The sequence below is a fragment of the Alcanivorax jadensis T9 genome (assembly GCF_000756655.1).
Lineage (GTDB): Bacteria > Pseudomonadota > Gammaproteobacteria > Pseudomonadales > Alcanivoracaceae > Alcanivorax > Alcanivorax jadensis.
Window position 1 is genome coordinate 57672 of sequence record NZ_ARXU01000004.1, and the last position, 115343, is coordinate 173014.

At 59.5% G+C, this 115343-nt stretch carries 100 protein-coding genes, 2 tRNA genes and 1 other RNA gene (2 of these 103 cut by a window edge); 61 read left to right on the top strand and 42 right to left on the bottom strand.

Annotated elements, in window-relative coordinates; all coding sequences use genetic code 11:
- The 5 genes from T9A_RS07070 to T9A_RS07090 all read left to right on the top strand — a co-directional run.
- A protein-coding gene (locus tag T9A_RS07070) for a lipoprotein insertase outer membrane protein LolB (RefSeq protein ID WP_035246406.1) crosses the window boundary here: on the top strand, positions 1 to 870 show its 3' portion. Its footprint begins 774 nt before the window's first position; only the last 870 of its 1644 coding nucleotides appear in the window; its start codon lies off the left edge, out of view; it ends in the stop codon at positions 868 to 870.
- Positions 870 to 1403: an FMN-binding protein gene (locus T9A_RS07075; RefSeq protein WP_035246408.1), complete on the top strand. Its 534-nt coding sequence runs from the start codon at positions 870 to 872 to the stop codon at positions 1401 to 1403. The genes T9A_RS07070 and T9A_RS07075 overlap by 1 nt, the downstream gene beginning before the upstream one ends.
- 222 nt (positions 1404 to 1625) lie before the next feature.
- Positions 1626 to 4181, top strand: a complete 2556-nt coding sequence (locus T9A_RS07080; RefSeq protein ID WP_232222040.1) for an intermembrane phospholipid transport YdbH family protein — start codon at positions 1626 to 1628, stop codon at positions 4179 to 4181.
- On the top strand, positions 4178 to 4366 hold the full coding sequence (locus tag T9A_RS07085) for a YnbE family lipoprotein (RefSeq protein WP_035246412.1): 189 nt from the start codon (positions 4178 to 4180) through the stop codon (positions 4364 to 4366). The genes T9A_RS07080 and T9A_RS07085 overlap by 4 nt, the downstream gene beginning before the upstream one ends.
- Positions 4367 to 4377: 11 nt before the next feature.
- Positions 4378 to 4701 carry a YdbL family probable chaperone protein gene (locus tag T9A_RS07090; protein WP_035246414.1) on the top strand — a complete coding sequence of 108 codons (324 nt, stop codon included), beginning with the start codon at positions 4378 to 4380 and terminating at the stop codon, positions 4699 to 4701.
- 418 nt (positions 4702 to 5119) lie between these two features.
- Here the strand turns inward: T9A_RS07090 and recD are convergent, their stop codons facing one another.
- The 4 genes from recD to T9A_RS07110 form a co-directional block, all read right to left on the bottom strand.
- Positions 5120 to 7051 carry an exodeoxyribonuclease V subunit alpha gene (gene recD / locus T9A_RS07095; protein WP_035246416.1) on the bottom strand — a complete coding sequence of 644 codons (1932 nt, stop codon included), beginning with the start codon at positions 7049 to 7051 and terminating at the stop codon, positions 5120 to 5122.
- Positions 7052 to 7252: 201 nt separating this feature from the next.
- Entirely contained in the window at positions 7253 to 10846 is a 3594-nt protein-coding gene (gene recB, locus T9A_RS07100; protein WP_035246418.1) for an exodeoxyribonuclease V subunit beta, read from the bottom strand.
- Between the two features lie 381 nt (positions 10847 to 11227).
- Positions 11228 to 14635, bottom strand: a complete 3408-nt coding sequence (gene recC, locus T9A_RS07105) for an exodeoxyribonuclease V subunit gamma (RefSeq protein ID WP_035246419.1) — start codon at positions 14633 to 14635, stop codon at positions 11228 to 11230.
- Positions 14636 to 14817: 182 nt separating this feature from the next.
- Positions 14818 to 16176 (bottom strand): KamA family radical SAM protein, encoded by a 1359-nt coding sequence (locus tag T9A_RS07110; protein ID WP_052042588.1) that lies wholly within the window; start codon positions 16174 to 16176, stop codon positions 14818 to 14820.
- Positions 16177 to 16586: 410 nt separating this feature from the next.
- Between T9A_RS07110 and T9A_RS07115 the strand changes: the two genes are divergently transcribed.
- Both T9A_RS07115 and T9A_RS07120 read left to right on the top strand, forming a co-directional pair.
- Positions 16587 to 18032: a phospholipase D-like domain-containing protein gene (locus tag T9A_RS07115; protein ID WP_035246421.1), complete on the top strand. Its 1446-nt coding sequence runs from the start codon at positions 16587 to 16589 to the stop codon at positions 18030 to 18032.
- A 203-nt stretch (positions 18033 to 18235) separates the two neighbouring features.
- Complete coding sequence (locus tag T9A_RS07120; RefSeq protein WP_035246423.1) at positions 18236 to 18976, top strand: START domain-containing protein; 741 nt, start codon at positions 18236 to 18238, stop codon at positions 18974 to 18976.
- On the opposite strand, the gene T9A_RS16825 is transcribed toward T9A_RS07120, so the two are convergent.
- Complete coding sequence (locus T9A_RS16825; RefSeq protein WP_084573421.1) at positions 18933 to 19109, bottom strand: PLDc N-terminal domain-containing protein; 177 nt, start codon at positions 19107 to 19109, stop codon at positions 18933 to 18935. The two genes, T9A_RS07120 and T9A_RS16825, sit on opposite strands and share 44 nt — an antisense overlap.
- Before the next feature lie 228 nt (positions 19110 to 19337).
- Positions 19338 to 19414: transfer RNA gene (locus tag T9A_RS07125), tRNA-Arg, on the bottom strand.
- 531 nt (positions 19415 to 19945) lie between these two features.
- Here T9A_RS07125 and arsS point away from each other — a divergent pair.
- The 4 genes from arsS (at position 19946) to T9A_RS07145 (ending at position 22705) form a co-directional block, all read left to right on the top strand.
- Complete coding sequence (gene arsS, locus T9A_RS07130) at positions 19946 to 20905, top strand: arsenosugar biosynthesis radical SAM (seleno)protein ArsS (protein ID WP_035246425.1); 960 nt, start codon at positions 19946 to 19948, stop codon at positions 20903 to 20905.
- The gene (locus tag T9A_RS07135; protein WP_035246426.1) at positions 20902 to 21591 is read left to right on the top strand and encodes a TIGR04283 family arsenosugar biosynthesis glycosyltransferase; all 690 of its coding nucleotides are present in this window, start codon (positions 20902 to 20904) and stop codon (positions 21589 to 21591) included. The genes arsS and T9A_RS07135 overlap by 4 nt, the downstream gene beginning before the upstream one ends.
- Entirely contained in the window at positions 21578 to 22222 is a 645-nt protein-coding gene (locus T9A_RS07140; protein WP_035246428.1) for a TIGR04282 family arsenosugar biosynthesis glycosyltransferase, read from the top strand. The genes T9A_RS07135 and T9A_RS07140 overlap by 14 nt, the downstream gene beginning before the upstream one ends.
- 144 nt (positions 22223 to 22366) lie before the next feature.
- Entirely contained in the window at positions 22367 to 22705 is a 339-nt protein-coding gene (locus T9A_RS07145; RefSeq protein ID WP_035246429.1) for an Hpt domain-containing protein, read from the top strand.
- A 647-nt stretch (positions 22706 to 23352) separates the two neighbouring features.
- Here T9A_RS07145 and fdxA read toward each other — a convergent pair.
- From fdxA to T9A_RS07165, 4 genes are all read right to left on the bottom strand, one after another.
- Entirely contained in the window at positions 23353 to 23688 is a 336-nt protein-coding gene (gene fdxA, locus T9A_RS07150) for a ferredoxin FdxA (protein WP_035246430.1), read from the bottom strand.
- A gap of 338 nt (positions 23689 to 24026) precedes the next feature.
- The gene (gene mutS, locus T9A_RS07155) at positions 24027 to 26588 is read right to left on the bottom strand and encodes a DNA mismatch repair protein MutS (RefSeq protein WP_035246851.1); all 2562 of its coding nucleotides are present in this window, start codon (positions 26586 to 26588) and stop codon (positions 24027 to 24029) included.
- 256 nt (positions 26589 to 26844) lie between these two features.
- Positions 26845 to 27471 carry an isochorismate family cysteine hydrolase YcaC gene (gene ycaC, locus T9A_RS07160; protein ID WP_035246431.1) on the bottom strand — a complete coding sequence of 209 codons (627 nt, stop codon included), beginning with the start codon at positions 27469 to 27471 and terminating at the stop codon, positions 26845 to 26847.
- Positions 27472 to 27525: 54 nt separating this feature from the next.
- On the bottom strand, positions 27526 to 28392 hold the full coding sequence (locus tag T9A_RS07165; protein ID WP_035246432.1) for a pirin family protein: 867 nt from the start codon (positions 28390 to 28392) through the stop codon (positions 27526 to 27528).
- 100 nt (positions 28393 to 28492) lie between these two features.
- Between T9A_RS07165 and T9A_RS07170 the strand changes: the two genes are divergently transcribed.
- Together T9A_RS07170 and T9A_RS07175 are read left to right on the top strand one after the other, a co-directional pair.
- Positions 28493 to 29398 carry a LysR family transcriptional regulator gene (locus T9A_RS07170; RefSeq protein ID WP_035246434.1) on the top strand — a complete coding sequence of 302 codons (906 nt, stop codon included), beginning with the start codon at positions 28493 to 28495 and terminating at the stop codon, positions 29396 to 29398.
- A 613-nt stretch (positions 29399 to 30011) separates the two neighbouring features.
- On the top strand, positions 30012 to 30485 hold the full coding sequence (locus T9A_RS07175; protein ID WP_035246435.1) for a LabA-like NYN domain-containing protein: 474 nt from the start codon (positions 30012 to 30014) through the stop codon (positions 30483 to 30485).
- Between the two features lie 193 nt (positions 30486 to 30678).
- Here T9A_RS07175 and T9A_RS07180 read toward each other — a convergent pair whose 3' ends face one another.
- From T9A_RS07180 to T9A_RS07190, 3 genes are all read right to left on the bottom strand, one after another.
- Entirely contained in the window at positions 30679 to 31953 is a 1275-nt protein-coding gene (locus T9A_RS07180; protein ID WP_035246437.1) for a bifunctional O-acetylhomoserine aminocarboxypropyltransferase/cysteine synthase, read from the bottom strand.
- A gap of 73 nt (positions 31954 to 32026) precedes the next feature.
- Positions 32027 to 32407, bottom strand: a complete 381-nt coding sequence (gene rnk, locus T9A_RS07185) for a nucleoside diphosphate kinase regulator (RefSeq protein ID WP_035246438.1) — start codon at positions 32405 to 32407, stop codon at positions 32027 to 32029.
- A gap of 220 nt (positions 32408 to 32627) precedes the next feature.
- Positions 32628 to 33068, bottom strand: coding sequence for an RrF2 family transcriptional regulator (locus T9A_RS07190; RefSeq protein WP_035246440.1), 441 nt, complete (start codon positions 33066 to 33068; stop codon positions 32628 to 32630).
- A gap of 78 nt (positions 33069 to 33146) precedes the next feature.
- Here T9A_RS07190 and hmpA point away from each other — a divergent pair, with 78 nt between their 5' ends.
- From hmpA to T9A_RS07205, 3 genes are all read left to right on the top strand, one after another.
- Positions 33147 to 34370: an NO-inducible flavohemoprotein gene (gene hmpA / locus T9A_RS07195; protein WP_035246441.1), complete on the top strand. Its 1224-nt coding sequence runs from the start codon at positions 33147 to 33149 to the stop codon at positions 34368 to 34370.
- A 220-nt stretch (positions 34371 to 34590) separates the two neighbouring features.
- Positions 34591 to 36510: a TonB-dependent receptor domain-containing protein gene (locus T9A_RS07200; RefSeq protein ID WP_198030632.1), complete on the top strand. Its 1920-nt coding sequence runs from the start codon at positions 34591 to 34593 to the stop codon at positions 36508 to 36510.
- A 36-nt stretch (positions 36511 to 36546) separates the two neighbouring features.
- Complete coding sequence (locus T9A_RS07205; protein WP_052042590.1) at positions 36547 to 37155, top strand: Tll0287-like domain-containing protein; 609 nt, start codon at positions 36547 to 36549, stop codon at positions 37153 to 37155.
- A 43-nt stretch (positions 37156 to 37198) separates the two neighbouring features.
- Here the strand turns inward: T9A_RS07205 and T9A_RS07210 are convergent, their stop codons facing one another.
- Complete coding sequence (locus tag T9A_RS07210) at positions 37199 to 37579, bottom strand: rhodanese-like domain-containing protein (protein ID WP_035246446.1); 381 nt, start codon at positions 37577 to 37579, stop codon at positions 37199 to 37201.
- 66 nt (positions 37580 to 37645) lie between these two features.
- Positions 37646 to 38299, bottom strand: coding sequence for a peroxiredoxin (locus tag T9A_RS07215; RefSeq protein WP_035246856.1), 654 nt, complete (start codon positions 38297 to 38299; stop codon positions 37646 to 37648).
- 293 nt (positions 38300 to 38592) lie between these two features.
- Here T9A_RS07215 and T9A_RS07220 point away from each other — a divergent pair, with 293 nt between their 5' ends.
- Positions 38593 to 39951, top strand: a complete 1359-nt coding sequence (locus T9A_RS07220; RefSeq protein ID WP_035246448.1) for a WS/DGAT/MGAT family O-acyltransferase — start codon at positions 38593 to 38595, stop codon at positions 39949 to 39951.
- A 42-nt stretch (positions 39952 to 39993) separates the two neighbouring features.
- Here the strand turns inward: T9A_RS07220 and T9A_RS07225 are convergent, their stop codons facing one another.
- The 5 genes from T9A_RS07225 to T9A_RS07245 form a co-directional block, all read right to left on the bottom strand.
- Positions 39994 to 40353 carry a rhodanese-like domain-containing protein gene (locus T9A_RS07225; protein WP_035246450.1) on the bottom strand — a complete coding sequence of 120 codons (360 nt, stop codon included), beginning with the start codon at positions 40351 to 40353 and terminating at the stop codon, positions 39994 to 39996.
- Entirely contained in the window at positions 40350 to 41114 is a 765-nt protein-coding gene (locus tag T9A_RS07230; protein ID WP_035246452.1) for a glutathione S-transferase N-terminal domain-containing protein, read from the bottom strand. Before T9A_RS07230 ends, T9A_RS07225 begins: the two co-directional genes overlap by 4 nt.
- On the bottom strand, positions 41111 to 42676 hold the full coding sequence (locus tag T9A_RS07235) for a GMC oxidoreductase (protein ID WP_052042592.1): 1566 nt from the start codon (positions 42674 to 42676) through the stop codon (positions 41111 to 41113). Before T9A_RS07235 ends, T9A_RS07230 begins: the two co-directional genes overlap by 4 nt.
- Positions 42676 to 43170 (bottom strand): hypothetical protein, encoded by a 495-nt coding sequence (locus T9A_RS07240; RefSeq protein WP_035246454.1) that lies wholly within the window; start codon positions 43168 to 43170, stop codon positions 42676 to 42678. Before T9A_RS07240 ends, T9A_RS07235 begins: the two co-directional genes overlap by 1 nt.
- Positions 43171 to 43276: 106 nt before the next feature.
- The gene (locus T9A_RS07245) at positions 43277 to 44164 is read right to left on the bottom strand and encodes a LysR substrate-binding domain-containing protein (RefSeq protein WP_035246455.1); all 888 of its coding nucleotides are present in this window, start codon (positions 44162 to 44164) and stop codon (positions 43277 to 43279) included.
- Positions 44165 to 44411: 247 nt separating this feature from the next.
- On the opposite strand from T9A_RS07245, the gene T9A_RS16830 reads away from it, so the two are divergent.
- The 13 genes from T9A_RS16830 to T9A_RS07305 all read left to right on the top strand — a co-directional run bounded on the left by T9A_RS16830 (position 44412) and on the right by T9A_RS07305 (position 57366).
- Positions 44412 to 44624 (top strand): wax ester/triacylglycerol synthase domain-containing protein, encoded by a 213-nt coding sequence (locus T9A_RS16830; RefSeq protein WP_084573426.1) that lies wholly within the window; start codon positions 44412 to 44414, stop codon positions 44622 to 44624.
- Positions 44625 to 44753: 129 nt separating this feature from the next.
- On the top strand, positions 44754 to 45242 hold the full coding sequence (locus T9A_RS07250) for a CinA family protein (protein ID WP_035246457.1): 489 nt from the start codon (positions 44754 to 44756) through the stop codon (positions 45240 to 45242).
- 154 nt (positions 45243 to 45396) lie between these two features.
- Positions 45397 to 46434 carry a recombinase RecA gene (gene recA / locus T9A_RS07255; protein WP_035246459.1) on the top strand — a complete coding sequence of 346 codons (1038 nt, stop codon included), beginning with the start codon at positions 45397 to 45399 and terminating at the stop codon, positions 46432 to 46434.
- Positions 46427 to 46894, top strand: a complete 468-nt coding sequence (locus T9A_RS07260) for a regulatory protein RecX (RefSeq protein WP_035246461.1) — start codon at positions 46427 to 46429, stop codon at positions 46892 to 46894. The genes recA and T9A_RS07260 overlap by 8 nt, the downstream gene beginning before the upstream one ends.
- A 214-nt stretch (positions 46895 to 47108) precedes the next feature.
- Positions 47109 to 47876: a sulfite exporter TauE/SafE family protein gene (locus T9A_RS07265; protein WP_035246462.1), complete on the top strand. Its 768-nt coding sequence runs from the start codon at positions 47109 to 47111 to the stop codon at positions 47874 to 47876.
- Positions 47877 to 48052: 176 nt separating this feature from the next.
- The gene (gene alaS / locus T9A_RS07270; protein WP_035246463.1) at positions 48053 to 50653 is read left to right on the top strand and encodes an alanine--tRNA ligase; all 2601 of its coding nucleotides are present in this window, start codon (positions 48053 to 48055) and stop codon (positions 50651 to 50653) included.
- A 93-nt stretch (positions 50654 to 50746) separates the two neighbouring features.
- Complete coding sequence (locus tag T9A_RS07275; protein ID WP_035246464.1) at positions 50747 to 51973, top strand: aspartate kinase; 1227 nt, start codon at positions 50747 to 50749, stop codon at positions 51971 to 51973.
- Between the two features lie 235 nt (positions 51974 to 52208).
- Positions 52209 to 52397: a carbon storage regulator CsrA gene (csrA, locus tag T9A_RS07280; protein ID WP_011589077.1), complete on the top strand. Its 189-nt coding sequence runs from the start codon at positions 52209 to 52211 to the stop codon at positions 52395 to 52397.
- Between the two features lie 103 nt (positions 52398 to 52500).
- A tRNA-Ser gene (locus tag T9A_RS07285) sits at positions 52501 to 52590 on the top strand.
- A gap of 228 nt (positions 52591 to 52818) precedes the next feature.
- The gene (gene pyrC, locus T9A_RS07290) at positions 52819 to 53853 is read left to right on the top strand and encodes a dihydroorotase (RefSeq protein ID WP_035246466.1); all 1035 of its coding nucleotides are present in this window, start codon (positions 52819 to 52821) and stop codon (positions 53851 to 53853) included.
- A gap of 4 nt (positions 53854 to 53857) precedes the next feature.
- Positions 53858 to 54862: a CobW family GTP-binding protein gene (locus T9A_RS07295; RefSeq protein ID WP_035246468.1), complete on the top strand. Its 1005-nt coding sequence runs from the start codon at positions 53858 to 53860 to the stop codon at positions 54860 to 54862.
- An 8-nt stretch (positions 54863 to 54870) separates the two neighbouring features.
- Positions 54871 to 55203: a DMT family transporter gene (locus tag T9A_RS07300; RefSeq protein ID WP_035246469.1), complete on the top strand. Its 333-nt coding sequence runs from the start codon at positions 54871 to 54873 to the stop codon at positions 55201 to 55203.
- A gap of 12 nt (positions 55204 to 55215) precedes the next feature.
- Complete coding sequence (locus tag T9A_RS07305; RefSeq protein WP_084573427.1) at positions 55216 to 57366, top strand: acetyl-CoA hydrolase/transferase C-terminal domain-containing protein; 2151 nt, start codon at positions 55216 to 55218, stop codon at positions 57364 to 57366.
- Between the two features lie 214 nt (positions 57367 to 57580).
- Here the strand turns inward: T9A_RS07305 and T9A_RS07310 are convergent, their stop codons facing one another.
- The 5 genes from T9A_RS07310 to T9A_RS07330 form a co-directional block, all read right to left on the bottom strand.
- Entirely contained in the window at positions 57581 to 58099 is a 519-nt protein-coding gene (locus tag T9A_RS07310) for a DUF4282 domain-containing protein (protein WP_035246473.1), read from the bottom strand.
- Positions 58093 to 59127, bottom strand: a complete 1035-nt coding sequence (locus tag T9A_RS07315) for a DUF2804 domain-containing protein (RefSeq protein WP_035246475.1) — start codon at positions 59125 to 59127, stop codon at positions 58093 to 58095. Before T9A_RS07315 ends, T9A_RS07310 begins: the two co-directional genes overlap by 7 nt.
- Positions 59124 to 59936, bottom strand: coding sequence for a DUF1853 family protein (locus T9A_RS16590; RefSeq protein WP_052042596.1), 813 nt, complete (start codon positions 59934 to 59936; stop codon positions 59124 to 59126). The genes T9A_RS07315 and T9A_RS16590 overlap by 4 nt, the downstream gene beginning before the upstream one ends.
- A complete protein-coding gene (locus tag T9A_RS07325) occupies positions 59933 to 60481 on the bottom strand; it encodes a PadR family transcriptional regulator (RefSeq protein WP_035246477.1) in 549 nt (182 codons plus the stop codon). Before T9A_RS07325 ends, T9A_RS16590 begins: the two co-directional genes overlap by 4 nt.
- 277 nt (positions 60482 to 60758) lie before the next feature.
- A complete protein-coding gene (locus T9A_RS07330) occupies positions 60759 to 61445 on the bottom strand; it encodes a hypothetical protein (RefSeq protein WP_035246479.1) in 687 nt (228 codons plus the stop codon).
- A 168-nt stretch (positions 61446 to 61613) separates the two neighbouring features.
- On the opposite strand from T9A_RS07330, the gene T9A_RS07335 reads away from it, so the two are divergent.
- The 5 genes from T9A_RS07335 (at position 61614) to T9A_RS07355 (ending at position 66130) form a co-directional block, all read left to right on the top strand.
- Positions 61614 to 62081 (top strand): YbjN domain-containing protein, encoded by a 468-nt coding sequence (locus T9A_RS07335; protein WP_035246481.1) that lies wholly within the window; start codon positions 61614 to 61616, stop codon positions 62079 to 62081.
- Positions 62082 to 62095: 14 nt separating this feature from the next.
- Positions 62096 to 62761 carry a 2OG-Fe(II) oxygenase gene (locus T9A_RS07340; protein WP_052042598.1) on the top strand — a complete coding sequence of 222 codons (666 nt, stop codon included), beginning with the start codon at positions 62096 to 62098 and terminating at the stop codon, positions 62759 to 62761.
- Complete coding sequence (locus T9A_RS07345) at positions 62710 to 64764, top strand: hypothetical protein (protein WP_035246483.1); 2055 nt, start codon at positions 62710 to 62712, stop codon at positions 64762 to 64764. The genes T9A_RS07340 and T9A_RS07345 overlap by 52 nt, the downstream gene beginning before the upstream one ends.
- A 168-nt stretch (positions 64765 to 64932) precedes the next feature.
- Positions 64933 to 65382: an Hsp20 family protein gene (locus T9A_RS07350; protein ID WP_035246484.1), complete on the top strand. Its 450-nt coding sequence runs from the start codon at positions 64933 to 64935 to the stop codon at positions 65380 to 65382.
- Positions 65383 to 65611: 229 nt separating this feature from the next.
- Positions 65612 to 66130 (top strand): hypothetical protein, encoded by a 519-nt coding sequence (locus tag T9A_RS07355; RefSeq protein WP_035246486.1) that lies wholly within the window; start codon positions 65612 to 65614, stop codon positions 66128 to 66130.
- 99 nt (positions 66131 to 66229) lie between these two features.
- On the opposite strand, the gene gap is transcribed toward T9A_RS07355, so the two are convergent.
- The gene (gene gap, locus T9A_RS07360; RefSeq protein ID WP_035246865.1) at positions 66230 to 67246 is read right to left on the bottom strand and encodes a type I glyceraldehyde-3-phosphate dehydrogenase; all 1017 of its coding nucleotides are present in this window, start codon (positions 67244 to 67246) and stop codon (positions 66230 to 66232) included.
- A gap of 170 nt (positions 67247 to 67416) precedes the next feature.
- Here gap and ffs point away from each other — a divergent pair.
- From ffs to T9A_RS07380, 5 genes are all read left to right on the top strand, one after another.
- Positions 67417 to 67513, top strand: an RNA gene (gene ffs, locus T9A_RS16835) — signal recognition particle sRNA small type.
- A gap of 136 nt (positions 67514 to 67649) precedes the next feature.
- A complete protein-coding gene (gene dnaX / locus T9A_RS07365) occupies positions 67650 to 69512 on the top strand; it encodes a DNA polymerase III subunit gamma/tau (protein ID WP_035246488.1) in 1863 nt (620 codons plus the stop codon).
- Between the two features lie 28 nt (positions 69513 to 69540).
- On the top strand, positions 69541 to 69858 hold the full coding sequence (locus T9A_RS07370; protein WP_035246489.1) for a YbaB/EbfC family nucleoid-associated protein: 318 nt from the start codon (positions 69541 to 69543) through the stop codon (positions 69856 to 69858).
- Positions 69859 to 69870: 12 nt separating this feature from the next.
- On the top strand, positions 69871 to 70473 hold the full coding sequence (recR, locus tag T9A_RS07375) for a recombination mediator RecR (RefSeq protein ID WP_035246491.1): 603 nt from the start codon (positions 69871 to 69873) through the stop codon (positions 70471 to 70473).
- Positions 70474 to 70821: 348 nt separating this feature from the next.
- Entirely contained in the window at positions 70822 to 71964 is a 1143-nt protein-coding gene (locus T9A_RS07380) for an acyl-CoA dehydrogenase family protein (RefSeq protein ID WP_035246493.1), read from the top strand.
- Positions 71965 to 72124: 160 nt separating this feature from the next.
- Here the strand turns inward: T9A_RS07380 and T9A_RS07385 are convergent, their stop codons facing one another.
- Together T9A_RS07385 and T9A_RS07390 are read right to left on the bottom strand one after the other, a co-directional pair.
- Positions 72125 to 73117: a putative solute-binding protein gene (locus T9A_RS07385; RefSeq protein ID WP_035246495.1), complete on the bottom strand. Its 993-nt coding sequence runs from the start codon at positions 73115 to 73117 to the stop codon at positions 72125 to 72127.
- Positions 73118 to 73249: 132 nt separating this feature from the next.
- The gene (locus tag T9A_RS07390) at positions 73250 to 74263 is read right to left on the bottom strand and encodes an AraC family transcriptional regulator (RefSeq protein WP_035246497.1); all 1014 of its coding nucleotides are present in this window, start codon (positions 74261 to 74263) and stop codon (positions 73250 to 73252) included.
- A 192-nt stretch (positions 74264 to 74455) separates the two neighbouring features.
- Between T9A_RS07390 and T9A_RS07395 the strand changes: the two genes are divergently transcribed.
- From T9A_RS07395 to T9A_RS07420, 6 genes are read left to right on the top strand one after another with little or no spacing between them, the layout of a single operon-like run.
- A complete protein-coding gene (locus T9A_RS07395; RefSeq protein ID WP_035246498.1) occupies positions 74456 to 75229 on the top strand; it encodes a hypothetical protein in 774 nt (257 codons plus the stop codon).
- Positions 75230 to 75242: 13 nt separating this feature from the next.
- Positions 75243 to 76868, top strand: coding sequence for a GH3 family acyl-acid amido synthetase (locus T9A_RS07400; RefSeq protein WP_052042602.1), 1626 nt, complete (start codon positions 75243 to 75245; stop codon positions 76866 to 76868).
- On the top strand, positions 76865 to 77956 hold the full coding sequence (locus T9A_RS07405) for a GNAT family N-acetyltransferase (RefSeq protein ID WP_035246499.1): 1092 nt from the start codon (positions 76865 to 76867) through the stop codon (positions 77954 to 77956). The genes T9A_RS07400 and T9A_RS07405 overlap by 4 nt, the downstream gene beginning before the upstream one ends.
- Positions 77953 to 78912, top strand: coding sequence for a phthiocerol/phthiodiolone dimycocerosyl transferase family protein (locus T9A_RS07410; protein ID WP_035246500.1), 960 nt, complete (start codon positions 77953 to 77955; stop codon positions 78910 to 78912). The genes T9A_RS07405 and T9A_RS07410 overlap by 4 nt, the downstream gene beginning before the upstream one ends.
- A complete protein-coding gene (locus T9A_RS07415; protein WP_035246501.1) occupies positions 78909 to 80072 on the top strand; it encodes an efflux RND transporter periplasmic adaptor subunit in 1164 nt (387 codons plus the stop codon). Before T9A_RS07410 ends, T9A_RS07415 begins: the two co-directional genes overlap by 4 nt.
- Positions 80069 to 83350 (top strand): efflux RND transporter permease subunit, encoded by a 3282-nt coding sequence (locus T9A_RS07420; protein ID WP_035246503.1) that lies wholly within the window; start codon positions 80069 to 80071, stop codon positions 83348 to 83350. Before T9A_RS07415 ends, T9A_RS07420 begins: the two co-directional genes overlap by 4 nt.
- A gap of 199 nt (positions 83351 to 83549) precedes the next feature.
- On the opposite strand, the gene gpmA is transcribed toward T9A_RS07420, so the two are convergent.
- Positions 83550 to 84296, bottom strand: coding sequence for a 2,3-diphosphoglycerate-dependent phosphoglycerate mutase (gpmA, locus tag T9A_RS07425; RefSeq protein WP_035246505.1), 747 nt, complete (start codon positions 84294 to 84296; stop codon positions 83550 to 83552).
- A 236-nt stretch (positions 84297 to 84532) separates the two neighbouring features.
- Between gpmA and rnd the strand changes: the two genes are divergently transcribed.
- From rnd to T9A_RS07450, 5 genes are all read left to right on the top strand, one after another.
- Entirely contained in the window at positions 84533 to 85606 is a 1074-nt protein-coding gene (gene rnd / locus T9A_RS07430; protein ID WP_035246507.1) for a ribonuclease D, read from the top strand.
- Positions 85606 to 85911 (top strand): YcgL domain-containing protein, encoded by a 306-nt coding sequence (locus T9A_RS07435; protein ID WP_035246510.1) that lies wholly within the window; start codon positions 85606 to 85608, stop codon positions 85909 to 85911. The genes rnd and T9A_RS07435 overlap by 1 nt, the downstream gene beginning before the upstream one ends.
- Positions 85904 to 86356, top strand: a complete 453-nt coding sequence (locus T9A_RS07440) for a YcgN family cysteine cluster protein (RefSeq protein ID WP_035246513.1) — start codon at positions 85904 to 85906, stop codon at positions 86354 to 86356. Before T9A_RS07435 ends, T9A_RS07440 begins: the two co-directional genes overlap by 8 nt.
- Positions 86357 to 86421: 65 nt before the next feature.
- On the top strand, positions 86422 to 86769 hold the full coding sequence (locus T9A_RS07445) for a hypothetical protein (protein ID WP_232222033.1): 348 nt from the start codon (positions 86422 to 86424) through the stop codon (positions 86767 to 86769).
- Positions 86766 to 87242 carry an HIT family protein gene (locus tag T9A_RS07450; RefSeq protein ID WP_035246515.1) on the top strand — a complete coding sequence of 159 codons (477 nt, stop codon included), beginning with the start codon at positions 86766 to 86768 and terminating at the stop codon, positions 87240 to 87242. The genes T9A_RS07445 and T9A_RS07450 overlap by 4 nt, the downstream gene beginning before the upstream one ends.
- Positions 87243 to 87367: 125 nt before the next feature.
- Here the strand turns inward: T9A_RS07450 and T9A_RS07455 are convergent, their stop codons facing one another.
- The 6 genes from T9A_RS07455 to T9A_RS07475 all read right to left on the bottom strand — a co-directional run bounded on the left by T9A_RS07455 (position 87368) and on the right by T9A_RS07475 (position 93405).
- Positions 87368 to 88093 carry a class I SAM-dependent methyltransferase gene (locus tag T9A_RS07455; RefSeq protein WP_035246517.1) on the bottom strand — a complete coding sequence of 242 codons (726 nt, stop codon included), beginning with the start codon at positions 88091 to 88093 and terminating at the stop codon, positions 87368 to 87370.
- Positions 88086 to 88448, bottom strand: a complete 363-nt coding sequence (locus T9A_RS07460; RefSeq protein ID WP_035246521.1) for a PilZ domain-containing protein — start codon at positions 88446 to 88448, stop codon at positions 88086 to 88088. The genes T9A_RS07455 and T9A_RS07460 overlap by 8 nt, the downstream gene beginning before the upstream one ends.
- Before the next feature lie 5 nt (positions 88449 to 88453).
- Positions 88454 to 88606: a hypothetical protein gene (locus T9A_RS17055; protein ID WP_156964860.1), complete on the bottom strand. Its 153-nt coding sequence runs from the start codon at positions 88604 to 88606 to the stop codon at positions 88454 to 88456.
- 172 nt (positions 88607 to 88778) lie between these two features.
- A complete protein-coding gene (locus T9A_RS07465; RefSeq protein ID WP_035246523.1) occupies positions 88779 to 91109 on the bottom strand; it encodes a TRAP transporter large permease subunit in 2331 nt (776 codons plus the stop codon).
- A 189-nt stretch (positions 91110 to 91298) separates the two neighbouring features.
- Entirely contained in the window at positions 91299 to 92312 is a 1014-nt protein-coding gene (locus T9A_RS07470) for a putative solute-binding protein (RefSeq protein WP_035246526.1), read from the bottom strand.
- Between the two features lie 64 nt (positions 92313 to 92376).
- Positions 92377 to 93405 (bottom strand): hypothetical protein, encoded by a 1029-nt coding sequence (locus T9A_RS07475; RefSeq protein WP_052042609.1) that lies wholly within the window; start codon positions 93403 to 93405, stop codon positions 92377 to 92379.
- Positions 93406 to 93580: 175 nt separating this feature from the next.
- Here T9A_RS07475 and T9A_RS07480 point away from each other — a divergent pair, with 175 nt between their 5' ends.
- Entirely contained in the window at positions 93581 to 94942 is a 1362-nt protein-coding gene (locus T9A_RS07480) for an ABC1 kinase family protein (RefSeq protein WP_084573428.1), read from the top strand.
- A gap of 363 nt (positions 94943 to 95305) precedes the next feature.
- Here the strand turns inward: T9A_RS07480 and T9A_RS07485 are convergent, their stop codons facing one another.
- From T9A_RS07485 to T9A_RS07515, 7 genes are all read right to left on the bottom strand, one after another.
- The gene (locus tag T9A_RS07485; RefSeq protein ID WP_084573429.1) at positions 95306 to 96499 is read right to left on the bottom strand and encodes a putative solute-binding protein; all 1194 of its coding nucleotides are present in this window, start codon (positions 96497 to 96499) and stop codon (positions 95306 to 95308) included.
- A gap of 129 nt (positions 96500 to 96628) precedes the next feature.
- Positions 96629 to 97711 carry a putative solute-binding protein gene (locus T9A_RS07490; protein ID WP_035246529.1) on the bottom strand — a complete coding sequence of 361 codons (1083 nt, stop codon included), beginning with the start codon at positions 97709 to 97711 and terminating at the stop codon, positions 96629 to 96631.
- 124 nt (positions 97712 to 97835) lie between these two features.
- Positions 97836 to 99002, bottom strand: coding sequence for a putative solute-binding protein (locus T9A_RS07495; protein WP_035246532.1), 1167 nt, complete (start codon positions 99000 to 99002; stop codon positions 97836 to 97838).
- Positions 99003 to 99298: 296 nt separating this feature from the next.
- Positions 99299 to 100075, bottom strand: a complete 777-nt coding sequence (locus tag T9A_RS07500; RefSeq protein WP_035246535.1) for a YciK family oxidoreductase — start codon at positions 100073 to 100075, stop codon at positions 99299 to 99301.
- Entirely contained in the window at positions 100072 to 100752 is a 681-nt protein-coding gene (locus T9A_RS07505) for an HAD-IA family hydrolase (protein WP_035246537.1), read from the bottom strand. The genes T9A_RS07500 and T9A_RS07505 overlap by 4 nt, the downstream gene beginning before the upstream one ends.
- Before the next feature lie 172 nt (positions 100753 to 100924).
- Positions 100925 to 101683: a bifunctional 2-polyprenyl-6-hydroxyphenol methylase/3-demethylubiquinol 3-O-methyltransferase UbiG gene (ubiG, locus tag T9A_RS07510; RefSeq protein ID WP_232222034.1), complete on the bottom strand. Its 759-nt coding sequence runs from the start codon at positions 101681 to 101683 to the stop codon at positions 100925 to 100927.
- Positions 101637 to 102980 carry a TRZ/ATZ family hydrolase gene (locus tag T9A_RS07515; protein ID WP_035246539.1) on the bottom strand — a complete coding sequence of 448 codons (1344 nt, stop codon included), beginning with the start codon at positions 102978 to 102980 and terminating at the stop codon, positions 101637 to 101639. The genes ubiG and T9A_RS07515 overlap by 47 nt, the downstream gene beginning before the upstream one ends.
- A gap of 348 nt (positions 102981 to 103328) precedes the next feature.
- Between T9A_RS07515 and gyrA the strand changes: the two genes are divergently transcribed.
- The 9 genes from gyrA to T9A_RS07560 all read left to right on the top strand — a co-directional run.
- Positions 103329 to 106088: a DNA gyrase subunit A gene (gene gyrA / locus T9A_RS07520; protein ID WP_035246542.1), complete on the top strand. Its 2760-nt coding sequence runs from the start codon at positions 103329 to 103331 to the stop codon at positions 106086 to 106088.
- A gap of 192 nt (positions 106089 to 106280) precedes the next feature.
- The gene (gene serC / locus T9A_RS07525) at positions 106281 to 107363 is read left to right on the top strand and encodes a 3-phosphoserine/phosphohydroxythreonine transaminase (protein WP_035246544.1); all 1083 of its coding nucleotides are present in this window, start codon (positions 106281 to 106283) and stop codon (positions 107361 to 107363) included.
- A 12-nt stretch (positions 107364 to 107375) separates the two neighbouring features.
- Positions 107376 to 108458, top strand: a complete 1083-nt coding sequence (gene pheA, locus T9A_RS07530) for a prephenate dehydratase (RefSeq protein WP_035246547.1) — start codon at positions 107376 to 107378, stop codon at positions 108456 to 108458.
- Positions 108459 to 108657: 199 nt separating this feature from the next.
- On the top strand, positions 108658 to 109761 hold the full coding sequence (hisC, locus tag T9A_RS07535) for a histidinol-phosphate transaminase (RefSeq protein ID WP_035246549.1): 1104 nt from the start codon (positions 108658 to 108660) through the stop codon (positions 109759 to 109761).
- Between the two features lie 128 nt (positions 109762 to 109889).
- A complete protein-coding gene (locus tag T9A_RS07540; protein WP_035246551.1) occupies positions 109890 to 112148 on the top strand; it encodes a bifunctional prephenate dehydrogenase/3-phosphoshikimate 1-carboxyvinyltransferase in 2259 nt (752 codons plus the stop codon).
- On the top strand, positions 112145 to 112828 hold the full coding sequence (gene cmk, locus T9A_RS07545; protein WP_035246554.1) for a (d)CMP kinase: 684 nt from the start codon (positions 112145 to 112147) through the stop codon (positions 112826 to 112828). Before T9A_RS07540 ends, cmk begins: the two co-directional genes overlap by 4 nt.
- A gap of 174 nt (positions 112829 to 113002) precedes the next feature.
- Entirely contained in the window at positions 113003 to 114685 is a 1683-nt protein-coding gene (gene rpsA, locus T9A_RS07550) for a 30S ribosomal protein S1 (RefSeq protein ID WP_035246555.1), read from the top strand.
- A 68-nt stretch (positions 114686 to 114753) separates the two neighbouring features.
- Entirely contained in the window at positions 114754 to 115104 is a 351-nt protein-coding gene (gene ihfB / locus T9A_RS07555; RefSeq protein WP_035246558.1) for an integration host factor subunit beta, read from the top strand.
- Between the two features lie 57 nt (positions 115105 to 115161).
- Positions 115162 to 115343, top strand: the 5' portion of a protein-coding gene (locus tag T9A_RS07560) for a lipopolysaccharide assembly protein LapA domain-containing protein (RefSeq protein ID WP_035246561.1). 49 nt of this gene lie beyond the right edge of the window; 182 of the gene's 231 nt are visible here — the first part of the coding sequence; its start codon is at positions 115162 to 115164; the stop codon falls past the right edge of the window.

Consider the following 115343-nt stretch of genomic DNA (forward strand, 5'->3'; position numbering starts at 1 on the left):
TTGTACGGGCCGGAATCCATGATGTGGAAGCTGTCCCGGGCGGGGATGCCGGGAGCCTTCGGTGCCGGCCGGGCGCTGCTGTTGCAACTGGCCCATCCCTGGGTCACTGCCAGCATCGATGAGCATTCGGTAGTGCGCGATGATCCGCTGGGCCGGGCTCGTCGCACCTTCCAGCATGTGGGCACCATGGTGTTCGGCAGCATGCCCCAGGTGATGACCTCGGCCAATCAGGTGCGTGATATCCACGAGGAAATCGAAGGCGAGGTGCCGATGGATTCCGGCGCTTTCAAACGGGGCAGTGAATACCGGGCCAACGAAGTGGCGGCCATGATCTGGGTCCATGCCACCCTGTGGGAAACCTTGGCCTACATGTACGAAAAAATGGAAGGCGAGCTGACCCTGGCAGAGAAGGATCAGTTCTACGAAGAAACCAAACTGTTTGCCATGCTGTTCGGTGTGCCGGAACAGGCCCTGCCGAAAGACTGGAATGCCTTCATGGCATACAACCGCGCCATGTGGGCCAGCCCCCAGCTCACCGTGGCGGAAAACGGTATTCGCCTGAAGGAAGACCTGTTCGACCCGCGCTCCATCTGGATGATCTTCCCGTTGTGGGTGCAGGAGCAAGTCACCGCCGCCAATCTACCGCCGCGTATTCGGGATGAATTTGAAATGAAATACGGCTGGTGGCAGAAGTTCAACAACGCCTGGATCATGGGCGGCGCCAAGGTCACCCAGTGGATGTTGCCCAAGAGCCTGGAACGCAACCCGCTGTATCATGAAGCCAATGCACGGCTGGAAGGCGAGCGGGTGGGGGGCTATAACCAGTTCCTGATCGAGGCGCTGCTGGACAAGGAGCGGTTGGTTAACTGATGCCAAGAGTCATCGCACTGCTACTGATGCTCGGGCTGGCGGCAACGCTGCCGGCCTATGAGGTGCAGATCCGTCACCTCAGTCAGCCGGATTTTCTGCAGCAGGTGTTTGCTGACCAGGAGCCGCAAGCGGGCTTGCTGCCCTTGCGTGGCGAACTGCGCGAGCGGGTGACAACGGTGTTGGGCCACCCCTATCGGGGCCTGCGTCTGCGCTACTGGCATACCGATACAACCAGCGCCTGGATCATCGACGAAAAAAGCAAGGACATGCCCATGACCGTGGGTGTAGCCGTGGGGCCAGAGGGGATTGTGGATCTGGAGATCCTGGTCTACCGGGAACCCCGTGGTGGCGAAGTGCACCAGGCGTTTTTCCGTCGCCAGTATCGCGGTATGACTCTTGGTGAAAACGATGCCCTGTCCGGCCAGGTGGACGGCATCACCGGCGCCACCCTGTCCGTGGACGCTACCAGCCGGGTAGCCGCCATGGCATTGGTGTTGCATCAGGCGGTGATGGAAGGCGCCTCTTCACCATAATCACACTACCCCCCCGTTGGAGCCTTGCTCGCAAGGCGAAGGGGGTCGGGGTTGCTTCGGGCCTTCGCCTTGCGAGCAAGGCTCCAACGGGGGGGGGGGTAGGCAGTTGCCAGAACCCCGCCAAGCCACCACTATCGAACCATTGTTGCTGCACTGGCTTTAACCCACATGGTTCGATTCTTTCCGCCTGTTGTTCGAGGCCTTGGTTATGCGTTGCTGCTCGTGCTGTTTCTGGCACTGGTGGCGGCGGGCTGGCTGTATAGCCAGGGCCTGCGCGTGAGCAAACCGGGCTGGGACAACGGCCTGACCCTGGCCCATTGGCGTTGGCAGCCGGACGATTGCGCCCCCGTGGCGGGTGAGAACCTGGTGCTACGCGATCTCTTTCCCCTCACCGTCCACACGCGGACGGTCACTCTCACCACCTGTGACAGCGGTGCGGACGATGACAGTGTTGTGATGCCGGACTCCTTGCCTTGGACGCCCCCCTTTGTGCTTTCCATCGATACCTTGTTGTTGCCCGCGATGGGGGAGGTAACGCCACCACAGTTGCAGGTAGCGGCCCGTCAGCAACAGCAGCACTGGTTGGTAAAAGTGGAGAGCACAGGAAGCCATCTGAAGGCGGAATATGAGCGTGATGACGGGCAGTGGTCGTTGCACGGCAACGGTGCGTTGAATGAATGGCTCACGGACTGGCAGGGCACATGGCAGCTTGAAGGCGATGGTGTATGGCAGGGACAACCCGCTGGCACCCTGAGCGCAACCCTGCAGGATGCCGGTCTGCAATCTCAGCCGCAAAAAGCCGACCTGGCGATGAAGGCCCGCTTTGCCGGTGAGCAGTGGCAGGCTGACATGAGCCTCACCGAGCCGTTGTCGCTCAATGAGCAATGGCTGCTGGCGATTCCGGAACCGTTATCCCTGCAAGGGGAGGGTGTCGCCCTGTCTCAAGCCCGTGGGCAGTTTCAGTTTCAAGGGCCACAAGGGCAGATTCATGTTGCCGCCCGCAGCGATGACAGTTCCGTGGAGCAGGGTGCCGGACAGGTCACGTTGACGGGGCCGCAGCTGGATGGGCAGCTAGATTTTCAGTGGCAGGATCGAATGCTGACCCTGTCGCCGGCAAGCCTGGCGTTACCGGAAAAGCTTTCCGCCCGTTGGGAGCAACCTCTGAGCGTGCCCATGACGCTGGAGGGCGGCACGGAGTTGCCGGTGGTGCTGGGTTATCAAGACCTGCGCCTGCAAGCCAGCCCCAGCCGGCTCCAGTGGCAGGGCAAACACTGGCAGTGGCAGGGAGCGCTGGCGTTGCAGGGCCGTTGGCAAGGGTTCCGGCTGGATGGCCACTGGCAGGGCCAGGCCGCCAGCGATGGCTTGAAGGGCAAGCCGATTACCCTCAACGCTCGAAATGGCGACGATCGTCTGGCCTTCCGCTTGCCGCTGGAATCCCTGCATCGGGCACCCTACGGCGGCAAAGCCACGGTGAAAGGCCAGTACGCCGACTATCCGCTCGATGGCAGCGTGTCGTTCCGCCAGGCCGATGACGGTTGGCAGGGCACGCTGTCGGCCACGTCATCCATTCCCGACTATGACCGGGGCGGTGATGTTTCCCTGCAGGTGCCATGGCACCTGAAAGACAGTGCCGTGGTGCTGGCGGATGGCAGTCGATTGTCGGTAAGCGAAGGGCTGGTGGAACAGGTGCTGCTGCGCCCGCTCACCGTGACGGCCAGCGGCCCGGTAACGGTGAGCAGTGCCGGGGCCCATGGTCATGTGCAACTGCGCAGTGGCGGCCTGCTGGCGGCCCGCTGGCGGTTGCCGGTGGTGGCAGGCAGCGCCCGACTGATCGGCAAAAAAGTCACGGCACGGCTGACCATTGCCGATTGGCAAAGCGAGCTGACGGCGGATGCCTCTCTGGCAGGTGACGTGCCCCGAGGCAGTTTTCAGGTCCACAGCCAGTTGATCCCGGCTATGGGCCAGGGCCTGGCAATGACGCCACAAGAAGGCACGCTCGCCGGCAAGGGTAGCTGGCAATGGCGTGACACTCTGTCTGCCCAGGGGACAATCCGCCTGGCGGATACGCGAATGGACTGGGGTAGCGTCACGGCCCGGGGGATTCAGGGAGCCATGGAAGGGCACTATCGTGATGGTGCGGTGTCTCTAAAGAGTGTGGGGCCGGTGACAGCGGATACCCTGGATATCGGTACCCCGATCACCGACCTGTCCCTGCAGGTGGAAAGCGACCTGACCCGTTGGCAGTTCAGCGATATCCAAGCCGATCTGCTCGGCGGTTCCCTGCGTTCGCCGGCGCTGGACTGGCCCTCACCCCGGCCCCAGCCGGTGGTGATTACTCGCATTGATCTGGAGCAGGTGGCTGCCCTGCAGAATCCGCCGGCGGTGTTTCTGGATGGACGTGTTGGGGGCTATGTGCCTTTGCAACTGGGTACGGATTTTCTGGTCGTAGAAGGGGCGAGGCTGGCTAACGAGGAAACCCTGTCTCTGCGTATTCCACCGTCATCCAGTGTGCAATCCATGGCCGGCTCCAATCAGGCGGTGAAACTGGCACTGGACAGTCTCAGTGTGCTGACCATTCCGGATTTTCAGGCCCGCATGAATATGGACCGGGAAGGCTGGCTGGATGCCGCGGTGACGATCAAGGGTCGTAATCCGCAGAGAAATAATCTGCCGGTGGTGTTTAACTACACCCATCGGGAAAACATGCTGGTGCTGATGCGCAGCCTGCGTATTGGCGATGATATAACCGAGAAACTGCGCACGGAGAGAAGCCAATGAAAAACCTCGCGCCGGGTTTGTTGCTGGCGGCGGCCATGCTGCCCGCCTGCACACCGACGGTGGCACTCAAGGCACCGGAAGAGCCCATCACCATCAACCTGAACGTGAAGATCGATCATGAAATCCGCCTCAAGGTGGAAAAGGATATCGATCAGTTGTTCAGTGAAGACAGCGACCTGTTTTAGGAGTAGGGACCATGAAGATTGTAAAGACCATGATTGCCACCCTGACCCTGCTGTTGAGCATGGCGGTGTTTGCGCTGGATCTGGATGCGGCGAAAAGCCAGGGCATGGTGGGTGAACAACCGGACGGTTATCTGGGCGTGGTCAAGGCGACCCCGGCTGCTGTGGAACTGGTGGCGGATATCAACCAGAAACGCCGTGATGCCTATGAGCGTATCGCCAAGCAGAATGGCATCACCCTGGATCAGGTGGCGCGCCTGGCCGGCCAGAAGGCCATCGACAAGACCGATGCCGGTGATTATGTGCGAACCCCGGACGGCCAGTGGGTTACCAAGTAGTGGTAATGCAAGGTCAGCGGTGACCGCATCAGCACCGAAGACTTCGGCGAGAACAAGCCGGTAGCGGATAACAGCACCCGCGAAGGTCGCGCCAAGAACCGCCGTGCGGACATCATCGTGAAAACCGAAAGAAGAAAGCGCAGTTCAAGTAACCGCGTGATTCGGGAAACAAAAAACGGGATGCTTCGGCATCCCGTTTTTTTATGGTCGTTGGTGGAGTTTACGTCTCACTTTTCTACCAAGCGCTCTGTTTGTAGGAGCTTTGCTTGTTCCCCAGGGGATCTGCGACATGCGAACCGCGAAGCGGGGGGGCTGATAACATCAGACGTCGCTAGTGCCTTTGGCGAAATCGGGATAATGTTGCACCGTTTTTTCCTCGCTAAGGCTCGGTTCGCCATGCAAGCATGGCTCCTACAATCTATTTAAAAAGCCGCTCTGCCAACCCCGATGCTCGCCAGGTACGTTTCTTGACGGCGCTGTCCAATACCGCTGGTTTGCCGAATTCAAGCAAGGTGAAACGGTCACGGGCGCGGGTGACGGCGGTGTAGATCAGTTCGCGGGTGAGCAGCGGATGGGGGGCGTCCGGTAACACCAGCAGGGTATGCCTGAATTCCGAGCCCTGGGATTTGTGCACCGTCATGGCATAAACGGTTTCTACCCCGTCCAGGCGGCTGGGGAGTACCCATTTGATGCGACCGTCCGGTAACTGGAAGGCCACTCGCAGCAGCAGCTCCGGTTTGTCATTCCGCTGTTCCAGCAGGGGCAAGGTCAATCCCACATCACCGTTCATCAAGCCCAGCTGATAATCGTTGCGGGTCATCATCACCGGCCGCCCCGGATACCATTCCCTTTCCGGGGCCAGGTCCTGTTGTTGCAGATGGCGGGTGATGCGCTGGTTCAGTTGTTCCACCCCAAAAGGTCCGCTGCGCAGGCCACTGAGCAGTTGCTGGTGGGTGAGCTGCTTGAGTAATCCGGCTGCCCAGCCATCGAAATCCTGTCGTTGTGTGGGCGGCGTTGCTACTGCGTTAAACAGGGCGCGCAAGCCGCCGCTGCCGTTCAGTAGTTGCGTTTCCAGTTGCTGGCCGTCGCTGCGCAGGGGATGGCGATGCAGGCTGTCGTTGTACTGTTGGAACGCCTTGCGCACCTGCGGCAGGTTTTCCTCGTTCACCGCTCGGGCCAGTTCGCCGATGCCGGGGCTGTCCTTGGACCGCCAGTTGGTTCGCAGCATGGCGGTCTGCTGGGCGAGGGCGTTGCCCGGGGCCTGTTCGGTTTCCTGGTAGTTGCTGATGTCGGCGCCGCAGGTGTCTTGGACAAAATCGATGGTGCTCTGTTTATAGCGGCCCTGGTGGGCATGGCGACACAGATCGCCCATCACCGCGCCGGCTTCCACGCTGGCGAGCTGGTCCTTGTCGCCCAGCAGGATCAGCCGGGTGTGTGGGCTGAGGGCTTCAAGCAGCCTGGCCATCATGTCCATGTCGATCATGCTGGCCTCGTCCACCACCACCAGATCCGCGTGCAGCGGGTTGTCGGCGTGGTGACGGAAGTGGCGGCTGTCCGGGCGGGTGCCGAGCAGGCGGTGCAGGGTGGTGACTTCCGTGGGGATGGCGTCGCGTACCGCGGTTACCACGTCGAGTTGTTGCACCTGTTCGCCGATGGATTCGGTGAGCCGCGCCGCCGCTTTGCCGGTGGGAGCGGCGAGGCGAATACGCAGACGCTGGTTGCTCGCCATGGACAGGCTTTGCAGTAGCCCCAGCAGGCGAACCACGGTGGTGGTTTTGCCGGTGCCCGGCCCGCCGGTGATGATACCGATACCGCTGCGGCTGGCCAGGGCGCAGGCCACCTGTTGCCAGTCAGTCTGGTCGTCGGCGCTCGGAAATAATCGGGTCAGGGCGTCGCGCAGGCGCTTGACAGGCAGCGGGCTGACGGTGGCCAGTCGCTGGTCGATGGCCTCGGCCACAGACACTTCCCGAGCCCAGTTGCGGCGCAGGTAAAGGCGGCTGCCGTCCAGCACCAGCGGCGTGTTGCCATCCTGACTCACCAGCGGACTTTGTCGAAGGTCATGCAGCCAGTCGTCCGGTTTTCCGGGCAGCAGGGTCACCAGTTCCGGCGGCGGGCTGGTGCCCCACAGCTGGGTGGCCAGCTGCCGGTTTTTCAGATCCAGACAGAGGTGGCCGCTGGCTTGTTGATTGCTGGTAAAGGCGGCGAGCAGCAGCACTTCGTAGCTTGCCTGGGGGCATTGCTGGTTGAGGAAACGGGCAATGGCCACGTCCAGATCGCGCAGCAGATTGTTGTCGCGCAGCAGAAGCAGTGCGTCTTCCCAGGTGAGGGCGGAGAACAGATCAGTTTGCATGGGCTCTCCTCGCGATTGGCTGATAGAGAGGCCAGATAGCAATGCGCTTCGTAGCTTCACCCTCTCCCTGTCCCTCTCCCCTCAAGGGAGAGGGGACCCTCCAGAGAGGGGCGTGTTTATTAACTCCCCTCTCCCTTGAGGGGAGAGGGGTTGGGGGAGAGGGTGAGACGCTCCATGCGTTGAGATGGTTTGTCATCGCGCTCATTCGTTCCCTCCAAACATCTCATCCAGCGCTTCAATCAACCCTGTCTCCGGCCGATCAAACACCGTGCCCGCTGCTGGCCCTTGCAGGCCGCGCAGGAACACATAGACGGCGCCGCCCAGGTGCTGGTCAGGCTGGTAATCCGGCAGGCGGCTTTTCAGCAGGCGGTGCAGGGCCAGCAGGTAGAGTACGTATTGCACTTCGTAGCGTTTTTCCAGCACCGCATCGGTCATGGCGTCCAGGGTGTAGGCGCTGTCATCCACGCCCAGCCAGTTGGATTTGTAGTCGAGCACGTAGTACTTGCCGTCGTGTTCGAACACCAGATCGATAAAGCCCTTGAGCATACCGTTGAGGGTGTCGGCTTCCAGTCGTGGCCGCGGGTGCTGCGGGTGGATGTGCTGGCGGATCAGGGTGTCCATCTCGGCCACTTTCACCTGGTGGGCGGGGAACACGAATTCCAGTTCCGGCACATAGGTGTGCAGGGTATTGAGGGCGATCTGGTTGTTTTTCAGCGGCAAGGCAGTGGTGACTGCCTGCTTCCACCAGTGGCGGATCACCTGGATGTAATCCTGCCAGCCCCGGGCCTGCAGTTTTTCTTCCACGCTGATTTCAAACTCGGCGGGGTCGGCCAGGGTTTGCGTGAAGCGCTGATTGGCGGCTTGCTCCAGCACATCGTGCAGCAGGGTGCCCGGCGCGGCGCCCCGCGGGAAGGCGTGGATGGTATCCGCTAACGGTTCTGCATCATCGACCAGGGTGTCGTCCTGCTGTTCGGCCAGTTGATCGCCGCGCGGGTCTGCCGGGGCCAGGGTTTCCTGTACCTGTTTGAGCGCACTGTAGCTGGCAATCCACCAGGGTTGCCGTTGCCGGGCCACAGGAATCAGAGGCGTACGCAGGGTCCGCGATTCGGCTTTGGGCTGATAGCATTCCGCGTTGCTGTCCGGCGCCTGAATGATGCTGATCGCATCATGGGCAACCGGTGTCAGCGCGGCACGCAGGCCGTCGTTGGGCACACCAGTGCCGAACAGCAAGCGGCCGATGGCGCTTTTCTCCAGCTGGTTCTGTTTGCCGCGGCCCTTGATGTAGGGGGCCAGTCCCAGGGTGCAGGTGTGGCAGGCGCGGGTCAGGGCCACGTAGAGCAGACGCATGTCTTCGGCGAGCCGTTCATGGTCCGCCTTGTTTTCCACCGTCTCGTCCGGTTCCAGCGAGACATTGAGATGATCGTTTTCGTGGTAGCGCAGCGGCGGCTTGTTCTTGTCCGCCGGGCGGAAGCTGCAGATAAAGGGCAGGTATACCAGCGGATATTCCAGGCCCTTGGATTTGTGGATGGTGATGACCTTTACCCGGTCGTCATCACTTTCCAGGCGCAGGATACTTTCCTTGCTGCTGCCGCGGCCTTCTTCAACGGTATCTTCCAGATAACGGATCAATGACTGTTCGCCATCGAGCTGGGTGGCGGCCTGCTGCAACAGCTCTGCAAGATGCAGCAGGTTGGTCAGGGCCCGCTCGCCGTCCAGGCTCTGGCTGAGCCGGGCGGGCACATGAAAATCCATCAGCAGGCTGCGCAACATGGGCAGCACACCCTGGGTCTGCCATTGCTGGCGATAGCCGTGAAACTGCTCCACGGTTTCTTCCCAGCGCACTTCATCCTGATTGAGGGTATCCAGTTCCGCATAGGCCAGGTCCAGCACTGCACAGGCCAGGGCGCTGCGTACCCGGGTGTCGGATTCCGGGGTGGCGCAGGCGTGCAGGATCAACAACAGGTCATGGGCTTCGGGCTGGGCAAACACGGAATCCTGGTCGGACAGATAGACGCTGCGGACCTGGCGTTCCATCAGCGCATCGCGGATGGCTTTGGCTTCGGTGCGGTCGCGTACCAGGATGGCAATGTCGTTGGGATGCAGGGGCCGGAAGCTGTCGGCTTTCTGGAAGCCGGTGACGCCGTTGGCGGCACCGTTAAGCAGATGGGCAATTTCACTGGCACAGCGGGCCGCCTGCTGATCCCGATACTGGCCAGCGCTGACCGGTTTTTCCTGCTCGTCCACCCACAGGGTAATGCCGGATGTTTCTTTTTTGTCGACTAACAGAACGTCCTTGCGACCGTTGGCTGTTACCGCTTCAAACGGAATGGCGTTGTCCATCATGAACACATCGCCAAAGGTGTTCTGGCTGTAGGTGAACAGATGGTTCACCGCCTTGACCATGGCGTCGGCGCTGCGGAAGTTTTTATCCAGAGTGTAGTGGTTGCCTTCGGTGGCCCGATGGGCTTTCAGATAGGTAAAGACGTCGGCACCGCGGAACGCATAGATGGCCTGCTTGGGGTCGCCGATCATGAACCAGCCGGTGCCTTCTTGCCCTTCATAGAGTGCAGAAAAAATGCCGTACTGGGTCGGGTCGGTATCCTGGAATTCGTCGATCAACGCCACCGGGAACTGGTCGCGGATGACGTGTGCCAGACGCTCGCCGTTGTCGCCTTTCAAGGCATCGTGCAGGCGGCTAAGCATGTCATCGAAGCCCATGGTGGCGGTCTGGCGACGGACCTGGTCCACGCGCCGGTCGATCCAGGCGGCGGCATGGGCGAGCAGGTCGGTGCGGGGCAGAGAGGTGGTTGCCCGGCCTTCCATGACCGCATCCAGCTGCTGGCAGAAGGCAAAGTCCGGGCGGTGATCCTGACCGGCCTTGGTGAGCTTCATGCCTTCATGGGAAAACTTTGCCAGGGTGTCGTAGGCCTTGTCGTTGAGCCGTTCGCCATTGGCGTAGCGCTGCAGGGTCTGCAACATGCCGGGCAGGCTGGTGGTGCGGTAGCTGTTGCCGTTGAGCCACTTGTTGTCGCGGGCGGCGCGTACCCATTCGAGAAAGTCCGGCAGCTCGGCGGCCAGTTGCTGGCGGGCCTGCTGGTCCTTGTCGGCCTGCGGGCCGGTTTGTGTCAGCCAGTGTTTGACGCTTTGCGGTAACGCTTCCGGGTCCGCTTCTTTCAAGCCGAGCAGAGGACGGCAGGCGTCCAGTAAGGCATCCGGATTGCCCAGGTTTTCGCTTTGCAGGGCATTGGCGGCGCTCACTGGGAAATCGGCAATTATCGAGCGCCAGTAATCCCGCGCCGCCATTTGCTGTTCGTCGCTGGCGTCCTCCTGCAACTCCAGGCTGAACAGGCTTCCGGAATCGAAGGCGTGTTGTTTGAGCATGCGGTTACAGAAGCCGTGGATGGTGTAGATGGCGGCTTCATCCATCCACTGGGCGGCGGCATCCAGACGCTGGGCACAACGGGCGCGGTCTTCCGGCTCGCGGTAGTCGTTGAGCAATTCGGCCAGTACCGGGTCGTCGGCGTCTGCATTGGCATCGGCAAAGATGCGCGCGGCATCGGCCAGGCGGTCGCGGATCCGTTCGCGCAGTTCTTCGGTGGCCGCTTCGGTGAAGGTCACCACCAGAATCTCCGGGGGTAACAGTGGCCGCGAGAACGCATTATCGTCGCCGTGACCGAGCACCAGCCGAAGATAAAGGGCGGCCAGGGTAAAGGTCTTGCCGGTGCCGGCGCTGGCTTCGATCAGCCGGGTACCGTGCAACGGGAAGGTAATCGGGAGAGGACGAGTGTTGGTCATGAACTGCCCCCCTCTCCCTGTCCCTCTCCCGCAAGGGGAGAGGGTACCCAATAGAGAGCGCCTCTCAAGGCTGAGAGCAGGGAAGTGACACCAGGCCTTTCTGAGCGGTCCCCTCTCCCTTGAGGGGAGAGGGACAGGGAGAGGGTGAAGCTACGAAGCAGCGTAAGCACAGAAGGCTCAATTCGCCCGGACTTTCTGCCGAAAGAAAGCCGAAACTTGAGTACTAACGCCGTCACAGTAAACCGAATCGCGGCTACGGGACAGTCAGCCTGGTATCGCACTCTCCCGCGTTGCAGCTTGTAGCTTGCAGCTTGCCGCCCATCAACGGTGCAGTTCGCCTTAGGCTCAGTGCACCCTACGAAAACAGGAGAAAGGGTGCGTTCAATTGTCACCATGTTCACTCCATTGGGCGTGCTGGTAGAGCGGGGCATAGAGTTGCTCGGTCCAGTAGGCGAAGGCGCTATCGTCGCCATGGCGGGCAGCCAGCATGCTATCGAAGTCGGCCCAGGCGCGGGCAATGGCCGGTTCCTTGTCCTGCTCGCCGGTGTGCATAAAGCCGGATTCGAACACCTTGCGTGCCTCGTTGTCGCCGTTGTCTTTTTCTTCCCCTTTCAGCCAGGCAAAGGCGGTGGCGCAGGCGATGGGCAGGGGCTCGCACAGGGCTTGCTGCCAGGCGTGGCCCAGTTGATCCAGGCAGTGCTGGGCATCGCTGCGGTTCAGGTGAGGCAGGGTAATGCGGCCATCCTGTCCCTGGATGTGCGTGTTCAGCGGATGCCCGGCGGCGCAGGCGGCCAGGTGCAGGGTCCAGTCCCGGGTGAGCTTGTCGAAGCGCTCTTTCAGCTTGCCGGTGTGCAGCACCAGACGCTGGGCATTGGCGGCGGAGCCTCGCAGGTCGGTGAGCCAGTCTTCCAGTTGTAACGGGCCGGCGCTCAGGCGGATTTCCTGTTGCGGTTGCGGCGCGCCGCTGTCTGCCAGCAGGGCAAAGTACTGTTCCAGTGGTTGTGACAGTGGCATCAGCAGGCTGTCGCGGCTGCCCTCGTCAAAGGGCGCCAGGGGCAGGTCGCCGCTGCCGGCCAGTCGATTCATGGCCTCCGTCATGGCCCCGCCGGCATGCTCCGGGCCAGCGCGCAGGGCCACGCTGAGCAACTGGTCCTGTAGCTGGAAACGTTGCAGGCCATCGAAGGCGAAAGGTTCGCTGTCGTCCAGTACCTGGCGCTGTTGTTTCAGGCGGGCCTTCAGCCGTTGCTCGAAAAAGTGCGCTACCGGCTGCTTGAGAAAACGGCCGAGGGCGGCGCAGGTAATTGGCTCGTCGCTGTCCAGTGGTGGCAGGGGCTGGTCATTGCTGACACGGGTGGCCTGGCCATCGTGGAGGGCACGCCATTCGTTGGCATAGGTGTGTAGGGACTCGTTTAGCTGGATGTCGTTGGCTGCATCCTGCTCAGTGTGGAAGAAGTAGCGGGCGCTGAACGGTTGCAGCGGGTGGGCCACGGTGAGGGCATCCACCGGTTCGCCCTGGTCGGCGTGCCAGCGCTGGTTGATATGATCGCACAGTTGCGCCACCAGCACCGAGGGCGGGCGTTCGCTATTGTCGCGCACGTTGCGGCCGGTCCAGCTGATGTAGAGGCTGTCGCGGGCACTGAGCAGGGCTTCCAGAAACAGGTAGCGGTCGTCGTCGCGGCGGGAACGGTCGCCGGGGCGATAGTTACCCCATTGCCGCATCAGATCGAAATCCATGGGCTGTTGTTGACGGGGGTAGTCGCCGTCCTTCATGCCCAGCAGGCAGACATGGCGGAAGGGAATGGCGCGCATGGGCATCAGGGTGCAGAAGTTGATGCGCCCGGCCATGAACCGTTGCGACAGGCTTTCCGCATTCAGGGCATCGAGCAGGGGGCGGCGGGCCACGGTGAGTGGCAAGGTGCTGTCGAAGTCCGCTTCGGCGCAGGCAGCCAGCCAGTCGTTGAGGGCATCGCGCAGGCCCGCATCCAGGGTCTGGTCGGTTTCGTCCACCGGGGCGAACAGGTTATCCAGTAGCTGGGTGAAGCGTTGTTGCCACTCCCTGGCGCTGGCGTCCTGACGGGATTGCTGCCAGTGGTGTTCCAGGGTGTCGAGCAGGCGCGACAGCCGCCCGGCCAGTTCCGCGCCCAGGCCGGCCACTTCGTCCAGGGGTTCGATGCCCATCCAGGCCGGGCCGTCGCCGAGCAGGTAGCCGGCCAGCATCCGTTTCAGGCCGAAGGCCCAGCTGTTCTGTTCGAAGCCGGGCACGTCCAGGGTCTGGCGTTGCTGGCTGTTAAGGCCCCAACGGATGCGGGCCTGGTCGATCCAGCGAGCCAGTTGTGGCAGGTCGCCTTCGTCGATGCCGAAGCGTTCGCGCACGGCGGGCACATCCAGCAGGTCGAGAATGTCGGTGGCGGTGAAGCGCCACTGGGGCAGGTGCAGCAGGGATTCCACGGCCTGGGCCAGGGGGGACGCGGCACCGGCACTGCGGTCGCTGAGGGTATAGGGCAGATAGCGCGGATCGTCCCGTTCCAGCCGACCGAATACGGCGTCGATGTGCGGTGCATAGGCTTCGATGTCCGGCACCATGACGATCACGTCGCGGGGCTGCAGGCTCGGGTCGTTGCTGAAACGGTCGAGCAATTCATCCTGGAGGATTTCCACTTCCCGTTGGGCGCTGTGGCCGATGCGGAAATGGAGGGAGCTGTCCACTTCAAGTGATGGACGCTGGTCCGGGGCCGGCAGCGGTTCCAGATCGAGAATGTCCTGCTGCAGGTGTTGCAACAGGGTGTGCGGTTCGCGGTTTTCAAACAGATCAATCTGGTTCTGGAAGGCGCTGCGATAACTGTCCGGGTCGTCGTGGTCGTAGAGCAGACCGATAAAGTCCCGGCCCTGTTTGCCCCAGGCGGCCAGCAGTGGATTGACGCGGTTTTCCGGCAGGGCGGTCAGGTGGCGTTTGCGGTTATCCAGTTGGCGGCGCAGCAGTTGTTTGTCTTCGACGATATCTGCCCAGTAATGCTGGCAGGGGTTCTGTACCAGCATCAGGATCTGGCAATGCCGGCTGAGTGCGGCCAACGCTTCCAAAGCCTGCTGGGGCAGAGCGCTGATGCCGAAGATGATCAGCCGGCGTGGCAGGCCCGGCGGAGGCGTGCCCTGTTGTTGAGTGAGCGCGGCCATGAAATCCCGGTGGATGGCGCTGCGGCTGAGGCCTTGTTTGCTGTCATCCATGTCTGCCAGCAGGGCGCGCCACAGATGCGCCTGCCATAGCTGGTTGGTGGGGAAATCATCAAAGGCGTCGCGGTCCTGGGCCTTGCGCAGACGGTCATTGCCGCTTTCCCAGTCCGCCAGCCAGTCGGCCCGATAGACCTGGTAGGCATCGAACAGATCCGCCAGTCGCTCGGCCAACTGGTGGCTTTTGCGGCCATCCACATCGTCGGCGAGAAAATGCCGCAGGGGGCCGAAGTGCTCGTTATGGAGAAGCGTGGGCAATAACCGGTACAGGCGCCACAACAGTCGTGATTTATCGAAGGGCGAGGTGCGCGGCACCTGGGTTTCGCCGAGCACGGTGCGATAGGCGCTCCATAAAAAACGGGCCGGCATCTGGAACTGGAAGCCGGCGCTGATCCCCAGGGCATCCGCCAGTTGCAGTTTCAGCCACTGGGCCATGCCGTTGGACTGCACCAGAAAGGTTTCCGTTTCCAGTGGTGACAGCGGCTCACGCTGCAGCCAGTCGGCCACCAGCTCGGTGAGGGTTTCCAGACGGTTGCCGTGCAGCACCATCAGCCCGTTTTGCATGGATATTCCTTGAGGATAATTACCAAGGGGTAAGCCTAAGGGAGTCGGGGGGAAGGAGGAAGGGCCAGACCGATAAGAGATTTGGCGACACGAAAACGCAAGAGGCCGCGCCCACACTGCGGACGCGGCCTCTTGGCTTTCAAATCAGCTCCACGCTCGCTAGCGTAGCGGTGAACTGATCCTTACTCGTTCTCCATCTCCGCCAGCTCGTCTTCGAAGAAGAATTTCTCTTCGCCGAAGGCCGGTTCCAGATGGTTGAGCCAGGTGGCTTCCTCGTTGTACTTGGCGAAGAAGGGGCGCTGTACCCAGTCGTGGTTACGGCCCTGGATGAAGCGCAGGGCGAACACTTTCTCGCCGTTGATTTCGGTAACGCCCTGGATTTCCACCTTGCCCGGGTGGCTGGACATGCTCGGGCCACGGGCGGTACGGGCGATACCGGATACCTGTTTCATGGCATCGCGGTAGATTTCCCAGGCCTTGGCCAGCGGCACTTCAAAGTAACGACGTGCACCGGTGTCCCGTTCCACAAACATGTAGTAGGGGATGATGCCCAGCTCTACCTGGGTCTGCCACAGGCGAGCCCAGTCGTCGGCGTTGTCGTTGATGTGAGCCAACAGCGGGCCCTGAGCACGGATCACGGCGCCGGTGGCACGGACACGGCGCACGGCTTCCCGGGCGATGTCCGTTTCCAGTTCCTGCCAGTGGTTGTAATGCGCCATCAGTGCCAGGTGTTTGCCACTGGCTTGCACTTCCTGGAACAGGTCCAGCAGGTCCTGGGCATCGTCGTCGGACACGACACGTTGGGGCCAGAAGGTCAGCGCCTTGGAACCGATGCGGATGGTGCGGATCTGTTCCAGTTCCAGCAGCGGCTCGATATGAGCGCGCAGGTTCTTGGTCTTCATTACCAGCGGGTCGCCACCGGTGATCAGCACATCGGTGATTTCCGGGTGCGCCTGGATGTACTTCTTGAGCTGGCCGGCTTCCTTGGTGGCGATCTTCAGATCGTTGTCACCGATGAACTGGGCCCAGCGGAAGCAGAAAGTGCAATAGCTGTGGCACACTTGCCCCTGGCTGGGGAAGAACAGCACGGTCTCGTTGTACTTGTGCTGGACGCCGTCGATCTTCTCGCCGTCCACTTCCGGCATGTTGTGTTCCATCTGCCCGGCGGGGTGCGGGTTCAGGGCTTCACGGACCTCGGCGATGGCTGCCTTGATTTCCGCCTTGTCGCCACCGCGCATGGCGTCAGCCACCTTGTCGAAGTGTTCCGGGGCCAGCATGCCTTTCTGTGGGAAGGTGAGCTGGTAGATGGGATCGTTGGGCACTTTGTCCCAGTTGATCAGTTCGTCGATGACGTATTCGTTGACCCGGAAAGGCAGCACATTGGCAACGACTTCCATGGCAAAGCGGGTCTCGTCGTCCAGGCGTTTGAGTGGCTCGATCTTGTCGAGCTGACGCGCGGTGAATACCTTGAAACGGCGCGGTTCATCAAACTGCGGTTCCGTGCTCTGATGCAGCGGAATGACGGCATTGGTTTCGGGCATGGTATCGCTCCTCATCATGCGCCGGCATGACGACAGAATCGCCAATACCGGTACACTGGTTGCCTACACCAGCGGGATTCGTATTCGGTACTACAGATGGCCAGCGGCAGCTGACGCTGAGTTGGGCCTAATGCCCGTTAACGTGCGCCGATCAGGGTCGGCGCTGAGGACCCGGGACTCACGTCTCCCAGCCTTGTCGGGGAGGACGTACAGCGCGTGGCGGCTGCGGTTGTCCCAAAAAAAGAGGGCGTATTTTAGTGACTTGGGCTGCAAAGCGCAAAGCCGTTGATCTGACTGGTTTTTTGTCGCAATCCGCGGGGCGGCGGGGGATATGCTATGTTGGCCAGATATTGCCGCCCTGGGCGGATTTGAGCTCGTCAGGCGGTAGCTAGGCAAGGAGCGGAAAAGCGTTGGATCTGACATTCTGGAAAAGCCGTTATGGCCAGGGGCTGGCAGTGCTGGAGCCGTTCTGGCCCTATATTGCCGCTGCCATCAGCCTTTTCCTGGCGATCTATGTGACTGCCCATGTGGCGCAAAACAAGCGCGATGCGCGGGCGGCAGCGGCCTGGACCGGGCTGGTGTGGCTGGTGCCCGTGGTCGGCGCAGTACTGTATTTCATGTTGGGGGTGAACCGTATCCAGCGTCGCGCCCGGCAACTCACCGGCGGGCTGATCGACACTGATGATGGCTGGCGGGTGGCCGCAGAAGCGGTGCCCACGGTGCCGCACCTGCAGGTGCTCAGCCGACTGGTAGGGCGCCTGACTCATTTGCCGCTCACCGACGGCAACGAGCTGGCACTACTGGATGCGCCGCAGACCTATCAGGCCATGCTGGACGCGATTAACGGTGCCAGTGAAAGCGTCTACCTGGTGACCTATATTTTCGGCAATGACGCTGCCGGCAAGCCGCTGGTGGATGCCCTGGCCGCCGCGGTTAAACGGGGCGTCAAGGTGAGGGTGCTGATTGATGGCATGGGCGCCCACTACTCCCTGCCGTCGGTGTTCTGGCGCTTGCGCCGTCGCGGGGTGCCGGTGCAGCGTTTCCTGTACTCCCTGGCGCCCTGGCGTATGCCTTATATCAACCTTCGCAACCACCGCAAGATCATGATCGTGGATCGCTCCCTGGGCTTTACCGGGGGCATGAATATCCGTGCTGGCTATCTACATAAACCGGCTCGCACCACGGATCTGCATGCCCGACTTGAAGGGCCGGTGGTCGGCCAGCTGTTGCGAAGCTTCGCCGCCGATTGGGTGTTTACCTGCGGGGAGGTGCTGGAGACCAGCTACCGTGGCCCTGCCCAGGTGGGCGAGGTGCAGGCGCGGGGCATCAGCGCCGGCCCGGATGCGGATTTTGATAAACGCCGGCTTACCCTGCTGGCGGCCATTGGCAGCGCCGAGCAGCGTATCCGGATTGTCACTCCCTATTTCGTGCCGGATCTGACCCTTATGGCGTCCCTGCAGATGGCGATTCTGAAGGGCGTGCAGGTGCAGATCGTGATTCCCCGCAAGAGCAATCTGCGCATGGTGAACTGGGCGAGTCTGCATGCCTTGCGCTGGCTGGTGGGCGAGGGCGCCGAGCTCTATCTGTCGCCGCCGCCGTTTGATCACAGCAAGGTAATGACGGTGGATCAGCACTGGCTGATGCTCGGCTCCGGTAACTGGGACGCCCGCAGCCTGCGCCTGAATTTTGAATTTGATCTGGAATGTTACAGCGACACTCTGACCACCCGGGTGGATAAGATGCTGGATCGCCATATCTTGCTGTCTACCCGCATGGAGCCGGAGCATTTCCGGGACATGGCGCCCTGGCGTCGTTTGCGTAACGCCCTCTCGCATCTGATGGAACCCTATCTGTGACCTGAACCCGTGCGTCAGTTGCCGCCATGACGTACCGGTCAGCGGGGTTTCGAGCGCACCGACTGTGCGACATGTCGCATTTCCAGATTGTCTGTGTCACATTTTTTTCCGTCAGGCAGGTCTGGCGCTGTCAGGCAGGTTATAAAGTGATCACTCGCCGGGCTGTCTCAGGTGCGGCGATGGGGATGCGTCAGGAAAACAGAATGATAATAAAACGACTTTTACTCGGCCTGATCCTGCTGGGCGGCTCCGCCATGTCCATGGCTGACCCGTCAAAATGGGTGCTGGTCACCGACCGCGATGATATCCAGGTTTATCGCCAGGATGACGACAGCTCACGGCTGAAAACCTTTCGCGGGGTGGGTGTGGTGCCGGTGGCAGATTTTAATGCCATTGGTGCCCTGATGGACGATTACGAGGCGGTGGCGTCTTTTATGCACATGGTCTCGGAAATCCGTGACCTGCATCGGGCGTCCCCTTATCAGCGTGATGTCTATGTCACCACTCGCCTGCCGTGGCCGGTGAAGGATCGGGATGCGCCTTTGCGTGTGACTTTTTACCAGGAGCCGGACAGCTACAATCTGGTGATGCCGTTTTCCCTGAATCCGCCGGTATTTCCCGAGCAGTCTGATTATGTGCGCATGCCGCAGATGGAAGGCTATTACCGATTCGAGCCATTGTCGCCGGGGGAGGTGAAGGTAACCATTGAGGTGATACTGGACCCGGGTGGCGCTGTACCGGCCTGGCTGGCGAATATCATTTTGCGGGATATTCCCTATTTCTCACTGCGTCGACTGCGCCGGGTGGTGAACCTGCCCCGTTTTCAGGGAATCTCCCACGGCTACTACCAGACTCCGGAGAGCTGGCAGAAGCCACAGGAAAAGCAGTCGCAGGAGGTCGCTAACGCTTCAGCGGCGAGCCCGGCCCCATCAGCCCCCAGATAATCAGCCCGACAAGCGGTAATACCAGCACCAGCAGCACCCACAGCACCTTGTGCAGGGTTTCCGCGCCGGACTGGATGATCATCACAATGGCATAGATCGCCAGGGCAAGTTGTAGCAGTCCCAGGATTTTCATCAGCAAGATCCTTCTTGTACCCGAATGGAATCCTCAATCTAGAGCAGCCGCTCCATCGGGTAAATCACTGATATGTAAAAGAAGGTCTGATGGCGTTGCGGGTTGTGCCGTCAGGACATCGGCGGCGCCGACCGACCAAACAGTGCGATGGTGGCATCGTTGAATCCCCCGGGTAACGCACAAGCAGCCCGGCAATGGAGCCGATGTGATACGGAACCAGAAAAGAAATGGCGCCCCGAACAGGAGTCGAACCTGTGACCTAGCGCTTAGGAGGCGCTTGCTCTATCCAACTGAGCTACCGGGGCTGAAGAAGTGACGATTGTAAGGACTTTTAGTTGTGGTGCCAGTTTCCGGGGAGCAAGCGACTATTTTATCGGCGCTGACTCGCCCTGCGGGCGCCGGCAAAGCGGCGATATCCGCCTCGCGTTCGTTCGGCCAAAGCACACTTTGGAAATCCCCGACCTCACCCAACTGAGCTACCGGGCTTTGAAGAGGGACGATTGTAAGGACTTTTCGTCGTGGTGCCAGTCCGGGAATAGCGATTGGCTATTATTAACCCGGCAAGGGTTTAGTTCGCTGTAGGAGCGGCGCTTGAGCCGCGAACCCCGCGGCCTTGCTAACCATTCGCGGCTCAAGCGCCGCTCCTACAGCAAAAACAATACAGGCTCCTGCCTCTCTATTTCCTTGCTATAGCGTTGCCGCAAAAATAGCCCCAAATACCCACATGACACTCTGGGGCTGCCACCATAATTGCCTCGATCTTGCAGCGTTCACGTAACCTTTGCGACAAGCCCGCATCCAATTGCTAGCATTGAGGAAACTGACACAGGTGACGTATGCAGGATACCCACGATTTACTGGTGCGCAGCAGCACCGACTTCCCGCCGTTGCGGCGCCACGCTACGTCAATCTTGCAGGTGAACCTGGGGTATCTCTGTAACCTCAGTTGCGTTCACTGCCATGTGAACGCGGGCCCTACGCGCACTGAACTGATGGACCTGGCAACCGTGGACATGGTGTTGGAGGTGATCCGGCTGCGCGATATCAAGGTACTGGATCTCACCGGCGGTGCGCCGGAGATGAACCCCCATTTCCGTTATCTGGTGGAACAGGCCAGGGCTATGGATGTGGAAGTCATCGACCGTTGTAATCTCACCATTCTGCTGGAGCCGGGTTACGAGGATTTGCCGCAGTTTCTGGCGGATAACCGGGTGCATGTGGTGGCATCACTGCCCTGTTATCTGGAAGAGAATGTGAACGCGCAGCGCGGCAAGGGGGTGTATCAGGGCAGTATAGAAGCTATTCGCCGGCTTAATGCCCAAGGCTATGGCAGTGACGGACTGTTGCTGGACCTGGTCTATAACCCCACTGGCCCGAACCTGCCGCCACCCCAGGCGGTGCTGGAAGAGGACTATAAGCGTGAGCTGGATGAACGCTTCGGGCTGCGGTTCAACAGTCTGCTTACCATCACCAATATGCCCATCAGCCGTTTCGGTGCCGTGCTGTTGGCCCACAACCAGTTCAACGATTACATGCAGCTGCTGCGCGACAGCTTCAACCGCGACACCCTGCCGGCGGTGATGTGCCGGGCCACGGTGAGCGTGGATTATCAGGGCTACCTGTACGATTGTGACTTCAACCAGATGCTGGATATGCCCCTGGGGCACCATGAGGGCCACCCGCACCTGTCCGGGTTGCTGGATCACGATCTGGAAGGCGAGCCTATCTATGTGGCGGACCATTGTTTCGGCTGTACCGCGGGTGCCGGTAGTAGTTGCAGTGGTTCTCTGGGGTGAGCGAGACCACCGTCAGTGTGATCGTGCCGGTGTATAACGAAGCCGGCAATCTGGACGCGACCCTGACCATGCTTCGCCATGCCCTGCAAGCCGGGGATGAGCTGGTGGTGGTGGATGGCGGCAGTACTGATAACAGTGTGGAGATTGCCCGTGAGCTGGCGGATCGGGTAGTGCTCAGTGCCCCTGGTCGTGCCCGGCAGATGAACGCCGGCGCCCGTCAGGCCAGGGGCGACTGGTTGTGGTTTGTCCATGCGGATAGCCAGCTTGATGGCACCCACCGGCAGCAACTGATGCGCCTGCCTGCCGACGCCCGCTGGGGCCGTTTTGATGTGCGCCTGAGTGGCCGGCGTTTTTTGTTCCGTGTCATCGGCGCCATGATCAATGTGCGCTCCCGGTTTTCCGGCATTGCCACCGGAGACCAGGGTATCTTCGTGCGCCGCGATATCTTTACCGCTCTGGAAGGCTATCCAGACCAGCCCTTGATGGAAGACATTGCCCTGAGCCGGCGGTTGAAGCAGGAGCAGGGACGACCCCATTGTCTGCGCCCTGTGCTGACCACCAGCAGCCGTCGCTGGGAATCGCGGGGGGCCTGGCCGACCATCTGGCTGATGTGGTCCCTGCGCTATCGCTACTGGCGTGGCGCCCAGCCCGAGCAACTGTACCGGGACTATTATGGCGAGCACTGAGAGCACCTCGCAGCCGCTGCTGATCGTCTTTGCCCGGGCGCTGCAGGCAGGCCGGGTGAAAACCCGATTGATCCCCGATTTTGGCGAAGAGGGTGCCCTCACGCTGTACCGGCTGTTGTTGACCCGCACGATTGCCGCGGCCTGTGGTTTTCCGGGTCGGGTGCAGCTATGGCTGGATCAAGCCGATACGGAGCTGCAGGCATTGGCGCAACGCCATGGTTGGTCCTGTCACCTGCAACAGGGCGAAGACCTGGGGGAAAAAATGGCCCAGGCCCTGAATAGCGGCCTGGCCCAGGCCGATCAGGTGTTACTGGTTGGCAGTGACTGTGCGGTACTGGACCAGGATTACTTCGAGCAGGCCCTGCAGGCGCTGGACAAGGCGCCGGTGGTATTTGGTCCCAGCGAGGATGGCGGCTATGTGTTGATCGGCAGTTCCAGCCAAGCGCTGTGGCACCCTAAGCGCTTCCGTGGTGTTCGGTTCGGCGGCGAACAGGCCCTGGCCGACAGCATTGCCTGTTTTCCCGGGGAGCGGGTGGTTCGTTTACCGGTCCTATGGGACGTGGATACCCGTGATGACGTGATACGTGCGCAGTCCTGTGGTTTATTGCCCGTGCTCCAGGGAACGGAATAACTTCCTGGAGGGTTCAGATATCCCAAGCACGGAAAGCCTCATTTAACGTCCCGCTACTAATTTTTTCTGGATTTTCGAGATATTCCACATAAGATTTCATGATTAATGGTTAGGGTTACCCCCGTAAAGGAAGACGGAGCCGGTATGCAAGATTCAGCGATTCTCGACGATGAGGTCGTTACAGAACTACAGGATGTAATGGGCCAGGATTTCTCCATGTTGGTCGATTCCTTTAAGCGGGATGGCGAGCAACGTCTCCAGACACTGGCGTCCGCGTATACGGCGGGCGACCAGGAAACCCTGCGCCGCCAAGCGCACAGCTTCAAGGGCAGCAGCGGCAATCTGGGTGCGGTGCGGGTTTTCGAGCTGTGCATGCAGCTGGAGAGTCTGGCTCGTGAAGGCGAGTTGGGGCAGGTTTCCGATTTGCTGACTCGGCTGCGCGATGCCTTCGACCAGGCCTGTGATGCCTTGCGTCAGATCTGATCAGACTCCGTTTTAGCGAATTTCAGACAAAAAAAACCCTCTTCCTAATTTGGGGGGTGGAAGAGGGGGGTTGTGAGCGCTATTGCTAGCGCCTTGGGGGGATACTGGTCGAAGTTTTTAGGGGCCCTGGCCCTTCACTTCATGGAGACAATGCTAACGGTAAGCGCTTGGCAGTGCTGTAAAAACGGGTGAGAAAATGTAAAAACATGGGCGCGTTTTGGCATCCCCATGTTTCGTTTACGGGGCTGTTGTTCATGAATCTGGGAAGGGGTGGCGCTGGCTTGTAAGAGATCTCTTACAAAGCTGTAGGAAAAAGCAGTCTTTTTCGGCTGATTTCGGCTGTTTTGAAGCGACAAAATAAAGGTAAATTATTGATTTTAAATAGTTTTATTTTTTTTGGGTGGTTTTTGGGCAGACTTTTAATATTTATTTTACCCAAACGGCCTGGAGCCGTTGATATAGTGGATTCGTGTTCAGGGATATGGGCACAAGGATAAGCAAGGACAGCACACAAGGATGTTGCGGTGAGCGCAAAAGGGTCAGGATGACTCGACGCAAAAAGGGCGGCAGGATGCCGCCCTTTTTCTTTGTCTGCGAAATGGTGTTACCAGTAGTAGAACTGGCTTACCGGGTCCGCCGGGAAGCCCTTAGCCTTCCCATTGTTGAACCAGCTTCTCGCGTTTGTTGGGCACACCGTCCCACTCTTCCGCATCGTCCGGTGCATCTTTCATTTCGGTAATGTTCGGCCACTTCTCGGCCAGGTCCGCATTGATCTCCAGGAATTCCTGCTCGCCTTCTGGCAGCTCATCCTCGGAGAAAATGGCGTTAACCGGGCACTCCGGCTCACACAGTGCACAGTCAATACACTCGTCCGGGTGGATAACCAGGAAGTTGGGGCCTTCGTAGAAACAGTCTACCGGGCATACTTCTACACAATCGGTGTGTTTGCAGTTAATGCAGTTCTCACCTACTACGAACGTCATAGCCTGTCCTCGCCAGGTGTCTTGATCTTTGTACAGCGCCAGACTGCTGATTATAGCAGTGCAGGGCCTGTCTCGCTTGGGGTGGCGCTAGTCTAGCGACATGACCAAGGGCAGGCAAACAAAGCCTTGATATAAGGTAATAACCCGACAGGGCCGGAGAGGACAGATCGCGGTGGCCTGGCTTCGTAGGAGCGCCGCTTGAGGCGCGAACCGGCCTTTGTACGGAGAGACGAGTCACGAGAAGCGAGTTGCGAAAACTCGTGGGTGGGAGCGTTGCTTTCCGTTTCTCGTGACTCGACTCTGGGTGCTTCGCGCCTCAAGCGGCGCTCCTACAACGCCTAAAGCAGTCCTCTCAGCTTGTACAGCGCTTCCAGCGCCTGCTTCGGTGTCAGATCGTCCGGATCCAGTTCCTTGAGGGCATGCTCCACGGCGCTGGGCTCGGCAAACAGGCTGGCCTGGGCAGGGGCCGCTAACGGTGTGGCGGCAGCTGGGGTTGAACGGTCTGCGGGTGCCAGTGGTTTACCGGCTTCCAGCTCGCGCAGCTTTTCCCCTGCCTGATGGATCACGCTCTGTGGCACCCCGGCCAGCTGGGCCACCTGCAAGCCATAGCTGCGGCTGGCAGGGCCCTCCTGTACCCGGTGCAGAAACACGATGCGGTTATCGTGCTCGCTGGCGGTCAGGTGGGCGTTGTAGATGCCGGGCAACTGGTCGGGCAGTTGGGTCAGCTCGAAATAGTGGGTGGCGAACAGGGTGAAGGCCTTCAGGTTGCGCGCCAGGTGTTCGGCGGCGGCCCAGGCCAGGCTGAGGCCGTCGAAGGTGCTGGTGCCGCGGCCGATCTCATCCATCAATACCAGGCTGTGGGCGGTGGCGTTGTTGAGGATGTTGGCGGTCTCGGACATTTCCACCATAAAGGTGGAACGGCCGCCGGCCAGATCATCAGACGAACCAATACGGGTAAAGATGCGATCCAGGCTGCCGATGCGGGCACTGGCTGCGGGTACGCAGCTGCCCAGATGGGCGAGCAGGGCAATCAGGGCGGTCTGGCGCATGTAGGTGGACTTACCGCCCATGTTCGGGCCGGTGATGATCACCATGCGGCGGGCGTCGTCCAGATGCAGGCTGTTGGGCACGAAGGCATCGTCCAGCACCTGCTCCACCACCGGGTGACGGCCATCGACGATTTCGATGATGGCATCGTCGTCCACCAGTTGCGGGCGCACCCAGTTGAGTGCTTCGGCGCGCTCGGCCAGGGAAGCCAGCACATCCAGCTCGGCCACGGCGGCGGCACTGCACTGCAGGGCGTGCAGGTCGGCGGCCACTTTTTCCAGCAGCGCTTCGTAGAGACGCTTCTCCAGCGTTAACGCCTTGCTGGAGGCGGACAGGGCTTTGTCCTCGAATTCCTTCAGTTCCGGAGTGATGAACCGCTCGGCATTTTTCAGGGTCTGGCGGCGTTGATAATCCGCTGGCGCCTTGTCCGATTCCCGCCGTGACAGCTCGATGTAATAGCCATGCACCCGGTTGTACTTCACTCGCAGGGTGGAAAGCTGGGTACGTTCGCGTTCGCGGGTTTCGATATCCACCAGAATGGCGCCGGCGTTCTCGCTGATGGAGCGCAGCTCGTCCAGCTCTTCGCTATAACCCGGCGCGATCACGCCGCCGTCGCGAATCAGCATGGGCGGATTGTCGATCACTGCGCGGCCCAGCAGCTCCACCTGATTGGGGAACTGGCCGATGCGCTCAATCAGTTCGTAAAAGCAGTCGGCGCCGGGCAGGGTACCGATGAGAGGCGGCAGGGCCTTGAGGCTGGCGTGCAGGCGGGTCAGGTCGCGAGGGCGCGCAGAGCGCAAGGCCACCCGGCCGAGAATCCGTTCCATGTCACCGATGTCATTGAGTACATCGCGGGCGGACTCGAAACACCAGCCCTGCCGCAAGGCGTCGATCTGGTCCTGGCGCTGGGTGAGGGTGGTGCGGTTGCGTAGAGGCTGGTGTACCCAGCGTTTGAGCAGGCGCGCGCCCATTGCGGTTTCAGTGCTGTCCAGCACCCAGGCCAGGGTGTTCTGTTCCTGGCCATCCAGGGTTTCGGTGAGCTCCAGGTTACGGCGGGTGGCGGCATCCATGGCCACCGCATCGTCAAAGCTTTCCACCGCCAGCGAGGTAATATGGGGTAGTTCGCCGCGCTGAGTTTCCTTGGCGTAACCCAGCAGGGCGCCGGCGGCGGCTACGGCCACCGGCGATGGCTCGCCAAAACCGGCCAGATCCTGCACCTGAAACTGCTGGCACAGCTGGCGGCGGGCAGCGTCTTCATCAAACTCCCAGCCCGGGCGCTTGCGAGTGCCGGGCCGCTCGGCCCAGCGACCGGGCAGGCCATGCTCCTCGCTCAGCAACAACTCCGCCGGTGACCAGCGCTCCAGCAGCGCCTGCAGTTGCTCGGCACCTTCCACCTGGGTCACCACAAAGCGCCCGGCGGCCAGGTCCAGGCTGGCGCAACCGTACTGGTTGTTGTTATCGAAAACGGCACACAGAAGATTGTCGCGGCGCTCTTCCAGCAGAGCTTCGTCACTGACCGTGCCGGGGGTGACGATGCGCACCACCTTGCGCTCCACCGGGCCCTTGGCCAGGGCCGGGTCGCCAATCTGCTCGGCAATCGCCACGGATTCGCCCAGCTTTACCAGCCTGGCCAGATAGTTCTCCGCCGCATGGTAGGGAATCCCCGCCATGGGAATCGGCTTGCCGGCACTCTGGCCGCGCTGGGTTAGGGTGATATCTAGCAGCCGCGCGGCCTTCTGGGCATCGCCGAAGAACAACTCGTAGAAATCCCCCATGCGGTAGAACACCAGCTGATCTGGGTGCTCGGCCTTGATCGCCAGGTATTGCTGCATCATCGGCGTATGTTGGCTCATGTCCGCGCTCACGCTTCCTCCGGGGGGTATCAGTGACTCAGATGAAAGGAGGCATGATATAGGGAATGGGGGCGGGAATCATGGGGTAAGGAGGTATGGGGGTGGTGGGATGGTAGAAGGGGCGAGGTTAAGGGTGTGGAGGTGGGTAACGTGAGATTTGATTGGTCGGATTTATGCGTGTCCCTTCTTTACTATGGTTTCTCCTGGCGGATACTCGGCATGGTTGGGATGGCCCCGCCAAGCGGGGCCGGATGGATTATTTCCCTTCGGTAAGGGTGCTGTAACTGGTAATCAGGTTACGGTAATCCGGGATGTGGTTGGAGAAAAGAGCACCCAAACCTTCAATGTCGTTGCGCCAGTCACGATGCAGTTCGCAGGCGGTACCGAACCAGGTCATCAGTTGGGCGCCGGCGGAAGTCATACGATCCCAGGCCGCATCCCGGGTCATGGCATTAAAGGTGCCGGAGGCATCAGTGACGATGAAAACCTCGAAATCTTCCTCCAGGGCCGACAGCGCCGGGAAGGCCACGCACACCTCGGTGACCACGCCAGCAATAATCAGCTGTTTCTTGCCGGTGGCTTTAACAGCCTTTACGAAGTCCTCGTTATCCCAAGCATTGATCTGGCCCGGACGGGCGATGTAGGGCGCATCCGGGAACATTTCTTTTAGCTCGGGGACCAGCGGACCGTTGGGGCCGGTTTCAAAACTGGTGGTAAGAATGGTCGGCAGGTTGAAGTATTTCGCCAGATCGGCCAGGGCCAACACGTTGTTCTTGAACTTGTCCGGATCAATATCACGAACCAGAGACAGCAGGCCGGCCTGATGGTCGACCAGCAACACTGCAGCATTGTCTTTGTCGAGACGAGTATATTGTTTACCCATAGTCTTTCTCCTGGTGGTAACGGGTAACGATTTCGCTACCCTCGATTGAAAAAATCACGATGACATTTTCCCGAAATCACCCTGCTGGAAATCCCGGATTGCCTGACGGATTTCCTCCTTGGTATTCATGACAAAGGGACCGTAGCCTTCGATCGGTTCGTTCAGGGGCTCGCCTGAGATCAGCAGTAGCTGGCTTTCTGCCTCCGTCTGAATTTGCACCTGATTACCCTGTGAACTGAGCACAACCATCTGGCCGACGGCGGCACGGGCATGTTCATTGATCAGGCTGCTGCCACTCCTGGCGATTACTGCCGTATTCCAGCCATCGGGTACGTCAAGCAGCACGTTGGCGTGATCCTGCAAGGTCACGTCCCAGACCAGCATGGGTGAAAAGGTCTTGGCCGGGCCTGCATGCCCTTGAAACTCACCAGTAATAACCCGGATTTCGCCGTTGGCGGCGGCCAGTGGCACCACGGGAATCTGGTCCCCGGTAATCGCCTGATAGGAGGGAGGGGCCATCTTGTCGGCTGCGGGCAGATTGACCCACAGCTGGATCATTTCCAGGTGTCCGCCCTGGTAGGTGAATGCCGGAGAATGAAACTCCTCATGGAGAATCCCGGCACCGGCAGTCATCCACTGCACATCCCCGGGACCGATTACCCCACCCTCACCGGTGGAATCCCGGTGCGCGACTTCGCCCTGATAGACAATCGTTACGGTTTCAAAACCGCGATGGGGATGTTCGCCCACGCCGCGTGGCTTGGTCGCCGGTGGAAAGCGGGCCGGGCCGGCATAGTCCAGCAACAGAAATGGGCTCAGCTGCTTGCCGTGGCTTTCATAAGAAAACAGGGAGCGAACCGGAAAACCGTTACCCACCCAGTGGGGTTGAGGCGCGGAATATACACCCAGGATTTTTTTCATCGACGGTCTCCTTATCAATCTGCTATGAATGATAAGGATGGAACGATTGGGCTAATAGGTGGCAATATTGCGATGCAGCGTTGCATTAATGGAACGATAAATGGAAGACCTTAACGACCTGTATTACTTCGCGAAAGTGGTCGAATACGGCGGTTTTGCCCCGGCGGAACGGGCAATTGGTATCCCCAAGTCCAAGCTCAGTCGGCGGGTGGCGTCGCTGGAAGACCGCTTGGGCGTGCGGCTACTAAACCGCTCAAGCCGCCAATTTTCGGTGACCGAAATTGGTGGTCAGTACTATGAGCATTGCAATGCCATGCTTATTGAAGCCGAATCTGCCCAGGAGGCCATTGATACCGTTCGGGCCGAACCTCGTGGTGTGATTCGCGTAACCTGCCCAATTACCCTGCTGCATGTCCATATCGGGCCCTTCCTGGCCGACTTTATGCGTCAGTACCCGCAGATCACGATCCATCTGGAAGCCACCAACCGCCGGGTGGATTTGATCAATGAAGGGGTGGATGTGGCCATTAGGGTACGGCCGCCACCGTTACAGGACAGCGACCTGCGGCTGCGGGTGCTATCCGACAGAGGGCTCGCCCTGGTTGCCAGCCCTGAGCTGATCACACAGTTCGGTATGCCGTGTCATCCAAGAGAGCTGGAGCTGTGGCCGAGTCTTGGGCTGGGATCACCGCGGCCGGATTTTCGTTGGGAGTTACGGGGCGAGGATGGCAGCCAGATCAGCGTGTTTCATCAGCCCCGTTTCGTGACCACTGACATGATTGCCCTGCGCCGGGCCGCCATGGCCGGAGTAGGGGTGGTGCAGCTGCCTGTGCTGACTGTGCAAAGGCAATTGGAACGCGGCGAGCTGGTAAAGATCCTGCCCCACTGGGCGCTGCATCGGGATATCATTCATGTGGTGTTCCCGTCCCGGCGTGGTGTTCTGCCTGCCGTGAGAACGTTGATTGACAGTCTGGTCGAGTTCTACGAGTCCTTTGATGAGGAATGATTCCGGGTGGCGAGCCTTTAATCGTTGTTATGTTCTTGGTGAGATTGTCTGGATGTCTTGCCAAGCCAGCCTCGACAGGCGCGGTTAAAGGCAGATTACTCCGAGTAGCCCAGCAATCCGGCGATCTGACTGAATGGTTTTTTGTCATGGAACAGCAACCAGGATCATTATCCGGCTTTTGTTCTGCCAATATCTGTAAATGTATCCCACAGTCATTACTGTTATTTGACACAGCGCAGGTAGGCCTGGTTCGCCCAGAGACGTTCATTTAAGTCCGTTGTCATCCTGTGAAAATTATAGTTTTTTGAAGAGAAATTTTTATTTATCAATTTTGGCCTGATTACATTAGGTCAAACACCCCCACGCATAATAGGCGGGTGTTGGCCCGAGTCCGCAGTCACGCTTTCTTCAGAGTCAGTGACTCATATGAAGAATGCATGGTATTGGAATGGGTGGATGAGTCATGGGTATGGTCTGGATGCCCAGCATTCAGCAGAGCGTTTCTATAAAGTGCTAAGGTGACGGACGTGATTAGAGTCCTCGCCGAAGCAGAGTCAACGGCAAAACAGAGTGCACCATCCAATTCGCCCCTACGGCAATCCGGAATGATCTTATGCCCCGCATCGCGGTCTTCGCCGACGTTCAGAATATCTATTACACCACCCGCCAGGCGTTTGGGCGGCAGTTCAATTATCGTGCCCTGTGGCAGCACCTTTCTGAGCGAGGTGAGATTGTGCACGCCATGGCCTACGCCACCCATCGTGGCGATGATGGCCAGACGAAATTTCAGGATGCCCTGAAGCACATTGGGTTCACGGTAAAACTGAAGCCCTATATCCAGCGCAGCGATGGTTCCAGCAAAGGGGACTGGGATGTGGGTATCGCCGTGGATGTGATGACCCTGGCGTCGCAGGTGGATACGGTGGTGTTGCTATCTGGTGATGGTGACTTTGATGTGTTGCTGGAGCGGATCAACGTTGACCCCGGTGTTCGAACGGAGGTCTATGGAGTGGAATCACTGACAGCCCGTTCCCTGATTGATAGCGCCTCGGTATACCACCCGATCGGCGATGATCTTCTGTTATAGGGATTGCGCCTTGCTTGCGCAGGCATTGTGTCGAGGTCGCGGTCGGTGAGCTGGGGCAGGGCAGAATGGCGCTGACTACAAGATGTAGCGAGTACCGTTGGAGCTTTGCTCGCAAAGCTCCAACGGGTGCTGACACAACGATGCTTCAGTGAATTTACCTGCCGTTCGGGCCGGTCCTGCTGTAGGCCACGTTCTAGCGTGCGGCGTCCAGAGCCTGGCTGATGTCTGCCAGGATATCGTCCACATGCTCTATACCGATGGACAGGCGCACCATCTCGCGGCTGACGCCGGCGTTGGCCAATTCCTTGTCATCCAGCTGACGGTGGGTGGTGGAAGCGGGGTGGCAGGCCAGTGAGCGGGCATCGCCAATGTTCACCAACCGCAGGATCAATTGCAGGGCGTCAATGAAACGGGCACCGGCTTCCTGACCGCCCTCAATGCCGAAGCTGAGAATACCGGACGCGCGGCCATCCATGTATTTCTGCGCCAGTGCATTGTCCGGGCTTTCCGGCAGCCCTGCGTAGTTCACCCAGTTCACCTGGGGGTGATCGCGCAGGAACTCGGCCACCTTCTGTGCATTTTCACAATGGCGATCCATGCGCAGCGGCAGGGTTTCAATGCCCTGCAGAATCAAAAAGGTATTGAACGGGCTCAGCGCGGCGCCGGTGTTGCGAAGCGGGGCCACTCGTGCGCGACCAATGAAGGCGGCTTCGCCCAGGGCTTCGGTGTAGACCACGCCGTGGTAGGACGGATCGGGTTCGTTGAGTACCCGGAAACGCTCCTTGTGCTTGGTCCAGGGGAATTTCCCGGAATCCACAATAATCCCGGCCACGGAGTTACCGTGCCCACCCATGTACTTTGTCAGCGAGTGCACGACGATATCGGCGCCATGCTCGATGGGCCGCCACAGGTAAGGTGTGGCGACGGTATTGTCGACGATAAGCGGTACGCCGGCCTGATGGGCTACCTCGGCCAGGCGTTCGATGTCGACAATATTGCCGGCGGGGTTGCCCACGGATTCACAAAAGACGGCCTTGGTGTTGTCATCGATGGATGCGGCAAGCGCATCAAAATCATCATGGCTGACAAAGCGTGCCTCGATGCCCCGGCGCGGCAGACTGTGGGCAAAGAAGTTGTAGGTGCCACCGTAGAGTTTGCTGGTAGTGACGATGTTATCGCCCACTTCGGTGATGGTTTCCAGCGCATACTCGATGGCGGCCATGCCGGAGGCGACGGCCAGGGCGCCGACGCCTCCTTCCATGGCAGCGACCCGCTCTTCGAGAACCGCATTGGTGGGGTTCATGATGCGGGTATAAATATTTCCGGGCACCTTCAGATCAAACAGATCCGCCCCATGCTGGGTGTTGTCGAAGGCATAGGACGTGGTCTGGTAGATCGGTGTCACAACCGCCTTGGTCGTGGGGTCCACCTGAAAGCCGGCACGCACGGCAAGGGTTTCCATCTTCATGAGCAGTCCTTGTGTTGTTGTATGAGTGAGTCAGTTTCCAGAGAGTATCAAACTGTTGAAGGCTTATCCGGGGTTATGTTCGGCTTACAGCCAGCAAACGCAAGCGCAGAAAATGCCCCTGAAGAGGCCATTGAATGTCGTTCCCCACCTTCAGGCCCAGCAGCGCCGCTCCGGCAGGGGTGAGAATGGATATGGCGTCGCTGACTGACTGTGCTTCATGGGGAAGAGTCAGTGCTCGTTCGTGTTCCTTGCCGGTGGACTCATTGCGAAAACGCATGCGGCTACCCAGCGTCACAACATCGTCCGGCATGGCATCAGCTTCAACAATATGGGCACGGGCCAACTCATCGTAAAGATAATCGATCTGGTCCGACTCCCCTTTGAAGTTGTCCAGTAGGGCAAAAAGACGGTCGCGATCAGTGGTGCTAACGGTAATTGGGGGTAGCGTATTCATGATGTTCTCCTGACGGTGTGATGAGTGTTTGCCGGGGGCGCCGAACCCCCGGTTTCCGTCGGGTGTTCGGCGTCAGGAGAGAAAGGCAGGGGTACTCGTAACCAGGGCGAAAGCGCTGGCAGTGCGGCAAGAGATCAGACCGTCGGTGGCGACAATGGTGGTGCGAATCGGGTTCATGGCTTGAGATTAGCAGAGCCGCCCGGTTTGTCCAGCGGTCTCTTCAGACCGGTTTGCCCCGGAACAGCAGTTTCTCCAGCTCCCTGTCATTTTTCACCATGTCTTCAAGGCTGTATTCGTCCAGCACCGCCAGAAAAGCCTTCTGTGCTTTCTTCAGTGCATTCTTCAGTTTGCAGCCCGGGTCGATGGGACAGGTTGAGTCCGACCCGAAGCATTCCAGCAATTTCAGGTTTTCGGTTTCCCGCACCAGTTTCCCGACCTTGATGGCGGCAGGCGTTTGCGCCAGCACCAGACCGCCACCACGACCACGCAGACTTTTCACATAGCCCAGCTGCGACAGAGTCTGGGCCACCTTGGCCACATGGTTGGCAGAAATACCGTAGTCCCGGGCAATTTCCTGCACGGTCACCGGGCGCCCTCCCTCTTTCAGTGCCAGATGAATGAGGGTGCGCAGGGAATAGTCGGTATGGGTAGAGAGTTGCATGGCTTGACCCGTTCAAAAGAGGTATCTAATATGCCTTTTATAAACAGGCATGTAAAATACCACTTTTAGGAGGCAGTCATGCTGACAGCGAATCAGGTGGCAGTGATCAAGCAAACCGTTCCCGTCCTGCAGGAAAATGGTGAGGTGCTGACCCGGCACTTCTACGAGCGCATGTTTCGGGAAAACCCGGAAGTGTTGACGTTCTTCAACCCGGCCCATCAGAAAGCGGGTACTCAGCAGCGGGCGTTGGCAGGGGCTATCTGTGCCTATGCTCAGCATATTGAAAATCCGGCAGCACTGGCCGACGCGGTGGAGCTGATTGCCCAGAAACATGCCTCCCTGGGGATTCAGGCGGAGCATTACCCCGTCGTGGGTGAGAACCTGCTGGCATCTATTCAGGAAGTGCTGGGGGAGGCGGCCAGCCCGGAGATTATTGATGCCTGGGCGGCGGCTTATGGGGTGCTGGCGACTATCTTCATCGACCGGGAGCAGCAGATTTACCAGGACCAGAAGACGGACTTCGGCTGGACCGGCTTCAAGCGCTTTGTGGTGAAAAAACGGGAGGCAGCCAGCGACAATATCGTGTCACTGTACCTGGCGCCGGAGGATGGTCAGCCGCTCCAGGCCCACCAACCGGGCCAATACATTACCGTGCGATTGACTCCGCAGGATGGTGAGCCGGTGATGCGCAACTACAGTCTGTCCAATCGTCCGGGAGCGGATTACTTCCGGATCAGTGTCAAACGGGAGCTGGCGGTGGTGGATGGCGCTCCTAACGGGGTCTGCTCCAACCATCTGCACGACCGGATTCAGGAAGGGGATGTGCTGGAGCTGGCGCCGCCCTGTGGCGAATTCACTCTGCAAACCCGTGATGAAACGCAACGCCCTCTGGTGTTGATGGCCGGTGGTGTTGGCATTACGCCATTGTTGTCCATGTTGTATGCGGCACTGGAAGCCCAGCCGGGCCGTGAGGTGATCTTCATCCAGTGCGCGCTTAACAGTGCGGTCCGGCCTTTTGCTGAAGAGCTGGTGGCGTTGCAACGTGATTACACAAACCTGTGCACTCATCTGCGTTTGAGTGAACCGTCAGAGAGTGATCGTCATCAGGGAGACTATGATAGTGAAGGTTTTCTGGATGCGGCACTGCTCGATGAGCTGCTGGGCGAGCGCCACGCCGACTTCTATCTGTGTGGGCCGGCGCCGATGCTTAAACATGCCTGGCAGTTGCTGAAAGCGCGGGGCGTGGACGAAGCGGATATCCATTTCGAGTTCTTTGGCCCGGCTGATGATCTGGCGGCGTAACGGGTAAGGCCGTCCAGACAGGGGGGAACCTGTCTGTGGCAAAACACCGCATTTCCTTTTTCCTGGTCCCTTTGTAGATTGCCCCAGTCAATAAGGGGGGCAGGAAATGCGGTTTTGGTGTGCGGTTATCTTTTTTGTTGTCTACTCGGCGTGTGCCTCGGCAAATGAGCTTGCCACGGTAAGGGTGGGCGCTGCTGTTTCTTCTGAGCTCTCACCGGATGTGCTGCATTCTGCCGCCGACAGTGGTGACTGGTTACGTCAACAGCCCGGCGTGGATGGTGTCCGAATGGGAGGACATGGCATTGATCCGGTGATACGCGGCCAAAGCCAGAATCGTCTGAATATCCTCCTTGATGACAGCTTTGTGTATGGCGGTTGCCCTAATCGTATGGATCCACCAACCGCCTACGCCCCGCTGCACTCTTACGATGAGATCGAGATTCGCAAGGGAATCACTTCCTTGCAGGACGGGCCGGGAGGCTCCGGCGGTACGGTGCTGTTTCGTCGCGTTACGCCTGTTTTCCTGGAAAACGATGCCCCGGTGCGGGGTGATTTTGGGGGGCGTTACGGCAGCAATGGCGACAGTCGTGAAGCATGGACAAATCTGATTGTCGGCAATGAAGACGGCTACCTGCGGACCTTTGGTCAGTACGGCAAGGCAAACAATTATGAGGATGGTGATGGCCGGGAAATTGCCAGCGGTTATGAGATTCGTCAGGGGGGGGGGATCCTCGGGTGGACGCCGAATGCTGATAGTGAATGGTCGGTGCAATACGAGGAAACCCGGGAGAGGGACGTGCAGTTTGCCGGAGCCGGCATGGACAGCCCACGCAGTGACAGTACCACGGTGGCCTTGAAAGGCCGCCACCGGATGAGTTCCCGTTGGACTCTGTCGGGCAATGTGAGCTGGAACCAGGTTGATCATCTCATGGATAACTTCAGCCTTCGCCCGGCGCCCATACAGATGGGCTCAGCCATGAAGGTTGAGGTGCCTTCCGAGTCTGAAACCTTGACCGCAAAGTTGATGGCGGAATCCGTATCAGGCCCTACAGAAATTGCTTTTGGCCTCAATGCCCAACGCAATCGGCGTGATGCGGTGTTGCGAAATGTCTCAAGCTCCCCCGTGCTTGAGCTGGCGCGACTATGGCCGGACGTGATGATTCGACATCTGGGCGGCTTTGCGGAAGTGACGCAGCACTTTTCCGATCAGCAGCGTTTGTCCGGTGGAGTGAGAATTGACCATGCTGTGGCCCGCCCCAGGGACAGTAACGAGCGCCCCGCCGGCCCGCCCTGGGTGCGTAGTGCAGCACAGCTCTATGAGCAGGCCTACGGGGTCAGGGGTGATCTTGAGGTGCGGGAATGGTTGCCCGCCGCCTTCCTGCGATTTGAACTGGACCAGCAGGGCCACCACTGGTTTGCCAGTGCCAGCTACAGTGAGCGGTTGGGCGACGCCTCAGAACTGTATATTGCCCGCAACGCTGCCATGGGTAACCAGCAGTGGATTGGTAATCCCGATTTGGCTCCGGAAGCCCATCGGCAGCTGGATATTGGCTTGCGCTCGCAAGCGAGCCGCTGGGACAGTCAACTAACCCTGTTTGCGGATGATGTGGAAGACTATATTTATCGAGAACAGGTACAGATTGGTACGATTAAGCGTGATCGCTACCGGAATATTCGGGCGAGTCTGTACGGGCTGGAGTGGGAAGGTGGGGTACGCTATGCCTCCCACTGGGAGACTCGCGCCCAGGCACTGATCATGCGAGGAGACAACCGCAGCGATGGCGGCACCCTGGCGCAAGTTTCCCCTTATCAGGGGCAACTTTCCCAGCACTGGCGGCCGGGCAAATGGGATGCTTCAATAACTTTGCGCCTGGCCGCTGCCAATGATCGTCTCAATGAGGATGCGGGAGAGCGGGCCAGTGCGGGATATGCCGTGGTCGATCTGGGGCTCATGTGGATGGTGAGTCAGAATGCCGAGATCGCTCTTGGGGTGGATAATCTTTTCGACAAGCGCTACGTGAATTTCATCAATCGTAATCGGGCCGCCAGTGATCCGCTGAATATCGGCGAGGACAGTTTCACTGATACGCTGACAGAACCAGGCCGCAATGCCTGGATCAGCGCCAGCCACCGGTTCTGAGCTGCCGGTGTTACCGGAGCAATGAAGGAGAGTCCCATGAAAGCGGTTCATGTTGGTGGTTTGCTGTTGGCGATGGTTGCACCACTCTATGCCGAAATACCACAATCTCAATCTTCGCAGGCACCGCCTGAAGCGGCAATCGATCCCATGTCGGAGCCCCGCCAGCACAGCATGGCTCTGGCGGGTGCCTTGAAGCAGGCGTTGGTGGCAGCCATGCAATCAGGTGGGCCAGTGGCGGCCATTGATGTGTGCCATATTCAGGCTATGCCGCTCACTCGCCAGATTAGTGAGAGTAGCGGTTGGCAAGTCGGGCGGACCAGCCTGAAAGTGCGCAACCTGAACAATGCGGCGGATGAGGTGGAGCGGGACGTTCTCGCCCGGTTTGAGCAGCGCCTGCAGGCAGGGGAGCCCGTCGGCACTATCGAGTGGATGGATGAGCGAGAAGAGAATGGCAAGACCATTCAGCATTTCATGAAAGCGATACCGGTTCAGGCTCCCTGTATGGCTTGCCATGGAACCGATTTGGCGCCCGCCGTCAGTCAGCAACTGGATGCTTTGTATCCGGGGGATCAGGCCAGGGGCTATACCCTGGGCGAGTTGCGCGGCGCCTTTACGCTGAAGCGTGCAGTTCCTCCGGGTTCCTGACAGGAAAGCCAAGGCAGGCCTTGCCCTCGAACATGGGCAAGGCTTAGTCGAAATCGGGCATAGTGGGCTTTATTACAGGCTTTTCGGCTTGTTGCCATGCATCAAACCCGCCTTCTATAGAAAAAATATGTAAATAGCCCATCTCTTTAAGTGCCCTTGCGGCAAGAGCTGCGCGCCCGCTGGTTTTGCAGTAAACCACTACTTTCTGGTCGCGATTCTCCAATTCCGGGTCGGAGCTGAGTTTGAATTCGAGGAGTCCCCTTGGAATATTGATGGCTCCGGGAATATGTCCATCACGAAATTCGTCGGGTTCGCGGACGTCCAGTAACAAATCGGCGCTGGGAAGTGCTTCTTCAGCTTTATCCGGAGAAATCTCGTGGATGATACGTTTGGCTTCCTCGACCATCTGATGGGCGTTCTTCATTGCTGTGCTCCTTTGCTTGCAACTTGAAACCCCGCGCGGCGCTCAGGCCGCGCGGGTAGCATTGCATTAGAGGGACTTGGTGCAGAAATAGAAATCCGTGCACTCGTATTCGCCAGATTCCACCCGTTGATTGGCCGCCTCGGCTGTTTTCGCGGGGGGGACGATTACCTTGTCTCCCGGTTGCCAGCCTTCGGGGGTTGCAACACCATTTTCATCGCTGGTCTGGAGTGCTTCGAGCAATCGCAGGAACTCCGGGATTGAGCGACCGTTGCTCATCGGGTAGTAGACCATGGCTCTGAGTACGCCATTGGGGTCGATGATGAAGGTGGCTCTTACCGCAGAAGTATCCGCTGCGCCCGGATGAATCATCCCGTAGGCGTTAGCAACATTCATTTTCAGATCTTCGATAATCGGAAAGGGAATCTCCACGCCGAAATTCTGTTTGATGTTACGCATCCAGGCGATGTGTGAATGGATGCTGTCGATGGACAGACCCAGCAGTTCACAGTTGCGCTTTGCAAACTCTGGAGCTGCCTTGGCAAAAGCCATAAATTCGGTTGTACAAACCGGCGTAAAGTCAGCGGGGTGGGAAAACAGTACCAGCCATTTACCGCGGTAATCTGACAATGACTTCTCTCCGTCTGTGGTCAGCGCAGTGAAATCCGGAGCGGGTTCGTTGATCCGTGGCAGGCCGCTTTGAGTCTGGTTGTTCATATCCATGGCAATCTCCGTAGGTTCCAGGGTTGTGAAATTCATAACCAGACTATGGGCATTAATATATTCCATCAAGATATATGCTTATATCGTTTCGATATGTAAAACCTATCGAGCCTGGAAGCCAGCGATATGCCTGATGCCTTGTCCTGAGGGGCAGGGCCAGATTTGGCCAGCAATAACCAAACGCAACGAATCTCATAATGCTGTTTCGCCATGAATATGGATGATTTGGTTATTGGCAGATGACAGCCTCGGGGCCAACATCGTCCGTGGCCCATAACAATAAGGAGATCGGGATGGCACGAAAATTATCCATTATGGATTCCGGCTGGTTGATGATGGAAACCCGGGAAACCCCCATGCACGTTGGCGGGTTGGCCCTGTTCGGGGTGCCGGAAGATGCCCCCAGCGACTACATGGAAAGCGTTTACCGCTACATGGTGGAGGTGGACGGGGTATGCCGGCCCTTCAGCCAGAAGATCCAGTCCCGCCTGCCGGGCCGGCTGGATGCGGCCTGGGTGGATGACAAGAATTTTGATATTGATTACCACGTACGCCATTCGGCGCTGCCGCGTCCGGGGCGGGTACGGGAGTTGCTGGCGCTGGTCTCTCGCCTGCATGCCCAGCGTCTGGATCCGGGCAGACCCCTGTGGGAGAGCTATCTGATCGAAGGGCTGGAGGGTAATCGCTTTGCCCTTTATACCAAGATGCACCATTCCATGGTGGACGGTATGGCAGGCATGCATCTGATGCAGTCGCGAATGGCGAGCAGCGCCGATGAGCGTCTGCCTGCGCCCTGGTCAGGAGAGTGGGACAGCCGTAAAAAGCCGCGCAAGAAAAACGTGGCCGTGGCCGCCAAGTCGGGGGTGCTGGATGGCGTGGGAAGCGTGCGCCGCGGTGCCGGTCAGCTGGTGGATCTTCTGCGCCTGCCCAAAGAAAGCAACGTGAAAACCATCTATCGGGCCCCCAAGACCCAGCTTAACTGTCGGGTCACCGGCGCTCGCCGGTTTGCCGCCCAGTCCTGGTCCTTGCCGAGGATCAAGGCAGCGGCGAAACAGCACAACGGCACCGTCAACGATATTTTCCTGGCCATGTGCGGGGGCGCCTTGCGCCGTTACCTGGAATCACTGGATGCTCTCCCTGCCGAACCGCTGGTGGCCCAGGTGCCGGTGTCCCTGCGCAGTGCGGACCAGGCGGAAGGCGGTGGCAATGCCATCACCACGGTACAGGTGAGTCTGGCCACCCACATTGCCAGCCCGCTGGGGCGGCTTGTCGCCATTCAGGAATCCATGCAGGCGGTGAAAACCCGTCTTGGCGAGATGCCGAAATCGGACATCGACGCCTATACCGTGATGACCAATATGCCGCTTTCGTTGGGGCAGGTGACCGGTTTGTCCGGTCGGGTCAGCCCCATGTTCAATCTGGTGATCTCCAATGTGCCGGGGCCCAAAGAGACCTTGTATTTCAACGGCGCTGAATTGCTGGCGTCTTACCCGGTGTCGCTGGTACTGCATGGCTATGCGTTGAATATTACGGTGGTGAGTTACAAGGACAGCCTGGAATTCGGCGTGATTGGTTGCCGCGTTACCTTGCCGCACATTCAGCGGTTCCTTGACTATTTAGAGGCTTCGCTGGGTGAACTGGAAGCTGGCTGATGTTGCCGGGCATTAGCCCGGTTTGCCATTACCGGCGATTCTTCACTGGCGGTATCCCTTTTCATCGGTGGGCAGATTCTTTCCCCACCATTCCTTCATGCCGCCGGCAAGTTGGTAGGCCTCAAACCCCATGCGTATCAGTTGTCGGGTGGCAGGAATGCTGCGGTGGGCCGAACGGCAAATGGCAACCACCGGGCGGCGTTGGTCCAGTTGCAATGCCGCGACAGTGCCGTGGTTGAGTGCGGTAATGGCCAGGTGTCGGGCGCCGGAGATGTGTCCGGCGAGAAACTCCCGCCGGGTTCGCACATCAAGTAGCTGTACCTCGTTCAATCGCTCTGCCAGTTGTTCCGCCGAGAGTTCCGGCACCTTGCCAAAGGGCAGCCAGTCGCGCCATGGGCTCATTGCGCCGTTCCCTGTTGTGTCGAGGCATCACCGTATTGTTGCTGCAGGTAGCGGATGATGTCGCTGCTTTCGAACAGACCCGTGTGGGTATTGGGGTCATAAAGGTAAGGCAGCTGCACCTTGCCGGTTTGTTTCATGAGCCTGGCCCGGTTGGTGCCGGGAACAGGACGGTAGGGCCCCTTGCCCGGCCTTAGCCATGGCAGACCTGCATCACTGAGCTGCTGCTTGCCGCAATTGCGCAACACATAAGCCAGCCCCAGCTCGGTGAGCCGTTCACGGACCAGCCGTGAGAAAGGACTGGATTCGAAACTGTACAGTTCGAGGGGCGTTTGGGGCGCCCAGGAGGGGCGGCCACGTGTTCCTTTTGCCAAACGGAGTGCGCTGGCCAGCTGGCTGAGTTTCAGGGATTCGCTGCTGCGGGGCAATTGGCCTTTGCCGTATTGTGTATGCAGGTAGGCGATGATGGCTTTGCTTTCGGTAACCTGGTGGCCGTTGTTTGGGTCGACCAAAAAGGGAACACGGCGCGTACCGCTGAGCTGTTCCAGCTCGTCCCAGTAACCGGCCTGTCCCTTGGGGCAGGGTTTGATCAGCACATCCAGATCCAGTTCGGTGAGCGCTTCGCGAACCGGGCGGCAGTAGGGGCAGCCTTCCATGTCGTAGAGGGTGAGCATGGCGTGGGGCTGTTCGTCGCGGATCAAGGCAGAGGTGCCGCGCCATTGTCGTGCCGTGGAAGCCAGCAGGGATGAGACAAGCTGTATCATGCGGGTGTCCTTTGTTCAGTGTTTGCTTCAGTGGGTTTGGCGGTATTGATGGTTCTCCGGGCGCGTTTCCCTGTGCTGTTCCTGTTGTGCCCTGTGCGGATCAATCCTGTTGCCACATGCCGAGACCATGCTGCAATGGTCATGGAAGGTGGGGTGCCAGGCGCTGCGGGGAGTGCGGCGGCATCAGCCACGTACAGGTTCGAGTGGCCGAACACCTGGCCGCTGCCATTCACGACGCCGTTCTGTTCGCTGGCAGCGAGCCGGGCACCACCCAGAGGGTGGACGGTAAAGGCCATGCCGGGCAGTGTGCGCACGGGGCGCTGGCTGCGCCGACCGACTTCGGAAAATAATCGCTGGATCCTGGTCAGCACCGGGCTGTTCTCGGCCAGATAGCGAATCCGCAGCCGCCCCCGTTGCCAGGTGACCACGCCATCGGCCAGGTCGGCGCCCATCCCCACCAGCAGGGCGTTCCGGCGCAGGAAGGCTTTCAGTGATGCCGGTAGCGGCAGGGTGTCGATTCCGTTGAAACCATACCGGGTGAGAATGGGGCCGGGCTGAGCCTTGCCGGTGACCGGATCGCGCAGGGCGAAGCGGCCATGGGTGGCGGTGCCACGGGTGAAATCGGCCCCGTCCTGATTCAGCCCCCACCAGGCCACGCTGTCGCCATTGCCGCCAAAGCCTCGCCCCAGGGCCGGCATGCCCTCTAGTCCGCCCAGTTCCCGACTGTGGAACAGCAGGCGCAGAGTGTTGAGGGTGCCGGCGGCCAGGATGACACGGTCTGCCAGCAGGTAGCAGCGCCGGCGTGCGGCATGGTCCATGACTTCCAGTCGATAGCCCCCGCCGGGTTGGCGCCACAGGCTCAGGCATTCATGCTCCGCGGCTACCTGCAGTCCCTGCTCCATGGCGGGTAACAGGAAGGCCAGGTCCAGGGTCATCTTGGCGCCGTTGGCGCTGCCGAAGAAGCTGTTGTTGGCGTAGTCTGCCTGGCAGCCTTCCATACGAATGGCCATGGCCGGCTGCGGCACGCTGTCATCGGCGACAAAGGCGGTGTTGTGGGCAAAGGCCTGCGGGGTCCAGTTGGGAATCCGGTCGTCGGCACTGGCCCGGCGGGAACCCATTCGCTGCATCATCCAGCGGTAGTGGTGTTCCATCCCGGCGGCCTGGATTCCAGCTTCGGGATGGTCCCAGTAGTCAGGCTGTTCCGGGCGGGTATTCATGGCGCTGTAGACATGGCTGCCACCACCGACACCGTTGCTGGCTACCACGGTCATGTCCCTGCCCAGATAAATATCAAACAAGCCGTGGCGGGACAGCTTCAGGCCCTTGCCGGGAAGCCAGCGCTGGCCGAAACGGTGCAGCAGTCCGCTCCAGAGGTGGCGTCCGGCGGGCAGGGGCCTGCGGTGCGGGATGCCGGCTTTGCGGACCGGGTCAGTATCTCGCCAGGGACCGCGTTCCAGTAACAGTACGGATTCACCCGCTTCGGTGAGGGTGCTGGCGGCCACGGCGCCACCGAAACCGCTGCCGATGACAATGGTGGAATGGTGTTCAATGCTGCCTGGCATCAGCGAGTCTCCTGCAGGGTGAAATAGAGCAGGGTGCGGGTGCCACGGCGGGTGCGGTAGCGCATGCGGGCGAGATAAAGCGCGTCCTGAAAGTAGCGTACTTCGCCGAGAATCGGGCGAAGCAGGGCTGGATTGCCCTCGACGTCGTAATCCAGCGCCAGTGCATCGCTGTCTTGCCGATCCTCAATCCGGTATTGCCCCCAGGCGCCCTGCAGGGTGCCAAGACCCCACAGGTTGGCGCCATTGGACGCGTCGAAGTGCTTTCCCTGCCAGGGATTAAGCCAACTGGCCAGCAGTCGGTAGAGGCCAGACTTGATCACGCCGGGCAGACTGCTCAGGCCACTGATACCCAGCAGGGTGCCTTGATAGTCGCCTTGCAGTTCGTTCTTGCGCGGCGCTGGAAGGGTAGCGAACAGAGCATCCAGTTCGTCCTGGCGGTGCCGGGCAAGGAAGGTGCGCGGGGGAAAAGGAGCAAGGGGTTTAGCGACTGCCATGGTGCAAATTCCTTATAGCGTCTTTGCACATCAATCTAGGTAGTCAGGGGGGCTTGGACAAACGATAAAAATTAATGTTTCGCGTTAGGCTCGCTAATCTGAATCATCATGCCGGCAACGTGGCAAGCCGTGTCTTGAGCCAGTCGATGAAGGACCGGCCGCCTTTCGGGAGTTCAGCGTTGTCCGGGTAAACGGCGTAGATGGCGTTGTCCAATGGGCCCAAGGGCGGAAAGGGTGCTTCCACCCGGCCGCTCTGTACCAGGGAGTATTCCACCGGGTAGAGAGCGAGAGCGGCACCGAGGGTTTCGGCGGCCTGTATCGCAGCAGGGTAATCGTCGACGTAGTACTGGGGACCCTCCGGTTCCGGTAGTCCCAGTTGGTTGAACCAGTGCTGCCAGGCCTGGGGGCGGCCGGTCATGTGAACCAGCGGCACCCTTGTCATGGCTTGAACATTGCCAGCTAGCCCATAGCGGTCGGTGAAGCCGTTGGGGGTGAAGACCTGGATCATCACTTCGGCGAGTTTTTCGTGACTGAGGCCGGGCCAGGGAGGTTGCCCGTAGCGGATAGCCAGATCAAACGAACCTTGTTGGAGATCCATGTTGGCCAGATTGGTTTCCACTTCCAGTTCTACTTCGGGGTGCTGCTCGCGGAAAGTTTCCATGCCAGGCAGTACCACCCGTGCAGCAACCGGGGGCATCATGCTGACCCGCAAGCGACTGTGAAGCGGTGTTGTCAGAGCAAGTGTGGCGCGACGTAGCCCTTTGAGATGTGGCTGTATCTGGTTCAGGTAACGGGTGCCTTCTTCGGTGAGGGTCAGGGCGCGGTTATGACGTTCGAACAGCGTGACACCCAGACTCTCTTCCAGTTGCTGGATCTGCTGGCTGACGGCTGAGGGGGTGATGTGAAGTTGCTTCGCCGCTTGCTTGAAGCTGAGCTGCCGGGCGGCGGCTTCGAAGGTCATCAGAAAGTTCAGATTTGGAAGGGGTCGACGCATGCTGTTTCCATTCTTTTGTTCGCTATTCTTCTGACGCCAACTCGGCCGGCCAGTCACCAACCATAGCATGCCAGCCTGTCTCGGCGGGTGCCCAGGGGATGGGTGATTCGAGTGCTCTGTTTTTACGGGGCTGTTCAGTTTGCTATCGATGATTATATTGGACAGGTGTATTGCGGCATGGTGGATGTGAAAGGCATCTGTCGACCGTTCAAACAGAAGCTGTATTCGCGGGTCTCGGGCAACCTGGATGCTTTCCTGGATTACCGATAGCAACTTCGATATCGACTATCACGTGCGTCATTCGGCTCTGCCGCGCCCGGGCCGTATTCGTGGGTTGCTGGCGCTGATGCCGCGGCTGCACGTGCAGCGTCTCGATCCCCGCCGCCCTGGTCCTCGGCGTGGAATACCCTCTTGCCGCGCAAGCGCCGCTAGGGCTCTCTGGCCCGTGCAGGGATGTTGAAACCCCTGCGTAGTCTTCAACGCGGCACAGAGCAGTTTGTTAGGTGGTGTCGACACGGCTCCATGGTCGGTAAACTAAGGCTCTCTGATCTCCCGACCTGTGGGAAATCGACAATTCAGGAAGGCAAGTGTGACACAAGGCTCAATTCAACAGGCGGCGTTGCAGCTGTCAGAGAATCTGCTCAAGCAGCAACTGATGGCGGTGACAGCGGAATCCTGTACCGGCGGTGGTATTGCTCAGGCGCTTACTGAGATTCCCGGTTCCTCACGCTGGTTTGAACGTGGCTACGTATCCTATTCCAACGAGGCTAAACAGGAGCTGCTGGGGGTGAACGCCGAAACCCTTGAGACGCACGGTGCGGTGAGTGAAGAGATCGCGCTGGAGATGGCCTGTGGTGCCGTCGCCCGCTCACGGGGCCATATTAGTGTTGCGGTGACCGGTGTGGCTGGCCCGGATGGCGGCACGCCTTCCAAGCCGGTGGGGACGGTGTGGATTGCCTGGGGCCAAAAGCTGGGCTATGCCGAGGCGCAATGCTTTCATTTCGAGGGTGATCGTCACGCCGTTCGTCAGCAGACCATTCTGGAAGCCATCAAGGGCTTGAATGCCCGTCTCCAGTAGTCACAATCTGCCCATTGGATAAACAGGGTTGCAAAGGACAGGAATACCTGTTCATAATGCTGTCCATATTGTCAGTGCTGTCCGAAAGGTCAGCCAGAACGGATCAGATAACGGCGATGCAATGACTGTCACGCCGAAACGGAGAGGGGTCATAATGAGCGATAAATCCAAGGCGCTGTCCGCCGCACTATCCCAGATCGAACGTCAGTTTGGTAAAGGTTCCGTGATGCGCATGGGCGATCGCAAGCGCGAGCGCATGCCGTCCATTTCCACCGGCTCCCTGGGGCTGGATATTGCTCTTGGTATTGGTGGTCTGCCGAAAGGGCGTATCGTGGAAATCTATGGCCCGGAATCCTCTGGTAAGACCACCCTGACCCTGAGCGTGATCGCCCAGGCGCAGAAGAAAGGCGCTACCTGTGCCTTTGTGGATGCAGAGCACGCCCTGGACCCGGACTATGCCGAGAAGCTGGGCGTGAACGTGGATGACCTGATCGTGTCCCAGCCGGACACCGGTGAGCAGGCACTGGAAATTACTGACATGCTGGTGCGTTCCGGCGCGGTGGATGTGGTGATTGTTGATTCCGTGGCGGCACTGGTGCCGAAGGCCGAAATTGAAGGCGAAATGGGTGACACCCACGTTGGCCTGCAGGCTCGTCTGATGAGCCAGGCGCTGCGCAAGATCACCGGCAATGTGAAAAACGCCAATACCCTGGTGGTGTTCATCAACCAGATCCGCATGAAGATCGGCGTGATGTTCGGTAACCCGGAAACCACCACCGGGGGTAACGCCCTCAAGTTCTATTCCTCCGTGCGCCTGGATATCCGTCGTATCGGCGCGGTGAAGCAGGGTGACGAAGTCACCGGTAACGAAACCCGCGTGAAGGTGGTGAAGAACAAGGTATCGCCGCCGTTCCGTCAGGCCGAATTCCAGATTCTTTACGGCCAGGGCATCAATCAGCTGGGTGAAGTGCTGGACCTGGGTGTGCAGCAGGGCCTGGTGGATAAATCCGGTGCCTGGTATGCCTACAAAGGTGACAAGATCGGCCAGGGCAAGCAGAACGCCTGTGAGTACCTGCGTGAAAACCCGGCTGTCGCCGAGGAAATCGAACAGGAAATCCGCGCTCGCTTGCTGCCTGATCCCACTGAGGCGCCGGCTGTCAAGGAAGAGGAAGCCGAAGCCGGCAATGAGTGAACCGCTCACTGAATCCGAACTGCGCCAGCGGGCTGTCAGCCTGCTGGCGCGTCGGGATCATGCCCGCCGGGAGCTGGAAACCAAGCTGTACCGCAAGCTCGGTGAGCAACCGGCGCTGCCAGCGGTGCTGGCCTGGTGTGACGAACACGGCTTTATCGACGACCGGCGCTTTGCCGGTTTTTTTGTGCGTTCGCGCATCGATCGCGGGCAGGGCGCCCTGCGCATCCGGCAGGAACTACAGCTGAAGGGCGTGGATAACGAGCTGATCGCCCAGGCCCTGGCAGAGGCTGAGGTGGACTGGTTCGCGCTGGCCCGGGAGGTGCGGGCTCGGCGCTTTCGTCAGTACCCTGGCAAGGACCAGAAAGAAAAAGCTCGCCAGCTAAGGTTCCTGCAACAGCGCGGTTTCAATGCCGAACAGAGCTTTGCTGCGCTGGATTGTTCCCCGGAAGACGAGCTGTAGTTCGTCCTTCCCGTTTCCCATCGCTGCTATCCTCACCCCGTTGGAGCTTTGCTCGCAAAGCGAAGGGCTGACGTTACCCGGATGATTCGCCTTGCGAGCAAGGCTCCAACGGTGCCGGTTTGTGGTCGACGGAGCCAGCCCGGTAATTTTTCCTCTTGGTTTGAATTCCGTTCACGGCGTATCCTTCGCTTTTGCGGCTTGTGTGAGATTTTCCATGGAGTACCTGTCTGATCCCTGGTTGGCGGCAGCCATGCTGGGTGCTGGTGTATTGGCGGGTTTTATCAACACCCTGGCCGGTGGCGGGGGGCTGCTGATCCTGCCGTTGCTGATGCTCAGTGGCATGAGCGCGGCATTGGCTAACGGCACCATGCGGGTAGGGGTGCTGATACAAAGCGTGGAGGCGGTGCGCCAGTTCAACAAGCGCGGCACCATGCCGTTCAAGCCGCTGCCAGCGATTCTGGTGCCCTGCCTGCTGGGGACGCTGGTGGGTACTCTGGCGGCGTCCTATCTGCCGGAGTCCATTCTCAAACCGGTATTGCTGACGACCCTGGTGGTGGTGGCACTGATTATGGTGTTCAAACCCAATCAACTGTCGCCAGCAGCGGATGAGCTGCCACTGCAACCTAATGACTCTGTTGCCGGCTGGTTGGGCCTGTTCTTCTGTGGCGCCTACGGCGGCTTTGTGCAGGCGGGCGTGGGCTTTGTGTTGATCGCGGTGCTGGTGGGCCAGCTCCGCTATGACATGCTGCGCGGCAACGCCCTGAAGCTTGCCATCACCGGCAGTTTTACCGTGCTGGCCCTGGGCATTTTTGTGGCCCGCGACCAGGTGGCCTGGCTACCGGGCCTGCTGGTGGCTGCCGGCACCCTGCTCGGCGTACGCCTGGGGGTAGGCTTCGCCCACCGGGTCTCCCCGACAGTGCTCAAGCGTATTTTGCTGGTGATGGTGCTGGCGGTGTGCCTGGCGGCGGCGATCAAGGGCTAGAAACAAGCTACGAGCTGCTAGTTTCAAGCTATTAGATTAAAGAAGGGCTACCTTCTGTTTTCGGGTTGTTCTCGAAGCTAGAGGCTAGTAGCTCGCAGCTTACTGAACCATCGCAACCGGGCCGGCAGGGCGGTATACTCGGCGCTCTCTGATAGCCAGCCGATAATGTTTCTCCTATGAAGAGTGCTGAACTACGCCAGGCCTTCCTGGACTACTTTGCCAGCCAGGGGCACGCCAAGGTGCCATCCTCCTCGCTGGTGCCCCATAACGACCCCACCCTGCTGTTCACCAACGCGGGGATGAACCAGTTCAAGGACGTGTTTCTGGGCCGTGAATCCCGGGATTACACCCGTGCCACCAGCTCCCAGCGCTGTGTGCGTGCTGGTGGCAAGCACAACGACCTGGAGAACGTGGGTTACACGGCGCGGCATCACACCTTCTTCGAGATGCTGGGTAACTTCAGCTTCGGCGATTACTTCAAGCGCGAAGCTATCAAGTTCGCCTGGGAGTTCCTCACCGGCACCCTGGGCCTGCCTGAAGAGCGCCTCTGGGTCACCGTGCATGTGTCCGATGATGAAGCGGCGGATATCTGGCTGAAGGAAATGGGCGTCAGCGCCGAGCGTTTCTCCCGCCTGGACGAAGATAATTTCTGGCAGATGGGTGACACCGGCCCCTGTGGTCCCAGCTCGGAAATTTTCTACGATCACGGGGCGGATGTGCCCGGCGGTCCACCAGGGTTCGAGGGCGAGGATCTGGATCGCTACATTGAGATCTGGAACCTGGTGTTCATGCAGTACGACCGCCAGCAGGATGGCGAGCTGAAGCCGCTGCCCAAGCCCAGCGTGGATACCGGTATGGGCCTGGAGCGTATCGCGGCGGTGCTGCAGGGGGTCCATTCCAACTACGAGATCGACCTGTTTCAGGCGCTGCTGCAGGCCGCGGCAAAAGCCACCGGCTGCCAGGATATGGAAGAGAAATCCCTGCGGGTGATCGCCGACCATATCCGTTCCGCCAGCTTCCTGATCTGTGACGGGGTGATCCCGTCCAATGAAGGCCGTGGCTACGTGCTGCGCCGCATCATCCGTCGCGCCCTGCGTCATGGCCACAAGCTGGGCCAGGACAAGCCGTTCTTCTCCACCCTGGTGGGGGCGCTGGTAGAACAGATGGGCGAGGCCTATCCGGAGCTGGTTCGCGAGCAGGCCCGTATCGAGAAGGCGCTGCTGGCGGAAGAAGAGCAGTTCGGCCGCACTCTGGCCGCAGGCATGAAGGTGCTGGAAGCGGCCATTGCCGAGCTGGACGGCAAGGAGCTGCCCGGCGAGGTGCTGTTCAACCTCTATGACACCCATGGCTTCCCGCCGGATCTCACCGCCGATGTGGCCCGTGAGCGGGAGTTGACGGTGGACATGGCCGGTTTTGAAAAAGCCATGCAAGCCCAGCGTGAGCGGGCCCGCGGTGCCGGTAGCTTCGCTAATGATTACAGCGACCGCCTCAACATCGAGGCGGTGACTGATTTCTCAGGTTACGAAAAACTGGCGGACGAAGACGAAATCGTCGGCCTGTTCAAGGACGGCGAAGCGGTGGACGCTCTCCTGGCCGGGGAAGAAGGCATGGTAGTGCTGGCCAGCACGCCGTTTTATGCAGAATCCGGTGGTCAGGTGGGCGACAGTGGTTTCCTGGTGCAGGGCGACAACCGTTTTGCGGTGTCCGATACCAAAAAACGCCAGGCGGCCCATGTGCACCTGGGCAAGGTGGAAAGCGGCAGCCTGAAAGTGGGCGAGAAAGTGTCCGCCTACGTGGATGTGGATCGCCGTCGCGCCATCATGCGTAATCACTCTGCCACCCACCTGATGCACGCCGCCCTGCGTGACGTGCTGGGCGACCATGTGCAGCAGAAAGGCTCTCTGGTGGCGTCTGACTATCTGCGCTTCGACTTCTCCCATGGCGAAGCGGTGAGTGAAGCCCAGCGCGAGCAGATCGAGATTCTGGTCAATCGCCAGATTCTGGCTAACACCCCGGTCACCACTGAATTGATGGATATCGATGCCGCTCGTGAAGCCGGTGCCATGGCTCTGTTCGGCGAGAAATACGACGACCAGGTGCGTGTGCTGAGCATGGGCAGCGAGGGGTTCTCCAAGGAGCTGTGTGGCGGTACCCACGTGAGCCGCACCGGCGATATCGGTCTGTTCCGTATTACTCTGGAAGCGTCAGCCGCTGCCGGTGTGCGCCGCATCGAAGCGGTCACCGGTGAGCATGCCCTGGGCGTGATGCGCCAGCAGGAGCGGGCGCTTAGCGAGATCGCCGCCACGGTGAAAAGTACCCCGGACAACGCCGCCGAGCGGGTGCGCAGCCAGGCACAGAAAGTGCGCGAGCTGGAAAAGGAAATCGAACGCCTCAAGCAGAAGCTGGCCAGCGGTGCCGGCAGCGACCTCACCGATGAGGTGCAGGAGATCGCCGGCGTGAAGGTATTGGCGACCCAGCTGGACGGGGCCGATGGCAAGACCCTGCGGGTTACCATGGACAAGCTGAAAGACAAGCTGGGTTCGGCGATTATCCTGTTGTCCGCCGTGGAAGGTGACAAAGTGGCCCTGGTGGCCGGTGTCACCAAGGATCTAACCGGCCGCTTCAAGGCCGGTGATCTGCTAAAGCATGTGGCCGAGCAGGTGGACGGTCGCGGCGGTGGTCGCCCGGACATGGCCCAGGGCGGGGGCAACAACCCTGCAGCCCTGCCGGCGGCCCTGGAAAGCGTGAAAAACTGGGTGTCTGAGCAGGGGGCGTAAGCCGCGGTCAAGACCATGGCTCAGCCCTCAACATGAAATCCCGGCGCGTTTCTGTTAGAGTTACGCGCTCTTTTTTGCAGATAAAGCGACTTTATGGCCCTTATAGTGCAGAAATACGGCGGTACCTCAGTGGGTACAGTCGACCGCATTCAAGCCGTCGCCGAGAAGGTGGCAGGCTTCCATAAACGGGGCGACCAGGTGGTCGTGGTGGTGTCCGCCATGAGCGGCGAAACCAATCGCCTGATCGAGCTGGCCAAAGGTGTCAGCGATAACCCTTCACCGCGCGAGATGGATGTGCTGGTCTCCACCGGCGAGCAGGTCACCATTGCCCTGTTGTCCATGGCGTTGCAGAAGCAGGGCATCAATGCCCGCTCCTACACCGGCAGCCAGATTCCCCTGCGCACTGACAGTGTCCACTCCAAGGCTCGTATCGAAGAGATCGACGACAAGAAAGTGCGTGCCGACCTGAATGGCGGCAGCGTTGTGGTCGTGGCAGGTTTCCAGGGTGTGGATGCCGACGGCAACATTACCACTCTCGGCCGTGGCGGCTCCGATACCACCGCCGTGGCTCTGGCCGCCGCATTGCAGGCCGACGAGTGTCAGATCTACACCGACGTGGACGGCGTTTACACCACCGACCCCCGTGTGGTGGATAACGCCCGTCGCCTGGACAGCATTACCTTCGAGGAAATGCTGGAAATGGCCAGTCAGGGCTCCAAGGTCCTGCAGATCCGCTCTGTGGAATTCGCCGGCAAGTACAATGTGCCGCTGCGTGTCTTGTCCAGTTTCCAGGATGGTCCTGGAACTCTCATTACCGTCGACGACGAGGTTGATATGGAAAAGCCGGTAATCTCCGGAATTGCCTTTACCCGTGATGAAGCCAAAATCATCGTGCGTGGCGCCCCGGATACCCCGGGCATTGCCTACAAGATCCTCGGCCCGGTGAGCGCAGAGAACATAGAAGTGGACATGATCGTGCAGAACGTGGGCAAGGACGGCGCCGCCGACTTTACCTTCACTGTGCACCGCAACGATTTCGCCCGTGCCCAGGAAGCACTGCGCAAGGCTTCCGAAGAGCTGGGCAACCCGGAAATCATTGGTGACGACAAGATTGCCAAGGTGTCCCTGGTGGGTGTGGGCATGCGTTCCCACGCTGGTGTAGCGTCCAAGATGTTTGAAACCCTGGCTAACGAAGGGGTCAACATCGAGATGATCTCCACCTCCGAAATCAAGGTGTCTGTAGTGATTGCCGAGAAATACCTGGAGCTGGCGGTACGTGCTCTGCACTCCGCGTTTGAGCTGGATCAGCCTGCCGGCTGAGGGTGTGGATCAGCTTGCCGCTGATCCACATACTGCCAGGTAGGTACGGGGCGACGACCGGTTGGTCTCGCCCCCCTTCACGGCGAGACTTACGAATACGCTTCAGGCATACTACCGCCCCCGTGCCAGGGGTGGGTAAATGGTCCCGCACCAAGGAGTCGTCAAGGACGGCAACCCGCGAGCCTCAGGTACGGCATGCGCTCACGGAAATTGAAGGACCCCAGGAGGGATCATTATGTTAATTCTTACGCGTCGAGTTGGTGAGACCCTGATGGTAGGTGATGAAGTCACTGTGACTGTCCTGGGTGTAAAAGGTAACCAGGTTCGTATCGGTGTGAATGCACCGAAAGAGGTTGCCGTGCATCGGGAAGAAATCTACCAGCGAATTCAGCACGAAAAATCATCAGACGGTGAGTCTGCCTGATTTTTGGGCTGTATTTTCTCCGCAAAATCGTTATGATGCGCGGCGAGTTTGGAAACAGGCCGGCAAGAGCCCACATTCCAAGCTGACAATATGACCGCATTCCGGAGAGGTGGGTGAGTGGCTGAAACCAGTTCCCTGCTAAGGAACCATACGGGTTACCGTATCGCGGGTTCGAATCCCGCCCTCTCCGCCATATATAAAAAAACGCCCCGCACTGCGGGGCGTTTTTCGTTGCAGCCTTGCTCACCAGGCGAAGCCCCTCCGATTTTCCTCACTCGTCACGCCTCAATGATTCAGGCTCTCACGCAAAAAGCGCCCTAACGAGCCGCGCTCATACTTACAAGCAAACATTTTCAACCCGCCCGGCCTCGCAGTTGCGCTACACTATGTACCCCGAAAAACTCCGACCCAAGGTGACGCCATGACTGACACCCTGACCATCGCCCGCCCTGACGACTGGCATCTGCATTTCCGCGACGGCGCTCTGCTCGCCGAGACGGTGCCGGCCACGGCGAACGTGTTTGGCCGTGCCATTGTCATGCCCAACCTGACCCCGCCGGTGAATACGGTGGCCCAGGCCGACGAGTACCGGCAGCGAATTCTGGCTCAGGTGCCTGCGGGCGTCGCCTTCGAGCCGTTGATGGTGTTGTACCTGACCGATACCACCTCGGTGGAAGAGGTGGCGCGGGCCGCGAAGAGTGACTTCGTGCATGCCTTCAAGCTGTACCCGGCCGGTGCTACCACTAACTCCGACAGTGGCGTCACCGATCCGGGCAAGATCACCCATCTCTACGCGGCCATGGAAAAACACGATGTGCCGCTGCTGGTTCACGGTGAAGTCACCGATGCAGACATTGATATTTTTGACCGTGAAAAAGTCTTTATCGATCGTTACCTCAATGATATCCGCCGCCAGTTTCCCGGCCTGCGGATTGTCTTCGAGCATGTGACAACGGCAGAAGGCATTCACTTTGTGCGCGAGGCCAGTGAGCTGACGGCGGCGACAGTGACGCCGCAACATTTGCTGATGAACCGTAACGATATGCTGGTGGGAGGGGTGCGCCCGCACAACTACTGTCTGCCGATCCTCAAGCGTCGCCAGCACCAGGAAACGATCCAGCAGGCGGTGCTGGAAGGTCATCACCGTTTCTTCCTGGGCACCGATTCCGCGCCCCATGCGCGCAACAAGAAAGAAGCGGCCTGTGGCTGTGCCGGTTGCTATTCCGCGCGGGCGGCGTTGCCGCTGTATGCCAGCTTTCTCGAGCAGCACAACGCGCTGGACAAGCTGGAAGGCTTTGCCAGCCATTTCGGCGCGGATTTCTACGGTTTGCCCCGCCATACCGACACGGTGACCCTGGTGCGCAAGCCCTGGTCCGTGCCCGAGGTGATTGATGCGGCCGGGGAGGCTATGGTGCCTTTCTACGCTGGTCAGCAACTGCCCTGGTCCCTGGGCTGATTGAATGGAACGCTTGCCGGTCGTTGTCCTGAGCGGGTTTCTGGGCAGCGGCAAGACCACGCTGCTCAACCGCTGGCTCAGTGAGCGCCAGGACCTGGCGGTGATCATCAATGAGCTGGGCGATATCGGCATCGACAAGCACCTCACCGGCCCGGGGCGGGTACCGGTAACCTTGCTGGCCGGTGGCTGCCTGTGTTGCGTGATACAAGGTTCTCTGTCGAGCACCCTGCGCAATCTCTTCATGGCGCGCAAGAATGGTGAGCTACCGGCGTTTTCCATGCTGGTGCTGGAAACCACCGGCGCTGCCGATCCCTTCGGTGTCACCGCACCGCTGGAGCAGGATCCCTGGTTGAAGAAACGATTTTTCTGCCAGTCGGTACTGACCGTGGTGGATGCGCTGGCCGGGGTCCGTAGCCTGGAGCGTCATCCTGAGTGGCTGGAACAGATCCATGCTGCCGATGCCTTGCTGTTGTCCAAAACAGCGCACTGTGAGCCGCAAGCCCTGGCGGCTCTGAAGGCGCAACTGGCTGCCCTGAATGTCACCGCGCACATTTACTCGGAACCGGCCCCGGTGGATCTGCTGGCACAGTCATTTCCCCGTCGCTGCCGGGTCACCGGCAGTTTTGCGCCGGTGCAACCGGGCGGCTCGCTGTTGTCGACACAGTCACCGGTTACCCCATCATCCCGTCACCAGCTGTATAGCGCTTCACTGCGCTGGGATGGAGTGTTGTCCTGGCCTCTTTGGCAGGCCGCCCTCAAGCAGCTTGCCGAGCAATGCGGTGATGCCCTGATCCGGGTAAAAGGCCTGTTGCGCGTGGACGGCCTGGATGGGCCCTTGCTGGTGCAATGGGTGGAAGGCAGTGAGCCGGCGCTTGGCCCGCTGAATCAATGGCCGGATCAGGATAGGCTCACCCGATTGGTACTGATTGTTCGCCATCCCCAGGCTGACTTTGCGCAACAACAACTGGCACACTGGGAAACCTTGCTGACACAGCTTGCCGATCAATAGGATCCGACATGGGTTATCTATACCTTGCCGTAGCCATCCTCGCTGAAGTGGTGGCGACCAGCGCGCTGAATGCCTCCCAGGGATTCACCCGGCTGTGGCCTTCTGTGGTGACTGTGGTGGGCTACAGTATCGCTTTTTATGCCCTGTCGTTGACCCTGCGTACGGTACCCATGGGGATTGCCTATGCGGTGTGGGCCGGTGTCGGTATTGTATTGATTGCGCTTGTCGGGGCGCTGTTTTTTCGCCAGCAACCGGACTTGCCGGCAGTGATCGGTATGGCGTTTATCGTACTTGGTGTGGTGCTGGTAACGTTCGTATCGCGCACCATGCACATTGAATAACAAGGAGTTCCCGTGACAGAGCGGATGCAGAATGCCGAACAGGCAGTGGATTATGTGATCGAGCAGACCGGTGGCGAAATTCGCCTGGCCATGCCGCTGGGACTGGGCAAGCCAAACCGTTTTGTGAATGCGCTTTATGCCCGGGTGGAAAAGGATTCCTCTCTGTCCCTGGATATCTATACCGCCCTGTCCCTGGGCAAGCCGGGTGCCGGCAGTGATCTGGAAAAACGCTTTCTCAATCCTTTCGCCGATCGCTTGTTCGGCGACTATGAAGAACTGGCTTATCTGAAGCCCCAGAAACGCAGTGCCCTGCCGGATAATATCCGCGTCTTCGAATTCTTTGTGCAGCCAGGCAGCATGCTGGGCAGCGACAGCGCCCAGCAGCATTACATCAGCAGCAACTACACCCACGTGGCTCGGGATCTCAACGCTCGCAAGGTCAATGTGGTGGCGCAGATGCTCGCGCATCGGCAGGAAGACGACAGTGATTGCTACAGTTTTTCCTGTAACCCGGAAGTGACTCTGGATCTGATGCCGCTGCTCAAGGCGCGCCGGGATGCCGGCGAGACCATCATCTCCGTGGGGCAGGTGCACCGGGACCTGCCCTTTATGGAAAACGATGCCCGGGTGGATGACTGGCTGGCTGAGATGGATATCCTGCTGGACGATCCCCAGGGGCATACGCGGCTGTTCAGCACCCCGAACATGCCGGTGAATATTCAGGACCACTTTGTCGGCTTGCATGCCAGCACCCTGATCAAGGACGGCGGTACGTTGCAGATCGGTATCGGCGCCCTGGGAGATGCGCTGGTACATCATTTGCGTCTGCGCGAGCAGGATAACGATCTCTATCAGTCCCTGCTTAATGCCTGGTCGCTACCGAAAAGCCACCAGGAACTGGTCGATAGCGAGGGGGGCACCGGGTCTTTCCGTGAGGGGCTGTACGGATGCAGCGAGATGATGACTCATGGTCTGCTGACGCTGATTGATGATGGCATTATCCGCCGCCCGGTGTATGACTGGGCACCGCTGCAGCAGCTGGAAATGCATAACCCGGCCAAGCCCGGTCTGGCCCTGCTGGATGCTCTGCGTGAGCAGGATGCCATTCGCCGTCGTCTTAATCATGACCACTTGCGTCAGCTGAAACGCTTCGGAATTTTCCGTCACGATGTTGAAAAGCACGGTGATGAACTGGTGCTGCCCAATGATATCCGCGTGGCCAACGACCTTGATGACCGCGCTACCCGGGAGGCTCTCAAGGCGGTATTCGGCGAAGAGCTGGCCGGTGGCGTGGTCATGCATGGTGGCTTCTTCCTGGGGCCCCAGGCGTTCTATGCACGCCTTCGTGAGATGGATGCGGCGAGCCGGGCTGCCATCAACATGACCCACATCAGCTTCATCAATCATCTTTACGGTGATGAAACCCTCAAGCGCTTGCAGCGCCAGGATGCCCGTTTTGTGAATACCGCTTTCACTGTGACTCTTCTTGGGGCGGCAGTGGCCGACCAGGTGGAAGATGGTCGGGTACTCAGTGGGGTAGGCGGGCAGTACAACTTTGTCAGCCAGGCCCATGAACTGGAAGGGGCCCGTTCCATCCTGATGGTTCGTGCCTGGCGTGAACGCGCCGGCGAGGCCATGAGCAATGTGCTGTTCCGCTATGGTCACAACACCATCCCTCGCCATTTGCGCGATGTGGTAGTCACCGAATACGGGGTGGCAGATCTGCGCGGCAAGACCGATGAGGAAGTGGTGATGGCCATGCTCAATGTGGCCGACAGTCGTTTCCAGATCGAACTGATGGAAGAAGCCCAGGCCGCCGGCAAGCTGCGTAAGGATTACCAGATCCCGGAATCTTATCGGCGTAACAATCCGGAGCATCTTCACGAGATCGCTGAACGGCATGGTGACAAGGCGTTCCCCACTTTCCCGTTGGGGTCAGATTTCAATGACGTGGAGCAACGGCTGCTCAAGGGGCTGACCTGGCTTAAGGAAAAAGTCAGCCAGAAGGAATATCTGAAATTGGGTCGAAAGGCGTTGTTCGAGGAGGGAAGCGAAAGCGATTTCGCTGCCGAAATGGAACGCATGGCGCTGGCCGATCCGCACGGAATCCGCGCCCACCTTTACCAGCGGTTGTTGCTGACGGCGCTGGAAGCCACGCGCTGATATTGATGCGTGGGAATCTTCCGCAGGGTGCGATGAGCGAGGAGAACCGCACCCTGCGTAATCGTAGGAGCGGCGCTTGAGCCGCGAATGGAGTTAAGGTGTGGAATCAACCTTCTTAAGCCTATTCGCGGCTCGAGCGCCGCTCCTACAGAAAAGCATTCTCTCCGTGTTCTCTGTGACCTCTGTGGTAAAAGCGGATTTTGAAAGCGCCTGATCAGGCGCTTTTCCTTTCCTCTACCTGATCGGCTTTTTTGGAACGTGTCTTGGCGGGGTTGCTGGACAGTGCTCGCCAGAACGGAATGCGGCGGGTGACCGCCACCATTTCGTCGACGCTGTCGCTGATGCCGGAGAGGCGATCCACGGTATCCCTCAGGCCCACCAGTTCGTCCACATGTTCGGACATCTTGAACACCACCATGTAAAACTCCAGCAGGGCGCGCAGTACCGATGCCAGTACCAGAAACGTCAGTGGTGCGGCGAAGAAAAAGTAGAACAGCCCACGCCAGGTTGAAGCCATAAAGGCTTCCACGCAGACGTAGACCAGACCGCAGGCAATGGCTACCAGAGCGATCCCGTAGACGCCGGGCAGCACCTGAATGATCATGTATTTGTCGAACTTGAAGTTGAACAGCTCGCGCCAGTACTGCACAACCCAGAAGAGTCCGCGGCGCATACGGTCACCGAATTTTTCCGTTTGTTTTTCCGGTGTTATGTGCTGATTATTCTCTACCATTTTGCGTACTGCTCCTCGACAAAACCGTATTGCCCGTCAATGGTCAGGGTGCGTCCGTCCTTGAGTCGGAGCTCGCCATCGAAGCGGCCAAACAGCTGATTGAAATTGCTGGCAAACAGGCCCAGGTTCATCCGTTCGCGATGATTGCCATTGGGGGTGAAGCGAAGCGATACCTGCCCGCACTGACTGCGCAGGGTCCAGGGTTGCATCAGATCATCCCGGTTGTATTCAAAGATCACACCGCCGGTGGGGATCAGCTGATCGTCCACCCACAGGCAGTTTTCTGAAAATGTGGTTTCGTTGACGCCGCAGGACAGATTCAATCCCACCCGTGTGCTGCCGATCAGGGCGGACAGGCACGCCCAGTTCCAGAATGTTTCGCGGCGCATATAGCCGGCGGAAAAATCGTGGTGGCCGCTGGCGCCCAGCTCGGCCAGATCCTGGTGATTGCCGTCCTGCTGCAGGGTGCCGGTGACAGTGCGACCGGCGACTTTATTGGCGTACACCCAGCCATTGACGCCGGTGCGGGTACACAAGGACATGGGCTGATACTCCGGGCCCTCGTCCATCTGTACATTCAGCGACAGGTCCTTCAGGTCCACCCGCAGGGTTTTGCTCAGGGCGCCGTCCTGCTCCTGGTAGCCCAGGCGGATATCCACGCCGCGGCGCTGAAAGTGGCTTTCACCATGCCTTGGTGACGTGGACATGTTCAGTTCCCGGCCCAACGGCGAGCGCCAAGTATATTCTCGTAAGCGCCCGGTGCGGGGCTCAAAGATGTAAAAAAACGCCATCCCTAGGTAGGCGGTATGGGCCAGGGCACAGCCGGCCAGCAGCTCCTGGCTGATAACGCCGAAATACTGGAACTGCTTGTAATGAAAATGCCGGGCAAAACGTGGCGCGGGCTGACCCATGGGGGTGCGGTAATCCGCCTCGCGACCGTTGATGGTGGCGACGGTCTCGGGAAAGACGCCAAGGGCGACCTGGCCCTGGTTGTCTACCAGTGCCAGGGGTTGAGGCTGAAAGTTCATGTGTTTGGCCAGCTGACAGGAACAATAAAACCCGGTGTATCACGATGGCGTTGGGTCACCATGAGGGGGCGTTGACGGGTTTCAACATAGTCAATCAGGGTGGGGGTAGCAATCAAAGTGGTACTTTTGTCCGACATGAACGGACAGGGCCAGTAAGGCCGCTCAACAATTGACCATTCGCCGTCATCCAGGGCGTCGCTGGGTAGCCACCAGCCCCGTTCATGGCCCGGGTGGGGTTGCTGGCCCGAGGTGGGGGTATGCTGCCGGTAGAACAGCCGTCCCCGGCTCAGCAAGGCGGTGCCATCCGGCTGCCAACCTTGCTCGGCAAGCTGGGTGCGCACTTCCGGCATGGAGGAACGTGGCAGCTGCTGGTCGAACAGATGGCGGGCCTTGCGGTCCAGGGTGTCGTGGCTGTTGGGGCCAAACCAGGCCTGCTCTGTGCCCAGGTAAAATTTCAGGGCCAGCTCCCAGTGCCACAGCTTTCCGTCCAGGTGATCGCGGACCAGCAGGTCCAGCTCCCCCAGTGTGCGGCCCTGGTGGCGAAAGGGCAGATTACTGGCAATTCGCTCCAGATTGTTGCTGGCATCTACCATCGCGGATACCCATTGCTCGAACATCAGCCCCAGTCGTCTTGCTGGCGTGTGTGCCTGCAGACGCAGTGAGGCCCGTTCCGGCAACCCCGGGTCGAGTTGGTATTCGCGTTTTAGCAGTTCGCCGGCATCCCGGCAGGGAGAAGGGCAGGGCAGGAGGGATGGGGCCTCCACCAGCCAGCGCAGCAGGCCAGCTGGTGTATGAGAGGCTGTGGTCATGCTGAAGTGGATAGAATCTCGCGTTTGTTTAATGCCGTTTTTACCTCATCAGCCCAGTGAAGCCAGGCCTGTTGATCGAGAATACCCCGGCGCAGGGTCAGATAGGTAAACAGATCCTTTTCACGGCCCTGTTCATCCAGTTTCCTGGCCAGTGCCTCGAAGGTATGCAGACGCTCACGACGCAGATCCGCCTGGTCATCCAGCTCGCGCAGGATCGACGACGAATCCGACAGGGCACCGCCTGCAATTTTTACCATAAAGGCGTCGCGGATGCGCGGTGGGGCTGCGGGTTTTCGAAGCCATCGAATCAACTCGTCGCGGCCTTCTTCCGTGATCCGGTACAATTTTTTGTCCGGTTTGCCATCCTGGGGGATATGGCGAAATTTCACCATATGCTGGTCATTGAGTTTTCCCAGCTCCAGGTAAATTTGCTGATGGGTGGCGTTCCATACCAGCCCAATGCTGTTAGCAAATTCGCGAGCGAGGTCGTAACCGCTGGCTTCCTGATCTTGAAGCAGGACAAGTATGGCATGGCGCAAAGACACGGCTCACTCCTCGTTTTATTATGTGACGTAATACTATTTTGATAGTAGAGAGCCGTGTTATTGCTGCGCAATCCGTTGAATAAGTAGTTTTGTAAAAACTTGGTGAACTTACACCACAGCCAAAGTGCAATGTAAGTAATTGTTATCAAAAGGGATGCACTCTGTAGGCCGAGCAGGCCATAAAGGAAAAGATTGTTTCAGTCAGGCTTACAAGATTTGGAGCACAGGGAGTAGTCCATAATCCTGTCAGCAATGACAGGATTTTGGACGTTGCCGGTCAGGCGGAACGGGGGGGAAGCGGGATCAGCTGGCTTGCCTGAAACTCCGCGGAGGCCTTGAGCTGTTCTGCGTTTAGTTTGGGGACCAGGCTGTTGATCAGACTGCGTGATGCCTTGCGGGTGGTTTCCACACCCATGCTGGCTAACTTGCGCAGTACCGGGCCGAATTGCAGTAAGGCCATGGGCCGCTCGAAATACCATTCGATGGCCTGATCGGTCAGTGCCAGCAGGTAGCGCACCAGCTCTTGTCGCGCCTTTTCGGGATTTTCCTCGCACAGGCCGGGCAGGCTTTTCCCCAGGGCAGCCATTTCCTCATCCACCGGGAACGCCACGTACCAGAAATTCTCGCCGGGAGCGGGCTGACGAACCAGATCCATGTAGTCGGCGGCAGCGCGATTCTGCTGCAGATCCAGTTTTTTGGCGCTGCGGCTGACCACCAGGTAGGTGGTCTTGCTGATGGTCTGGGTGGTCATGCGGACCACTTTCATCATGGCCGGGGATAACTGGGCTGCCTCGGCGGCCCGGGTCAGAAAGGCGTTGAGGGCCTCGTCGATGAAGATGCCCATGATCGCTTCGATCTCCTTGGGCTCTGGCCGGGAGGCGTCACCCTGCATGCGACGGATAAAGCCGTCGGTTTTCTCATGCAGGATATCGCTGGAGCGGAAGGCAACGTGAGGTATTGTCATTATTCGGGTCCTGAAGCGAGGGATGAAGGAATCATACCCAGCCTGGCCGCGGGCTCAAATGACCGAAAATGGCGTGGCCTGACTATTCCTGATGGCACGACTCAGCTATTTCTTTTTGTGTTCCAATGGAAGATGATTCGCGCCCTGCGGGGTAGGCTAGGAGAAATCATGTTAGGCGTCGTCAATGCGGATGCGGAGCGGGTAAAACAGTGGCTCCAGCAAGCGAATATTCGGCATTACATCTGTGAGCACTGCCATGGGTTGCACCTGTCCGAGTTGCAGGAGCGCGAAGGGGTGGTGGATGCCCGTGTGTTCGTGGAAGAGGATGGCATCCTGCTGACCACCGAGCTGGAATTGCGCCCGTCGGCCCTGTTTGCCGTGCAGGCGGAGCTGACCCGGCTGAACATGGCGTATCCGTCCATCAAGCTGTTCCTGGATGTGAGCGACGATTCTCTGCCCCGGCTGGTTGCCTGCGACCTGCTGCTGGGCCGTCACGGCGTTTCCTTCGAGCAGTTCATCTACTTTGTCCAGGCCACCGTGGATGCCACGGTGCAATTGCTGGATGAAGGCCAGGAGTTTAACTGGCTGATCTGGCCGGACGAGATGGATAGTGGTGCCGGCGAGGCACTGCATTAATCGGGAGCACCAGCGTGCAAGACAATGTGGATTCACTGGGTGGCGTCGGCGGCGATCGCCTGGACGGACTTATCGACGGGTTGGTCCAGCATGGCTATGCCATTTCTCCCGGTTATTTCCCCTTGTCACTGGTGCGAGCCCTGCGCGAGGAAGCGCAGCATCGTGACCGGCAGGGTGAGTTTCAGCTGGCCGGTATTGGTCGGCGCCAGGTGCACCAGAAAGACACCCGGGTTCGCAGTGATCGGACCTGTTGGCTAAGGGGAGAAACCCTGGCCCAGTGTCAGTTGCTGGAAGGTCTGGAAAGCTTGCGGGTGGCGGTGAACCGGTCTCTTTTCATGGGGCTGTTCGAGCTGGAATCACACTTTGCCATTTACGGGCCCGGTGATTATTACCAGCGTCATCTGGATGCCTTCAACGGCAATAACGGGCGCCTGTTGTCCGTGGTGTTGTACCTGAACGAAGGCTGGCAGAGCCAGTGGGGCGGGCGCCTGCGGCTGTGGCCGGAGCCTGATGCCCAGGGCGTGGCCAGCGAAGTGGAACCCCGTGCCGGCACTCTGGTGGCTTTCCTCAGCGAGAAAATTCCCCACGAAGTCTTGGCAGCCACCCGGGAACGCTACAGTATTGCCGGATGGTTTCGCTGCAACAACACCACCGCCGACTGGCTCGATCCACCGCGCTGATACTTGCCCTGCTGCTGGGGCAGAGCGGCGCGTGGGCGACGGTCTGTGCCAACCCCGGTCGCGATGGCCAGGGCGGCAATGATGCCCTTATCAACAGCTATTTCACCGGCCGGGACACCCAGACCCTCTCCCCGGGCACCCGTACCTTTTCACTGACTCGCCAACGCGGCCACATTCCCCTGCATGCCGGTGACCTGGCTCTGTTACTGCAAGTGCAGAGTGCTTCCATGAACACTGCCAACCGTACCGGTTATGGCCAGCTTCAGGGCCATGGCCTGATGGCCGAGTGGGTGCGGGTGGATCGTGTGGAGGGAGAACAGGTGTGGATTCAGGGCGATGGTGCCGGTGGTGGCCTGATACACAGCTATGTGAATGCACCGGCCAGCGGCGAGCAAGGTCGCCGTCGTTGGCAGCTGGTGCGGGTACCTCAGTACGAGCATTTCTCCTTGCAGCAGGATACCCGGGCGCTGCCCTGGGATGGTTACACCGGTGGTGTGCTGGCGGTGGATGTGCGCCGCAAGGTAACCATGAATGGGCACCGGTTGTCGGTGGCGGGTGCCGGTTTCCGCGGTGGCCCGGCGTTGTCCTTGCAGGGAGCGCTGGGGCGGCCGGCAGATTGGCGCTATCCGGCGCCGTCGGTCCAGGATCGGCAAGCCGGTTACGGCCATCACGCCAGCAAAGGGGAGGGCCTCGCCGGTACACCGGTGTTGCTGCTGGATACCGGTACGCGTTATCCCGGCGGCGACATGGGGCGCGGTGCCCCCGCCAATGCCGGCGGCGGGGGTAATGGCCTGGATTTATCTCACCAGCAGCTGGGTAACGGTGGCGGTGGTGGCAACGGGGCGCCTGGTGGCCACGGACTGCCGGCGGAAGGCGGTGGCCGGGGTGGCCATCCCGCTCCCCGGGTGTTGGTGCTGGGCGGTGGCGGCGGTGCCGCCGCCAGACGCCAGGGTGATGGCGGCCAGGGCGGTAACGGCGGTGGGCTACTGCTGGTCAGGGCCGCCGGCCTGCAGGGTCAGGGAGCCCTGGATTTGCGCGGTCTGGCAGGCAGCGCTGCTGCCGATGTGGGCGGGGGTGGTGGTAGTGGCGGCACCCTGTGGCTGGATCTCCCGGTCACCGATTCGCTGGCCGTCACCATCAAGCATGCGGGGGGTGCCGGGGCCAAAGACGGTGGCCTGGGTGGCGATGGTCAGTTGCTGGCCCGGGGCGAGCGCGGTTGGCCGGGCTTTCATTCCCTGTCGGTGGCGGGTGCCGAGGCAGGATTTCGTTGTCGCCCCGCCGGTCACTGGCTTACCGGCGTGTTGTTCGAGGATAACGGGGCTGGCGGTGGCCAGGCGTTCAATCAGCGTCGCGAGGGTGGCGAAGCGCCCTTGCCCGGTCTGACGCTGACCTTGCAGGACCCGGCCAGCGATTGGCAAAAGACCACCACCTCCGGTGCGTCCGGGGCCTTCCAGTTCCGCTTGTCGGAAGCGCAGAGTCGTGGCCAGACATTGTGGTTGTCACTGTCGTTGCCGACAGGGAAGAGGTTGCCGCAGTTGCCTTCACTTAACGGCAAGCCGGGTCAGCGTAAAGACAGTCAGATTCGCTGGCAGGTGACTGCCAGCGCCGATCGCCATTCCGGGCCGTTGCCGCTGGGCCTGATCGCGGAACCGGGCTGGCAGGCGCCTGACGACACGGTACTGGCACCGGGCAGTACCGCAGTGCTGACCTTTGAATACCGGGCGCCGGTGACCGGGCAGGTACAATTCCACAGTGATCACCCGGCGTTGCGTGGTCTGTTGATGGACCGGGCCTGTTCCGGGGATAGCGAGCAATGGCAGAGCGGGCAGAACGCCGGCTGGCCGGTGACCGCCGGCGAGCGGTTGTGCGTGCGGGTGCCGGTACGTTTTGACGGTCAGCCAGCCCGCATCCCGGTGACGGCCACAACACTGCCTGATAATGCGCCTGCCGATTTTATGATTACACCCCAGCAGACCTCGGTAAAAATTCTTCCCGGGTCTTGAAAGTTTTTCCACCATCCCCATTTATTTCACTGTGACAACCCGGCCGGTTGGAACCTTGCTGACATCGTGGATGGCAGCGGTTCCGTGTCACGCACAATTCTGTAAACCTTTTTTCAGTGGATGCCGAAAGAACCTGTGGGTCTGCTGAAGAGTATGGAGATATGTGTGATGAATACCGGATTTTCCCTTGCCCCCCTGTTTCGCCATTCCGTGGGCTTTGATCGCTTTGATGAATTGCTCGATGCCGCCCTGCGTGCGGACCAGTCCAACGGTTACCCGCCTTACGACATTATCCGCGAAAGCGATGGTCGTTACCGTATCGTGATGGCGGTGGCCGGTTTTGGTCGCGATGATATCGAGATCACGGTCCAGGAAAATGAGCTGCGCATTCGCGGTAATCTGGCGCCGCAGAATGACGGTGAGCGTACCTGGTTGCATCAGGGTATCGCCCGGCGAGCATTCGAACGTACCTTCAAGCTGGCGGATCACGTGGAAGTGGACGGCGCCGGCCTTACCGATGGCCTGCTCACGGTGACATTGAACCGTGTGGTTCCCGAGGAAAAGAAGCCCCGGATAATCCCCGTTGAAGGTGAACAATCGCCAACAAATCGTAATTAAATCGCTGCACTTTGTGACGCGTTTTCTGTGACATAGTTAAGGGGCCGATAAGGCCCCTTTTTGCTAGTTTGGGAGTGATGCGTAGCGGCATCGACCCGATATAACCAAAGGGTCTTAAGCGGAGACTGATCATGCTCACCGGATCAGTGCAGAGTCGCTGTTATCCAGGCCAGGAGGGCCGGAACTCTGCAAACCCAACCCCATTGTCAGCCACAGGGAGCGGCATGCAATGAAACGTCTGTATTACTTCGCCAAATCACTGACCTCTGTTCAGGGGATAACCACGGATCTGCGCCAGGCGGGTATCGGTGAAAACCGCCTGCATGTGATGGGCAATGACAGCTCGGCCATGGCCCAGGCCCATGTGCATACAGCTACCCCCTGGGAAGAAACCGATATCATGCATTCCGGCTTTGTGGGCGCGCTGGGCGGCATGGCTGCGGGTCTGGTGGTCGGCTTTATGCTGGCCGGTGCAGACCCTTGGGGTATGCAGCTGGACACCGGCGCGATCATCGGCGTGACCCTGTTCGGTACCTGTTTCGGGGCCTGGCTGGGAGGCCTGCGCGGGGTGTCGTCCCGCAGCCATCACCTGACGCCCTATCTGGACCGGGTGGAGCAGGGTGACTATCTGATGATGGTGGATGCCGATGATGAGGTGCAGGCCAGCAAGGTGGAAAAGGTCATGCAAGGGCATCGCCACGAAGCGGAAGAAGCCGGACGCGAGGAGCACTTCAGTCCGTTTGATTGAGACCCTCGTTGGAGCCTTGCTTGTAAGGCGAAGGGGTTAGTCACGCAATGCGCCTTGCAAGCAAGGCTCCAACGGGGCTGGTAATGCTGACGCCCGGTTTCAGGCGTCCATCCAATACGCTGCCACGTCCAGCATGCGGTGGCTGAACCCCCACTCGTTGTCGTACCAGGCCAGCAGTTTCAGCTGTTGGCCCAGTAATCGGCTGTGGTTGGTATCCACCACGCAGGAGTAGGGCAGGTGGTTGAAGTCGCTGGAGACCAGCGGCAGGTGGTTCACTGCCAGCACCCCCTGCAGATCGCCATGGGCAGCATTGCTAAGAGCCTCATGGACCTGTTCCAGGGATTCCACCTGCTCCAGGGTGACGGTTAAATCCACCAGTGACACATTCAGGGTGGGCACCCGCACCGCCAGGCCATCCAGTCGTCCTTGCAGATGGGGCAGTACCAGCCCCACGGCTTTCGCGGCGCCGGTGCTGGTGGGGATCATGTTCACCGCTGCCGCCCGGGCGCGCAGCAAATCCCCGTGGGCCTTGTCCACCAGGTTCTGGTCGTTGGTATAGCTGTGGATGGTGGTCATCAGGCCCTGGCGAACCGTAAAGGCCTGATCCAGCACTGCCACCATGGGCGCCAGGCAGTTGGTGGTGCAGGAGGCGTTGGAGACAATCTGCTGCTCGCTACCCAGTACGGCATGATTGACGCCATAGACTACAGTGGCATCGGCGTCGTTCACCGGGTAGCTGGCCAGAACCCGGGTGGCGCCGGCTTCAAGGTGACCGTTCAAGGCATCCCGGGTCTTGTACTTGCCTGCGCATTCGATCACCAGGTCCGGTGCCAGCGATGTCCAGGGCAGGTCTTCCAGCCGGCTTTCGGCGAAACAGGGAATCCGGTGGCCATTGATTTCCAGGTGGTTGCCGTCGTAATGCACGGAGTGTGGCCAGCGGCCGTGGGTGCTGTCGAAGGCCAGCAAGTGGGCGAGCACATCAAAATCTGCCAGATCGTTAATGGCAACCAGTTCGAAGCGGTCGCCGGCGGGATGTTCACTGATCGCCCGGACAATACAGCGACCGATGCGGCCAAAGCCGTTGATGGCAATACGAATCTTCTTGCTGCTTGTCACGGTACACTCTCCGTCCACCATAGACTTTCAGTGTAGACCCGGGCTGTCATCACGGCCAGCCTGATCAAGCTTTAGGCAGATGGACTGGGCCTATCTTGCAATGGCCGGTCGCTTTGGCCACAATGCGCCCTCGCTCTGCAGCCTTGGCCGCAGGCGCGTTATGGTCGACCCGTCGGTCCCCCCGCAACGACAGACTGTGAACTCCGCCAGGCCCGGAAGGGAGCAACGGTAGCAGTGGACTCGTGTGCCGGGGTGTGGCTGGCGGGAAGACCTCCAAATTCTGCTACACGCCGCACGCCTTCACGCAACACGCTTCCGCACTGTCCTCCCCCGGTGAACTTCGATAGCATAAGGCCCTTCCCAAGCCGTTATTGTTGGTGGCCACGATTGCCGCTGGAGTGCTATGAGTTATCAGGTTCTTGCCCGTAAATATCGTCCCCGCACCTTTGATGAGCTGGTGGGGCAGGAGCACGTCTCCAGGGCCCTGATGCATGCGCTGGATCAGGATCGCCTGCACCACGCCTATCTGTTCACCGGCACCCGCGGGGTGGGCAAGACCACCATCGCGCGCATCCTGTCCCGTTGCCTTAACTGTGAGCAGGGTGTCAGTGCCCGTCCCTGTGGGGTTTGCCCCACCTGTGTGGAAATCGGCGAAGGCCGCTTCGTGGACTTGATCGAAGTGGATGCGGCCAGCCGTACCAAGGTGGAAGATACCCGCGAGCTGCTCGACAACGTGCAGTACGCGCCGACCCGGGGCCGCTACAAGGTCTACCTCATCGATGAGGTGCACATGCTGTCGGCGCATTCCTTCAATGCGCTGCTCAAGACCCTGGAAGAACCACCGCCCCATGTGAAATTCCTGCTGGCCACCACCGATCCGCAGAAGCTGCCGGTGACGGTGCTGTCCCGCTGTCTGCAGTTCAGCCTCAAGGCGTTGCCGGCGGAGCAGATCGCCGGCCATCTTCAGGCCCTGCTGGACAAGGAAATGATCCGCTACGAGGCGCCGGCCCTGCTGGCCCTGGGCAAGGCGGCTCAGGGCTCCATGCGCGATGCGCTCAGCCTGACCGACCAGGCCATTGCCTTTGGCAGCGAGCAACTCAGCAGCGAGGCGGTGAACGCCATGCTGGGTACCGTGGATCGCAACCATGTACTGACCCTGCTGGTGGCGCTGGCGGAGCAGGAACCGGCCGGGGTGCTGCAGGCGCTGGCCACTGTCAGCGAGCATTGTCCCGGGGAACTGGCGCTGCTGGACGAGTTGATCAGTCAGCTCCACCAGCTGGCAGTCTGTCAGGCCGTACCGGGCAGCCATGACGAGACCATTACCCAGTTGGCGGCGGCGCTAAGCGCTGAACAGGTTCAGCTGTATTACGATGTGGCCGTGCGTGGTCGCCGGGATCTTCAGGATGCCCCTGACAGCCGCGCGGCGCTGGAAATGCTGTTGCTGCGCATGGTGCTGTTTACCCCCAAAGGGGTCTTGCCGACTCGGGGGGAACACGCCGGCGTAAAAAAGCCTGAAGCAGCGGCGCCGTCAGCAGAAGCTGGCGGCAAACCGGATTTGCGAGCCCTGCTGGATCGGCCCGCTGCTGCCCCGACGCCGCCCACGCCACCCACCGCCCAGCCCGCTGCCAGTCCGGTCGTGGAATCGGTGTCTCAAGGTGGCGCCACATCCGCCGCCCTGGCCCAGGTGGAAAGCCCGACTCCTGAGCCACGCGAGCAGGCTGCGCCGGAGCCCGTTCAAGCGGAGCCCGAGCCGCCCCAGCCTGAACCTGAGTCCACACCGGAGCCAGTGCCGGAAGCTGTTGCAGAGCGACCGACGCAGGACGCGGTAGAAGAGCCGCCGCTGGCGCCGCTGCAGGAACCGACCAGCGAATCTGAGGTGGCCACCTGGTGGGCCGCCCTGCTGCTGCGTCTGGACCTGGACGGCACGGTACGCAATATCGCTCGCAATGCGGTGTTGGTGAGCCGGGAAGACACGGTCTGGACCTTGCGTATCAGCACCGGACACGAGGTGCTGGTCAACCGGGAACGTCTGGATGAGTTGAGTGGCGCACTGGAAAATTATTTCCAGCGGCGCATCCAGATCCAGGTGGATTACGAACGCCGGGCCGGCGATACCCCGGAGGCCATGGCCGAAGCCCGGCGTCAGGAACTGCTGGTCGATGCCACCCGAACCCTGCATGAGGATCCGGTGGTACAGCAGCTGGTCAGCACCTTTGATGGCCGGCTGGACGAAGGCAGCGTAACGCCAAAAGAAACAGTGGAATAACTCCCGGTCAGACCGGGTGGAGACAATGATGGATTTCGATATCAACTCTCTCATGCAGCAGGCCCAGGCCATGCAGGAGAAGATGAAAAAAATGCAGGACGAGGCCGCCAATGCGGAAGTTACCGGCGAGTCCGGTGCCGGCTTGGTCAAGGTGACCATGAATGGTCGTCACGACGTCAAGGGCGTGGACATTGATGCTTCCCTGATGAGCGAAGACAAGGAGCTGCTGGAAGACCTGCTGGCCGCTGCCGTTAACGATGCCGTGCGTCGGGTGGAAAAGCAGCAGCAGGACAGCATGCAGAATATGGCCGGTGGTTTTCCCTTTCCGCCAGGCTTCAAGCCGTAAGGGGCATTGCCTGTGAAGCATGCACCGCTGGTTGACCAGTTGATCCACGCCTTTACCTGCCTGCCCGGTGTCGGGCCCCGCTCCGCCCAGCGCATGGCCTATTCCCTGCTGGACCGTGGTCGGGAAGAGGGGCGCCGTCTGGGCAATGCCCTGCATGCGGCCATGGATGGTGTGCAACACTGTCAGCGCTGCCGCAATTACGCGGAAGAAGAACTCTGCCCGGTGTGCAGCGATGCCCGCCGGGATTCCACCCTGGTCTGTATCGTCGCCACGCCGGCGGATGTGCTGGCCTTCGAGCAGTCCGGCGAATACCGCGGTCAGTACTTCGTACTGATGGGCGAATTGTCGCCCCTGGATGGCATCGGTCCCCGGGAACTGGGGCTGGATGTGCTCGAGCAGCGTTTGAAGCAAGGCGAGATCAACGAATTGATTCTGGCGACCGGCACCACCGTGGAAGGCGAAGCCACCGCCCACTATGTGCTGGATCTGGCCCAGGAGGCCGGCATCACTGTCAGCCGTATCGCCCAGGGCGTGCCCATGGGGGGCGACCTGGAGTTCGTTGATGGTGCTACGCTGGCCCAGGCGCTCAGAGGCCGCCGACCTTTCGAAAGCTGAAGGCTTCGAGCTAGGCTCGAATGGATAGGGAAAGGGTGGAAAACTCCCGGGGGCCCGCCATTTCCAAGAAGCCGCTTCTAGGAACGGAGCGTAGCGAATAACGCATGCTTGCCTCCAAGGGAGATCTGCGACATGCGAACCGAGCGTCAGCGAGATAATGAGCAGATTCCGGTTAATGTTGAATAATGCGGCGCCCATTAGGCCAACAAAGTGGCTCTCCTGCCAAAAGAATCCCCACTCTTCCTGCTCCAAGCCACACAAACCTTTCTCCTGTATAGCCTTCCTCACACACACTCTGCTAAGGTCAAAACCAAGCAAGCGCTAGGTTAGCTAATAAAAGGAGGCCCTGTGAGCGCGTTGGATTATTTCAATGAAACCCACCAGATGGTGCGCGAGACCGTTCGCAAATTCGTGGAAAGGGAAATCCTGCCCCATGTAGATGACTGGGAAGAAGCCGGTGAATTCCCCCGCGAGCTGTACAACAAGGCCGCTGATGCCGGCATCCTGAGCATCAATGCCCCGGAAGAATTCGGCGGTACCGGCGAAGATGTGTTCATGAAGATTGCCGCCTGCGAGGAGCTGGTGCGGTGTTCGTCCGGTGGCCTGTGCGCCAGCCTGGGCTCCCTGGATATTGGTCTGCCGCCGATCTGGAAGTGGGGCAGCGATGCCATGAAGCAGAAGGTGGTGCCGGAGGTAATCGGTGGGCAGAAGATCTCCGCCCTGGCCATTACCGAGCCCAATGGCGGTTCCGATGTGGCCAACCTGCGCACTCGCGCGGTGCGTGATGGCGATCACTATGTGGTAAACGGCGCCAAAACCTTCATCACCAGCGGCGTGCGTGCAGATTATTATACCGTGGCAGTGCGCACCGGCGACAAGGGCTACGGCGGTATCAGCCTGTTGCTGGTTGAGAAGGGCACCCCAGGCTTCTCCGTGGGCCGCAAGCTGAAGAAGATGGGCTGGTGGGCGTCCGACACCGCTGAGCTGTTTTTCGAGGATTGCCGTGTGCCGGCGGAAAACCTGATCGGCCCGGAAAATGGCGGCTTCTACTGCATCATGAGTAACTTCCAGATGGAGCGCCTGGTGCTGGCGGTCACCGCCAACAGCACCGCTCAGCTGGCCCTGGATGAAGCCATGCGCTACGTGAAAGAACGGGAAGCCTTTGGCCGTCCCCTGGCCGGGTTCCAGGTCACTCGTCACAAGCTGGCGGAAATGGCCACTGATGTGAAAGCCAGCACCGAGTTCACCTATCGGGTGGCCGCGAAGATTGCTGCGGGCGAAAACTGCGTGCTGGACGTGTCCATGGCCAAGAACGTGGCTACCCGCTGTGCCGACCGGGTTACCTACGACGCGGTGCAACTATTCGGCGGCAGCGGCTACATGCGAGGCACCGTAGTCGAACGCCTGTATCGCGACAACCGCATCCTCGCCATCGGCGGCGGCACCCACGAGATCATGAATGAGGTGATTGCCAAGCAGTTGGGGCTTTGATGAGTTACAAGTTGAAAGTTCCAAGTTGCAACGCGCCTGCCTGTTTCAGGAACTGAAATGCAAGAGGCCGCGCCCAAACTTTGGCGCGGCCTCTTTGCGTTAACAACGAGACGGACTATCTCGCGTTGTAACTTTCAACTTGAAACTTTCAACTGCTTTCCTAGGTGCACTCCGCCCGTGTCGGATCCATCTTGCAGCGCACCTTGCGCAGCAGCCCGAGCATATCCTGGTCGTAATAGCCTTGGTCGCGCAGTTGGTTACGGGCTTCCTGCATCATCACTTCATATTCGTTTTTATCCGCATCCGGAATCTGCACCCACCAGCGCGGGTCGACCTTTTCGGCTTCCTTGTCTAGCTGTTCGGTAATGCGATTCAGGTTGTTATAGAAATACTCGCGTGATTTCTGTGCCATGTCGGCGGGGAAGCGGTCTTTCTTGGCCACCAGCTGAATGGTCAGTTGAGCTAGCGGGTAGTCGATGATGCCGCCATCCGGGCTCAGGCCCTTGTAGAGCTCCAGCGCATCATAGGCCACCAGTGGAGCGGCGATGACATCGACCACGCCGTTGTTGAATTTGGTGGAGAAGTTGGTCACATCGGAACCCACCGGGGTCGCACCCACCTGGGAAACCAGAATGGCCTGGGTTTCATCATATTCCAGCACTGCCACACGCTTCCCGGCTGCCTTGGCCAGAGAGTTGATTTCCCGGTCGTTCACGAAGACATAGGCGGCACCGGCCGGGGCCACACCCATGATCTGATAGGAACCCTGGGAAAGCTTGTCGGCAGTTTGCGGGTGCGCCAGCACTTTCAGGACCACGTTCATGTGTTCCATGGAGGGAATGGCGCCGATGGAATCGATGGTGCCGGCGTACTTGTTGAAGTTACGACCGCGAATACCGGTGATCAGGGCAGCATCGCAGACACCAGCTTTGAGATCTTCAGCGGCAATGGCTTCGTTGGTATGGGGAATCAACTCCACTTCCAGGTCCCAGGCCAAAGCGGCGGCCTGCCAGTCCTTCATGGCACTCATCACCGGCCCCACATTGCCGACGATATCGAAGACACAGACCTTGCGTTTGATGGATTCGGCCTGGGCGGGCAGTGAGATGGTAAGGGCTAAGGCCGTAGCGACGGCAGTAATCAACTTCTTCATGGATCCTTCCTGCTTGTTATTACTGGTATGAAGTATGCAGATGTGACCTTGATAGTAGTGGGAAAGATCCGGAAATGGAAAAGCCGAAGCGCTTCGGGCTGAAGCGTTCAGGTCAATTCCTGTTAATTCCTGTCATGGGCGGCTGGTGCGGCGGACCTCTCCCGGGGTGCGTCCCGTCCAGCTGCGGTAGGCCTTGCTGAAGCTGGCCTGGTCACTGTAACCGAGCTGGTCGGCGATTTTCTCCAGCGGCATGTCCGTTTCCAGTAGATAGCGGCTTGCGAAGGTTTCGCGGATGTCATTGCGGATGCCGCTGAAGGCAAAACCGGCCAGGCCCAGGTGACGTCGTACTGAGCGCGTGCTCATGCCCAGTTTCTGGGCTACTCGCTCCAGGGTGCTGTCACGTCCTGGAGCGTTCATGATTTCGTGGCGCACCTTGATGACTACCTTGAGACTGTCATCGCCCTGGATCTGCTCCCGGGAACGGGCGGCGGCCAAGTAGGTGGCCACGCTGGCATCGTCATCCCTGGCCTGACGTCCCGATAGCGGCATCAACACCTGATTGTGTGGCCGGTTGAACTTTACCTCTACGCCGTCGGCCAGCCTCTGCCAGGCGAGACTGTTGCCGGGACAGGCAAAATCAAATTCGAACGTGAACGTTCGACAGACCAGTGATGCCAGTGCATGGATGCTGCCCATGTAGATATTGGCCACCATGGGTTTAAGTTTTTTCAGGTCCCAGTTGTCATGCAGGCGGATGGAAATCAGTTCGCCAGTGCAGTGGATTTCCATATCCATAAGTGGCAACGATACCCGCAGGTACTGCACCACCATGTTCACCAGCTTGCGATAATCCTGTTGTCGCAGCAGCGCAAATCCGAACAGCCCATGACCTTGCAGGTCCAGCTCCTGACCGAAACGAAACGGTGCGGTGTGATCGTTGAGTAGACGGTTGCCGTTGTGTAGCAGATGTTGCACTTGCCGCATGGAAAGATAGGCATCCGGGTTGTCGAGAATATGGCTATCTATGCCTGATCCTTCGAGCACTACCGTGCCACTAATTCCGTGTTTTTGTACGAACCGCAAAAAGCGGCGGGCATAACGGACTGAGATGAGAGGAACGTCGAGTGCCATTCCGTCGTTTTTCATTTTTATTATGCCTGATGTAGTTGTTGTTATGCTTGTGATCAAGCTCTCATTAGGCGGGCTGTCTTGCCGATTTTAAATGCTGCTTGCCCTTTTTAACAAAAAAATGGCCGCTTTAACTATTAAGTCGGTCACCTTCCATGGAGATGATGAGCCCCGCTTTTTTGTGCATAAAAATAATCATGGAGCAGAGAAATGCAAAGGGAAAAAAAAGAAACCCTAAAAGCCCGTTATCTCCCCCTTTCCAAAGTATCGGTTCCCGTCATGCGAAGAATGTATGAGATTTACTCCGGGTACTACGAAAATATAAGTCTCGACGTTTTCTGCCGCGACATGGTGGAAAAAAGTGGTGTGATTCTGGTTGAGGAAAAACCGACCAAGCGCGTGGTCGGTTTTTCCACCTTAAAAACCCTGGATATGACCGTGGCTGGCCGCCAGGTAAAAGGGGTGTTTAGCGGTGACACCATCATTGAAGAAAAGTACTGGGGTAGCCGAGCCCTGCAGATAACATTTTTCTTCCGAATGATCCGTGAAAAGTTGCGGCACCCTTTTCGTCCGCTGTTCTGGTTGCTGATATCAAAAGGCTATAAAACCTATTTGTTGATGGCGAATAACTTCCACAATTATTACCCGCATCCAGAAGGTAAAAGTGACGATCTTGCCCCCTTTGTGGATTCCTATTGTGAGCGTTTGTTTGCTGACTATTACTGTGAAGATAAAAAGTTGCTGGATTTCGGCGAGGGTTATACCCATCTGAAATCCAACGTGGCAAAAATTACCGAAGAAATGCGACAGGAAAACGAAAAAATTCAGTTTTTCGAAATACGGAATCCTACCTGGAACCGGGGAACCGAATTGCCTTGTATAGGGGAGATTAATCTTTCCCTGCTGGTGAGTTACCCGTTTTCCCTGTGGCGTAAACAACGAAGAAAAACAAAAACACAAGTTGCAGCTGTGGCCTGCGAATAACACCGGGGTAACCATGTTTGGACATCGTTTGCTCAAAATGGCCGCCTGGCCGGGGGAGCGGCGCTTTGCCGCCGGGCGGGCACATCTGGAAAGCGTACAAAGGCAAAAACTGGCGCTGTTGCTGCGCAAGGTGGCAGCCTGTGAGGCCGGGCAGCGCCAGGGGGTAGCGGCACACTGGCAATGGGAAACCTTTGCCGAGCAGGTGCCGGTAAGTGACTACGACCACTGGCGTGACCCGGTCGATCGTGCCCGCGAGTCCGGCGGTAACGCCCTGATCCAGTCTCCAGTGGTTCGCTACCAGCCCACCAGCGGGTCCACCTCGGCGATCAAGTGGATTCCCTATACCCGCCATTTTCTATCGGAGCTGGATAACGCCATCAGCCCCTGGATTGTGGATCTGTATCGTCAGTTCCCCAGGCTCAGACAGGGCCGTCACTACTGGTCCATGTCCTGGGTGCCCACCTCGCTGCGTGACAACATGCGTGAGGATATCAATGACGATATTCAGCTCATGTCCATGGGCAAGCGCCTGCTGGCCGGTGCGACCCAGGCGGTTCCCCAGGATGTGTCTCTGGCGCGTACGTCCGAGGATTCCCTGTTTGCCACGCTGGCCTATCTGATCAGTGATTCCTCCCTGTCGATGATGTCCATCTGGAGCCCCACCTTTGGATTGGGCTTGCTCAAATCCATGGCGATGTGGCGTGAGGAATTGGCAGAGGTGTTGGCAACCGGCTCCTGGGGTAACCGCATGCTGGGCAGCAATACCCAGTCGTGCCCCCGATCCCCCCGAGGGGCCGAACTGCTGCGCCAGTGGGATGGACGGTTGAGTGCGGATTTCTTTATGGCGTTGTGGCCGTCCCTGGCGCTCGTCAGCGCCTGGGATACCGCGGCATCTGGCCCCTGGGCCAGGCAGTTGCATGCCCTGTTGCCGCAGGCGGCGTTCCAGGGCAAGGGGCTGTGGGCGACAGAAGGGGTGGTCACCATTCCCTATCAGGGGCAACACGCGCTGGCCTACCGCAGCCATGTGTATGAATTCCAGGATCCATCCGATGGCACTATCTATGCGCCATGGGAGCTGGAGCAGGGACAGCAGGTGATGCCCCTGCTCAGTACCGGCAGCGGCCTGTTGCGCTATCGGCTGAATGATCTGGTGCGAGTGGATGGTTTGCCTGGGGGAATTCCTGCTCTGACCTTCCTGGGGCGTGCCGGTACCACGGATATGGTTGGTGAAAAGCTGACTGCGGCGGCGCTGGATGCCGCCCTTGCCGAGGTCAGATTGCCGGCAAAAACCCTGCCGGTGTGCACAGTGGCCGTGGAGGATGCCGGTGAGGGTATTCCCGGTTATGTGTTGTTGCTGGAAGGGGAGAGCACGGAAAGTGAGAGAGTGGCAGGCGCTCTCGACGCTGCCCTGCAGCAGCATTTCCATTACCAGCTGGCCCGCAATCTGGAGCAACTGGCACCGCTGCGCTGTGTGATTCACCGGGACATGCGTGAGCGGTATCTGCAGCAATGCCGCGAGCGCGGCATGATCGAAGGCAACATCAAGATGGAGTCCTTGCAGTACTGGCCTGGAGTGTTGCCGCTATGGTTTGGCCACTCGCAGGCATCTGCTCGGGCAGTCGGGGAGGCGGTGCTGTGAATTACCGCATTCGCCAGGCCCGGGAGGAGGACAACGGCGCTATCCTGTCGCTGTTGCAAGGCACGCCTCAGCCCGGTGCTGTCACCCTGAATTTTGAGCGTAACCCGGATTACTTTCGTGGCGCCCGGGTGACTTGTGAAGAACCGGATGTATGGGTGGCCGAGCCCCGCGAGGGTGAGGGCCCGATTGGTGCGGTCTATAACGTGGGTTGGCGCCATGTGTGGGTAAACGGGCAGGCGAGGCCGGTGCGTTATGCCCACGATCTGCGTATTTCGCCACAATGTCGCAACGGCATGATTCTGCATAGGCTTTTTCGCCAATTGCGCAAGCAACTGGGGGACGGTGAGTGGATGCAGACCACGGTGTTGCGCGACAACATGGCGTCCCTGTCCACGGTGGCTAGTGGTCGTGCCGGGCTGCCCACCTACTATCCGTCGGGCACCATTGAAACCAGCATGCTTTATACGCGGGCTCGCCGCCGCAAACTGCCCGACGATGCGGTCATTCGCCAGACCGGTGAGGCAGATCTGGATGCCATTTCCCAGCTGCTGCGCTATCAAGGCTCCCAGAAACAGTTTTTCCCCTACTGGGATGTGTCTCGCGTTCGGGGTGATGCTTATTGCTACGGGCTCAGCCCGCGCAACTTTATCGGTTTGTGGATCGGGGGAGTCCTGAAGGGGTTGATGGGTTTCTGGGATCAACAAGGCATCAAGCAGACTCGGGTGCTGGGCTATGCCCGCGGCATGGGGGTCATGCGCCATCTTTACAACACTCACAGCCTGCTGCGCGGCGGCATGAAATTGCCGGCACCGGGCGGTGTGCTGTCCTACCTGACTCTGCACAGCCTGGTGGTGGAGGACAATCGCCCGGAGCTGCTGCGGCTGTTGCTGGACGATGCCATCAGCCGCTTCCATGGTCACTACGATGCGCTGGTATGTGGCTTTTTTACCCAGGACCCGCTGGCCCGGGTGCCAGCGAGTTACCGTCGCAGGTTGTTGCTCAGCGATCATTTTCTGGTGAGCTATGACGGCGATCCGCGAGACCAGCTGGATGGGCGCCTTCCCTATGTGGAGGTCGCCCGCCTGTGAGTGCCAGCGCAACAGACTACATTGGCATGTGGTACCGGGCCCGCGCCCGGCTCGGTATTGATGACCGTATCGAGTTTATTTTCATCAATCCGGGCTCAGGCAAACGCCATACGGTGGCGCTGCGGCACCGGGACCATGATGGCGTGGGCGGGATCGCCGAGTCTCTCAAGCGCATGGGCGTCCGGCAACCGCCCATGCCCCTCAGTCGCCAGACTCGTGCGCCATCTTTCTGGCGTCGCTGGCAGGCTCGACCGGAGCAGCGTCAACCACAGTCGCCCCCGTGGCGTATTTTCACCACCACTGTCGATGAGCAAGCCGACGAGCCCCTGGTGCAATGGCTAACGCCGCTGCAGACCCGTGCGTTACGGCAACGGGCGAAGGCGCAGCAGGTGTCACTCAACAGCCTCTTGCTGAAGGCTCTGCATCTGGCTGTAGCGGATACCCTGATGACCCATGCAAGCCCGATAAGCTGGTGCTTTCCGGTGAACATGCGCGGAGTGGTGCCGATGGGGCGACCAGACATGAATCTGTCCAGCGCATTTTATATGACGGTGGACAGTGACGACTCGCTGACGCACCTGGATCACACCATTCGCAGCTATCTGAAAGCCAATATTCACTGGCGCTATTGGCACCTTGCTCGCATTGGTCGTCTGGTTGGTCAGCGGGGTGTGGACTGGTTATGTGGACGTTTACTCAACGGCGCCCAGCACGGTGGCTCCTTTTCCAATCTGGGCGAGTGGCAGATCGACTTCGTCTCTGGCGGCCTGGCTCCCGACACCGTGTTCGCTTGCTGTGGCCCGGGAAGTCCCACTCATCCGGTTGCCAACGGCATGATGATTGTTAACGGCAGCTTGAGCCTGGCGCTGAAGCTACACCCCTCTCTGGGTGCGTCAGAGGCAGTGGTGCAGGAGTGCCTGCAACGCTGGGTTGATGAGCTGGGTGTGACGGCATGAAACGAATTCTCAGTCTGCGCGCGTTGGTGGCCCTGCTGGCTACCCTGGCCATGGGACTGGCGGTGACTGCGCTGTATCTGGTGCCGCCGGCTACGCCCACCCTGAAAACGGAAGAAACCATACTCGCGCTGGATACCTGGCAAGTGGAATGGAAAGACGTGGTGATCCCGGTGCACAGCCAGGGCCTGGTTCGCGCCCGTCACGAATTGCCCATGAGCCTGGAAGTCTCTGGCCGGGTGCAGGAGGTGTCGCCGCTGCTGGCGGACGGGGGGCGTGTGACTGCCGACGAGGTATTGCTGAAGCTGGACCCGGAGCCCTTTGCCCTGGACGTAACCGCCCAGCAGAACGCGGTCCACGCGGCGCGTCTGCATCTGGAAGAAACCCGGGCGCGTGCGCGGGTGTCCGGGTCCTCCAAACGGTCTTCCGCCCTGGGCCGTTTCGAGCCACAACTGGACGAAGCCAACAGCCGGCTGGCCTCTGCTCGTGCCGGGCTACGTCAGGCCCAGCGTAACCAGGAACAGACCGAGCTGGTGGCGCCAATCAGCGGGCGGCTCAAAGCGGTGCAGGTGATGGCCGGTCAGCAGATTCAGGCCGGTAGTGTGCTGGCCCGGTTATATCAGGAGGACAGGGTGGAAGTGCGTCTGCCGGTCCGCGATGAATGGCTGGCGCTGCTCGGCATCATGCCCGGCGATGAAACGACCCTGCGGCAGGTCAACGTGACCTTGCGCGGGCGTTTTGCCGGCCGCGATGGTCAGTGGCAGGGCAAGGTGGTGCGTCGCGAGGGTGGCTTGAACAAGAACCGCATGATGCATCTGATCGTCCAGGTCACCAATTCGGAAGATGGCCTGCCCCTGGAACCCGGGGTGCTGGTGCAGGCGGAGCTGCGCGGAGCGCCGACGCGCAACGTGGCAATGCTGCCCCGGGCGGCCCAGGCCGGCGAAAATACCGTCTGGGTACTGGATAAGGACAAGCGCTTGCGTCGTCAGTCGGTGGCAGTGCTGCATCACGATGACGACTACCTGTACCTGCACGATGGGGTAACAGCGTCGTCCCGGGTGGTGCTGGCCGGTGACCTGCAACTGCTGGAAGGCATGCGCATCGATCCCCGCGTTCCTGCCAGTGGGCTGGCGGACCGTTCTGCCGCTGGGACAGCGCTGTGAATCGCAGCATTGCCTGGTTCGCTCGTAACGGTGCAGTGGCCAACCTGCTGATGATTACCCTGCTGCTGGCCGGGTTGATGGCCATTCCCCATACCCGCCAGGAAACCCTGCCCAACGTGCCGCTGGACCGTATCGGCATCTATGTGGCCTGGCCACAGGCCACTCCGGAAAGCGTGGAAGCCATGGTCTGCACGCCGGTGGAAACCGCCATCGACGATGTGGAAGGCGGTACCGAGCTGATCAGTGAAGCCCGTGAGGGGCTCTGTTCGGTGCAACTGGACGTGCTCAAGGGCCATGATACCCGCGCCGTGCTGGAACAGATCCGTACTCGCCTGGAAGGGCTGGACAGCTTGCCCGGCGACGCCGAACGGCCCCGGGTGCAGGAGCTGATCGTGCGCAACCGGGTGGTGCGCCTGCTGCTCAGTGGCAGCCTGTCGCGCCAGGATATCTATCAGTTGGCCCACCAGGTACGCCGACAGCTGCTTAATCACGATGCGGTCTCCAGCGTGGATATCGAGAACCTGCCGGAACGGGAAATGGCGCTGACCGTGGCGCGGGATGATCTCTACCGCTACCAGCTCACTCTGGAAGGCATGGCCGCCGCAGCCCGCGAGAGTGTGGAGCGGATTGCCGGCGGCTTGTTGCGCAGCGACCGGGGCGACTGGCTGCTGCAGACCGGTCAGCAGCCGGGGGATGCCGCTGCCTATGAGCAGCTGGTGATCCGCCAGTCGGAGCAGGGCGATCTGTTGCGGCTGGGAGACGTGGCGCAAATCGAGGATGGGTTCTCCCGGGACAGCCAGGCCGCCTGGCTGGACGGTAAGCCGGCAGTGGCCCTGGATGTGTACCGGGTGGGCGATCAGAACGTGCTGGACGTGGCCGGCGCAGTGAGCGGCTACCTGCAGGAGGCGGAATTACCCCGCGGCGTGGCCCTGCGGGTGTGGAGTGATGATGCCGCTCAGTTCCGCGAACGCTCCCACCTGTTGTGGCGTAATGCGTTGCAGGGGCTGGTGTTGCTGACGCTGATGCTGGGGGTGTTTCTCACCCTGCGCCTGGCCGGCTGGGTGGCGCTGGGGATTCCGGTGTGCATGCTGGGGGCCTGCGCCTTGCTGCCGGTACTGGGGGAATCATTCAACACCATTTCCCTGTTCGCCTTTATTCTGGTGCTGGGCATCGTGGTGGATGATGCGGTGATCGTCGGCGAGAGTATCGACCATCAGCGCCGCCAGGGTGGGATGAGCGGCCAGGAGGCGGCCATTGCCGGCGCCCAGCGGGTATCACGGCCGATCCTGTTTGCGGTGCTGACCACCCTGTTTGCCTTTGCGCCCCTGCTGTTCCTGCCGGGGCCGGAAGGGGCCTTGATGCGGGTGATCCCCATCGTTTCCATGGCAATTCTGGTGCTGTCGCTGGTGGAATCCCTGTGGATTCTGCCTTCCCACCTCAGCTATGACCGCCCGGCCCGGGGCATCTGGCGCCAGTCCGAGCAGCTCTCCACCCGTATCAACGCCGGGCTGGACCGCTGGCTGGAATACCGCGCCCGGCCGTTGCTGCGCCGCGCCCTGCGCTGGCGCTATGTGCTGGTGGTGGTGTTTGTTGGGCTGTTTATTTTCTGCTGCGCCCTGGTCAACAGCGGTTGGCTGACCATGGTGCTGTTCTCCCGGGTGGAAGGAGACCGGGTGATGGCGGAGGTGGTGTTTCCGCAGGGTACCGGCGAGGCGCGGCTGCTGCGCGAAGTGCAGGCCCTGGAGGGCTCCGCCCGCAAGCTGTCGGCGCAGTTGCAGGCTGACGATCAGCCTGTGACCGTAGATGCGGTGTTCGCCGAGCAAGGGGTACGCCAGAAAACCTCCAATGCCCGCGATCCGGGGGCCCGTTTCCGGGTGCGGGTGACTCTGGCCATTGGCGGAGATACCAGTGCCCTGCCGCCCCGGGAGATGGCCAGCCTGTGGCGTGACCAGCACGGGCCCATTGCCGATGCCCTGTCGGTAAAATTCCACGCCAGCCTGATGCAGGTGAAACCGGACATTCACGTCAATCTGTTCCACCCGGATCTGGGCACGTTGCAGCGGTTGAGTGAGCAGACAGCGCTGGCCCTGTCACGCATGGAAGGCGTCCATGAAGTGGCCAATAACCTGCATGCCCGGCGCACCATCGTCGATATCGGCCTGCGTGAGGAGGGTAAGCTGGCCGGTCTGCGTGCGGAGCAACTAGGCTTGCAGATCCGCAATGCCTTCCACGGCATCGAGCTGGATCGCTGGTTTGAACAGGATCAGGAAGTGCCGGTGATGCTGCGTCTGGCCAGCGGCGACAGCCGCCGCATCAGCGACCTGGAACGGTTACCGGTGCAGCTGCCGGATGGGGAGATCACCGTGCTGGCGGCGGTGGCGGACCTGAACCGGCGCCAGGTGCCGGCCATGATCAGTCACTACGATGGCCGCCGTAGTGCCACCGTCAGTGCCTTCGTGGATGAGCACATGACCTCTCCGGCTCAGGTGATGACGGCGTTGCGCGAACAAGTGCTGGCGCCCATGCAGACAGCGGATGAGCAGGCCGGCTGGACGGTGGCCGGCAAGCAGGCGGCGATTCAGGATTTTCTCGATCATCTGTCGATCAGCTACCTGATCGCCCTGGCCGCAATTTTCTTCCTGCTCACTGTGCTGTTCGGCGGCTACGGCCAGCCACTGCTGGTGATGGCGGCGATTCCCTTTGGGATGGTGGGGGCCTTCATGGGGCACTTCCTGCTGGGCTACAGCCTGACGTTGTGGTCGCTGGTGGGGGTGATTGCGGTGAGCGGGGTGGTGGTCAACGACAACCTGGTTCTGATTGATGCTATCAACAGCTTCAGGGCTCACGGCATGCGCTTGCGCGATGCGGTAATCGAAGGCGTGAGTGGTCGATTGCGACCGGTGATGTTGACGTCTATCACCACCTTTGCCGGGGTCGCGCCGTTGATGCTGGAAACCAGTGTTCAGGCCCGCTTCCTGATCCCCATGGCGGTGTCCCTGGCCTTCGGCGTGCTGTTTGCGACGTTGGTGAGCCTGTTACTGGTGCCTTGCCTGCTGGTGGTCGGCCATGACGTGCGAGCTTTGCAGCAGCGCTGGCTGGCCCGCTGGCGGGCACCGGAGGTTTCGGAGGACGATAGCGTGGAGGTGGCCTATGAACGGGGCCGCCTGACCGCCTGGTGGGTTACCGCTAATCCCTATGAAGACCCTGTTCTGCATTCGGCATGGGAAGCGGGACGGCAGGATCAGGGGGCTGCCAGCGACGCTACCGAACACATGTAGAAGAAAGCCTGTTGGGGATGCTCAACGCCGCGAGTGACGAGCTGCGAGCAGTGAACGCCGGTTTTCGTAACTGGAAACTCGTGCCTCGCTACTTTCGTCAGCTGCCTGGGCTATTGGCCATGCTGAATGGGGCTGCCCACAAAAAAGCCCGACCCGGTTTCCCGGGTCGGGCTTTTGAGTCAGGCCGTCGGCGTTTTGCTTACGCCTTGCCCTGATTCGCCACGGCTTCGGCAGCCTTTGCTACTTCCTCGGCGTCGCCCAGGTAGTAGTTCTTGATGGGCTTCAGGTTGTCATCCAGCTCGTAGACCATCGGCACGCCGGTGGGGATGTTGAGCTTGACGATTTCCTCGTCGGAAATGTCGCCAAGATATTTCACCAGTGCCCGCAGGCTGTTGCCGTGGGCGCAGATCAATACCTGCTTGCCGGCTTCGACCTGCGGCTTGATCTCGCTTTCGAAGTAGGGCACGAAGCGATCCACGGTGTCCTTGAGGCTTTCGGACAGGGGGATCTCGTTCTCGCTGAGGCCCTTGTATACCCGGAAGTTGCCGGCGTAGCGTTCGTCGTCGCGCTCCATCTTCGGCGGCGGGGTGTCGTAGCTGCGGCGCCAGATATGCACCTGATCGTCGCCGTACTTGGCGGCGGTTTCCGCCTTGTTCAGACCCTGCAGGGCGCCGTAGTGGCGTTCATTCAGACGGTAATCGCGGATCACCGGAATCCACATCTGATCCATGTTGTCGAGGATGGACCACAGGGTGCGGATGGCGCGCTTGAGCACGGAGGTGTAAGCCACATCGAACTCAAAGCCTGCTTCCTTCAGCAATTCGCCGGCCGTGCGGGCTTCCTCGCGGCCCTGATCAGTGAGATCCACGTCTTTCCAGCCGGTGAAACGGTTTTCCTTGTTCCAAACGCTTTGGCCATGGCGGACCAGTACCAGTTTCGTGCTCATGGGTTCTTCCTGTGCGGTTTTCAGTGCGGCGCAAAGCGTAGCAGAAAAGCGCCGGGAAATTGAGCGTGAGCCGGGATTTTTCGCTGCTATGCGACCCGCTGAATGCAATTTTTCACACTGCCATCAGGCGGTTATCTGGCCCAGTGGCGGATAAATCCCACATCGGCGGCCTGTGTTGCTGAAATGTGCCGCCCTGAGCCCGTATAATCGTCGCCAATTCAGACTCAGGCGACTTCATGGCTTATCTCTGGTGTGACAACAGCGACGACATCTCCTCCTGGCGGTCCGGGCTGGCGGCGACAACGCCCCTCTACCTGGACACCGAATTCATGCGCGAGCGCACCTTCTGGCCGCAACTGGCCCTGGTGCAGGTTCACGATGGTGAGCAGATCCGGCTGATCGATACCACCAAGGCGAGCGGTTCGGATCTGGCGCCTCTGTTCCAGCAGCACACCCTGGTGATGCATGCCTGTTCCGAGGATCTGGAGGCTATTGCGGCGTTCAGCGGCGACTACCCGGCGGCCATCGAAGATACCCAGATCGCCGCTGCCCTCACCGGCGAGGACATGCAGCTGGGCTACCAGAGGGTGGTGCAAATGCTGCTCGGGGTGGACTTGCCCAAGGGTGCTACCCGCACCAACTGGCTCAAGCGACCGCTCAGCCAGGAGCAGTTGCTCTATGCCGAGGATGATGTGAAATATCTGCCCGAGGTGACGGATATCCTGCGTGGTCGGTTGGTAAATCTGGGCCGTGAGAGCTGGTGGCGGGAAGAGTGTGAGCGGCTGCTGGCCCAGGCCCAGGCGGTAACCGCCCCGGAAAAGGCCTGGCGCAATGTGAAAGGTGCCGGCCTGCTGCAGGGTCAGGCCTTGGCGGTGCTGGCGGTGCTGAGCCCCTGGCGGGATCGCATGGCCCGGGAGCGGGATCTACCCAAGGGCTTTGTGCTCAAGGATGCCCAGCTACTGGACCTGGCTCGCTCCAGCCGCAGTGATCGGGGTTTGTTTTCGGAGCTGGGCCTGCATCCCAAGGTAGTCCGCCGGGATGGTGATACCATTCTGGCATTACTGGAAGAGGGTCGGCTCGGCACGCCGCCGGAGCCGTTGCCGGGGCCGCCGGATGCTCACCAGAAAAAACTGGCCAAGATCCTGCGTAAACGGGTCGGTGAGATTGCCGAGTCCATGAACATGAAACCGGATGTACTGATGCGCCGCCGCTGGCTGGAGTCCCTGATTCGTCATCCCGATCAGGTGCCCGAGCCACTCACTGGCTGGCGCCATGATATTGTCACCAGGCCCTTACTGGAGTTGCTTTGATGTTGAAGGGCAAGCTGTTCTGCTCGATCTATAAAAGCCGCCGCAAGGCTGGCATGTACCTGTATGTGGATCGGCAAAAGGGAACCGGAGATCTGCCCGATGTGCTGTTGAAGCAGTTTGGCAAGCCGGTGCATGTGAGCGATATGATTCTCAGCCCGGACCGGCCGTTGGCCCGGGCCGAAGTGGGCAGAGTGATGGATGACATCCGCATCAAGGGGTTTTACCTGCAAATGCCGCCGCCACCGGATGAGGACATGTTCATGGCCGATGGCCACCCGGATAAACCGGCAGGGCCGGATGCCTGAGAAGGGCTTGCGTGAACGTTTCTGGGAGCTGCCTCTGGGGGAGTTGTCGAAACCGGAGTGGGAAGCGCTGTGTGACGGCTGTGGCCGTTGCTGTCTGGTGAAGTTGCAGGATGAGGACAGTGGCGAGCTGGCCTTCACGAATCTGGCCTGTCGTTATCTGGATAGCCAGAAATGCCAGTGCCGGGTGTACGATACTCGCTTTAGCAAGGTGCCCGATTGCATCCAGGTCACCGAAGCGGTGGCACGCAATACCGCCTGGCTGCCGTCCACTTGCGCCTACCGGCTGCGTGCCCATGGCCAGCCATTACCCGAATGGCATCCGCTGATCAGCGGGGAGCCGGGCACGGTCAGGCAGGCAGGAATCAGTGTGGCGGGGCGCGTGGTCTCCGAGCAGCTTGTGCACGAAGATGATTGGGAAGAGCATATTATTCACTGGATAGAGTAGGACGTTTCAGCTGGGCTCAGTGTGGCCTGCTTTATCTCTGATACCTGAACCGGATGGGAGTCATTGTGACAACACAAGCGTATATGTGGGGCTGGTTGGCGTACTTGTTGGGCTGTGTGGGCGTGCTCTTCGTCTGGTGGTGGCTGACCCGGCCGCTGGCCGTCTGGGCCAAGGTACCGTTGCGTATCCTGCTGACAGCGCTGCTACTGACCCCCTGGTCGGTATCACCGCAGCATGATGAATGGGCGCCGGCCTGGGTGGTGACGCTGTTCGACGGACTGGCCCAGGAAGATGTGAGCCTGTGGCGTGCCGGTGGTCCACTGTTGGCCATGCTGGTGGTGGCCCTGATCGTGGCGGCGCTGGAGTTATGGCGTCAACGTCGCAAGCACAGCGTTGGAGTCGCTGAACAATGAGCGACTGCATTTTCTGCCAGATCCGCGACGGCAAACTGCCCGCCAGCGTGGTGTACGAGGATGAGCGGGCCATGGTCATTCTGGATCTGTTTCCGATCCGCGAAGCCCATTGCCTGGTGATTCCAAAGACCCATGCGCCCCTGCTGGAACAACTGGATAGCTCCTTGACGCATCACCTGATGGACCTGGCGCGCCGTACCATCATGGCCCAGAAAAAGGCCGGATTGGCGGTGAGGGCTCATAACGTGGTGGTCAATGATGGCCGCGAAGCCAACCAGCACGTGCCCCACGTTCATGTGCACGTGATCCCCCGCCGCGGTGGCGACACCCTGGCGACTGCCTTCACCTGGGCAACCCGACTGCTCAACGTCTTCGGCCTGGCCCGCCGCCGCAAACGACTGGATCGGCTGGCTGGCCTGCTGGGCGAACATTTTCCGGAAGCAGCTAAGTCGTTAACAATTAATAGTGAATAGTTAACAGCGTCGCGAGTTGGCGGTGTTTGATCTGCAAGGAAAAAGGCCGCGCCCATTCAGTGGGCGCGGCTTTTTTTGGTAAAACAGACTGGATAGCGTTGTTTCTGATTGCAGCCTGAGACTGTTCACTGTTTGCGCCAGGCACGCACCCGCAATGGCCATCGAACCGTGCGCTGTGTATTCCCCCAGGCTTGTCTTAGCCTTGGTGCGAAGTCGTCCAGCGGGTTCTCCCCGGCTCGGGCGGCCTGAACCAGAGCGGACCAGGTGTCCAGATAGCCGAGCATGTCGGTGGCGGACCAGCTAAGGCTGATGGTGTCACCAGGGTAGGGCAGTGCCGGCCAGGGCAGATCGGCGTCCGGGTAGCCGGCGATCACCTGGGCCCTTTCAGGGGGCCACCAGGGCGCTAGCGGGCCGTCGTGAAAGTCCCGGATCATGCCTTCCAGTCCTGTCACCTCACAGATCCCGTAACTGATCAATGCCAGCAAGCCGTTGGGGCGCAGGGTGCGTTCCGCTTCAGCCTGAAAGGCAGCTTGATCAAACCAGTGGTAAGCCTGGGCGACGCTAATCAGGTCCAGACTGGCGTCTGCCAGCGGTAATCGATGGGCCATGCTGCACAGATAGTGGCTTCGCGAGGCAGGGGCTGCCAGCAACTGTTCATGGCTGATGTCTGCACCTAGCACCTGACGGAACCAGGGCTCCAGGGCCCGGCTGGCTTGTCCGCTGCCACAGCCCAAATCCAGGGCACGATCATGGCCAGCACTCTGACTGCTCAGCCATTGGAAAAGGGAAGGAGGGTAGTTGGGGCGAAACTGCTGGTATTGACTGCCGCGCTGAAACAGCGATTCAGTCACTGAAGAAACCGTCGTCATCGAAGTGGGCAGCCCACAGTCGACCATCCGCTCGTTCCAGATCCAGAGCTATACCCGCCAGGAGCTGGCCTTCCGGAGCCGCACACCAGGCGACAGTGCCGTAGAGATGGTAAGTGCCGTGCTCTTCGAGCAGGGCCACCCACAGCTCCACATCGGTATTGGGCTTGATCGGCGCCGGCAGCTCAATGCTGATGCCCGCTAGAGAGACATCGTGTGTGGTCAGATACAGACGATCAGCGGGATCCAGAGAGCCTGACTGGCTGGGTAGCAGGGTTAGCGCCAGGTTTTCTTCACGTGAGGTGCGGGGGAAGCGACGATTGTCCATTGCCGTTGCCATAGGATTTATCCGTAAATCATTCTGTCGACGGCATAGGCGGCAATCGCCATGGTGGCGACTACCCCTGCCAGGAACAGCAGGAACAGCAGGGCGGGTTTAACCGTTTTCGGCAAGGGTTCGGTTTCCCGTGGAGTGCGGGTCTCCTGCGTTTTACTCATCAGCCATCTCCCTGATTTGTGTGGATACTTTACAGTATCAGCTATCCGCCGACGATAGGAAACTGGTATCGAATCAGGCTGCTACTTGAGTGTTGGATTGTCGGCCGAATGCCAGACAAAAAAGAAGGAGCCCTGAGGCTCCTTCTTTGGTGGGTTGAGATCAGCGCGGAATTTAGCCGCCAATCTCGATCTTCTGGAACATGTACTCATGCACCGAATCGGACATCAACGGTAGATAAGATACCAGCAGCAGCGCTGTCAGCATCACCGCGATGGGAAGCAGGAACTTCTCATAGCGACGGAAGAAGCTGCCTTCCTTCAGCTTGGCCGATTCTACCTCGGCTTCGCCGACTACCTGTCTCGTCAGCAAGTGGTTGAGTGCCACCGGTGGTGACAGATAACCCAGCTCAAAGGCTACCAGGGTAATCATCCAGAAGTGCAGCGGCGCAATGCCGTTGTCGAAGGCTATCTGTGCAATGGTGGCATTCACCAGGATCACCGCCCCGTAGGGGTCCATGATCATGCCGATGATCACCATGGTCACTACCAGCAGGGTCATGGCGAGCCAGACGTTGGCGAAGGTTTCCGGCAGGTTCTCCATGACACCGGAGCGCTCAATGATGCCGCCTACGCTTACGGACAGTGCCATCAGCATCAGCAGGGCACCAATATGGCCGGTGGTCTCGTTGGTGGCAAAACGCAGAGAGGTCTCCAGTTTTTCGCCAACCCCTTTCTCCGGTTCGTAATGGGTGTCGATATGCGGCTTTTTAATGAAGTACTGCAGCAATACCGCACCCCCGAGGAACAGGTTGCGCCACAACAGCCCCCAGAACAGGGACTCCAGATCCTCGGCGGAGGTGCCGGTGGGAATATTGCCAGCTTCCAGCATCGCATTGATGCCTACCAGGTTGTACATGGAGTACGCCAGGAGAGGAACCAGTACCACAGTAAACAAATGCAGGGATTTAGTGCTCAATTTCTCGTAGATGAGAATGGAAAGCAGCATTACCGGCAGGATGATTGGTGCATAGTTTTCGTTAAGCTCGGTATCCAGCAGGTCCCGGAAGAACACCAGCACCGTACCCATGATGATCACATAGGGCAGCAGTGGAACCAGGCGCTTGATGCTGGCCGGCACGGCTTCGGAGAAGGGGGCAATTCGGGCCGCTTCGGTCCGCGCAAACTGGCTGTAGATGAAGAACAGCAGCAGCGACAGGCCGAAGATCTTCAAGCCTGAGGTGAACAGTTCGTCCGTGGTTACGGAGTTGTTCAGGGCGGCAATGATGACCACCAGCAGACAGGGACGCAGTACCACACCCATGGAACCTGACATGGCAGTGGCAGCAAGAGCCAGCTGCTTGCGGGCGCCGGCACGGATCAGCTCGTTGTAGATAGTGGCACCGGCAGCAATAACGAAGATACCGGAGGCGCCGGTAAAGGCGGTAGGAATCGCAGTAACGGCGAGTACCACAAAGCACATCAGTTCCGGGGACATTTTCCACGGACGTAGTACATCAAACACCAGATGGGCCATCTTGGTCTGGCGCAGCATCATACCGATCCAGATGTACAGAGCCAGGCTCAGGAACAGGGTGGACAGTTCCATCATCATGCCCAGGTAGACACTGATACCGTGGTAATAGCCCTGGCTGACGAACTGGATGCCTGCGGTGATACACATGAAGCTGTACAGCGGAATGGTCAGCAGGGCTTTGCCCCAGCTACCGCCTTCTTCCAGATCCTTGGGGGGCTTGACCAACTGCCAGAGCGCGGCCAGGGACAGCAACGCGAAACCGGCGATCCAGAACTGGTGAAGATAGAAGTGGTTGACCTGAACCCCGTCGGCCATGGCGCTGACTTCTTCGCCACGGTAAATCCAGGCAGACATCAGCAACATCACATTGGCGGAAAGCTGGCCAAGACTGGAAACGAAATGGTCCTTGCGGGTCTGTGCCGGACGCAGGGAAATATGGTGACGTGTCAGGGTGGCTGTGGCAGCACAGATAATCACCAGAATACAGAGCAGCAGTCGCTTGTAGTGGCCTAGCGTGGTCACGATCTTGGCCACACCGCCTTCCAGGGTCCGGAATGCAATGACCCCAGGGGTCACTTTCTCCTGCACCATGGTGTAGGTGGCCCATTTCTCGCGGCAAATCTGCTGCGAGGATTCCAGCGAAGTACGCAGGGCGTCTTCATTGACCTCGGTGCCGAACATGCCGGCAAGAGGGTCATCTGCCATCTGTTGTTTCTTTCTGATGATGGCTTTTTCCAGCTGTTCATCAATATTGGCGTCTGGATTACAGGTCGGCTCCTGGAGAATGCCAGCACCCCGTAACTGGAAGTAGCCTTCCCAGGTATTTTCACCAATTTTCAGCAATTGAGAGTGAATGACTTCCCCTGACGCGAGAAATACCGTCAGCAACAGGAGAATCAGGGTTGGTAGCGATGACAACCATTCACCGACGGAACGGTTCGCCACTTTCATAGAAGAAGGTTTGTCCATTGTGCACCCGGTTATTGTTATACCGTCTTGGATTGGGGGAAGAGGCAACCCATGGGCCCTCAAAGCCTTTTGCCGCATTCCAGGACAGTGTAAACACCTTGACTACCCGGCAGACGCAGGCCGGGTGACAGAAGTAGGTTGCTAGGGAAAACGGGGCCGCGAGACCCCGCTTGAATCTTTATAGGCTGCTTACTCGACCGGATTAACGCATTCCGCGCGGGAAGGCTCTTCCTTGCAGCGCACCTTGCGCAGCAGGGACATCATGTCCTTGCTGTAAACGCCATCATTGGTCAGTGCAATACGAGCTTCGCGCATCATTTCGTCATAACGCAGCTTGTCGGCCTCGGGGATGCGAATCCACCACTTCTTGTCGACTTCGTTGTTGGCGTTCTCAATAACGGTCATGGCGCGGTCGAACTGGCCGAGCATGTACTTACGGGAGCTGTTTGCAAAGCCGTCCGGGAACCGGTCTTTCTTCAGGATCACCTGGGCGGTCAGCTGGCCAAGCACGTAGTCGATCATGCCGCCGTCCGGCTGCATGCCCTTGTACAATTCCAGCGCGGAGTAGGCCGCAATGGGGGCAAAGCAGATGTCCACAGAGCCGTTGTTGAAACGGCCGGAGAAGTTGGTGATATCAGACATTACAGGAGACATGCCAACGCGGGAGGCCATGCTGGCCTGGGCACTGTCGTATTCCAGTACGGCGATGGATTTGCCTGACAGTTCGCTCACCGTGTCGATGGTGCGATCTTTCACAAACAGGTATGCGGCACCCATGGGAGCAATGCCACCCACTTCGTATGGACCGGAAACCAGTTTCTCGTTGATAGACGGGTTGCCGCTGGCCAGCACGGTTATCACGGTGCGCATGGCATCATAGGAGGGGATGGCACCGATGGAGTCCAGGCTGCCGGTGTAGTTATTGAATTGGCGGCCACGGATACCGGTCAGCACGGCAGCATCACACTGGCCGGCTTTCAGATCCTCGGAGGCGATTTTCTCGTCAGTGTATGGCTTCAGCTCCAGATCAACACCCCAACCAAGGGCTGCGGTCTTGTAGTCCTTCATGATGTTATAGATGTCACCGTTGGCGCCGATGATGTCAAAAACACACATGGTGCGCTCTTCAGCGGCCTGGGCGGGGCTGAATGTCAATGCAAGTGCAGCAGTGGCTGCAGTGGTAAACGCCTTAAAATAGCGCATGGCATGTCTCCTGGTTACTTCTTAATCTAATTCAAAGCGGCCCCAAGCGGGGCCGCAAACAGGCTTACAGCAAATCGTCAATATTGATCGCCGGTCCAGACTTGGCGGCGTCATCCCAGAAAGTACCGAGACCACCAATGGGGGTGCGCTTACCGGTATTTTCTGTCCATTCCCGGTCGGAGATGCCAGTAACGATGAAGCCGGCAATGGCATCCATCATGGCGTATTCCGGATCCAGGTTTTGGTCGTTGGCGGCAAAGTCACGAATGGCCTTGCGCATACGTTCGTCATCACCCTTGCTGAAGGCGCTCATGGCGTACAGGGCACTGCCCAGGCGAACGCCACCGTCAAAGCCAGCCTTGGCGGATGCTTCCAGTTCTTTCCATGGCTCGGCATTTGGCGGAGCCAGCATTGGCAACAGGTTCCAGACAGCAGCACGGGCACCGCGTGGCACACCCCACCATTTGTCGTTCTCCAGGCACTTCATGTTGCGCTCTACCTTGGCGGCCAGATCGCGTGGCACACCTACAGCGCCATCGGATGCGCCATCATTGAGCAGGGCCTGGACACCGGAGATGTTGCCGACCATCCACACCAGCTCGTCGAAATCGGTTTTCAGCTTGGGGCATTCGCCTTCTTTCTGTTCACCAAAGGCGGTGAGCATGTTCTGGTAGGCGGTATACTGTCGCTGCGCTGCGACGGCAGACCAGCGCTTCTGCTCGATGCGAGCATCCTGAGCTTCGTTCACGTTGCCATCTTTCACAGCACGCATGTAGCGTAACTCGGCATCGATGGCGATCTGTTCGGCACAGGTGGCGGCCGTGGTGAAGACCATGGCACCCAGCTTCTCGGGATGAGAGCCGACGCGTTCAAAGGCCATCAGCAGCGGGGTCTGGGCTTCGCCGGTGACACAGGCCATGCGAACATCGTCAAACGTGAGCATGTAGGGAAGCATCTCGGAGCGGCCGAAGCTGATCAGCACGTCCCCGGTTGTCTTGTAGATGACGCCACAGCCTTGCAGAGCCAGGATGGCGCCCCCTACCAGGGCCAGACGGGAATGTCGTAGCATTTTTGTCAAGGTCAGAGAACCCATTCTATAGCTCCTTGTTATTTTTCTCGGATTAGCGGATTCAAAGGTACGAAAGTCCGTCTATTGGCACAAGCGGCAATTACAAAAAAGCCTGCAAGCAATTACAAACAATAAATTTGCTTTATGATGGAATACGTTACGTTGTGCAGCGCACCCACCAGGAAAGTAAGACTTTATTATGACCGATCATACTGACATCAAAGACATGAAGGCCTGGCTGGCTGGCGAGAGAAGCGGCATTTCTCTGGCCATGAACACGGCCCGTGGCGGCTTGCGGGTACTGGAGACGATTGGGGTGGTGGGGCGCCAGGGGCTCAACTGGATGCTCGGCGATCGCCCGCCAGTACCGGCTTTGCTGCGTACTACCTTTGAATCGCTGGGCACCACCTACATCAAACTTGGGCAGTTTATTGCCAGTTCGCCGTCTATTTTCCCGGAAGAGTATGTCGAGGAATTCCAGCGCTGTCTGGATCGCACCCCGGCACTGCCGTTTCATTATATTCGCGAAACCATCGAGAAAGAGCTGGGTGGATCGCTGGAGTCTCTCTATCAGTCGGTTGACCCCAAACCATTGGCCAGTGCGTCTATTGCACAGGTTCATGCGGCGAAGCTCAAAAACGGCCAGGACGTGGTGATCAAGGTTCAGCGGCCCGGTGTCCGTAATGTGCTGTTGACGGATTTCAATTTTCTCTACTTTGCTGCCCGGGTTACCGAGCGGCTGGCGCCGGGTCTGTCGCGCTCTGCCATCTCCGGTGTGATTGAGGAATTGCAGGCCGGCATGCTGGAAGAGTGTGACTTCATCAAGGAGGCGCACAATCTCCAGGCTTTCAATGCTTTCCTGCAAAACACCGGCAACACCTCTGCGGTGGCGCCGGATCCGGTCATGTCCCACACCACCGGCAAGGTGCTGACCATGGAGCGCTTCTTCGGGGTGCCCCTCACTGACATGAATGTGCTCAAACAATATACGGATGATCCGGCGCAAACCCTGATCTCGGCACTGAATACCTGGTTCTCGAGCCTGATGCTGTGCGATTTCTTCCATGCGGATGTGCATGCTGGCAATTTGATGTTACTGGAAGACGGTCGAGTGGGGTTCATCGACTTTGGTATTGTCGGCCGGATCCGCCGTGAGGCATGGGATGGCATGGCCAAATTCTTTGATGCCATCGGACGTGGTGATGTTCGCCAGATGGCGGAGGCCATGGCGATCATTGGCATGACCCGGGAAGAAGTGGATGTGGCTGCTCTGGCGCGGGATATCGAAAGCCTGCAAGGGGCGCTTGGCCAGGTTGATCCGTCTGCTCTGGTGCAGGCCGACCGAAACGACAAGGAAGTTAACCGCTTGCTGATGGATCTGGTGAAAATCGGTGAGGGCCACGGCATTCGTTTCCCTCGCGAATTCGCCCTGCTACTCAAGCAGTTCCTCTACTTTGATCGTTATGTGCAGGTGCTGGCACCAGAAATGGATATGTTCAGTGATAACCGCGTGGATATGTTTGGCGCGATTGATGATATGCCAGGCGGTTTTTTGCACTAAAAGCAGCTAGCTAGAAGCTGCACTGGTAGGGTAGGCAAAGGTTGGAATGTTCCTCGTGCTTCGTCATTTCTACGAAGCCGCTGTAGGAGCGGCGCTTGAGCCGCGAATCGCGCTTGCGTGGAAATCGACCGCAGGGCGATCAGACATTTGAGTGTTCGACAGGTCTTTCCAGAAAGAACGGCGGCTAGGTTTCTCCTTTGCCGCCTCGCTCGCTACGCTCGGTTCGCCATGCAAGCATGGGCTCCTACAGCCTTTACTGGACCGCCTACAAGTAACTTCGTGGAAAAACCGCGGGCAGGGAGCTGCGTGCTTTGCAAGACCCTGCCGCGTCGCAGCTAGAAGCTTATAGCTCGTAGCTGCTTTTCACTCCACCGGATCCGCACATTCCCCTTTCGACGGATTGAGTTTGCAGCGAATCTTGCGTTGCAGGGTCAGCATGTCGCCATCGTAGTAGCCTTTTTCGCGCAAGGTCAGGCGAGCTTCCTGCATCATGGTTTCGTACTCGCGCTTGTCCGCATCCGGGATTTCGATCCACCAGCGGTCCGGTACCTTGGCAGCTTCCTGGTCCAGTCGTTCCTTGATCAGGTGATAGCTGTTGAAAAACTCCTCGCGAACCAGCTGTGCCACCTCGTTGGGGAATTTATCCTTGCGACCGATCAGTTGCATGGTGATCTGCGCCAGCGGGTAGTCGATGATGCCGCCATCCGGTGACATGCCCTTGTAGAGTTCCAGCACCTCGTAGGCCACCAGCGGGGCTGCCAGTACATCGACGACGCCGTTGTTGAACTTGTTGGGAGCAGAGACGATATCAGAGGCGACAGGGGTGGCGCCGATCTGCGAGACCATTTCCGCCTGGGTTGGGTCATAGTCGAGTACCGCTACCCGTTTGCCGGCCGCATTGGCCAGGGTGTTGATCGCTCTGTCGTTGACGAACACATAGGCGCCGCCGGCAGAGGCCAGGCCGAGAATGACATACTCGCCACTCACCATCTTGTCGGCAGACTTGGGGCTGGCCATGACCTGCAGCAGGATTTTCATGTGCTCGTCGCTGGGCACGCCGCCGATGGAATCAATTGTGCCGGTGTACTTGTTGAAAAGGCGACCGCGCAGGCCAGTGATCAGGGCTGCATCGCAGACGCCAGCCTTCAGGTCTTCCACCACCACGCTTTCGCTGGTGTAGGCTTGAATATCAAGCTCTACGCCATATTCCAGCAGGCGGGTGCGCTGATCTTCGGCTGCCTTGTAGATGGGCCCGGCACGACCGGCAATATCCCAGATACAGATGCGTCGTTTCAGGGGTTCGCCCATGCTGAAGCCGGCCACTTTCTGCATCGCGTCGATGCGGTCGTCGAGACTGCGACTCTGATCGTAGGCAATGGCGCGCAGTTTCTCTGCGAGCTCGGGGGTAAGCGATACGCCGGGGGCAAACTTTTCCAGCTCGGCCTGTTGTGTCGGCGTCAGATTTAGTTGGTTGTCTGCGTGGGCGATGAGGGCGCCGAGCAGCAGGGGGAGAATGAGCAGTTGGCGAAAAAAAGTCACGCAAGCCTCCATGGGCATTTTATTGTTTGAACCGGAAGTCGTCGCTTCAGGTTGAACGCCCATTGTGACAGTCGTGACTGACGAGTCGCTGGCTGGCCAGCCGGGGTGGCTGGCCGCGATGCCAACGATGACGTCACCGCATCAGCTTTATTCCGTATCCTGGCTGCATTCGGGTCGCTGAGGATCCACATTGCAACGAATACGTTTCATGATTTTCAACATGGTGGCGTCGTAATAGCCGGTTTCGCGCAGTTTCAAACGCGCAGCGCGCATCATGCTGTCGTATTCCTGTTTTTCATGGTGATCCACGTCAATCCACCAGGTTGCAGGGATCTGTCCCGCTTCTTTTTCCAGGGCATTCTGGATAGACGAAAAACTGTCTGCTGCCACTTCCCGGATCACTGCCGCGAATGCGGGAGGAAAACGATCAGTTTGACCAATCAACTGGGCGGTGAGCTGAACAATGGGGTAATCAACGATGCCGCCGTCGGGTTCCATGCCCTTGTAAAGTTCCAATACCTGATAAGCAACGAGAGGTGCGGGCAGTACATCCACGCTGCCGTTGTTGAACTGATTGGGCGCCGTGGCAAGGGTAGTAGCCACCGGGGTGGCACCAATCTGGGCAACCATCTTCGATTGGCCGGGATCGAAATCCAGTACGGCAATTTTTTTTCCTGCGACGCGCTCCAGTGAATTCAGTCTCTTGTCATTAACAAATAAATAGGCGGCGCCGGCGGGGGTAACTGCCAGAGTCTGATATTTGTTGCTGACCATGTTTTCGCTGAGCTGAGGCAGGGCGATGGATCGCATCAGCATATCCATGTGCTTCAGCGACGGCAGGGCGCCGATAGCATCGATAGTACCGCTGAAACGGACGAACTGGCGGGCGCGAAAACCGCTCATCAGGGCAGCATCGCATTGACCGTTTTTCAATGATGCGACCATGGCGCCTTCGTTGGTAAAGGCCTCCAGGCTGATATCAATTTTATAGCGCAGCAAATCCAGGCGGAGGTTGGTGGCGCCGTTGAAAATGGGGCCGGAGCGACCGGACAGATCCCACAAACAGATATGACGCTTGAGCATATCGTCCGGGCCCAAGCCCATTTCCTCACGCGCTTCCGCCAGGTGTTTTTCCTGCTTGGGAGTCAGTGTCAGAGCCTGACTGGTGCAAGCCAGAGACAGCAGGGCCGAGCCGAGAAGGCTGGTAAATAGGGTGCGATAATTCCCCATGACGCTTCCTTATTCATTCGTTGTCATGCTTATATCATGGGGAAGAGAAGGGAAGTTTTACCGCCTGTATGACAATTGTACGCGGCGCCAGGCGGCGCCGCGTACTACACGCCTTAACGTCTGCTCAAGTGATGCTGCATTCGGAGCGGGTGGGGTCGAATTTGCAGCGTATTTTGCGTTGCAGATCCAGCATGTCGCTGCTGTAGTATTTCTGCGCACGCAGTGCATCGCGGGCATCCTGCATCATCACTTCGTATTCCCGCTTGTCCTTGTCAGGAATGGCGATCATCCAGCGCTCAGGCACTCGGCGTGTTTCCACTTCAATGCGCTTTATCACGTCTGGGTAGGCTTCAAAGGAGGCCTCACGAATCAATTGCGCCACTTCATTGGGAAACTTGTCCAGGCGACCGATCAACTGCATGGACAGTTGTGTTAACGGGTAGTCGACCACCCCACCATCCGGGCTCATGCCTTTATATAGTTCGAGAAGCTCATAGGCGACCAGGGGGGCGGGCAGAATATCGATCTGGCCGTTGTTGAACTTGTTGGGAGCGCTGACGATATCGGTGGTAACGGGGGTAGCACCGATGGCCGCCACCATTTCTGCCTGGGTTTCATCATAATCGAGAACGGCAACCCGTTTGCCGGCAGCCTTGGCCAGGGAGCTGATGCTTCGGTCGTTAACAAAAATATGTGCGGCACCCGCCGGGTAGATGCCCATCACCACATAATCCCCCTGTACCATGTGACCAGCCTGTTTCGGATGAGCCATCACTTTAAGTAAGGTTTGCATATGCTTCTGGGACGGCACTGCGCCAATGGCATCCACACTGCCGCTGTAAAGATTGAACTGGCGAGCACGCAATCCGCTCATCAGGGCAGCATCGCAACGGCCGGCCTTGAGCTCATCCACCATGACGGTTTCGTTGGTGTAAGGCACCAGATCCAGGTTGATGCCGTATTCCAGGGCCAGCGCCCGTTGCTCCATAGCCGCATTGAATACCACGCCGTTACGCCCGCCGATATCCCAGATGCAGATGGTCCGTTTGAGGGTGCTGCCGGCGGGCATCTGATCCAGTCCCACCATCTGGCTGATGGCTTTAAGTCGGCTGCGAACCGGCATCTCTCTGGTGTAAAACACATCCTCGAGCTTTTCGAGGGTGGAGTCATTCAATGTGATGCCGGGCAGTAGTGCCTGGAGTTGCTGCTTTTGAGCTTGTGTCAGGTTGGCCGCGCTCAGTGATGAACACAGCAGACTGACTAGAAAGAAAAGGGTAATGGGGGTGCGCATGGTGATCTCCCTGATGCCGCATTCTTGTTATAGATAATACATTTATCACGCGCTGGCAGGATAAGGGAGAGCTTTGGCGCAGGGGGTGACCGCGTTACGGCAATCCCCGTCGAAAGGGTCAATGGTGGAGCGAGTTGAAAGTTCAAAGTTTAAAGTTGAAACGCGGGCAGGGCCGGGGGTTCATTTCAGTCCAGTGCCCGCGCTGCATTTGGCCGCTGGCACTGGACCGGACAGAGACGGTCCAAACGTGATCGCGCCTTTTCAACTTTGAACTTTTAACTTTCAACTCAGAGTTTTTACTTAGGCTGCGCGTCGATGGATTCCCCGTTCACATCGCGGCTGTCCGGGCCGAGCAGGAACAGGTAGGGGGCCATGATCTCGTCCGGGGTTTTCAGTGTCTGCGGGTCCTCGCCGGGGTAGGCCAGCGCGCGCATGTCGGTGCGGGTGCCGCCGGGGTTGAGGGTGTTGACGCGAATGTTGCTGGTGTTCTCCAGCTCTTCGGCCAGCACCTGTGCCAGGTTTTCGGTGGCGGCCTTGGAGACGGCATAAGCACCCCAGAAGGCGCGGCCCTTGCGACCAACACTGGAGGAGGTGAACAGCAGGCGAGCATCGTCGCTGGCACGCAATAGCGGCAGCATGGCCTGGGTCAGGTAGAAGGCGCTGTTCACGTTTACCTGCATGACCGAGTCCCAGGTGCCGACACCGTAGCGCTCCAGCGGAGTGATGTCGCCGAGCACGGAGGCGTTATGCAGGATGCCGTCCAGGCGTCCGAATTCCTTGTCGAACAGGCCGGCCAGTTCCTGGAAGTCTTCCGGGCGGGCCACCGCCAGATTCACCGGTGCCAGGGCTGGCTCCGGGCCGCCAGCGGCCTTGATCTCGTCGTAGACCTTTTCCAGCTTTTCCGGGGTGCGTCCCAGCAGGATCACGGTGGAGCCGTGGCGAGCCAGGGTCAGGGCGGCGCTGCGGCCGATGCCGGCGCCCGCGCCGGTGACAAGGATAATGCGATCCTTGAAAGCATCGGCGGGGCATTGGTAAGCCAGTGCTTGTGCATTCACGGATGATAATTCGCTCATGCGGTACTCCTTGTGTTCATCGTTTGCAGCAGAGGCAACAGATCGCTGCCCTGTTCCAGATAATAATCGGCCTGCCAGTCGTGGGGGTCATCATCCGCGTCGATATAACCGAAGGCCGCCACGGCGGTGGCCATACCGGCATTCTGGCCAGCCTGGATATCACGCAGATGGTCGCCCACGTAGAGGCAGTGGGCCGGGGTTACGCCGTCCTGGCGAGCCGCCATCAGCAACCCTTCCGGGTCCGGCTTGCGCTGTTTTACATGGTCCGGGCAGATTGCCGCGCTGACGCGCTGGTCTAGATGCAGGCCCGCCAGCACCGGCCCGGTGAACCGTGACGGCTTGTTAGTGACGATGCCCCAGGGCAGACCATTGACATCCAGCCAGTCCAGCGTCTCTGCCATGCCGGGAAACAGGCAGGTATCCACAGCCAGATGCTGCTCGTAGGCGTTCAGAAGTTCATCCAGTAGCGGCGGAAATTCGGTATCCTCCGGCCCTGCGCCAAAACCAAGCTCGGTGAGCGCGCGGGCACCGTTGGAGACATTGGCGCGCACTGCGGAATAGCTGACTTCCGGCCGCCCATGTTGTTTCAGCAGGGTATTGAGCACCGTATAAAAATCCGGAGCGGTATCAATCAGGGTGCCGTCCAGGTCGAAATAAACGGCTTCAAGCTTTTCCATATAGTCTCTCTACAACGCCGCTGCAGGAGCGCCGCTTGAGGCGCGAAACGAGCGAAGCGAGTAACGAGGTTCGATTTGCGAAAAAGCAAAACCGGTTGTGCCTTTCGCAGCTCGTTACTCGTACCTCGAAACTGTTTTTTCGCGCTTCAAGCGGCGCTCCTACAGGGAAAAGTTATTCGCCTTTGACGGCGTGCATCAGGTAGTTCACCGACACATCCCGGTTCAGCTTGTAAACCTGGGTCAGCGGGTTGTAGACCATGCCGGTGGTGTCTTTTACTTCCAGCCCCGCGTCCCGGGCCCAGCCGGCCAGTTCCGAGGGCTTGATCAGCTTGGCGTATTCGTGGGTGCCCCGCGGCAGTAGGCGCAACACATATTCGGCACCGACGATGGCAAACAGAAAGGCCTTGGGATTGCGGTTGATGGTGCTGAAGAATATCTGCCCGCCGGGTTTCACCAAGGTGGCACAGGCCCGAATCACGGAGGAGGGGTCGGGCACGTGCTCGAGCATTTCCAGGCAGGTGACCACGTCATACTGCGCGGGCCGCTCCTCGGCGATTTGCTCCGCCGGAATCTGCCGGTATTCCACCGCCACGCCGGCTTTCTCCGCGTGGATACGTGCCACCGACAGCGGCGCTTCACCCATGTCGATGCCGGTGACCTCTGCGCCACGCCGGGCCATGCCTTCGGACAGCAGGCCGCCGCCGCAGCCGATGTCGATGACTTTCTTGCCGGGCAGGCTGACGCGCTCGTCGATGTAGTTCAGACGCAGCGGGTTAATGTCGTGCAGCGGGCGAAACTCGGAATTGGGGTCCCACCACTGTTCCGCCAGGGCATTGAATTTGGCGATTTCGCCAGCGTCTACATTGGGAATCTGCGGTTGTTGTTCAGTCACGGTCGGCTCCGGCAATTTTTTCCTGCCACTGCTGGGCATTCTTGAGGATCACGGCTTCGTTGAGGGTGGTGAGTGTGCGGTTGTCCATCAGGCAGCGCCCACCCACCCAGGTATGCGTCACCTGGTCGCGGCTGGCGGCATAGATCAATTGCGCCACCGGATCATAGACCGGCTGGGTCTCCAGACGGTTCAGATCTACCGCTACCATATCCGCCTGTTTGCCAATTTCCAGTGAACCGATCTGGTCGTCCCGGCCCAGGGCGCGGGCGCCGTTCAGGGTGGCCATCTGCAGTATGTCGGCGGCGGGCAGGGCATCGGCCTGGAGGCTGACTCCCTTGCCCAGGAAGGCGGCCATGCGGGCCTCGCCGATCATGTCCAGATCGTTGTTGCTGGCGGCACCGTCGGTGCCCAGGGCCACGTTGACCCCGGCCTTGCGCAGTTTTTCCACCGGTGCAAAGCCGCTGGCCAGCTTCAGATTGGATTCCGGGCAGTGCACGACCTGGGTGCCAGTTTCGGCCACCAGCGCAATTTCGTCCTCGGTGAGCTGGGTCATGTGCACTGCCAGCAGACGCGGCGAGAGCAGGCCCAGGTTTTTCAGGCGAGTGAGTGGCCGCTCACCGGTGTTGCCCACCGCCATCTGGATCTCTCCGGCGGTTTCGTGCACGTGCATCATCATCGGCACGTCCAGTTCCTCGGCCAGAGTCAGCACCTTCTGCAGCGGGCCATCGGACACGGTATAAGGCGCGTGTGGCCCGAAACCGATCTGAATGCGCGGATCATGGCGCCACTCGTCCATGGCATCGGTGGCCAGGCGCAGGTAGTCCTCCGGCCCGGCGCCCATGGGGGTTGGAAAATCCAGGATCGGACAGAACAGGCTGGCGCGCAGGCCGGCTTCCACGGTGGCGCGGGCGGCGCTGGCCGGGAAGAAGTACTGGTCGGCAAAGCAGGTGGTGCCGGAGCGGATCATCTCCGCCGCCGCCAGCCGGGTGCCGTCGAACACGAACTGCTCGCTGACAAACTGGCCTTCCGCCGGCCAGATATGCTTTTCCAGCCAGGTCATCAACGGCAGGTCATCGGCAATCCCGCGCAGCAGGTTCATGGCAGCGTGGGTATGGGCATTGATCAGGCCGGGAATCAGCAGGTGGCTGTCCAGCCGGGTGACCGTATCGGCCTGCCATTTTTCATCGGCCAGGGCACCGGGCAGCACGTCGACAATCTGGCCATCACGGACGACCAGGGCATGGTGTTCCAGTACCTCGGCATTGGGCGCCTTGTCCTGCGCGACCGGGGCAATCCAGCGGGCGTGGACGATCAGGTCGGCCTGATTGTCGCTCATGCACAACTCCTTGATATCTTGGCAGCCTGCGAGAGGGGCTTGCCCTCAAATTGAGGCCGCAGTATAGCGTGTCAGTGGCGCTCTTGCCCTCGTTTACACCCCTGCGTATCAATGGCGGCGGACTATGGCGCCGAAGCCGCCCGGTTGTGCTATCATCCGGGGCTTTTCCGGGCTTCGTGCCAGGAGCAGGAATGTACGCCCGGTCCGCCGCTGTTGGCAGCGAGCGGGCTGTCATAAGAACAGACTGCACAGGGTGCCATCGGCACGCTGTGAAATCGGCCCTGATCAGGGGCCGGCTTGGGAAAGCCGCAGGGGCTTTCCCGATACTTGTGGAAAGTAAGGATCGCTATGACGGATCTCGCCAGAGAAGTTACCCCGGTCAACATCGAAGACGAACTCAAACAGTCGTACCTGGATTACGCCATGAGCGTGATCGTGGGGCGGGCTCTGCCGGATGTGCGCGACGGCCTCAAGCCGGTGCATCGCCGCGTACTGTTCGCCATGCACGAGCTGAATAACGACTGGAACAAGGCCTACAAGAAGTCCGCCCGTGTGGTCGGTGACGTTATCGGTAAGTACCACCCCCATGGTGACTCCGCCGTTTACGACACCATCGTGCGGATGGCGCAGCCGTTTTCCCTGCGCTACATGCTGGTGGATGGTCAGGGTAACTTCGGTTCCATCGACGGGGATTCCGCAGCCGCCATGCGTTACACCGAAGTGCGCATGGCCAAGATCGCTCACGAGCTGCTGGCCGATCTGGACAAGGAAACCGTGGATTTCGTCGACAACTACGACGGCACGGAAAAGATTCCCGATGTGATGCCCACCCGGGTGCCCAACCTGCTGGTGAATGGCTCCTCCGGTATCGCCGTGGGTATGGCCACCAATATTCCGCCGCATAACCTGGGCGAAGTGGTAGACGGCTGTCTGGCGCTGATCGACGACGACAGCCTGACGCCGGACGACCTGATGGAATACATCAAGGGCCCGGATTTCCCCACCGCCGGCATCATTAACGGTCGCGCCGGGATCGTGCAGGCCTACCGTACCGGCCGTGGCCGCGTCTATATGCGTGCCCGTGCCGAGATTGAGCCGACCGACAAAAGTGGCAAAGAAGCCATTATCGTCCACGAGATTCCCTACCAGGTGAACAAGGCGCGGTTGATCGAGAAGATCGCCGAGCTGGTGAAAGACAAGAAGATTGAAGGTATCACCGAGCTGCGCGATGAGTCCGACAAAGAGGGCATGCGCATTGTGATCGAGCTGCGTCGCGGCGAGAACGCCGAGGTGGTGCTCAATAATCTATATCAGCAGACCCAGATGGAGTCGGTGTTTGGTATAAACACCGTAGCTCTGGTCGATGGTCAGCCCAAGACCCTCAACTTGCGTGAGCTGCTGGATGCCTTTATTCGTCACCGCCGTGAAGTGGTGACTCGCCGTACCGTGTTCGAACTGCGCAAGGCTCGCGAAAAGGCCCACTTGCTAGAAGGTCTGGCGGTGGCGCTGAGCAATATCGATCCGGTGATTGCGCTGATCAAGGCGTCCCCCAGCGGCGCGGAAGCCAAGGAAAAACTTCTGGGCAAAGGCTGGACCCCCGGCGATGTACTGCAAATGCTGGAGCGCGCCGGTGGTGAAAACGCGGCTCGCCCGGATGGCCTCGATGAGCAGTTCGGTCTGCGTGATGGCCTTTATTACCTGAGCCCGGAACAGGCCCAGGCCATTCTGGATCTGCGTCTGCAGAAGCTGACCGGTCTGGAACGGGAAAAACTGATCAACGATTACCAGGAACTGCTGGAGCAGATTGCCGAACTGCTGAAGATTCTGGGTAACCCCGAACGTCTGATGGAAGTGATCCGTGATGAACTGAAGGCGGTCCGTGAGGAATATGCCGACGAGCGCCGTTCCGAAATCGTCACCTCCCGTCTCGACCTGAGCATGGAAGACCTGATCGCCGAAGAAACCGTGGTAGTGACCCTGTCCAACAGTGGCTACGCCAAGATGCAGCCCATCGATACCTACCGGGCGCAGAAGCGTGGTGGCCGTGGCAAGTCTGCCGGCCAGCTTAAAGACGAGGATTACGTGGAGCACCTGCTGGTGGCGGGCACCCACGACACCCTGTTGTTGTTCACCGACGCTGGCAAGGTCTTCTGGTTGCGTACCTTCGAGTTGCCGCAAGGTGGCCGGGCGTCCCGTGGCAAGCCCATCGTCAATCTGCTGCCGGCACTGGGCAACGACGAGCGTATTACCGCCATCCTGCGTCTTGATGCGGAAATGGTACGCCAGCAGAAAGCCGCTGGCGTGGAGGTGGAAACCGAGGAAGATGACGTCATCGATGCGGAAGAGGTGATCGAAGACGCCGTCGACAGTGATGAGGTCGAGGCAGAAGCGGTAGTCGATACCGTGCCTGGTCCGTTTATCTTCATGGCCACCTCCAGCGGTATCGTCAAGCGTACCGCCCTGGCCAACTTTGCCCGTCCGCGCAGCTCCGGCCTGATTGCCGTGAAACTGCAGGAAGGCGAGCATCTGGTGAATGTGGCTATTACCCACGGCGACGAAGATGTGATGCTGGTAGCCCGCAACGGCAAGGCCGTGCGGTTCCATCAGTCCAAGGTGCGTGTCATGAGCCGTCTGGCCCGTGGTGTGCGCGGCATCAAACTGGCCGATGGCGTGGACGTGATTTCCCTGATCGTGCCGGAAGCAGAGGGCCAGATCCTGACTGCCTCCGAAAACGGCTACGGCAAGCGCACCCCGTTGACTGACTACCCGACCAAGGGTCGTGGTGGCCAGGGCGTCATCGCCATGGTGGTCAACGAGCGTAACGGTGAGCTGGTCGGCGCTGCCCAGGTGTTTGGTGAAGAGGACATCATGCTGATCTCCAACCAAGGTACCCTGGTGCGCACCGGCGTCAATCAGGTCAGCATCTCCAGCCGTAACACCCAGGGTGTGCGTCTGATTCGTCTGGGCGACGGCGAGAAGCTGTGTGGTCTGGCCACCATCCCCGACCTGGACGGAGACGAGGACGACATCGAAGAGGGCGAGGTGCTGGAAGGGGACGTTACCTCTGAAGCGCCGGAGTCTGACGCCTCCGACGATGCCGAGGAATAAAAGGCTGCTGTAGGAGCGGCGCTTGAGCCGCGAACGTGCTCGCGACAAGCCGTGCCAAGTACGATTCGCGGCTCAAGCGCCGCTCCTACGGGCTGCTTGAAAGACAATAGTAAGCAACAACCCGAGCCCGGTGTTACCGGGCTTCTTTGATTAACCGGTTTGGTACTTTCAATCTAGTCACGGAGAAAATGCATGTCCCGCGCCTATAACTTCTGCGCAGGTCCCGCGGCGTTGCCGACGGACGTTCTGGAGCAGGCCCGTCAGGAAATGCTGGATTACCAGGGCATGGGCCTGTCCATCATGGAAATGAGCCATCGGGACAAGGTGTTCGTGGAGATTGCCGAAAAGGCCGAGCAGGATCTGCGCAGCCTGATGGGGATCAGCGACGATTACGCCGTGCTGTTTCTGCAGGGCGGCGCCTCCACGCAATTTGCCATGGTGCCCATGAACCTGCTGGGCGAGGGCGAAACCGCGGATTACATCAATACCGGGCAATGGTCCAAGAAAGCCATCAAGGAAGCCGGCCGCTACGGCAACATCAACGTGGCCGCCAGTAGTGAAGACACCAACTTCAGCACCGTACCGCCACAGGACAGCTGGCAGTTGTCGGCCAATCCGGCCTACGTGCATTACTGCCCCAATGAAACCATCGGTGGCCTGGAATACAGCTTTGTTCCCGACGTGGGTGATACCCCGCTGGTGGCAGACATGAGCTCCACCATTCTGTCCCGCCCCATTGATGTGAATCGCTTCGGGGTGATCTATGCCGGTGCCCAGAAGAACATTGGCCCCGCCGGCCTGACCCTGGTGATTATCCGCAAGGACCTGCTCGGCAAGGCCGGCGCCCATGTGCCTGCCATGCTCAATTACCAGACCCACGCGGACAACGGCAGCATGTTCAATACGCCGCCCACCTTTTCCTGGTACCTGGCCGGCCTGGTGTTCCAGTGGCTGAAAAAGCAGGGCGGAGTGGCGAACATGGCAGAAACCAACCAGCGCAAGGCCGAAAAGCTGTATGGTTTTATTGATAACAGCGGCTTCTACAGCAACCCGGTGGAAAAAATCAGCCGTAGCTGGATGAATGTGCCCTTTGTGCTGGCCGACGCCAACCTGGATAAGCAGTTCCTCAGTGAAGCCGACCAGGCGGGCCTGTTGAACCTGAAGGGCCACCGCAGCGTGGGCGGCATGCGTGCCAGCATCTACAATGCGGTACCGGAAGCAGCAGTGGATACGCTGATCGCCTTTATGGCGGACTTCGAAAAACGCAACGGCTGAGCGGGGACCGCCATGACCGAATCACTGGACAACCTGCGACAGCAGATCGACGAGCTGGACCAGCGGCTGCAGGATCTGCTCAACGATCGCGCCACCCTGGCCCACAAGGTGGCCGAGGTGAAGACCGCTACCGACCCCAACCCGGTGTTTTATCGCCCGGAACGGGAAGCCCAGGTATTGCGACAGGTAAAAGAGCGCAACAAGGGGCCGTTGGACGGCGAAACCATGGCGCGGTTTTTCCGCGAGATCATGAGCGCCTGCCTGGCGTTGGAACAGCGCATGAAAGTGGCGTTCCTGGGGCCGGAAGGCACCTTTACCCAGCAGGCCGCCCTCAAGCACTTTGGCCATGCGGTGGAAAGCGTACCGCTGGGCGCAATTGATGAAGTATTCCGTGAAGTGGAAGCCGGGGCTGCTCACTACGGCGTGGTGCCGGTGGAGAATTCCACCGAAGGGGTGGTCAACCACACCCTGGATACCTTCATGACCTCCAGCCTGAAAATTTGTGGCGAGGTGGAGCTGCGCATCCACCATCATCTGCTGGCCGGCGAGCACACCCGTCGTGACAAGGTCACCCGGGTTTATTCTCATCAGCAGACCCTGGCCCAGTGCCGCCAGTGGCTGGATGCCCACATGCCCGGGGTAGAGCGCATTGCGGTCAGCTCCAACGGTGAAGCTGCCCGTCGTCTGAAGGACGAATGGAATGCCCTGGCCATTGCCGGGGAAATGGCGGAAGAGCTGTATGGCCTGGAAGCGGTGCAACGCAATATCGAAGACCGCCCGGACAACACTACCCGTTTCATCATTATCGGCCGGCAGGACACGCCGCCGTCCGGTAACGACAAGACCAGCCTGATGATCAGCGGCAAGAACCGCCCGGGCCTGCTCTATGAGGTGCTGGCACCGTTCCGCGATGAAGGCATTAACCTGACCCGCCTTGAATCCCGGCCCTCGCGGACGTCCAATTGGAGTTATGTGTTCTTCGTGGACTGCGAAGGCCACAAGGAAGATGGCAAGCTGCAGCCGGTACTGGACAAGCTGGAAGCGGCCGGCAATACCATCAAGCTGCTGGGCTCGTACCCCAAAGCAGTGCTGTAGCCCGTATTCAGGATAGTGTGACCATAGGAGCCATGCTTGCATGGCGAAGGTTTCGGTAATTCGCCATGCAAGCATGGCTCCTACAGTGGTTTTGAGGCGTGCTTGGTGAAGAAGCCCGTGGATGGCAGAAGCGCCAGGCGTTAGATAGAACCCATGGAATTCGCCAGGCGTGCCGCTTGGGCCAGGCAAAGGAGTCATCATGACTTGCGACTACATCGAACTCGCCAATAGTGGCGCTCAGCAGCTCAAGCCCTACGAGCCGGGCAAGCCCATCGAGGAGCTGGAACGGGAGCTTGGCCTCACCGATATCGTCAAGCTGGCCAGCAATGAGAACCCCCTGGGGCCCAGCCACAAGGCTCTGCATGCTCTCAAGCATCTGCATGAGCTGCACCTGTACCCGGATGGGGCCGGTTTTTCCCTGAAGGCGGCACTGGCGGAAAAGCTGGGCGTGCAAACTAATCAGCTGACCCTGGGTAACGGCTCCAACGATGTGCTGGACCTGATTGCCCGGGCTTACCTGCAACCCGGCGATGAAGCGATTTTCTCCGAGTACGCCTTTGCGGTGTACCCGTTGGTGACCTTGGCCTGCAATGCCAGGCCGGTGGCGGTACCGTCCAATCTCTATGGTCACGATTTAGCGGCCATGGCCGAGGCGGTGACCGAACGCACCCGGGTAATTTTCGTGGCCAACCCGAACAATCCCACCGGCACCTGGTTCAACGCCCATGCCCTGGATGAGTTCCTGTCGCGGATCCCGGAGCGGGTGATCGTGGTACTGGACGAGGCCTACTTTGAATACGTGGAAGAAAGCCACTACCCGAATGGTGTCGATCGCCTGCAAAAATACCCGAATTTGGTGGTAACGCGCACCTTCTCCAAGATTCATGGTCTGGCCGGCCTGCGTATCGGTTATGGCGTCTGCAACCCGCAAATTGCCGATGTGCTGAACCGGGTACGCCAGCCGTTCAACGTCAACACCCCGGCCATGGTGGCCGCCGAAGCGGCTCTGTCCGATGACGACCATATCGAGAATTCCCGCAGCGAGAACACCAGCGGCCTGGTGCAGATTGCCGAAGGCCTGCAGAAACTGCACCTGGAACAGATCCCCTCGGTGGCCAACTTCATCGCCTTTGACTGTGGTCGCGATGCCATGCCGGTTTACCAGGGTCTGTTGCGCGAAGGCGTGATTGTGCGTCCTCTGGGCGGCTACGGCATGCCCAACTTCCTGCGTGTGACCGTGGGCACCAGCCGCGAGAATGAGCGTTTCTTGGCCGCCCTCAAGAAGGTGCTGGCGGATGGGTAATCTCCATCGTTTCGGTTTTTCCGCCGTAGGAGCGTCGCTTGAGACGCGAACCTGCTTGCGGCATTCCGTACCAGATTCGGTTCGCACCTCAAGCGGTGCTCCTACAATGCGAATCGGGGGCGCTTGTCATGTCTGAACCCCTCTTCAACCGCATTGCCGTGATCGGCCTGGGCCTGATCGGTGGCTCCTTTGCCGCTGCCGCTCGCAAGAACGGCCTGGCCGGATCCATCGTGGCCGGTTCCCGCTCCGCCCGCACCCTGGAGCAGGGCATCGCCCTCGGTGTTGTCGACGAAGGCAGCCAGGATCTGGCTGAAGCGGTCAAGGGCGCTGATCTAGTGTTTGTCTCCACCCCCGTTTCGGCCATGGGCAAGGTGTTGAGTGCGCTGAAGCCGGGCCTGTCCCGCACGGCGATCATCACTGACGGCGGCAGCGTCAAAGGCAATGTGATCACCGCGGCCCATGCTTCCCTGGGCGAGCATTATTCCCGCTTCGTGCCTGGCCACCCCATTGCCGGCAAGGAAAAGAGCGGCGTTGGTGCTGCCGATGCGGACCTGTACCAGGATCATCGGGTCATCCTGACGCCCACCGAGGCCACCGACCCGGCAGCCACCGCCCGGGTGCGGGCGATCTGGACCGCCATGGGCGCGGAAGTGCTGCAGATGGCGCCGGATTACCACGATCAGGTACTGGCGGAAACCAGTCATCTACCCCATCTGCTGGCCTTTTCGCTGGTGGATACCCTGGCCCGGCAGGGCGACTCCACAGAGATCTTCCGCTATGCTGCCGGCGGTTTTCGCGACTTCACCCGTATCGCCAGCTCCGATCCGGTGATGTGGCATGACATTTTCCGCGAGAACAAGGCCGCGCTGCTGCAGTCCCTGGACCTGTTCAGCGACGGTATCGCGCGCTTCCGCCAGGCGGTGAGTGACGATGATTCCGATGCCCTGATGGGCATCATGACCCGCGCCAATACGGCGCGGGCCCATTTTATGGCCATGAACGAGCGCACCTCCTATACCCGCGCCCACCATTCAGGTGACGACACAACCATGACAGACAGCACCATCCTCCACAGCAAGAGTGCCAACCCCACCTTTGTGGTGACCCCGGGTGGCCGACTCACTGGCCGGGTACGGGTACCCGGCGACAAATCCATGTCCCACCGCTCCATCATGCTTGGCTCCCTGGCCGAAGGCGTGACCCAGGTAGAAGGCTTCCTGGAAGGCGAGGACGCTCTGGCAACGCTACAGGCATTCCGGGATATGGGTGTGGTCATCGAAGGCCCCCACAATGGCCAGGTGACCATCCACGGGGTCGGCCTGCATGGCCTCAAAGCGCCGACAAAACCGCTCTACATGGGCAACTCTGGCACCTCCATGCGCCTGCTCACCGGCTTGCTGGCCGGGCAGGCCTTCGATGTGGAGCTCACCGGCGATGCGTCCCTGTCCAAGCGTCCCATGGAGCGGGTGGCCAGCCCCCTGCGCGAGATGGGCGCCCAAATTTCCACCGGTAACGAAGGGCGCCCGCCAGTGCGTATCCGCGGTGGCCAGCCGCTCAAGGGCATTCATTACGATCTACCGATGGCCTCTGCCCAGGTGAAATCCGCCGTCCTGCTGGGCGGTCTCTACGCTGAAGGCGACACCTCAGTGACTGAGCCGGCACCGACCCGTGACCATACCGAACGGATGCTGGGTGGCTTTGGCTACGAAGTGCGCCGTGAGGGAGCCACCAGTGCGTTGACCGGCGGCGGCACACTCGCCGCCTGCAAGCTGGAAGTCCCGGCGGATATCTCCTCGGCAGCCTTCTTCCTCGTCGGTGCGTCCATTGCCGCTGACAGCGAGCTGACGTTACCCCACGTGGGCATCAATCCTACCCGTACCGGCGTGATCGACATCCTCAAGCTGATGGGGGCGGATATTCGCCTGGAAAATCAGCGAGATGCCGGCGGCGAGCCGGTGGCGGACCTGGTAGTCAAAGCGGCGCCCCTGAAAGGTATCGAGATCCCCCAGGAGCTGGTGCCCCTGGCCATTGACGAATTCCCGGCCATCTTCATCGCCGCTGCCTGCGCCGAAGGCGATACCGTGTTGCGCGGCGCCGAAGAGCTGCGGGTGAAAGAATCTGACCGCATCCAGGTGATGGCGGACGGTCTGGCCGCGCTGGGCGTGGATCACGAAGTGTTTGAAGACGGCATCCGCATCAGCGGCGGCAGCTTCGGCGGCGGCGAGATTCAGTCCCACGGTGACCACCGAATTGCCATGAGCTTCGCCATGGCGTCCCTGCGTGCCACTGGCCCGATTACCATTAATGACTGCGCCAATGTGGCCACCAGCTTCCCGGGCTTTGCCCAGCTGGCCGCCCATGCGGGCTTGAACCTGGAGGTGAAATGACTGCTCCGTCCACAGCGGTATTGACCATCGACGGACCGGTTTCCTCCGGTAAGGGCACCGTTGCCCGATTGGTTGCAATCCGTCTCGGCTGGCATCTGCTGGATTCCGGTGCCCTGTATCGGGTTCTCGGTTATCACGCGAAAAATCAAGGGCTTGCACTGGATGATGAGCCTGCTCTGGTGGAACTGGCGAAAACCTTGCCGGTGAGATTTATTGAGCAGGAGGGCGAAACAGCGGTGATTCTGGATGGCGAGGATGTGTCTAACATCATCCGCCAGGAAAGCGTGGGTGAGCTGGCCAGCCAGGTGGCCGTGTTGCAGCCGGTGCGTGATGCGCTATTGGCCCGCCAGCGGGTGTTCGCCGAGCCCCCCGGGCTGGTGGCGGATGGCCGCGATATGGGGACCGTGGTGTTTACCTCTGCCCCCCTCAAGATTTACCTCACCGCCAGCGCTGAAGAGCGCGCCAGACGGCGCTTTGAGCAGTTGAAGGAAAAGGGCTTTGATGCTACCCTCGCGACCCTCGTCGAGGACATCCGCACCCGGGATGACCGTGACATGAACCGTGAGGTGGCGCCATTGCGCCCGGCAGACGATGCCGTGGTAATCGAATCCACCACCCTGACGGTTGATGAAGTGGTTAACCGGATCCTTGAAGAGGCTGCCGCACGCCAACTGGTGTGAAGGTAGCACACGTTGTTGAAACCCTTCGATAGTGCACTGTCGAGGGGTGATTCTGTGTCAAGCGGCCGATCTGCTCAACCCTGAAAAAGTAAGCCAGCTGGGGAAGGGCGGGTCTCATTTTTTTACTAACCCATGTCTGCTGGTTGGCATGTGCGAAAACACTGAGTGAATTTCATGACCGAATCTTTTGCTGATCTCTTTGAAGAAAGCCTTAAGGACCTGGACGTTGCCCGTGGTTCTATCATCAAGGGTACTGTTGTATCCATCGATAGCGACTGGGTAACCGTTAACGCAGGCCTGAAATCCGAAGGCATTATTGCCCGTGAAGAATTCCTTAGCGAGGCAGGCGAACTGGAAATCGCCGAAGGCGACGAAGTAGATGTAGCCGTAGATGCCATCGACGATGGCATGGGCTTCACCCGCCTGTCCCGTGAAAAAGCCAAGCGCGCCGAAGTCTGGGGCGAGCTGGAAAAAGCTTTCGACGAAGACGAGATCGTAAAAGGTATGATTTCCGGCAAGGTGAAGGGTGGCTTCACTGTCGATATCGGCCCGATCCGCGCGTTCCTGCCCGGTTCCCTGGTTGATATCCGTCCGGTTCGCGATGTCGCTCACCTGGAAGGCAAAGAGCTGGACTTCAAGGTCATCAAACTGGATCCCAAGCGCAACAACGTTGTGGTTTCCCGTCGCGCAGTGATGGAAGCCGAGCACTCCCAGGAGCGTGAAGCACTGCTGGAAACCCTCCAGGAAGGCATGGAAGTCAAAGGTATCGTGAAGAACCTGACCGACTACGGTGCGTTCGTAGACCTGGGTGGCATCGACGGCCTGCTGCACATCACCGACATGGCCTGGAAGCGTATCAAGCATCCGAGCGAGATCGTCGAAGTGGGTCAGGAAATCGACGTCAAGGTACTCAAGTTCGACCGCGAGAAGATGCGTGTTTCCCTGGGTCTGAAGCAGCTGGGCGAAGATCCGTGGCACGACATCGTGGGCAAGTACCCGGAAGGCACCCGCGTCAAGGCGAAGGTGACCAACCTGACCGATTACGGCTGCTTTGCCGAAATCGAAGAAGGTGTAGAGGGTCTGGTTCACGTATCCGAAATGGATTGGACCAACAAGAACATCCACCCGTCCAAGGTTGTAGAGATCGGCGACGAAGTGGAAGTGATGATCCTGGACATCGATCAGGACCGTCGTCGTATTTCCCTGGGTATCAAGCAGTGTCAGTCCAACCCGTGGGATGCCTTCGAAGAGAAATACCAGAAAGGCGAGCGCATTTCCGGCAAGATCAAGTCCATCACTGACTTCGGTATCTTCATCGGTCTGGAAGGCGGCATCGACGGTCTGGTGCACCTGTCCGACATTTCCTGGGAAGAGCAGGGCGAAGATGCCGTGCGTAACTTCAACAAGGGCGATGAGCTGGAAACCGTGGTTCTGTCCATCGACGCAGAGCGCGAAAGAATTTCCTTGGGTATCAAGCAGTTGACAGACGATCCGTTTGCTCAGTATGTTGCTGCTAATGACAAGGGCGCAATCGTTAAGGGCGTAGTGAAGTCGGTAGACGCGAAAGCGGCCATCGTAGAGCTGGCTGAGAACGTAGAAGGTACCCTGCGTGCCAGCGAAATCAGCCGCGACCGCGTTAACGATGCGACCGAAGTGCTCAACGTCGGTGACGAAGTGGAAGCGAAAATCACCAACGTTGATCGCAAGAACCGTGTTCTGAGCTTGTCCATCAAGTCCAAGGACCAGGCCGACGAGCGTGAAGCCATTGACGGACTGTCTGAACAGCAGGATGCCAATGCGCCGAAGACCATCGGTGATCTGATCAAGAAACAGATGGAAAGCAGCAACGAGTCATAATACGGCTCCTCCCGGGGACCGGCATCGTGCCGGTCCCACTGGGCTGGGAGCCCAGGGAGAAAGCTGTAATGGCGTTAACCAAGTCGGAATTGATTGAGCGGATTGCCGATCGGCAAAACCAATTGTCGCCCAAGGATGTGGAGCTGGCAGTCAAAACGCTTATCGAACAGATGGCCGATTCCCTGGCCGGCGGAGGTCGTATCGAAATACGCGGCTTCGGCAGTTTTTCCCTCCATTTTCGTGCGCCCCGTGTGGGACGCAATCCCAAGACCGGTGCCAGCGTCGAGCTGCACGGCAAATATGTTCCCCACTTCAAACCCGGCAAAGAGCTGCGCGAGCGCGTTAACGATTCACTGCATGAAGAAAGTGGTGAAGGTGTTGATAATGGCGCAAGCGGCAATCAGGCTGCTGCTAACTAAACCCCGTTTGTTGTTACCGCCCGGCACAGACCTGGCCAGTAAAGAGGGAACCTTACGATGCGAAACCTGTACCGGATTCTGGTAATTCTGGCCGTACTGGCCGTATTTCTTTTCGCTTTTCTGTTTGTCACCAGCAATCGTGATCTGGTGACGCTGGATATGCTGTTTTATCAATGGCACTGGGAGGTTTCCCTGGGCGTGCTGGTGATCAGCGTACTGGCTATTGGCCTGTTTCTGGG

What these genes read in the sequence shown, in the direction of transcription:
- T9A_RS07385 (WP_035246495.1), bottom strand. Translation starts at nt 73,117, where the DNA reads ATGAAGAAGTTGATTACTGCCGTCGCTACGGCCTTAGCCCTTACCATC.
- T9A_RS07295 (WP_035246468.1), top strand. Translation starts at nt 53,858, where the DNA reads ATGGAACGCTTGCCGGTCGTTGTCCTGAGCGGGTTTCTGGGCAGCGGC.
- T9A_RS07435 (WP_035246510.1), top strand. Translation starts at nt 85,606, where the DNA reads ATGTTGAAGGGCAAGCTGTTCTGCTCGATCTATAAAAGCCGCCGCAAG.
- T9A_RS07460 (WP_035246521.1), bottom strand. Translation starts at nt 88,448, where the DNA reads ATGGCAACGGCAATGGACAATCGTCGCTTCCCCCGCACCTCACGTGAA.
- serC (WP_035246544.1), top strand. Translation starts at nt 106,281, where the DNA reads ATGTCCCGCGCCTATAACTTCTGCGCAGGTCCCGCGGCGTTGCCGACG.
- T9A_RS07400 (WP_052042602.1), top strand. Translation starts at nt 75,243, where the DNA reads ATGTTTGGACATCGTTTGCTCAAAATGGCCGCCTGGCCGGGGGAGCGG.
- alaS (WP_035246463.1), top strand. Translation starts at nt 48,053, where the DNA reads ATGAAGAGTGCTGAACTACGCCAGGCCTTCCTGGACTACTTTGCCAGC.
- T9A_RS07265 (WP_035246462.1), top strand. Translation starts at nt 47,109, where the DNA reads ATGGAGTACCTGTCTGATCCCTGGTTGGCGGCAGCCATGCTGGGTGCT.
- T9A_RS07190 (WP_035246440.1), bottom strand. Translation starts at nt 33,068, where the DNA reads ATGCAACTCTCTACCCATACCGACTATTCCCTGCGCACCCTCATTCAT.
- recC (WP_035246419.1), bottom strand. Translation starts at nt 14,635, where the DNA reads ATGCAAAACGGGCTGATGGTGCTGCACGGCAACCGTCTGGAAACCCTC.
- T9A_RS07485 (WP_084573429.1), bottom strand. Translation starts at nt 96,499, where the DNA reads ATGCCCATGGAGGCTTGCGTGACTTTTTTTCGCCAACTGCTCATTCTC.
- T9A_RS07090 (WP_035246414.1), top strand. Translation starts at nt 4,378, where the DNA reads ATGAAGATTGTAAAGACCATGATTGCCACCCTGACCCTGCTGTTGAGC.
- T9A_RS07170 (WP_035246434.1), top strand. Translation starts at nt 28,493, where the DNA reads ATGGAAGACCTTAACGACCTGTATTACTTCGCGAAAGTGGTCGAATAC.
- T9A_RS16590 (WP_052042596.1), bottom strand. Translation starts at nt 59,936, where the DNA reads ATGACCACAGCCTCTCATACACCAGCTGGCCTGCTGCGCTGGCTGGTG.
- T9A_RS07395 (WP_035246498.1), top strand. Translation starts at nt 74,456, where the DNA reads ATGCAAAGGGAAAAAAAAGAAACCCTAAAAGCCCGTTATCTCCCCCTT.
- rpsA (WP_035246555.1), top strand. Translation starts at nt 113,003, where the DNA reads ATGACCGAATCTTTTGCTGATCTCTTTGAAGAAAGCCTTAAGGACCTG.
- recD (WP_035246416.1), bottom strand. Translation starts at nt 7,051, where the DNA reads ATGCAAACTGATCTGTTCTCCGCCCTCACCTGGGAAGACGCACTGCTT.
- T9A_RS07140 (WP_035246428.1), top strand. Translation starts at nt 21,578, where the DNA reads ATGGCGAGCACTGAGAGCACCTCGCAGCCGCTGCTGATCGTCTTTGCC.
- T9A_RS16830 (WP_084573426.1), top strand. Translation starts at nt 44,412, where the DNA reads ATGCTTTCCTGGATTACCGATAGCAACTTCGATATCGACTATCACGTG.
- T9A_RS07355 (WP_035246486.1), top strand. Translation starts at nt 65,612, where the DNA reads ATGAAACGTCTGTATTACTTCGCCAAATCACTGACCTCTGTTCAGGGG.
- T9A_RS07175 (WP_035246435.1), top strand. Translation starts at nt 30,012, where the DNA reads ATGCCCCGCATCGCGGTCTTCGCCGACGTTCAGAATATCTATTACACC.
- T9A_RS07205 (WP_052042590.1), top strand. Translation starts at nt 36,547, where the DNA reads ATGAAAGCGGTTCATGTTGGTGGTTTGCTGTTGGCGATGGTTGCACCA.
- T9A_RS07470 (WP_035246526.1), bottom strand. Translation starts at nt 92,312, where the DNA reads ATGCGCTATTTTAAGGCGTTTACCACTGCAGCCACTGCTGCACTTGCA.
- T9A_RS07540 (WP_035246551.1), top strand. Translation starts at nt 109,890, where the DNA reads ATGTCTGAACCCCTCTTCAACCGCATTGCCGTGATCGGCCTGGGCCTG.
- mutS (WP_035246851.1), bottom strand. Translation starts at nt 26,588, where the DNA reads ATGAGCCAACATACGCCGATGATGCAGCAATACCTGGCGATCAAGGCC.
- ubiG (WP_232222034.1), bottom strand. Translation starts at nt 101,683, where the DNA reads ATGCCCAGCAGTGGCAGGAAAAAATTGCCGGAGCCGACCGTGACTGAA.
- T9A_RS07500 (WP_035246535.1), bottom strand. Translation starts at nt 100,075, where the DNA reads ATGAGCGAATTATCATCCGTGAATGCACAAGCACTGGCTTACCAATGC.
- T9A_RS07480 (WP_084573428.1), top strand. Translation starts at nt 93,581, where the DNA reads ATGACCGATCATACTGACATCAAAGACATGAAGGCCTGGCTGGCTGGC.
- T9A_RS07370 (WP_035246489.1), top strand. Translation starts at nt 69,541, where the DNA reads ATGGATTTCGATATCAACTCTCTCATGCAGCAGGCCCAGGCCATGCAG.
- fdxA (WP_035246430.1), bottom strand. Translation starts at nt 23,688, where the DNA reads ATGACGTTCGTAGTAGGTGAGAACTGCATTAACTGCAAACACACCGAT.
- T9A_RS07335 (WP_035246481.1), top strand. Translation starts at nt 61,614, where the DNA reads ATGTTAGGCGTCGTCAATGCGGATGCGGAGCGGGTAAAACAGTGGCTC.
- T9A_RS07235 (WP_052042592.1), bottom strand. Translation starts at nt 42,676, where the DNA reads ATGCCAGGCAGCATTGAACACCATTCCACCATTGTCATCGGCAGCGGT.
- T9A_RS07440 (WP_035246513.1), top strand. Translation starts at nt 85,904, where the DNA reads ATGCCTGAGAAGGGCTTGCGTGAACGTTTCTGGGAGCTGCCTCTGGGG.
- T9A_RS07240 (WP_035246454.1), bottom strand. Translation starts at nt 43,170, where the DNA reads ATGGCAGTCGCTAAACCCCTTGCTCCTTTTCCCCCGCGCACCTTCCTT.
- T9A_RS07145 (WP_035246429.1), top strand. Translation starts at nt 22,367, where the DNA reads ATGCAAGATTCAGCGATTCTCGACGATGAGGTCGTTACAGAACTACAG.
- T9A_RS07490 (WP_035246529.1), bottom strand. Translation starts at nt 97,711, where the DNA reads ATGGGGAATTATCGCACCCTATTTACCAGCCTTCTCGGCTCGGCCCTG.
- T9A_RS07390 (WP_035246497.1), bottom strand. Translation starts at nt 74,263, where the DNA reads ATGAAAAACGACGGAATGGCACTCGACGTTCCTCTCATCTCAGTCCGT.
- T9A_RS07475 (WP_052042609.1), bottom strand. Translation starts at nt 93,405, where the DNA reads ATGGGTTCTCTGACCTTGACAAAAATGCTACGACATTCCCGTCTGGCC.
- T9A_RS07495 (WP_035246532.1), bottom strand. Translation starts at nt 99,002, where the DNA reads ATGCGCACCCCCATTACCCTTTTCTTTCTAGTCAGTCTGCTGTGTTCA.
- T9A_RS07450 (WP_035246515.1), top strand. Translation starts at nt 86,766, where the DNA reads ATGAGCGACTGCATTTTCTGCCAGATCCGCGACGGCAAACTGCCCGCC.
- arsS (WP_035246425.1), top strand. Translation starts at nt 19,946, where the DNA reads ATGCAGGATACCCACGATTTACTGGTGCGCAGCAGCACCGACTTCCCG.
- T9A_RS07465 (WP_035246523.1), bottom strand. Translation starts at nt 91,109, where the DNA reads ATGGACAAACCTTCTTCTATGAAAGTGGCGAACCGTTCCGTCGGTGAA.
- T9A_RS07215 (WP_035246856.1), bottom strand. Translation starts at nt 38,299, where the DNA reads ATGGATATGAACAACCAGACTCAAAGCGGCCTGCCACGGATCAACGAA.
- hisC (WP_035246549.1), top strand. Translation starts at nt 108,658, where the DNA reads ATGACTTGCGACTACATCGAACTCGCCAATAGTGGCGCTCAGCAGCTC.
- rnk (WP_035246438.1), bottom strand. Translation starts at nt 32,407, where the DNA reads ATGAATACGCTACCCCCAATTACCGTTAGCACCACTGATCGCGACCGT.
- T9A_RS07110 (WP_052042588.1), bottom strand. Translation starts at nt 16,176, where the DNA reads ATGCCCGAAACCAATGCCGTCATTCCGCTGCATCAGAGCACGGAACCG.
- hmpA (WP_035246441.1), top strand. Translation starts at nt 33,147, where the DNA reads ATGCTGACAGCGAATCAGGTGGCAGTGATCAAGCAAACCGTTCCCGTC.
- T9A_RS07415 (WP_035246501.1), top strand. Translation starts at nt 78,909, where the DNA reads ATGAAACGAATTCTCAGTCTGCGCGCGTTGGTGGCCCTGCTGGCTACC.
- T9A_RS07350 (WP_035246484.1), top strand. Translation starts at nt 64,933, where the DNA reads ATGAATACCGGATTTTCCCTTGCCCCCCTGTTTCGCCATTCCGTGGGC.
- ihfB (WP_035246558.1), top strand. Translation starts at nt 114,754, where the DNA reads ATGGCGTTAACCAAGTCGGAATTGATTGAGCGGATTGCCGATCGGCAA.
- rnd (WP_035246507.1), top strand. Translation starts at nt 84,533, where the DNA reads ATGGCTTATCTCTGGTGTGACAACAGCGACGACATCTCCTCCTGGCGG.
- T9A_RS07345 (WP_035246483.1), top strand. Translation starts at nt 62,710, where the DNA reads ATGGTTTCGCTGCAACAACACCACCGCCGACTGGCTCGATCCACCGCG.
- gyrA (WP_035246542.1), top strand. Translation starts at nt 103,329, where the DNA reads ATGACGGATCTCGCCAGAGAAGTTACCCCGGTCAACATCGAAGACGAA.
- T9A_RS16825 (WP_084573421.1), bottom strand. Translation starts at nt 19,109, where the DNA reads ATGAAAATCCTGGGACTGCTACAACTTGCCCTGGCGATCTATGCCATT.
- T9A_RS07300 (WP_035246469.1), top strand. Translation starts at nt 54,871, where the DNA reads ATGGGTTATCTATACCTTGCCGTAGCCATCCTCGCTGAAGTGGTGGCG.
- recB (WP_035246418.1), bottom strand. Translation starts at nt 10,846, where the DNA reads ATGACCAACACTCGTCCTCTCCCGATTACCTTCCCGTTGCACGGTACC.
- T9A_RS07330 (WP_035246479.1), bottom strand. Translation starts at nt 61,445, where the DNA reads ATGACAATACCTCACGTTGCCTTCCGCTCCAGCGATATCCTGCATGAG.
- T9A_RS07245 (WP_035246455.1), bottom strand. Translation starts at nt 44,164, where the DNA reads ATGCGTCGACCCCTTCCAAATCTGAACTTTCTGATGACCTTCGAAGCC.
- T9A_RS07220 (WP_035246448.1), top strand. Translation starts at nt 38,593, where the DNA reads ATGGCACGAAAATTATCCATTATGGATTCCGGCTGGTTGATGATGGAA.
- T9A_RS07075 (WP_035246408.1), top strand. Translation starts at nt 870, where the DNA reads ATGCCAAGAGTCATCGCACTGCTACTGATGCTCGGGCTGGCGGCAACG.
- recA (WP_035246459.1), top strand. Translation starts at nt 45,397, where the DNA reads ATGAGCGATAAATCCAAGGCGCTGTCCGCCGCACTATCCCAGATCGAA.
- T9A_RS17055 (WP_156964860.1), bottom strand. Translation starts at nt 88,606, where the DNA reads ATGAGTAAAACGCAGGAGACCCGCACTCCACGGGAAACCGAACCCTTG.
- T9A_RS07230 (WP_035246452.1), bottom strand. Translation starts at nt 41,114, where the DNA reads ATGATACAGCTTGTCTCATCCCTGCTGGCTTCCACGGCACGACAATGG.
- T9A_RS07260 (WP_035246461.1), top strand. Translation starts at nt 46,427, where the DNA reads ATGAGTGAACCGCTCACTGAATCCGAACTGCGCCAGCGGGCTGTCAGC.
- pyrC (WP_035246466.1), top strand. Translation starts at nt 52,819, where the DNA reads ATGACTGACACCCTGACCATCGCCCGCCCTGACGACTGGCATCTGCAT.
- T9A_RS07310 (WP_035246473.1), bottom strand. Translation starts at nt 58,099, where the DNA reads ATGGTAGAGAATAATCAGCACATAACACCGGAAAAACAAACGGAAAAA.
- T9A_RS07505 (WP_035246537.1), bottom strand. Translation starts at nt 100,752, where the DNA reads ATGGAAAAGCTTGAAGCCGTTTATTTCGACCTGGACGGCACCCTGATT.
- T9A_RS07210 (WP_035246446.1), bottom strand. Translation starts at nt 37,579, where the DNA reads ATGAAGAACGCCCATCAGATGGTCGAGGAAGCCAAACGTATCATCCAC.
- T9A_RS07165 (WP_035246432.1), bottom strand. Translation starts at nt 28,392, where the DNA reads ATGAAAAAAATCCTGGGTGTATATTCCGCGCCTCAACCCCACTGGGTG.
- T9A_RS07315 (WP_035246475.1), bottom strand. Translation starts at nt 59,127, where the DNA reads ATGAACTTTCAGCCTCAACCCCTGGCACTGGTAGACAACCAGGGCCAG.
- cmk (WP_035246554.1), top strand. Translation starts at nt 112,145, where the DNA reads ATGACTGCTCCGTCCACAGCGGTATTGACCATCGACGGACCGGTTTCC.
- ycaC (WP_035246431.1), bottom strand. Translation starts at nt 27,471, where the DNA reads ATGGGTAAACAATATACTCGTCTCGACAAAGACAATGCTGCAGTGTTG.
- dnaX (WP_035246488.1), top strand. Translation starts at nt 67,650, where the DNA reads ATGAGTTATCAGGTTCTTGCCCGTAAATATCGTCCCCGCACCTTTGAT.
- T9A_RS07085 (WP_035246412.1), top strand. Translation starts at nt 4,178, where the DNA reads ATGAAAAACCTCGCGCCGGGTTTGTTGCTGGCGGCGGCCATGCTGCCC.
- T9A_RS07275 (WP_035246464.1), top strand. Translation starts at nt 50,747, where the DNA reads ATGGCCCTTATAGTGCAGAAATACGGCGGTACCTCAGTGGGTACAGTC.
- T9A_RS07120 (WP_035246423.1), top strand. Translation starts at nt 18,236, where the DNA reads ATGATAATAAAACGACTTTTACTCGGCCTGATCCTGCTGGGCGGCTCC.
- pheA (WP_035246547.1), top strand. Translation starts at nt 107,376, where the DNA reads ATGACCGAATCACTGGACAACCTGCGACAGCAGATCGACGAGCTGGAC.
- T9A_RS07515 (WP_035246539.1), bottom strand. Translation starts at nt 102,980, where the DNA reads ATGAGCGACAATCAGGCCGACCTGATCGTCCACGCCCGCTGGATTGCC.
- T9A_RS07225 (WP_035246450.1), bottom strand. Translation starts at nt 40,353, where the DNA reads ATGAGCCCATGGCGCGACTGGCTGCCCTTTGGCAAGGTGCCGGAACTC.
- csrA (WP_011589077.1), top strand. Translation starts at nt 52,209, where the DNA reads ATGTTAATTCTTACGCGTCGAGTTGGTGAGACCCTGATGGTAGGTGAT.
- gpmA (WP_035246505.1), bottom strand. Translation starts at nt 84,296, where the DNA reads ATGAGCACGAAACTGGTACTGGTCCGCCATGGCCAAAGCGTTTGGAAC.
- T9A_RS07180 (WP_035246437.1), bottom strand. Translation starts at nt 31,953, where the DNA reads ATGAAGATGGAAACCCTTGCCGTGCGTGCCGGCTTTCAGGTGGACCCC.